The organism is Ruegeria sp. HKCCSP351, assembly GCF_017872535.1.
Lineage (GTDB): Bacteria > Pseudomonadota > Alphaproteobacteria > Rhodobacterales > Rhodobacteraceae > Ruegeria.
The window spans coordinates 57672-169434 of the sequence record NZ_JAEDOV010000001.1 but is presented as its reverse complement, the minus strand read 5'-3'; the positions used below and the strand labels follow the sequence as shown (position 1 = coordinate 169434).

At 58.7% G+C, this 111763-nt stretch carries 116 protein-coding genes, 3 tRNA genes and 1 riboswitch (2 of these 120 only partly in view); of the genes, 58 read left to right on the top strand and 61 right to left on the bottom strand.

Annotation, left to right across the window (positions count from 1 at the left end; all coding sequences use genetic code 11):
* On the top strand, positions 1-311 hold the 3' portion of the coding sequence (locus I9182_RS00845; RefSeq protein WP_245222453.1) for a GntR family transcriptional regulator. Its footprint begins 304 nt before the window's first position; only the last 311 of its 615 coding nucleotides appear in the window; its start codon lies off the left edge, out of view; it ends in the stop codon at positions 309-311.
* A gap of 6 nt (positions 312-317) precedes the next feature.
* On the opposite strand, the gene I9182_RS00840 is transcribed toward I9182_RS00845, so the two are convergent.
* Entirely contained in the window at positions 318-776 is a 459-nt protein-coding gene (locus tag I9182_RS00840; protein WP_209504239.1) for an Lrp/AsnC family transcriptional regulator, read from the bottom strand.
* Entirely contained in the window at positions 773-1228 is a 456-nt protein-coding gene (locus tag I9182_RS00835) for an Lrp/AsnC family transcriptional regulator (RefSeq protein WP_209595876.1), read from the bottom strand. The genes I9182_RS00840 and I9182_RS00835 overlap by 4 nt, the downstream gene beginning before the upstream one ends.
* Positions 1229-1359: 131 nt before the next feature.
* Here I9182_RS00835 and ilvC point away from each other — a divergent pair, with 131 nt between their 5' ends.
* Entirely contained in the window at positions 1360-2382 is a 1023-nt protein-coding gene (gene ilvC, locus I9182_RS00830; RefSeq protein WP_209504241.1) for a ketol-acid reductoisomerase, read from the top strand.
* Between the two features lie 52 nt (positions 2383-2434).
* Here the strand turns inward: ilvC and I9182_RS00825 are convergent, their stop codons facing one another.
* Both I9182_RS00825 and I9182_RS00820 read right to left on the bottom strand, forming a co-directional pair.
* On the bottom strand, positions 2435-2884 hold the full coding sequence (locus I9182_RS00825; RefSeq protein ID WP_209595875.1) for an SRPBCC domain-containing protein: 450 nt from the start codon (positions 2882-2884) through the stop codon (positions 2435-2437).
* Positions 2881-3192 (bottom strand): metalloregulator ArsR/SmtB family transcription factor, encoded by a 312-nt coding sequence (locus tag I9182_RS00820; protein WP_209504243.1) that lies wholly within the window; start codon positions 3190-3192, stop codon positions 2881-2883. The genes I9182_RS00825 and I9182_RS00820 overlap by 4 nt, the downstream gene beginning before the upstream one ends.
* A 78-nt stretch (positions 3193-3270) precedes the next feature.
* On the opposite strand from I9182_RS00820, the gene I9182_RS00815 reads away from it, so the two are divergent.
* Positions 3271-4173 (top strand): DMT family transporter, encoded by a 903-nt coding sequence (locus I9182_RS00815; RefSeq protein ID WP_209504244.1) that lies wholly within the window; start codon positions 3271-3273, stop codon positions 4171-4173.
* On the opposite strand, the gene glmM is transcribed toward I9182_RS00815, so the two are convergent.
* The 9 genes from glmM to I9182_RS00770 form a co-directional block, all read right to left on the bottom strand.
* Positions 4170-5513, bottom strand: coding sequence for a phosphoglucosamine mutase (glmM, locus tag I9182_RS00810; protein WP_209504245.1), 1344 nt, complete (start codon positions 5511-5513; stop codon positions 4170-4172). The two genes, I9182_RS00815 and glmM, sit on opposite strands and share 4 nt — an antisense overlap.
* Positions 5514-5546: 33 nt before the next feature.
* Positions 5547-6545, bottom strand: coding sequence for a dihydropteroate synthase (gene folP, locus I9182_RS00805; RefSeq protein ID WP_209595874.1), 999 nt, complete (start codon positions 6543-6545; stop codon positions 5547-5549).
* A complete protein-coding gene (locus tag I9182_RS00800; RefSeq protein ID WP_209504247.1) occupies positions 6542-7462 on the bottom strand; it encodes a dihydroneopterin aldolase in 921 nt (306 codons plus the stop codon). Before I9182_RS00800 ends, folP begins: the two co-directional genes overlap by 4 nt.
* 100 nt (positions 7463-7562) lie before the next feature.
* Complete coding sequence (locus tag I9182_RS00795; protein WP_209595873.1) at positions 7563-8936, bottom strand: multicopper oxidase domain-containing protein; 1374 nt, start codon at positions 8934-8936, stop codon at positions 7563-7565.
* Between the two features lie 73 nt (positions 8937-9009).
* On the bottom strand, positions 9010-9651 hold the full coding sequence (locus I9182_RS00790; RefSeq protein WP_209595872.1) for a cell wall hydrolase: 642 nt from the start codon (positions 9649-9651) through the stop codon (positions 9010-9012).
* A gap of 187 nt (positions 9652-9838) precedes the next feature.
* Positions 9839-12379: a putative PEP-binding protein gene (locus tag I9182_RS00785; protein WP_209504250.1), complete on the bottom strand. Its 2541-nt coding sequence runs from the start codon at positions 12377-12379 to the stop codon at positions 9839-9841.
* A gap of 89 nt (positions 12380-12468) precedes the next feature.
* Complete coding sequence (gene glyS / locus I9182_RS00780; protein WP_209595871.1) at positions 12469-14688, bottom strand: glycine--tRNA ligase subunit beta; 2220 nt, start codon at positions 14686-14688, stop codon at positions 12469-12471.
* A gap of 9 nt (positions 14689-14697) precedes the next feature.
* The gene (gene gltS, locus I9182_RS00775) at positions 14698-15909 is read right to left on the bottom strand and encodes a sodium/glutamate symporter (RefSeq protein ID WP_209595869.1); all 1212 of its coding nucleotides are present in this window, start codon (positions 15907-15909) and stop codon (positions 14698-14700) included.
* An 11-nt stretch (positions 15910-15920) separates the two neighbouring features.
* Positions 15921-16442, bottom strand: a complete 522-nt coding sequence (locus I9182_RS00770) for a DUF6446 family protein (protein WP_209595868.1) — start codon at positions 16440-16442, stop codon at positions 15921-15923.
* A gap of 78 nt (positions 16443-16520) precedes the next feature.
* Between I9182_RS00770 and I9182_RS00765 the strand changes: the two genes are divergently transcribed.
* Positions 16521-17153, top strand: coding sequence for a MarC family protein (locus tag I9182_RS00765; RefSeq protein WP_209595866.1), 633 nt, complete (start codon positions 16521-16523; stop codon positions 17151-17153).
* 5 nt (positions 17154-17158) lie between these two features.
* Here I9182_RS00765 and I9182_RS00760 read toward each other — a convergent pair whose 3' ends face one another.
* Positions 17159-18091, bottom strand: coding sequence for a glycine--tRNA ligase subunit alpha (locus I9182_RS00760; protein WP_209504254.1), 933 nt, complete (start codon positions 18089-18091; stop codon positions 17159-17161).
* Between the two features lie 207 nt (positions 18092-18298).
* Between I9182_RS00760 and I9182_RS00755 the strand changes: the two genes are divergently transcribed.
* On the top strand, positions 18299-20038 hold the full coding sequence (locus I9182_RS00755) for a serine protease (RefSeq protein ID WP_209595865.1): 1740 nt from the start codon (positions 18299-18301) through the stop codon (positions 20036-20038).
* A 57-nt stretch (positions 20039-20095) separates the two neighbouring features.
* Here the strand turns inward: I9182_RS00755 and I9182_RS00750 are convergent, their stop codons facing one another.
* The 5 genes from I9182_RS00750 to metZ all read right to left on the bottom strand — a co-directional run bounded on the left by I9182_RS00750 (position 20096) and on the right by metZ (position 26640).
* Positions 20096-21670 carry a 5-guanidino-2-oxopentanoate decarboxylase gene (locus I9182_RS00750; protein ID WP_209595864.1) on the bottom strand — a complete coding sequence of 525 codons (1575 nt, stop codon included), beginning with the start codon at positions 21668-21670 and terminating at the stop codon, positions 20096-20098.
* Positions 21670-23118: a TrkH family potassium uptake protein gene (locus I9182_RS00745; RefSeq protein ID WP_209504257.1), complete on the bottom strand. Its 1449-nt coding sequence runs from the start codon at positions 23116-23118 to the stop codon at positions 21670-21672. The genes I9182_RS00750 and I9182_RS00745 overlap by 1 nt, the downstream gene beginning before the upstream one ends.
* 59 nt (positions 23119-23177) lie before the next feature.
* Positions 23178-23816 carry a hypothetical protein gene (locus tag I9182_RS00740; RefSeq protein ID WP_209595863.1) on the bottom strand — a complete coding sequence of 213 codons (639 nt, stop codon included), beginning with the start codon at positions 23814-23816 and terminating at the stop codon, positions 23178-23180.
* 283 nt (positions 23817-24099) lie between these two features.
* Positions 24100-25203: a GTP cyclohydrolase FolE2 gene (gene folE2, locus I9182_RS00735; RefSeq protein ID WP_209504259.1), complete on the bottom strand. Its 1104-nt coding sequence runs from the start codon at positions 25201-25203 to the stop codon at positions 24100-24102.
* A 246-nt stretch (positions 25204-25449) separates the two neighbouring features.
* Positions 25450-26640: an O-succinylhomoserine sulfhydrylase gene (metZ, locus tag I9182_RS00730; protein ID WP_209595862.1), complete on the bottom strand. Its 1191-nt coding sequence runs from the start codon at positions 26638-26640 to the stop codon at positions 25450-25452.
* A gap of 61 nt (positions 26641-26701) precedes the next feature.
* Positions 26702-26779: riboswitch (SAM riboswitch) on the bottom strand.
* A gap of 123 nt (positions 26780-26902) precedes the next feature.
* On the opposite strand from metZ, the gene I9182_RS00725 reads away from it, so the two are divergent.
* Positions 26903-27601 carry a glutathione S-transferase N-terminal domain-containing protein gene (locus tag I9182_RS00725; RefSeq protein ID WP_209595861.1) on the top strand — a complete coding sequence of 233 codons (699 nt, stop codon included), beginning with the start codon at positions 26903-26905 and terminating at the stop codon, positions 27599-27601.
* A gap of 132 nt (positions 27602-27733) precedes the next feature.
* Positions 27734-28690, top strand: coding sequence for a calcium/sodium antiporter (locus I9182_RS00720; protein ID WP_209595860.1), 957 nt, complete (start codon positions 27734-27736; stop codon positions 28688-28690).
* A gap of 148 nt (positions 28691-28838) precedes the next feature.
* On the opposite strand, the gene I9182_RS00715 is transcribed toward I9182_RS00720, so the two are convergent.
* Together I9182_RS00715 and I9182_RS00710 are read right to left on the bottom strand one after the other, a co-directional pair.
* Positions 28839-29336 (bottom strand): hypothetical protein, encoded by a 498-nt coding sequence (locus I9182_RS00715; RefSeq protein WP_209595859.1) that lies wholly within the window; start codon positions 29334-29336, stop codon positions 28839-28841.
* Positions 29337-29576: 240 nt separating this feature from the next.
* Positions 29577-29948 carry an OB-fold nucleic acid binding domain-containing protein gene (locus I9182_RS00710; protein WP_209595858.1) on the bottom strand — a complete coding sequence of 124 codons (372 nt, stop codon included), beginning with the start codon at positions 29946-29948 and terminating at the stop codon, positions 29577-29579.
* A 127-nt stretch (positions 29949-30075) separates the two neighbouring features.
* Between I9182_RS00710 and I9182_RS00705 the strand changes: the two genes are divergently transcribed.
* Together I9182_RS00705 and I9182_RS00700 are read left to right on the top strand one after the other, a co-directional pair.
* Positions 30076-30399: a 2Fe-2S iron-sulfur cluster-binding protein gene (locus I9182_RS00705; RefSeq protein ID WP_209504265.1), complete on the top strand. Its 324-nt coding sequence runs from the start codon at positions 30076-30078 to the stop codon at positions 30397-30399.
* A complete protein-coding gene (locus I9182_RS00700) occupies positions 30399-31142 on the top strand; it encodes a VCBS repeat-containing protein (protein WP_245222451.1) in 744 nt (247 codons plus the stop codon). The genes I9182_RS00705 and I9182_RS00700 overlap by 1 nt, the downstream gene beginning before the upstream one ends.
* 135 nt (positions 31143-31277) lie before the next feature.
* On the opposite strand, the gene purD is transcribed toward I9182_RS00700, so the two are convergent.
* Positions 31278-32546, bottom strand: a complete 1269-nt coding sequence (gene purD / locus I9182_RS00695) for a phosphoribosylamine--glycine ligase (RefSeq protein WP_209595857.1) — start codon at positions 32544-32546, stop codon at positions 31278-31280.
* A gap of 76 nt (positions 32547-32622) precedes the next feature.
* On the opposite strand from purD, the gene xseA reads away from it, so the two are divergent.
* Together xseA and I9182_RS00685 are read left to right on the top strand one after the other, a co-directional pair.
* Positions 32623-34107, top strand: coding sequence for an exodeoxyribonuclease VII large subunit (xseA, locus tag I9182_RS00690; RefSeq protein WP_209595856.1), 1485 nt, complete (start codon positions 32623-32625; stop codon positions 34105-34107).
* Positions 34108-34110: 3 nt separating this feature from the next.
* A complete protein-coding gene (locus I9182_RS00685) occupies positions 34111-34752 on the top strand; it encodes a glutathione S-transferase family protein (RefSeq protein WP_209504268.1) in 642 nt (213 codons plus the stop codon).
* On the opposite strand, the gene I9182_RS00680 is transcribed toward I9182_RS00685, so the two are convergent.
* Complete coding sequence (locus tag I9182_RS00680; protein ID WP_209504269.1) at positions 34753-35148, bottom strand: hypothetical protein; 396 nt, start codon at positions 35146-35148, stop codon at positions 34753-34755. It abuts the gene before it with no gap.
* 140 nt (positions 35149-35288) lie between these two features.
* Between I9182_RS00680 and I9182_RS00675 the strand changes: the two genes are divergently transcribed.
* From I9182_RS00675 to I9182_RS00655, 5 genes are all read left to right on the top strand, one after another.
* Entirely contained in the window at positions 35289-35927 is a 639-nt protein-coding gene (locus I9182_RS00675; protein ID WP_209504270.1) for a lysoplasmalogenase, read from the top strand.
* A 58-nt stretch (positions 35928-35985) separates the two neighbouring features.
* On the top strand, positions 35986-37128 hold the full coding sequence (ftsY, locus tag I9182_RS00670) for a signal recognition particle-docking protein FtsY (protein ID WP_209595855.1): 1143 nt from the start codon (positions 35986-35988) through the stop codon (positions 37126-37128).
* 88 nt (positions 37129-37216) lie between these two features.
* Positions 37217-38119: an EamA family transporter gene (locus tag I9182_RS00665; RefSeq protein ID WP_209595854.1), complete on the top strand. Its 903-nt coding sequence runs from the start codon at positions 37217-37219 to the stop codon at positions 38117-38119.
* A 16-nt stretch (positions 38120-38135) separates the two neighbouring features.
* A complete protein-coding gene (locus I9182_RS00660) occupies positions 38136-38741 on the top strand; it encodes an inner membrane-spanning protein YciB (RefSeq protein ID WP_209595853.1) in 606 nt (201 codons plus the stop codon).
* Positions 38742-38855: 114 nt separating this feature from the next.
* Positions 38856-39524, top strand: coding sequence for a Crp/Fnr family transcriptional regulator (locus tag I9182_RS00655; RefSeq protein WP_209595852.1), 669 nt, complete (start codon positions 38856-38858; stop codon positions 39522-39524).
* 218 nt (positions 39525-39742) lie between these two features.
* On the opposite strand, the gene I9182_RS00650 is transcribed toward I9182_RS00655, so the two are convergent.
* From I9182_RS00650 to rpiA, 6 genes are all read right to left on the bottom strand, one after another.
* Entirely contained in the window at positions 39743-41182 is a 1440-nt protein-coding gene (locus I9182_RS00650) for a Do family serine endopeptidase (protein ID WP_245220476.1), read from the bottom strand.
* Between the two features lie 181 nt (positions 41183-41363).
* Positions 41364-41558 carry a DUF2065 domain-containing protein gene (locus tag I9182_RS00645; RefSeq protein ID WP_209504906.1) on the bottom strand — a complete coding sequence of 65 codons (195 nt, stop codon included), beginning with the start codon at positions 41556-41558 and terminating at the stop codon, positions 41364-41366.
* Complete coding sequence (locus I9182_RS00640; protein WP_209595851.1) at positions 41558-42454, bottom strand: protease modulator HflC; 897 nt, start codon at positions 42452-42454, stop codon at positions 41558-41560. Before I9182_RS00640 ends, I9182_RS00645 begins: the two co-directional genes overlap by 1 nt.
* A gap of 3 nt (positions 42455-42457) precedes the next feature.
* A complete protein-coding gene (hflK, locus tag I9182_RS00635) occupies positions 42458-43600 on the bottom strand; it encodes an FtsH protease activity modulator HflK (RefSeq protein ID WP_209504277.1) in 1143 nt (380 codons plus the stop codon).
* Between the two features lie 72 nt (positions 43601-43672).
* Positions 43673-45031: a glutathione-disulfide reductase gene (gene gor / locus I9182_RS00630; RefSeq protein WP_209595850.1), complete on the bottom strand. Its 1359-nt coding sequence runs from the start codon at positions 45029-45031 to the stop codon at positions 43673-43675.
* A 124-nt stretch (positions 45032-45155) separates the two neighbouring features.
* Positions 45156-45944: a ribose-5-phosphate isomerase RpiA gene (gene rpiA, locus I9182_RS00625; RefSeq protein ID WP_209595849.1), complete on the bottom strand. Its 789-nt coding sequence runs from the start codon at positions 45942-45944 to the stop codon at positions 45156-45158.
* Positions 45945-46111: 167 nt separating this feature from the next.
* On the opposite strand from rpiA, the gene I9182_RS00620 reads away from it, so the two are divergent.
* From I9182_RS00620 to I9182_RS00605, 4 genes are read left to right on the top strand one after another with little or no spacing between them, the layout of a single operon-like run.
* Complete coding sequence (locus I9182_RS00620; protein WP_209595848.1) at positions 46112-46813, top strand: glutathione S-transferase family protein; 702 nt, start codon at positions 46112-46114, stop codon at positions 46811-46813.
* A gap of 1 nt (position 46814) precedes the next feature.
* The gene (locus I9182_RS00615; RefSeq protein ID WP_209504281.1) at positions 46815-48188 is read left to right on the top strand and encodes an L-serine ammonia-lyase; all 1374 of its coding nucleotides are present in this window, start codon (positions 46815-46817) and stop codon (positions 48186-48188) included.
* A gap of 20 nt (positions 48189-48208) precedes the next feature.
* Positions 48209-48625 carry a GFA family protein gene (locus I9182_RS00610; protein ID WP_209595847.1) on the top strand — a complete coding sequence of 139 codons (417 nt, stop codon included), beginning with the start codon at positions 48209-48211 and terminating at the stop codon, positions 48623-48625.
* Positions 48626-48670: 45 nt separating this feature from the next.
* Positions 48671-49585 carry a DMT family transporter gene (locus I9182_RS00605; protein WP_209595846.1) on the top strand — a complete coding sequence of 305 codons (915 nt, stop codon included), beginning with the start codon at positions 48671-48673 and terminating at the stop codon, positions 49583-49585.
* On the opposite strand, the gene I9182_RS00600 is transcribed toward I9182_RS00605, so the two are convergent.
* Positions 49530-50237, bottom strand: coding sequence for a thiamine diphosphokinase (locus I9182_RS00600; protein ID WP_209504284.1), 708 nt, complete (start codon positions 50235-50237; stop codon positions 49530-49532). The genes I9182_RS00605 and I9182_RS00600 overlap by 56 nt on opposite strands.
* 207 nt (positions 50238-50444) lie before the next feature.
* On the opposite strand from I9182_RS00600, the gene I9182_RS00595 reads away from it, so the two are divergent.
* Positions 50445-52064 (top strand): hypothetical protein, encoded by a 1620-nt coding sequence (locus I9182_RS00595; RefSeq protein WP_348540366.1) that lies wholly within the window; start codon positions 50445-50447, stop codon positions 52062-52064.
* Between the two features lie 200 nt (positions 52065-52264).
* Here I9182_RS00595 and I9182_RS00590 read toward each other — a convergent pair whose 3' ends face one another.
* The 5 genes from I9182_RS00590 to nthA form a co-directional block, all read right to left on the bottom strand.
* Entirely contained in the window at positions 52265-52501 is a 237-nt protein-coding gene (locus tag I9182_RS00590) for a DUF2842 domain-containing protein (protein WP_209504286.1), read from the bottom strand.
* A complete protein-coding gene (locus I9182_RS00585) occupies positions 52501-53796 on the bottom strand; it encodes an adenylosuccinate synthase (RefSeq protein WP_209595842.1) in 1296 nt (431 codons plus the stop codon). The genes I9182_RS00590 and I9182_RS00585 overlap by 1 nt, the downstream gene beginning before the upstream one ends.
* A 224-nt stretch (positions 53797-54020) precedes the next feature.
* Positions 54021-54350: a nitrile hydratase accessory protein gene (locus I9182_RS00580; RefSeq protein ID WP_209504288.1), complete on the bottom strand. Its 330-nt coding sequence runs from the start codon at positions 54348-54350 to the stop codon at positions 54021-54023.
* Positions 54347-55024, bottom strand: coding sequence for a nitrile hydratase subunit beta (gene nthB / locus I9182_RS00575; protein ID WP_209595840.1), 678 nt, complete (start codon positions 55022-55024; stop codon positions 54347-54349). Before nthB ends, I9182_RS00580 begins: the two co-directional genes overlap by 4 nt.
* Positions 55021-55635: a nitrile hydratase subunit alpha gene (nthA, locus tag I9182_RS00570; protein ID WP_209504290.1), complete on the bottom strand. Its 615-nt coding sequence runs from the start codon at positions 55633-55635 to the stop codon at positions 55021-55023. Before nthA ends, nthB begins: the two co-directional genes overlap by 4 nt.
* Before the next feature lie 150 nt (positions 55636-55785).
* Here nthA and secG point away from each other — a divergent pair, with 150 nt between their 5' ends.
* The 11 genes from secG (at position 55786) to I9182_RS00515 (ending at position 64865) form a co-directional block, all read left to right on the top strand.
* The gene (gene secG / locus I9182_RS00565) at positions 55786-56148 is read left to right on the top strand and encodes a preprotein translocase subunit SecG (RefSeq protein ID WP_209504291.1); all 363 of its coding nucleotides are present in this window, start codon (positions 55786-55788) and stop codon (positions 56146-56148) included.
* Positions 56149-56308: 160 nt separating this feature from the next.
* Positions 56309-57952 (top strand): CTP synthase, encoded by a 1644-nt coding sequence (locus I9182_RS00560; protein WP_209595839.1) that lies wholly within the window; start codon positions 56309-56311, stop codon positions 57950-57952.
* A 112-nt stretch (positions 57953-58064) separates the two neighbouring features.
* Positions 58065-58547 (top strand): bacterioferritin, encoded by a 483-nt coding sequence (locus tag I9182_RS00555; protein WP_209595838.1) that lies wholly within the window; start codon positions 58065-58067, stop codon positions 58545-58547.
* A gap of 160 nt (positions 58548-58707) precedes the next feature.
* Entirely contained in the window at positions 58708-59478 is a 771-nt protein-coding gene (locus I9182_RS00550) for an isocitrate lyase/phosphoenolpyruvate mutase family protein (RefSeq protein ID WP_209595837.1), read from the top strand.
* 180 nt (positions 59479-59658) lie between these two features.
* Complete coding sequence (locus tag I9182_RS00545) at positions 59659-60108, top strand: TerB family tellurite resistance protein (protein WP_209504295.1); 450 nt, start codon at positions 59659-59661, stop codon at positions 60106-60108.
* A gap of 20 nt (positions 60109-60128) precedes the next feature.
* The gene (locus I9182_RS00540) at positions 60129-60566 is read left to right on the top strand and encodes a TerB family tellurite resistance protein (RefSeq protein WP_209504296.1); all 438 of its coding nucleotides are present in this window, start codon (positions 60129-60131) and stop codon (positions 60564-60566) included.
* Between the two features lie 5 nt (positions 60567-60571).
* The gene (locus I9182_RS00535) at positions 60572-61312 is read left to right on the top strand and encodes a PhnD/SsuA/transferrin family substrate-binding protein (RefSeq protein WP_348540318.1); all 741 of its coding nucleotides are present in this window, start codon (positions 60572-60574) and stop codon (positions 61310-61312) included.
* Between the two features lie 128 nt (positions 61313-61440).
* Positions 61441-62217 (top strand): ATP-binding cassette domain-containing protein, encoded by a 777-nt coding sequence (locus I9182_RS00530; RefSeq protein WP_209504298.1) that lies wholly within the window; start codon positions 61441-61443, stop codon positions 62215-62217.
* A gap of 33 nt (positions 62218-62250) precedes the next feature.
* Positions 62251-63000, top strand: a complete 750-nt coding sequence (locus I9182_RS00525; RefSeq protein WP_209595836.1) for a transporter substrate-binding domain-containing protein — start codon at positions 62251-62253, stop codon at positions 62998-63000.
* Positions 63001-63079: 79 nt separating this feature from the next.
* Entirely contained in the window at positions 63080-63967 is an 888-nt protein-coding gene (locus I9182_RS00520) for an ABC transporter permease subunit (RefSeq protein ID WP_209595835.1), read from the top strand.
* A gap of 91 nt (positions 63968-64058) precedes the next feature.
* Positions 64059-64865: an ABC transporter permease subunit gene (locus tag I9182_RS00515; protein WP_209595834.1), complete on the top strand. Its 807-nt coding sequence runs from the start codon at positions 64059-64061 to the stop codon at positions 64863-64865.
* Between the two features lie 92 nt (positions 64866-64957).
* On the opposite strand, the gene I9182_RS00510 is transcribed toward I9182_RS00515, so the two are convergent.
* Positions 64958-65034: transfer RNA gene (locus I9182_RS00510), tRNA-His, on the bottom strand.
* Positions 65035-65082: 48 nt separating this feature from the next.
* The gene (locus I9182_RS00505; protein WP_209504301.1) at positions 65083-65565 is read right to left on the bottom strand and encodes a GNAT family N-acetyltransferase; all 483 of its coding nucleotides are present in this window, start codon (positions 65563-65565) and stop codon (positions 65083-65085) included.
* Positions 65566-65642: 77 nt separating this feature from the next.
* On the opposite strand from I9182_RS00505, the gene I9182_RS00500 reads away from it, so the two are divergent.
* Positions 65643-65831 carry a DUF6324 family protein gene (locus I9182_RS00500; RefSeq protein ID WP_117869403.1) on the top strand — a complete coding sequence of 63 codons (189 nt, stop codon included), beginning with the start codon at positions 65643-65645 and terminating at the stop codon, positions 65829-65831.
* A gap of 4 nt (positions 65832-65835) precedes the next feature.
* Here the strand turns inward: I9182_RS00500 and I9182_RS00495 are convergent, their stop codons facing one another.
* A complete protein-coding gene (locus I9182_RS00495) occupies positions 65836-66267 on the bottom strand; it encodes an MmcB family DNA repair protein (RefSeq protein ID WP_209504302.1) in 432 nt (143 codons plus the stop codon).
* Between the two features lie 114 nt (positions 66268-66381).
* Between I9182_RS00495 and I9182_RS00490 the strand changes: the two genes are divergently transcribed.
* Together I9182_RS00490 and I9182_RS00485 are read left to right on the top strand one after the other, a co-directional pair.
* Positions 66382-66702 (top strand): metalloregulator ArsR/SmtB family transcription factor, encoded by a 321-nt coding sequence (locus tag I9182_RS00490; protein WP_209504303.1) that lies wholly within the window; start codon positions 66382-66384, stop codon positions 66700-66702.
* A complete protein-coding gene (locus I9182_RS00485; RefSeq protein WP_209595833.1) occupies positions 66699-67124 on the top strand; it encodes an SRPBCC domain-containing protein in 426 nt (141 codons plus the stop codon). Before I9182_RS00490 ends, I9182_RS00485 begins: the two co-directional genes overlap by 4 nt.
* 214 nt (positions 67125-67338) lie before the next feature.
* Here the strand turns inward: I9182_RS00485 and I9182_RS00480 are convergent, their stop codons facing one another.
* The 5 genes from I9182_RS00480 to I9182_RS00460 all read right to left on the bottom strand — a co-directional run bounded on the left by I9182_RS00480 (position 67339) and on the right by I9182_RS00460 (position 70550).
* Positions 67339-67644 carry a hypothetical protein gene (locus tag I9182_RS00480; RefSeq protein ID WP_209595832.1) on the bottom strand — a complete coding sequence of 102 codons (306 nt, stop codon included), beginning with the start codon at positions 67642-67644 and terminating at the stop codon, positions 67339-67341.
* 59 nt (positions 67645-67703) lie between these two features.
* A complete protein-coding gene (gene nusB, locus I9182_RS00475; protein ID WP_209595830.1) occupies positions 67704-68186 on the bottom strand; it encodes a transcription antitermination factor NusB in 483 nt (160 codons plus the stop codon).
* Entirely contained in the window at positions 68183-68734 is a 552-nt protein-coding gene (locus tag I9182_RS00470; RefSeq protein ID WP_209595828.1) for a 6,7-dimethyl-8-ribityllumazine synthase, read from the bottom strand. Before I9182_RS00470 ends, nusB begins: the two co-directional genes overlap by 4 nt.
* Before the next feature lie 2 nt (positions 68735-68736).
* Positions 68737-69858, bottom strand: coding sequence for a 3,4-dihydroxy-2-butanone-4-phosphate synthase (gene ribB, locus I9182_RS00465; protein ID WP_209595826.1), 1122 nt, complete (start codon positions 69856-69858; stop codon positions 68737-68739).
* Between the two features lie 104 nt (positions 69859-69962).
* Complete coding sequence (locus I9182_RS00460) at positions 69963-70550, bottom strand: riboflavin synthase (protein WP_209504309.1); 588 nt, start codon at positions 70548-70550, stop codon at positions 69963-69965.
* 141 nt (positions 70551-70691) lie between these two features.
* Here I9182_RS00460 and I9182_RS00455 point away from each other — a divergent pair, with 141 nt between their 5' ends.
* The 3 genes from I9182_RS00455 (at position 70692) to I9182_RS00445 (ending at position 75208) form a co-directional block, all read left to right on the top strand.
* On the top strand, positions 70692-71990 hold the full coding sequence (locus I9182_RS00455) for a capsular biosynthesis protein (RefSeq protein ID WP_209595824.1): 1299 nt from the start codon (positions 70692-70694) through the stop codon (positions 71988-71990).
* A gap of 80 nt (positions 71991-72070) precedes the next feature.
* Entirely contained in the window at positions 72071-73204 is a 1134-nt protein-coding gene (locus I9182_RS00450) for a polysaccharide biosynthesis/export family protein (protein ID WP_348540365.1), read from the top strand.
* Between the two features lie 3 nt (positions 73205-73207).
* Positions 73208-75208: a capsular polysaccharide biosynthesis protein gene (locus tag I9182_RS00445; RefSeq protein ID WP_209595823.1), complete on the top strand. Its 2001-nt coding sequence runs from the start codon at positions 73208-73210 to the stop codon at positions 75206-75208.
* 2 nt (positions 75209-75210) lie between these two features.
* Here I9182_RS00445 and ribD read toward each other — a convergent pair whose 3' ends face one another.
* The 6 genes from ribD to I9182_RS00415 form a co-directional block, all read right to left on the bottom strand.
* Positions 75211-76311, bottom strand: a complete 1101-nt coding sequence (gene ribD / locus I9182_RS00440) for a bifunctional diaminohydroxyphosphoribosylaminopyrimidine deaminase/5-amino-6-(5-phosphoribosylamino)uracil reductase RibD (protein ID WP_209504312.1) — start codon at positions 76309-76311, stop codon at positions 75211-75213.
* The gene (nrdR, locus tag I9182_RS00435) at positions 76308-76778 is read right to left on the bottom strand and encodes a transcriptional regulator NrdR (RefSeq protein ID WP_209504313.1); all 471 of its coding nucleotides are present in this window, start codon (positions 76776-76778) and stop codon (positions 76308-76310) included. The genes ribD and nrdR overlap by 4 nt, the downstream gene beginning before the upstream one ends.
* 120 nt (positions 76779-76898) lie before the next feature.
* Positions 76899-77312: a secondary thiamine-phosphate synthase enzyme YjbQ gene (locus I9182_RS00430; RefSeq protein ID WP_209595820.1), complete on the bottom strand. Its 414-nt coding sequence runs from the start codon at positions 77310-77312 to the stop codon at positions 76899-76901.
* Positions 77313-77333: 21 nt separating this feature from the next.
* Positions 77334-77738 carry a hypothetical protein gene (locus I9182_RS00425; protein ID WP_209595818.1) on the bottom strand — a complete coding sequence of 135 codons (405 nt, stop codon included), beginning with the start codon at positions 77736-77738 and terminating at the stop codon, positions 77334-77336.
* A gap of 77 nt (positions 77739-77815) precedes the next feature.
* Positions 77816-78361: a DUF4166 domain-containing protein gene (locus I9182_RS00420; RefSeq protein ID WP_209595816.1), complete on the bottom strand. Its 546-nt coding sequence runs from the start codon at positions 78359-78361 to the stop codon at positions 77816-77818.
* 2 nt (positions 78362-78363) lie between these two features.
* Positions 78364-78708, bottom strand: coding sequence for a DCC1-like thiol-disulfide oxidoreductase family protein (locus tag I9182_RS00415; protein ID WP_348540374.1), 345 nt, complete (start codon positions 78706-78708; stop codon positions 78364-78366).
* Positions 78709-79146: 438 nt separating this feature from the next.
* Between I9182_RS00415 and I9182_RS00410 the strand changes: the two genes are divergently transcribed.
* On the top strand, positions 79147-80166 hold the full coding sequence (locus I9182_RS00410) for an AraC family transcriptional regulator (RefSeq protein WP_209595812.1): 1020 nt from the start codon (positions 79147-79149) through the stop codon (positions 80164-80166).
* 178 nt (positions 80167-80344) lie between these two features.
* Here I9182_RS00410 and rpoD read toward each other — a convergent pair whose 3' ends face one another.
* The 4 genes from rpoD to I9182_RS00390 form a co-directional block, all read right to left on the bottom strand.
* Positions 80345-82327 carry an RNA polymerase sigma factor RpoD gene (rpoD, locus tag I9182_RS00405; protein WP_209504318.1) on the bottom strand — a complete coding sequence of 661 codons (1983 nt, stop codon included), beginning with the start codon at positions 82325-82327 and terminating at the stop codon, positions 80345-80347.
* 114 nt (positions 82328-82441) lie between these two features.
* On the bottom strand, positions 82442-84394 hold the full coding sequence (gene dnaG, locus I9182_RS00400) for a DNA primase (protein WP_209595810.1): 1953 nt from the start codon (positions 84392-84394) through the stop codon (positions 82442-82444).
* 80 nt (positions 84395-84474) lie between these two features.
* Positions 84475-84771: a hypothetical protein gene (locus tag I9182_RS00395; protein ID WP_152457544.1), complete on the bottom strand. Its 297-nt coding sequence runs from the start codon at positions 84769-84771 to the stop codon at positions 84475-84477.
* A 119-nt stretch (positions 84772-84890) separates the two neighbouring features.
* Positions 84891-86321, bottom strand: coding sequence for a Glu/Leu/Phe/Val dehydrogenase (locus I9182_RS00390; RefSeq protein WP_209595808.1), 1431 nt, complete (start codon positions 86319-86321; stop codon positions 84891-84893).
* Positions 86322-86656: 335 nt separating this feature from the next.
* Here I9182_RS00390 and I9182_RS00385 point away from each other — a divergent pair, with 335 nt between their 5' ends.
* From I9182_RS00385 to I9182_RS00375, 3 genes are read left to right on the top strand one after another with little or no spacing between them, the layout of a single operon-like run.
* Positions 86657-88294 carry a TadE/TadG family type IV pilus assembly protein gene (locus I9182_RS00385; RefSeq protein ID WP_209595806.1) on the top strand — a complete coding sequence of 546 codons (1638 nt, stop codon included), beginning with the start codon at positions 86657-86659 and terminating at the stop codon, positions 88292-88294.
* Positions 88291-88821, top strand: coding sequence for a TadE/TadG family type IV pilus assembly protein (locus tag I9182_RS00380; protein WP_209504322.1), 531 nt, complete (start codon positions 88291-88293; stop codon positions 88819-88821). The genes I9182_RS00385 and I9182_RS00380 overlap by 4 nt, the downstream gene beginning before the upstream one ends.
* Before the next feature lie 4 nt (positions 88822-88825).
* The gene (locus I9182_RS00375) at positions 88826-89422 is read left to right on the top strand and encodes a pilus assembly protein (protein WP_209504323.1); all 597 of its coding nucleotides are present in this window, start codon (positions 88826-88828) and stop codon (positions 89420-89422) included.
* Here the strand turns inward: I9182_RS00375 and I9182_RS00370 are convergent.
* Positions 89384-89899, bottom strand: coding sequence for a hypothetical protein (locus I9182_RS00370; RefSeq protein WP_245222450.1), 516 nt, complete (start codon positions 89897-89899; stop codon positions 89384-89386). The two genes, I9182_RS00375 and I9182_RS00370, sit on opposite strands and share 39 nt — an antisense overlap.
* 120 nt (positions 89900-90019) lie before the next feature.
* On the opposite strand from I9182_RS00370, the gene I9182_RS00365 reads away from it, so the two are divergent.
* Positions 90020-90931 (top strand): pirin family protein, encoded by a 912-nt coding sequence (locus tag I9182_RS00365; RefSeq protein ID WP_209504325.1) that lies wholly within the window; start codon positions 90020-90022, stop codon positions 90929-90931.
* Between the two features lie 21 nt (positions 90932-90952).
* Here the strand turns inward: I9182_RS00365 and I9182_RS00360 are convergent, their stop codons facing one another.
* Entirely contained in the window at positions 90953-91540 is a 588-nt protein-coding gene (locus tag I9182_RS00360) for a TetR/AcrR family transcriptional regulator (RefSeq protein WP_209504326.1), read from the bottom strand.
* A 102-nt stretch (positions 91541-91642) separates the two neighbouring features.
* On the opposite strand from I9182_RS00360, the gene I9182_RS00355 reads away from it, so the two are divergent.
* From I9182_RS00355 to I9182_RS00330, 6 genes are all read left to right on the top strand, one after another.
* Positions 91643-91891, top strand: coding sequence for a hypothetical protein (locus I9182_RS00355; protein WP_209595804.1), 249 nt, complete (start codon positions 91643-91645; stop codon positions 91889-91891).
* A 125-nt stretch (positions 91892-92016) separates the two neighbouring features.
* Positions 92017-93303, top strand: a complete 1287-nt coding sequence (locus I9182_RS00350) for a homoserine dehydrogenase (RefSeq protein ID WP_209504328.1) — start codon at positions 92017-92019, stop codon at positions 93301-93303.
* Positions 93304-93372: 69 nt separating this feature from the next.
* The gene (gene glpX / locus I9182_RS00345; RefSeq protein WP_209504329.1) at positions 93373-94356 is read left to right on the top strand and encodes a class II fructose-bisphosphatase; all 984 of its coding nucleotides are present in this window, start codon (positions 93373-93375) and stop codon (positions 94354-94356) included.
* 93 nt (positions 94357-94449) lie between these two features.
* Positions 94450-96192 (top strand): single-stranded-DNA-specific exonuclease RecJ, encoded by a 1743-nt coding sequence (recJ, locus tag I9182_RS00340; RefSeq protein ID WP_209595802.1) that lies wholly within the window; start codon positions 94450-94452, stop codon positions 96190-96192.
* 98 nt (positions 96193-96290) lie between these two features.
* Positions 96291-96365 (top strand) — tRNA-Glu (locus I9182_RS00335).
* A 26-nt stretch (positions 96366-96391) separates the two neighbouring features.
* A tRNA-Glu gene (locus I9182_RS00330) sits at positions 96392-96466 on the top strand.
* A gap of 65 nt (positions 96467-96531) precedes the next feature.
* On the opposite strand, the gene I9182_RS00325 is transcribed toward I9182_RS00330, so the two are convergent.
* Entirely contained in the window at positions 96532-97314 is a 783-nt protein-coding gene (locus I9182_RS00325) for a DeoR/GlpR family DNA-binding transcription regulator (protein WP_348540364.1), read from the bottom strand.
* Between the two features lie 463 nt (positions 97315-97777).
* On the opposite strand from I9182_RS00325, the gene I9182_RS00320 reads away from it, so the two are divergent.
* The 8 genes from I9182_RS00320 (at position 97778) to I9182_RS00285 (ending at position 105319) form a co-directional block, all read left to right on the top strand.
* Entirely contained in the window at positions 97778-99517 is a 1740-nt protein-coding gene (locus tag I9182_RS00320; RefSeq protein WP_209595798.1) for an ABC transporter substrate-binding protein, read from the top strand.
* Positions 99518-99579: 62 nt separating this feature from the next.
* Positions 99580-100629, top strand: a complete 1050-nt coding sequence (locus I9182_RS00315; RefSeq protein WP_209595796.1) for an ABC transporter ATP-binding protein — start codon at positions 99580-99582, stop codon at positions 100627-100629.
* A gap of 1 nt (position 100630) precedes the next feature.
* Positions 100631-101707, top strand: coding sequence for an ABC transporter ATP-binding protein (locus I9182_RS00310; protein ID WP_209595795.1), 1077 nt, complete (start codon positions 100631-100633; stop codon positions 101705-101707).
* On the top strand, positions 101704-102567 hold the full coding sequence (locus I9182_RS00305) for a sugar ABC transporter permease (RefSeq protein ID WP_209595792.1): 864 nt from the start codon (positions 101704-101706) through the stop codon (positions 102565-102567). The genes I9182_RS00310 and I9182_RS00305 overlap by 4 nt, the downstream gene beginning before the upstream one ends.
* Positions 102564-103361, top strand: coding sequence for a carbohydrate ABC transporter permease (locus I9182_RS00300; protein WP_155139158.1), 798 nt, complete (start codon positions 102564-102566; stop codon positions 103359-103361). The genes I9182_RS00305 and I9182_RS00300 overlap by 4 nt, the downstream gene beginning before the upstream one ends.
* An 8-nt stretch (positions 103362-103369) precedes the next feature.
* Positions 103370-103774, top strand: a complete 405-nt coding sequence (locus tag I9182_RS00295; protein WP_209595790.1) for a DUF2160 domain-containing protein — start codon at positions 103370-103372, stop codon at positions 103772-103774.
* Positions 103775-103839: 65 nt separating this feature from the next.
* On the top strand, positions 103840-104235 hold the full coding sequence (locus I9182_RS00290) for a BlaI/MecI/CopY family transcriptional regulator (protein WP_209595788.1): 396 nt from the start codon (positions 103840-103842) through the stop codon (positions 104233-104235).
* On the top strand, positions 104222-105319 hold the full coding sequence (locus I9182_RS00285) for a M56 family metallopeptidase (protein WP_209595786.1): 1098 nt from the start codon (positions 104222-104224) through the stop codon (positions 105317-105319). Before I9182_RS00290 ends, I9182_RS00285 begins: the two co-directional genes overlap by 14 nt.
* Before the next feature lie 9 nt (positions 105320-105328).
* Here I9182_RS00285 and I9182_RS00280 read toward each other — a convergent pair whose 3' ends face one another.
* The 5 genes from I9182_RS00280 to xylF form a co-directional block, all read right to left on the bottom strand.
* Positions 105329-106684, bottom strand: a complete 1356-nt coding sequence (locus I9182_RS00280; protein ID WP_209595784.1) for an MATE family efflux transporter — start codon at positions 106682-106684, stop codon at positions 105329-105331.
* Positions 106685-106883: 199 nt separating this feature from the next.
* On the bottom strand, positions 106884-108191 hold the full coding sequence (gene xylA / locus I9182_RS00275) for a xylose isomerase (protein WP_209595782.1): 1308 nt from the start codon (positions 108189-108191) through the stop codon (positions 106884-106886).
* A 10-nt stretch (positions 108192-108201) separates the two neighbouring features.
* A complete protein-coding gene (locus I9182_RS00270; protein WP_209504341.1) occupies positions 108202-108999 on the bottom strand; it encodes an ATP-binding cassette domain-containing protein in 798 nt (265 codons plus the stop codon).
* Positions 108999-110297 carry a sugar ABC transporter permease gene (locus tag I9182_RS00265; RefSeq protein ID WP_209504342.1) on the bottom strand — a complete coding sequence of 433 codons (1299 nt, stop codon included), beginning with the start codon at positions 110295-110297 and terminating at the stop codon, positions 108999-109001. The genes I9182_RS00270 and I9182_RS00265 overlap by 1 nt, the downstream gene beginning before the upstream one ends.
* 76 nt (positions 110298-110373) lie before the next feature.
* Complete coding sequence (gene xylF / locus I9182_RS00260) at positions 110374-111354, bottom strand: D-xylose ABC transporter substrate-binding protein (protein ID WP_245220480.1); 981 nt, start codon at positions 111352-111354, stop codon at positions 110374-110376.
* Positions 111355-111545: 191 nt separating this feature from the next.
* Here xylF and I9182_RS00255 point away from each other — a divergent pair, with 191 nt between their 5' ends.
* A protein-coding gene (locus I9182_RS00255; RefSeq protein WP_209504344.1) for an ROK family transcriptional regulator crosses the window boundary here: on the top strand, positions 111546-111763 show its 5' end (the start). 1000 nt of this gene lie beyond the right edge of the window; the window shows 218 of its 1218 coding nt (coding positions 1-218); it begins with the start codon at positions 111546-111548; its stop codon lies off the right edge, out of view.

Sequence of the window (111763 nt, the reverse complement as noted above, 5' to 3'; positions counted from 1 at the left end):
TGCATTACGCGGACAACCGCCCGTTCCAGCTTGAAGAGCGCTGGATCAATATCGAAACCGTCCCCGATGTGGAAAACGCCGACCTGACCCAGCAAGGACCGCATGAGTGGTTGCTGAATGCCGCTCCGTTCAACGATGCCGAGGTTGCGTTCTGCGCGATTTCCGCTGACGCAAGGCTGGCGGAATTCATGGGCACCACGGCGGGCGCGTCGATGATCCAGATGGAGCGCACCACCTGGAAAGAAGACAAACCGATCACGTTTGCCCGCCTGACCCATCATCCCGGATATTACATCCGCACCAGATATTAAGGCACGTCACCCAATCGGACCGGGCAGCCGTTCCTCGCTCAGCAGGACGTTCGCCTCGACATCGCCTGCGCCGGGCAGCGTCATGATCCGGCGCCGCAACACGCGTTCGAAATCGGACAGGTCCCGCGCCACAACACGCAAGCGGTAATCGTACAGCCCCAGAACATGCTCGACGGTCTGCACTTCGGGGATGGCGCTGACGGCGCGTTCGAAATCCTCAAGGCTGATCTGGCCCTTGCGCGCCAGCTTGACCCCCAGAAACACGGTCACGCCGAACCCCAGCGCCTCGGCATTCAGACGCAGCCTTCGGCCCTTGATGATCCCGGCGTCCTCCAACCTGCGGATACGCCGCCAGGTGGCGGGCTGAGACAGGTTGAACCTCCGACCCAGGGCACCTGCGCTTTGGGTGGCGTCCTGTTGCAACGCGCGCAGCAGACGGCGGTCAATCTCGTCCAACTCGATCATACCGGCAACACCTCGTCCCGTTTGACCCGTGCGATATGCATCAGCGCTTCGATATCGGCGATATGCGGCAGGGTCAGGATCCGGTCCCGATAAAGCTGCTGATAGTGCTTCATATCCCGCGCTATCACCGACAGGCGGACATCCACCCGGCCCAGAAATGTCTGGATTTCGATCACTTCGGCCACGTTGCGGGCCTCTTCCATAAACTCGTCAAAGGCGCGGGCCTGTGTCTTGTCCAGCGTGATCCGAAGCGAGACTTCGACCGCATAGCCCACCGCGGCCCAGTCGATCACCGCCTCCTGCCCTTCGATAATCCCGGCCGCCTGCATCTTCTCCAGCCTGCGCCAACAGACACCTGCGCTGATCCGGCACAGATCGGCCAGTTCCGCAGTGGTCAGGCTGGGGTTCGCCTGAAAGTGGCGCAAAATGCGCCGGTCGATATCGTCAAGCATGATTTTTTCAGTATTTTCCGTTTTCAGGAATTATTCTTCATCTTTTTCGCAAATACTCAAGCCCAACCCTATCGCCAATCGGACGCACGGCAGGTAGAACCGCCCCAACCAAACCAGAAAGGACCGGCAAAATGCGCGTCTATTACGATCGCGATTGCGACATCAACCTGATCAAAGACAAGAAAGTGGCTATCCTGGGCTATGGCAGCCAGGGCCACGCCCATGCGCTGAACCTGCGCGACTCGGGCGCCAAAAACCTGGTCATCGCCCTGCGCGAAGGCTCGCCCTCGGCCAAGAAAGCCGAAGCGGAAGGTCTGCAAGTGATGGGCATCGCCGAAGCGGCTGCCTGGTGCGACGTCATCATGTTCACCATGCCCGACGAATTGCAGGCCGAAACCTACAAGAAATACGTTCATGACAACATCAAGCCCGGTGCCGCCATCGCGTTTGCCCACGGTCTGAACGTCCATTTCGGGCTGATCGAGCCGAAAGACGGCGTTGACGTCATCATGATGGCCCCCAAAGGCCCTGGCCACACCGTGCGCGGCGAATACACCAAAGGCGGCGGCGTGCCCTGCCTGGTCGCGGTTCACAACGATGCAACCGGCAAGGCGCTGGAAATCGGCCTGTCCTACTGCTCGGCCATCGGTGGCGGCCGCTCGGGCATCATCGAGACCAACTTCCGCGAAGAATGCGAAACCGACCTGTTCGGCGAACAGGCCGTTCTGTGCGGTGGACTGGTCGAACTGATCCGCTGCGGCTTTGAAACTCTGGTCGAGGCCGGTTACGCACCCGAGATGGCCTATTTCGAGTGTCTGCACGAAGTGAAGCTGATCGTTGACCTGATCTATGAAGGCGGCATTGCCAACATGGATTACTCGATCTCGAACACGGCTGAGTATGGCCAGTATGTCACCGGTCCGCGCATCCTGAAATACGACGAGACCAAGGCCCGCATGAAAGCGGTTCTGGACGACATCCAGCAGGGCAAATTCGTCCGTGACTTCATGCTGGAAAACGCCGTTGGCCAGCCGACCATCAAAGCGTCGCGCCGCGCCAACGACGAGCATATGATCGAAGAGACCGGCGCTAAGCTGCGCGGCATGATGCCGTGGATCTCGGCCGGCAAGATGGTCGACAAAGAAAAGAACTAAACCTGACGGATGTCAGTCAAAGGGCGGCCTAAGCGGTCGCCCTTTTTCGTTTCTAGACCGTATTGGCAAAGCATTCGCCCAGTACGAAATCCCATCCCGTATCGTAGCCGCCGCGCTTTTTGGGCGCTTCATCTGCCCAGACATCCCAGCCGGAATGCGTCAGGGTGACTTTTGCCTGCCCCGAACCGCAATCCTCAAAACGCACATCGACGCGCGTAGGAGACCCCTTGTTGGTGCCCGGATGCCAGGTGAATGCCACGGATCGGCCGGGGTCAATCGCCAGCACCTGACCCCAGTCGGCACGGGTTCCGTCGAACATGACCTCATAAACTACGCCACCGATCCGGGGTTCAATAACCACGTCCCTTGCCGGTTGTCCCTGCGATGCGGAAACCGCGTGGCTGTCCAGCGGCCACCATGTCCCGATGCGGTTGACGAAGATGTCGAAAGCACGCGCAGCTGAGGCACTTACGACAATTGTTTTGACAATCGGGTCTGTCATGGCCTCTCTCCCGCTCTGGTCACCTCATCTGCAAAGCTGTTCATCACGTCGGTCCAGTACCGGTCGAGCCATCTGCGCAGCTCTGCCAGCCCCTCGGGGCGCACCGCATAGATCCGGCGCGTCCCTTTCGCGTGGCATGTCACCAGCCCGGCATCCGACAGCACCTTGAGATGTTGCGAGACGGCCGGTCGGCTTACCGGCAGCTTTGACGCAAGTTCGCCCACTGCCTGAGGCTGGCTGGCGACGGCTTCGAACACCTGCCTGCGGGTTGCATCGCCTAAGGCTGAAAATGTCATTTCGTAAGTCATTGCTTACGGTAAGTACAAACTAACGTTAAGTCAAGATCAGCCCGTGACACCGGCGCGCACGCGGGATAAGGGGATGGAATGGTTGAACAACCCACGAAGCAGGACTGGAGCGGCGTTTTCACGCTGGGGCTTATTTGGGGCGGCACATTCATGGTCGTCGCGATGGCTTTGGAAGGCTATGGCCCGATTACCGTGGCGACATCGCGCACCACATTGGGGGCGGTGACGTTGCTTGTCCTGATGCGGATCACCGGTCGCCGCATGCCGGTACTGACACCCGCGCTGACAACGTCAATCCTGCTGATTGGCGTGTTGTCGACTGCGGTGCCTTTCATGCTGCTTAGCTGGGGACAGCAATATGTACCCTCGGCCTTTGCAGGACTGTCCATGGCTGCAATTCCGCTGATGGTGCTGCCGCTGGCACATTTCTTTTCAGATGAGCCGCTGAACCTGCGTCGGTTTCTGGGCGTGTGCCTTGGGTTTTCCGGCGCATTGGTCCTGATCGGACCCGGTCTGGCAAAGCTGGGTCAAGGAACCGAGCCGCTGGCGCAGCTGGCCTGTGTCTCGGCTGCCCTCTGTTATGCGTCGACATCGATCCTGACGCGGCGCTGCCCGCCGGTCGAGCCGCTGGCGCTGGCCGCGCTGACCCTGCTGGTCGGCGCTGTTCTGCTGGTGCCCATCATGCTGCTGATCGAAGGTGTTCCCACGTGGCAGGGCAACCGCCCATCGCTGGCCCTGATCGTGCTTGGCCTGATCCCCACAGCATTCGCCAACTTACTGCGGGTTTCGATCACCCGCAGCGCCGGATCGGTGTTTTTGACACTGGTGAATTATCAGGTGCCGATCTGGTCGATGGTGTTCGGGGCCTGGATCCTGTCGGAGGCCCTGCCCCTGCGGTTCTACGTCGCCCTGGCCCTGATCCTGACGGGCATGGCCATCAGCCAGTGGTTCAGCCTGCGCAAGGTTCTGTTCGGGCACTAGCCTGTGGCGGCTTCGACCTCGGCCACGATGCTGTCGACGACCTGTACCAGCAGCGCGTCATCCTCGCATTCGGCCATAACACGGATCAGCGGTTCGGTGCCGGATTTGCGGATCAGCAACCGGCCCTGCCCGTTCAGCCGCGCCTCGGCATCGGCAATGGCGGCTTTAACGCTTTGAACTTCAAGCGGAGTTTGGCCGCTGGCATAGCGGACGTTCTTCAGCAGCTGCGGCACAGTTTCGAATTGCTTGGACAAGTCCGAGGCTTTGCGACCGGACAGAACCATCTCGGCCAGGAAATGCAGACCGGCCATCAGGCCATCGCCGGTGGTGGCATAATCGCTCATCACGATATGACCGGATTGTTCACCGCCCAGGTTGAAGCCACCTTCGCGCATACGTTCGACCACATAGCGGTCGCCGACGGCTGTGCGTTCCAGCCGCATACCGTGTGACGAGAGGTGCCGTTCGAGCCCGAGATTGGACATCACGGTGGCCACAAGGGCATTGCCTTTCAACTGCCCGGATTTTTTCCAGGCCGTCGCCAGCAGCGCCATAAGCTGATCGCCATCGGCGACCTGACCGGTTTCGTCGACGATAACGACCCGATCCGCGTCGCCGTCCAGACAGACACCAACGTCAGCGCCATGTGCCACGACGGTTTCGGCAGCCAGTTGCGGCTTGGTCGATCCGCAGTTGAGGTTGATGTTCTTCCCGTTGGGCGAAATCCCGATCGGGATCACGTCTGCGCCCAGTTCCCAAAGAACCTCGGGCGCGGTGCGGTGGGCGGCGCCATTAGCACAGTCGATCACCACCTTCAGGCCATCCAGACGCACATCGCGCGGCAGCGAGGATTTCACACGCTCACCATATCTGAACCGGGCGTCATCAACACGACGCGCCCGTCCGATATTCTGGGCCTGAGCAGGCCGGACACCTTCGTCGATCAGCTTTTCGATGTCGATCTCGGCCTGATCGGACAGTTTATAGCCGTCGGGGCCAAAGAACTTGATGCCGTTGTCCTCTGCCGGGTTGTGGCTGGCCGAGATCATGACACCCAGATCGGCCCGCATCGACCGGGTCATCAAACCCACCGCAGGCGTGGGGACCGGCCCCAGCAACAGCACATTCATTCCCGTCGACGTCAAACCGGCGGTCAGCGCGTTTTCCAGCATATAGCCGGACAGGCGCGTGTCCTTGCCGATGACGACCCGGTGCACACCGGTCGCGTCGCGTCGGAAATAGCGCCCCACCGCAGCCCCGATGCGCAACGCCATTTCCGCCGTCATCGGATGCGTGTTGGCCGTGCCCCGCACCCCGTCGGTTCCGAACAGCTTGCGCATTGGTGTCACTCCGTGATTTTCCGTGAGACCGGATTACCGGACAGCGGCCCATAGGCGCAAGGCCTGAGCGGTCTCGGCGACGTCGTGAACGCGAATGATCTGCACGCCCTGGGACAATCCGGCCAAAGCCACGGCAATTGAACCCGGCGCGCGGGCAGTCTTGTCGGGCTCCCGTCCAATCGTTCCGATAAAGCCCTTGCGGGACACGCCCAGCAGGATCGGGCAACCAAGCCCGTGAAACAGGCTGAGATTGCGCAGCAAGGTCAGGTTATGATCCTCGGTCTTGCCGAAACCGATGCCCGGATCGACGATGATCAGGTCGCGCCGAAGCCCCAGGCTTTCCAGCAGAGCGATCTGGGTTTCGAGGAAGTCGTAAACATCCAGCAACACGTTGTCGTAAATGGGGTTTTCCTGCATCGTGGCCGGATCGCCCTGCATATGCATGACGCAGACAGGTGTGCCCTTGGCGGCGCAGAACGGTGCCAGTTCGGGATCGAACGTGAACCCCGAGACATCGTTGACCAGCCCCGCGCCCGCCGCACACGCCGCTTTGGCGACGCTGGCTTTGCGGGTGTCGATTGAAATCAGGGCATCCGTTTGAGCGCGAATCGCCTCGATCACCGGGCGGGTGCGGGCAATTTCCTGATCTGCCGGAATGAAATCCGCGCCCGGGCGCGTTGATTCCCCGCCGACATCCAGAATGGTGGCCCCATGCGCCACCATCCGGGCGGCGGCATCGCGGGCGGCCTCGACCGAGCTGTGAACGCCCCCGTCCGAGAAACTGTCAGGCGTGGCGTTGAGAATGCCCATGATATGTGGCGCCTGCATATCCAGCCCGGCGATGGGTGCGCGCGGGCCGGTCAAGCGCTCCAACGCCCCACTGGGAATGCCCGATGCCGCCATGATCTGCGGAGCGGCATCGCGCCCAAGCGCCTCGACATGGGTAAACCACAGGGATTGACCGGCCAGAGTATACGCACCAGCGGGCCGGGTCTGGCCGTGCTGAACCAGCGGTCTGAAATAGATGCTCACAATTGGGCCTGATCCACGGCCACAGCCCGCAGGGGGGTTTTGGGCGCTTTCGGCAATTCGCCGCCGATAACCATCATTTCACTGGCTTCAAAGGTCGCGGCAAACCATGCGGCCAAAGCCACGGCGTCGGAGGGCGCGGCGGACGGACCATCCACCGCGTCCAGAACGATCTTGGACGGGGCCCAGACGCAGATCTGGCCGTTTTTCATGGCCCAGTCCAGTTCCGTCCGGGTTGAAACCACCTTGCAGCGGTGATCGCGCGCGGCCAGAACCCACGCGTTTTGCTCGATCGCCAGCAGGTCAATCCGGCGCTGTGTCATTGCGTGGCCGGTTTGCGGCGCAGCCAGGTCTGACGCCCCCACACACAGGATCAGCGGGCGTTGGCGGTTCTGCAACTGGTCGATCCACCCGGTCAGATTGTCCGAGGCGATGGCGTCGTTCGACAGGTAGACCAGACGGGGATGCGGGCGGTCTTCCTCGGTCACGTCGTGATGAACCGAGTCTTTCCCGCGCACGATCTCGACCCCCAGAGCGCCCGGACCACGATCCAGTTTTTCGATGCGAACAAAGACCCTTACAGCCTGAGGTTCATGCAAGATACGTTCGGCCACACGCTCGGCCAGGGTTTCAAGCAGGTTCAGACGCTCGGCCGCGAGCTCATAGGCAATGGATTCCGTCACCCGGTCATAAGACAGGATGCGATCCACATCGTCGTCAATCGGGTCGGTCAGAGGCCGGACTTCGACGACGATATTGAAACAGATCCGCTGGGTTGTTCCCCGCTCGGCCTGAAACGCACCGATTTCAACCTCGACAATATGGTCGCGCAGAGAAATGCGGTCCAGCGGCCCTCGGGGCGAGGTCGCCTCGGACCGTTCGGACGGGTGCGCAAATGCCAGTCGGATTTCAGAACTCATGGGTCCGGCCTTTTCGGCTTGTTGCAGGGCTTGCCCACTATAGGCGTTGCAAGCGCCTATAACATTCAAACAAACGCCATTCCAACCGCCGAATGCGGCGTCAGGTGACGCGAAACCAGCTCATCATACCCGAAGCGGCATGGCCCAGCATATGGCAATGCAACAGCCAGTCCCCCGGATTATCCGCGACCAGCGCGATCTGGCGGGTTTGTCCCCGATCAACCAAAACAGTGTCGCGCCACGGGCCAAGCGATCCGTCCGGCTGGATCAGTCGGAAGTGGTGGCCGTGCAAATGCATGGCATGTGGAAAGACTGTTTCATTGACAAACTCGATCCTGTGAAGGCCCCCGGTCCGGGCGTCCAGAAACGGGTCGGTCGGGCGTTCCGCATAACCGTTCAGGGCCCAGAACCGGCCCAACTGCGCCAGTTCCTGGCCTGATAATTCAGTGTCCCCGATCCGGGCGCTGTCCAGCCAGCGCATCGCCCCGCCTTGCAGCGACATCCGGTGCAATGGTGCGGATGAGACATCCTCGATGACTGGCAAAGGGTTGGGCGGCAGCGCTGACACGCCTTGTCGCGGCGCGGGTGCGAGGGGTTCGTCGACATCGAACCGAACGATGCCAAAGGCACCGTCGCGTTCAACACTCACCAGACTTGCCGTATCACCCCCAGCCACGACATCCACAACAAGATCGATGCGTTGTGCAGGGGCGATTGGGAAAGCCCCCGACAATGGGATCGGCGTTTCCAGTGGCATACCGTCAAGGGCGACGATCCACCCTGACAACCCATCGAGATTCAGGTCAAAAATCCGCGCGTTGGAGGCGTTGATCAGGCGTAGCCGGAGACGGTCGTTCCGTCGCGCCTGAACGCGCGGGTCAAGGGATCCGTTGACAGTGATGATATTGCCCAGTCGGCCAGCGTGGCTGAGATCATGGCCATTGTCGAAATCATCCGTGATCTGGGCGGTTTCCGGATCAAGCCGCCAGTCGTCCAGCATCAGCACCAGATCCTGATCCACATCGGGGGCAGCAGTTTCTTCGACGATCAGCGGCCCGTAAAGCCCGCGCGCAACCTGTTCCATTGACTGGTTATGCGCATGATACCAATAGGTCCCTGCGTCGGGAACGACGAAGGAGTAATCAAAGCTTGCGCCCGTCTCGACCGCGTCCTGTGTCAGGCCGGGCACGCCGTCCATGGCGTTTTCAATGCGAATGCCGTGCCAATGGACCGACGTTGCTTGCGGAAGCTGGTTCATCAGGGTGCGCTGGATGCGGTCGCCCTGCCTGACACGCAGTTCAACGCCGGGGACAGACCCGCCATATGTCCAGACTGCCGTTTCAGGATAACTTGCAGGCGCGATCGGGTGTTTGGTTACACGCGCATTAAGCGGTGCAAAACCCGCGCTGGCCACACGCGGCATCAGCAATGCTGCTGCAGCCGTTTGCAAAAGGTGTCTGCGGTTCAAAATCATTACGGGCCTCCTGGCCCGCAATATAGGGTGCAACCTGCCCCACGCCAGCAAGCTTCCAGCGCGGGTGCGTCAATCAGTTGCTCGCTGTCCGGTAGTTGTGGCGGTAAAAAACATGCACGCCGATTTTCGCCGTCTGTTTATAGACCCGCGACCAGGATGGGCGAACCGACGTCGTGTGATAGTGCGTCGCCCCTTCGGTCAACTCATCCGCCACGCCATCAATGGCTGCCCGCGCGACTTTTGCCACACGCTCATACGCCGTTTTCTCGTGGATGATTTCTTTGCGGCCATCACAGGTGTATGTGAACTGGCACTGGTATTTCTTGCCGGTCCCCTGATGGATCACCCCGCACAGGGAATCCGGGAAACGGCTGCTTTTGACCCGGTTCAGGATCACTTCGGCAACCGCGAACTGGCCGCGCACGCTTTCGCCGCGCGCCTCGAAGTACAGGGCTTCGGACAGGCATTTCCAGTTTTCGCCGCCCGTGGCCTTTGGTTGCTGGTCAAGCCAGTCTTTGGAGAAGGACACTTCGACAGGTTCGGCCGCCTTGCGGGGCTGGAACAGCTTGAAATAGTCCCGAAAACTTTGCGCCGGCAGCTCGCTGCGGGCGACAAGTTCTTGCTTTGCAGTATCAGTCGCTTCCTTCTCGGCGAAGGACGCACTCGGCAGCACGGTTGCCGCCACTGCGGCAACAGCCAATATGTAACGTAGCATCAGATAACCTCGCACAGGCACATCACGCGCCATACCCTCCCCCGGCGGGCGCGACGAGGCTGATACCCCAGACTGGCGCAAAGGTCCAGTATCTAGAAAAAAGCAAGTGGAAAATCGCCCGTGGCGAAAATATTTTTCGCCTACGAGTGACCGTATAACCCACTATTCCTTGGGGTTCGGCGCAGTGTCAACCCCCAAGTCTGGAGGAAATCGCCAGTTGAGCGGCAGCCAGCCGAGCGACCGGAACCCGGAACGGTGAGCATGACACATAGTCGAACCCAAGATCGCGACAGATCGCGATTGATTCGGGGTTCCCGCCGTGTTCGCCACAGACCGAAAGTGTCACATCCGGTTTCGCGGCACGCCCGCGCTCTGCCCCGAGTTTCAGCAACTCGCCCACCCCGTCCGGATCAAGAACGTGGAACGGATCTTCGGTAAAGACCCCCTGTCGCACGTAAGCGGACATGAAACGACCGGCATCGTCGCGGGACAGACCATAAGTCATCTGCGTCAGGTCGTTTGTACCAAAACTCATGAAGGCGGTCTGCGGCGCGATCTCTTCCGCGCGCAGACAGGCGCGTGGCGTTTCGACCATGACGCCCAGCCGGTATTCGAACTTCTGCCCCCGTTCCGATTCAACGGCGGCGGCGACCGAGTCGATGCGGGATTTGACAAGTTCAACCTCGCGCTTGGCGGAAACCAGCGGGATCATCACTTCGGGCACCACCGGGGCACCGTTTTTTCGGGCCTCAAGCGTGGCTTCGAAAATCGCACGCGCCTGCATGTCGTAGATCTCGGGCACGGTGACACCCAGACGAACGCCGCGCAGGCCAAGCATGGGGTTGTATTCTGTCATCGCCTCGACCCGGCGTTCGACGTCGGACACGGGCAGGTCCAGCGCCTCGGCCAGTTCCCGTTGCCCGGTGCGCGTTGTCGGCAGGAATTCATGCAAGGGGGGATCGAACAGGCGGATGCAGACAGGCTGGCCTTCCATGATCCTGAACAGCTGAACAAAATCCTCGCGCTGCATCGGAAGCAGGCGTGCCAGCACTGCCGCCCTGCCCGCCGAGGTTTGCGCAAAGATCATTTCGCGCATCACGATCAGACGACCGGGGTCAAAGAACATATGTTCGGTCCGGCACAGACCGATCCCCTGAGCCTGAAAGTTCCGGGCCGTCTGCGCGTCAGCCGGTGTGTCAGCATTGGCGCGGATGTCGATGTCACGCTCGGCATCGGCCCAGCCCATCAGCGTCTGGAAACAGTCATCCAATGCGGCCTCGAGCATGGCGGGCTGGCCGGCCAGCACCTGCCCCGAGCTGCCATCAATGGTGACAATATCGCCGGTTTTGAACACGCGCCCATCCGGTGCAGTCAGCATCTTGTCTTTCGTCTGAAACCGCATTTCCGAGGCCCCGACGATACAGGGCAGGCCCAATCCGCGCCCGATCACGGCCGCGTGGCTGGTCATGCCGCCCTTTTCCGTCAGAACCGCTACAGCGGCGTGCATCCCGCGCACATCCTCGGGCGAGGTTTCCCGGCGCACCAGAACACACGCCTCGCCCCGAGCGGCACTGGCCTGTGCTTCGGCCGAGGTGAACACGATCTTGCCGGTCGAGGCACCGGGGCTGGCACCAATGGCCGTGGTCAGCACATCGCGGCGCGCATCGGGGTGGACCTGACGGTGCAGTAGTTCGTTCAGCGCGTGCGGGTCGACACGCATCACCGCCTCTTGCGGCGGTATGATACCGTCTTCGGCAAGACGTACGGCAATGCGCATGGCCGCGCGGGCCGATCGCTGCACCCGGACGCCATCCAGAATATGCACAGTGCCATCCTGAATGACGAATTCGACCTGCATCTCTTCGCGCAGTTTCTGGCGCATCAGGGCGGCATGCGCTTTGACATCGGCAAAAGCTTTGGGCGCGACCTCTTCCAGCGAGGGGCCGCGCGGGTCTTTTTCCAGAAACAGGGCTGCCACATCTTTGCCCAGCGCATCGCGCCCCTGGCTCTGACTTAGGTAGCGACCGGTGATCTGTGGCATTCCGGTTGTGGAATCAACCAGTTGCAGAACACCCGATCCGCATTCCCCTTTGCCGACGCCGGGGATCATCTCTTGGATGACCAACCCAAGCCCGGCATCAGCGGGTGCCCCCTTGGCCTGCCGCAGCAAGCGCGCGGACGTCCCGTCCCATGCACGTGCCATCGAGCGCAGAACACCGATCAGCTGTTCGCCCCTGTCCTGCGGAAAGACCTCGTCGGTTTCATCCTCGTAGGCGCGCAGCGAATGGCGCAGCCCTTCGCGGCCGTCGGCGTCAATGTCATCAAACACATCCGCATCCAGCCGCGCCACGTGGATCGCATAGCTTTGAACGAACCTCAGATACAGGGCTGCGGCGGCCTCGGCCCCCATGGTGTCGGACAGGTCGACATAACGGGCATCGTTCATTCCGATATTGAGAACCGCGCCGGGACCGCCCCAATCGGGATCTTCGGAACTGGGCCGGACGCATAGCAACGAGGTCGGATCGAACTGTTCGAGGATCGCCGCAATATCCGGGGTTGTCCCTTCGGCGATCTGGTGAACGGCATCAAATGACAGCGCAACGGTTCGGGGCACGGGCAGGTTCAGCCGGACCAGACGTTGCAGACATTTGGCCCGCCCGCCATGTGTATGGGCGGTGACAGGCGCGTCGGATGTGATGAGCGTCGTATTCGGATTATTCTGCACTGCAGCACCTTTTGGTTTGCCTGCAGCATAAGCGCTTGCGCCCTTCACGCAAGAGCGTTGTGGGCGCGCGTGCCAGCGCGCCCGGTCGTTTACCCTTCGATCCGGTTCAGATCGGCCACGCTGGAGCAGATCTGACGGATCTGGCTGAGCAGGTTCAGCCGGTTGCGGCGAACAATGTCATTATCGGTGTTGACCTGCACATCCTCAAAGAACGCATCCACCGGCCCGCGCAGCCTCGCCATGGCGGCCATGGCCGTGGGAAAATCTTCGGATTTCAGCGCGGGTTCGATTTTTGCCTGAGCTGCGTTCAAGGCCGCAAACAATGCCTTTTCGCTGTCGGTTTCGGCGAATTTCACATCCGCACCGTAGGAATATTCCACCCCATCCTTTTCCTCGGCCTGGGTCAGGATGTTGTTTGCGCGCTTGAAACCCTGCACAAGGTTTTCGCCATCCTCAGTCGCGATCACCGCGTTCAGCGCGCGGGCGCGTTTGACCAGCAGATTGAGGTCGTCATTGCCGTCCATCGCGATACAGGCATCGATGACGTCATGGCGGATGCCCTCGTCGCGGAGGAAGACCTTGAGGCGGTCGTGGAAGAAGGAGAGGAGATCGTCGGATGCGTCGGGGATCTTCTTTTCAAGGCTCAGGAAATCGGCGCCCGACACTTCGCCCAGCCTTTCCTTGACAGTCTGGAAGGCTGCGCCAAACACGCCGTGATCTGCGATTTCATCCAAAAGTTCGTTAACGTTTTCCGCCGCCAGCGCCTCGTTTGCAGCGCTTTCAGCACGCAGCAGCTGCCCGTCGAAGAACCGATCCAGATGCAGACGCAGGTCATTGCCGAGCACCAGCCGGATAACCCCAAGTGCCGCACGGCGCAGGGCAAACGGGTCTTTTGAGCCGGTAGGCTTTTCATCAATCGCCCAGAACCCCGCCAGCGTGTCCAGCTTGTCGGCCAATGCAACGGTCACCGACAGCGGAGCCGTGGGCACGTCGTCTGATGGCCCCAAAGGCGAGTAGTGCTCTTGCGCGACGGCGGCCACGGCAGCATCTTCGCCTGCCGCTTCGATGTAATACCGCCCCATAAGGCCCTGAAGTTCGGGGAATTCGTAGACCATTTCCGAGCTGAGGTCGGCCTTGGCCAGGCACGCGGCTTTTTTGGCCTGATCGGCATCGGCACCGGTCACTGGCGCCAGTTCGCGGGCCAGCGCGGCGATACGGCCGATCCGGTCAGCTTGCGTTCCCAGTTTGTTGTGGAAGGTGACGTTTTCCAGCGCGCGGGTCCATTGTGCAATGTCCGATTTGGCGATGCGCAGGTCATTTTCCCAAAAGAACTTGGCATCCGCCAGACGGGCCGACAGAACTTTCTGATTGCCCGCCAGAATGGTCGCGCCATTGTCAGCGGTTTCGCGGTTCGCAACAGTGACGAACCGTTCAATCCGGCCCGTTTTGGGATTGCGGACCGAGAAGAACTTTTGGTGTTCTTTCATCGAGGTCTGCAGCACCTCGGGCGGCAGGTCGAGAAATTCGTCGTCAATCTGTCCCATCAGGACGACCGGCCATTCGACCAGCCCGGCGACCTCGGCCAGCAGGCCCTTGTCTTCGACCAGCTCAAGACCAGCGGCAAAGGCCATGTTCTGGGCGTCGTTCCAGATGTGCTGGGCGCGTTCCTCGGGGGAAAGAACCACGAAAGCCCGCTTCAGCTTGGCCGCGTAATCGTCGAAAGACGTGACCGAAAAGCGGCTGGGCGCCATGAAGCGGTGGCCTGCTGTGGTGTCACTGGACGAAATGCCGTCGACATCCATTGGCACGACTTGCGCCCCGGTCTCATCCGTCAGAATGCACAGGATCGAATGCAGCGGGCGCACCCAGCGCAAGCTGCCACTGCCCCAGCGCATGGATTTTGGCCAAGGGAAATTGCGGATGGTGGTTTCGAGCACCTCGGCAATGATCTCGGCCGCGGGGCGACCAGCCTTTTCGATGGTGGCGAAATAGATGGCGCCCTTGGGGGTTTCGCGTTCTTCCAGCTGATCACGGGTCAGGCCCGCGCCGCGCAGGAACCCTTCGATTGCCTTGTCGGGCGCGCCGACCTTTGGGCCCTTGCGTTCTTCCCGGATGGTGGGGCTTTTCGCCAGCAGCCCTTCGACCGCTAGCGTCAGGCGGCGGGGCGTGGTCAGGGCGGCCGCGCTTGCATAGGTCAGACCGGCCTCGACCAGACCATCGGTAATCCGCTTTTTCAGATCCTCGCCGGCACGGGCTTGCATCCGTGCGGGGATCTCTTCGGAGAACAGTTCGATCAGCAGGTCGGGCATTGTCGGTCCTTAGAAATTGACGATCGTCTGAATGACGATGGCATTGGCGATATCCACAAAGAAGGCGGATACAAGGGGCAGCACGATAAAGGCAATAGGCGATGGGCCATATCGCTTGGTCACGGCTGTCATATTTGCGATAGCGGTGGGTGTGGCCCCCAACGCAAAGCCGCCAAACCCGGCGGCCAGTACAGCGGCGCGATAGTTGGACCCCATGACCGGGAACAGCACCCAGAGGACGAACAGCACCGCGAACACCGTCTGCGCTGTCATGATCACCGCAATGGCCATGCCAAGCTGCGCGATGGTCCAGAGTTGCAGGCTCATCAGCGACATTGCCAGAAACGCGCCCAGCGCAAATTCCGAAATCAGCGCCAGCGACGGTGTGCGCGACACTTTCGGAGCGCCGGGAAACAGCGCGTCCCGCAGATTGGCGATCACGATGCCCATGATCAGGCAGGGCACGAACAGCGGCAGTTTCAGCCCGGCGGCGGCAATTGATTCATTCAGCGCATATCCCAAGATGATCGCCAGGTTCAGGTGCAGCAAGACGCGCATGACGGTCAGATGATCGATGTTTGCGGTGTGCCCGTCATGCTCATCCGGCAATCCGACGCTGGGTTCTTCGTCAGGGCGGTCAGGCGTCAGGCCGCGCCGTTCGACCAGCAGGCGCGCGATCGGGCCGCCAACCAGCGCGGCAAGCACCAATCCAAGGGTGGCGACGGCCACACCCAGTTCGGTCGCGCCGTCAAGCCCCGTTGCCTGCGCCACGTCCGGCGCCCATGCGATTGCCGTACCGTGCCCACCGATCAGGGCGGCCGATCCGAACAACACACCGGCCTGTGCGGGATAGCCGAAGATCGCCGCCCCAGCGGCACCAATCACATTCTGAAAGACTATCGTCGCCAGAGTGAGAATCAAAAGCAAGATTAACGGCTTACCGCCCGCAATGAGGTCAGACAGACGGGCGTTCAGGCCGATCCCGGCAAAAAACAGGACCAGCAGGAAATCGCGGGCTGTCAGGCCAAAGGACAGTTCGATCCCGAAGACCAGATAAAGCATCAGAACCACCAGCGAGGCCAGCAGGCCCCCTGTTACGGGTTCGGGGATGTTGAAATTGCGCAGGGTTGTCACACGTGAGTTGATCTCGGCCCCTATCAGAAAGACCGCAAACCCCAGAGTGGCCGTCAGGAAATCGGGGATTTCTATGACATGGCCCACGGTCTGCTCCTTCAGTTTTCCGGGCGCGGCGGGCATTCCTCGCCCACGACGGTACCGTCATAAGCTTTTTCACCGCAATTGTTCAACGCGTGCCAGACATAGCCCTTACCATCTTCGGTGATCGCCACGATCCGGTCGACGCCGAAGTGGATGTTCTTCACCCCCATGAACGCCCGCGCCTGCCCGGATTCAAGCGCATCCGCCAATGACACCGCATCGTAGCATTCAAACCATCCCGGTGCAGTCAGGGGTTCAGGGTTTTCGACAGGCACGTATCCAGCCATCTGGTCTGGCATCAATTCGGTTTCGAAACAGGCGCGATACCGGATCGGCGAACTGTCCGCGTCGATTGCCTGAAACCCGGTATAGGCGATGGGTTCCGGCACACCGTTCGCATCCGTCATCAGGGCAACGTCCTGCCCCGGTTGCGGTTCGACCTCATAATAATAGCCGTAGACCTGTAGATAATACATGCCGACGCCTGCCACGATGGCCGACAGCAGCAGAAGAATTGCCAGCAGTTTTCCCGTCATCTTTCAGGCCGCCTCTTTCAAGTTCTTGTAAAATAGGACAGGTTTCATCGGGGAACAGGCAGAAACGAGGTCTTCACGATGGAATCCACCTTTGCCGTCGGATTTTTCGGCGCATTGTTTGCGATCATGAACCCGGTCACCAACCTGCCGGTGTTTCTGAGCGTCACTCAGGACCTGTCCGCCACCGAACAGCGCAAGATTGCGGTCAAAACCGTGATCTACTGCCTGATCCTTGGCGGTGCCTTTGCCCTGGTCGGCAGTCAGGCGCTTGGCCTTTTTGGCATCAGCGTCAATCATCTGCGCGTCGCCGGTGGTCTGGTTGTCATGATGATCGGTCTGAACATGCTGAACGGACACGAAAGCACCTCTCATCACGGGACGAAGGGGGAAAAGGACGCTTACCCCGAAGCCGACACCGTCGCCTTTTATCCGCTGGCCTTTCCCATTCTGGTCGGCCCCGGCACCATCACCACGCTGATCCTGTATGCGCACCAGATCAAGAAGCCCGTAGAAGCCTTTGTTTATGCAGGTGTATACCTTGCTATTGTCGGCCTGCTTCTGATCACGTTCTGGAACGCGGCCTGGCTGGCCCAACGCCTGTCCGACACCGCGCGCGTGATCATGAGCCGCTTTATGGGGATGATTCTTGCGGCTATCGCCGTCAGCATGATCGCGGACGGCCTGAAAGCCCTGTTGCCGGGGCTGGCCTGATCGCCTCATCCGGCGCTGAACCCGGCCGCCTCGGTCTGCACAAAGGCATCCGCGCATTGCTTGGCCAGCGCCCGCACGCGCCCGATATAGGCCTGCCGTTCGGTGACCGAGATCACACCCCGCGCATCCAGCAGGTTGAAGATGTGTGACGCCTTGATGCACTGGTCATAGGCCGGATGCGCCATGATGATGCGCTTGCCGGTTTTCGGATCGTCATGCGCCTGCGCCAGGATCGTGGCGCATTCAGCCTCGGCCTCTTCGAAATGGCGCAGCAGAACCTCGGTATTGGCGACGTCAAAATTCCAGCGGGCGTATTCCTCTTCGGTCTGTTTGAAGATGTCGCCATAGGTCAAAGCGCTGGGGGATTGCGGATCGTTAAACGGCATGTCCATCACGTGGTCGATGCCCAGCACATACATGGCCAGACGCTCGAGCCCATAGGTCAGCTCGCCCGAGACAGGCGCGCAGTCATGGCCTCCGACCTGCTGGAAATAGGTGAACTGGCTGACTTCCATTCCGTCACACCAAACCTCCCAGCCAAGCCCCCACGCGCCGAGTGTAGGGCTTTCCCAGTCGTCTTCGACAAAGCGGATATCATGCAGATCCATGTCGATGCCAATGGCCTGAAGGCTGCCCAGATACAGCTCCTGCAAATCCGGCGGGCTGGGTTTGATCAGCACCTGATACTGGTAGTAATGCTGAAGCCGGTTGGGGTTTTCGCCATAGCGCCCGTCCGTGGGACGGCGCGACGGTTGAACATAGGCTGCGGCCCATGCCTTGGACCCCAGCGCCCGCAAAGTGGTAGCGGGATGGAACGTCCCCGCCCCGACCTCCATGTCATAGGGTTGCAGAATCGCACAGCCTTTCGAGGCCCAGTAGGACTGAAGCCTGAGGATGATTTCCTGAAATGAACGCGGTGCGCTGGTCGGTTCGGTCATGACATTCCCTCTGGGCGCCCCGTGCGCCCGGTTCCGGTCGGTTTGGCCCTTCCTATGCAAGGGGCCGAGGGGCGTCAACGGGGCTTTGGGCTGCGGCTGTATCTGCGCGGCCACACCACAAATTCCCCGCATTCACAGCATGGTATTTGGCAAATGAAATCGCGTATTCTGCCCCTCAGTACAAACACCGCATAACACGGGCAGACTATGACACGCGTATTTTCAGCAGTTCTTTTGTTTCTTCTGGTCGGCCTGCGCGCCGCGACCGCTCAACAAGACCCCGGCGTCTGGGTTCAGGTCGAGGCGCAGCCGTCGCTGCGCGAAGCGCAGGACCGGGCGCAAGCCTATGCCAGCACCCTGCCCGACGTGAACGGGTTTCGGCTGAACAGTGGCTGGTATGCCATCGTGATCGGCCCTTATGCACGCGGGGATGCCGAGCAGGTATTGCGCGTTTACCGGGCCGAGGGGCAGATCCCGCGTGACAGCTTTGTCGCGTTTTCAAGCTCGTTGGGGCAACAGTTCTGGCCCGTCGGCGAAAACGCCCTGAACCGCGATGCTGTAAGCGCGCCGACAGAACCGGCAGCACAGCCGCAAGAAACCCTGACAATCGCGACCCCACAGGTTTCGGATGAAACCCGCGCACAAGCATTGCAGTCCGAGCGTCTTTTGACGGCGCAGGAACGGAAAGACTTGCAAACGGCCCTGCAAGCGGCTGGGTTCTATAATTCGACCATTGATGGTGCTTTCGGTCAGGGAACCCGCCGGTCGATGGGCGATTGGCAGCGGTTCAACGGGTATGAGGCGACGGGCGTTCTGACCACGGCTCAGCGCAAGGCCCTGATGGATGAATACAACGCGCCGCTGATCTCGGCCGGGATGGACCGGTATTCCGATGACGCGGCCGGAATTGCGCTGGACATGCCGTTGGGTACAGTCAGCTTTGACCGCTATGAGGCACCGTTCGTGCATTTCAAAAGCGCCTCGGATCTGAACACCCAGGCCCTTTTGATCAGTCAGGAGGGTGACAAGAACACGCTGCGCGCCCTTTACCAGGTGATGCAGTCGCTTGAAATTGTTCCGCTGAACGGCCCGCGTGAGCTGGGCCGCGACCAGTTTACCCTTGAAGGGCGCGGCAATGGGATCGTTTCATTCACGCAGGCGCGGTTGGCCGATGGAATGATCAAGGGCTTTACGCTGGTCTGGCCCGAAGGGGACGAGGCGCGCCGCCTGCGTGTTCTGGCTGCGATGGCGACCAGCCTGAGCACAACGGACGCGGTTCTGGATGCCGCCGCCGGTGCGGATGCGGAACAGCGCATCGATCTGGTCTCGGGTCTTCAGATCCGCAAGCCGCGGCTGTCGCGGTCGGGCTTTTTCGCTGGTGCGGACGGCACGGTTCTGACGGTGTCGGAAGCCGCCGAAAGCTGCACCCGGATCACCCTGGAGGGGGATCAGGAGGTTCAACTGGCGCTGACGGACCAGGAGCTTGGTGTTTCGGTCCTGCGCCCTGCAAAAGCCCTTGCACCCATGAGTGTTGCTGCTTTCAGCACCACCCAGCCGCGCATTCAGTCCGAAGTGGCCGTATCCGGCTTTTCCTATCAGGGGGCTTTGGGCGCACCGACGCTGACCTACGGTCAAATCGCGGATATCCGTGGCCTGAACGGCGAGACAGGTATCAAACGGCTGGCCCTGAACGCACAGCCCGGCGATGCGGGCGGACCGGTCTTCAACGACAGTGGCAACGTGGTTGGCATGTTGCTGCCGACACCGTCAGAGGGGCGCACCCTGCCCGCGTCTGTCAGCCTTGCGGCAACGGTCGAGCGGTTGACAGAAATCCTGACGAAAGCCGGTGTTTCCGGTCTGTCGAGCGAGGAAACCACCCGGATTTCCCCCAACGAATTGAACCGGCGCGCAACCGGAATGACGGTTCTGGTGCACTGCTGGGACTGAGCCCGCGCAGATATTGAAACACCAAAGCGCCGCATGAACCTGCGGCGCTTTTATTTGTTACAGAATGTCCGGGGTCACGTGGATCAAGGTCGGGACAGGTGCATCGAAAGCCGCGCGAACCGCACTCTGCATCTCAGCCAGAGATGAAGGGGCTGAGGCGCGCGCGCCAAAAGCCTCGGCCAGTTTGCAGAAATCCGGGTTATGCGCCACCACCGCATTGGGCGCGATCTGGCTGCGGACCATACTGTCTTCGATTTCTTTCAGCTTGCCATTGTCCCACAGGATGATCGGCAGCGACAAACCCAGTTCGACCGCAACACCCAATTCCTGCATCGTATAGTGGAACCCGTAATCCCCGGCGATTACCGCCGTTGGTTTGCCGCGCCGCGCCACCGCGCCGCCAATTCCGGCCGGCAAACCATAGCCCAGCGTTCCGAACCCGGTCGGATGGTGCCAGTGATGCGGATAGGCCATGTCCCACACCTCTTTCGCGACATAGGCGAATTGGGTCATGTCGGAATAGATCATGGTATCAGCGGGCATCGCAGCGCGCAGCGCGTCGGCCACTGCTGCAATTCCGGGCCGTTCGGCATCCACCTCGGCCCGCCACCGGGCACGGGCTTCGGAAATTTCGTCGGGCGACCAGCCGGTTGCCGGTTTCAGATTTTCGGTCGCCTGCCACAAGGCGCGGGCAAAGCTTTCGCTGTCAGTTTGCAGTTTGATCGCGGCGCGATGGTGGTCGGACAGGACTTCGGGATCAAGGTCAACCCGGATCAATGTTGCCGAATGCCCAAGGTCGCTGCGCCACAGATCGACCTCGCCCAGTTCTGCGCCGACCGCGATGACCAGATCCGCCGAGGCGATAACCTCGGCGCTGCCAGGGCGCGGCAGCGACGCGCCGAAATCCAGCGGATAGTTTGCGCCCGGCAGCCCGCGCCCTGCATATGTGGTAAAGCAGGCCGCCCCTAGCTGTGTCAGAATCTGCCGCCAGTCGTTGGATTTGCAACCGCCCCCCAGAATGAACAGCGGCCTGCGCGCAAGGTTCAGCATCGAGACAACCGGCGATACGTCGGGTGGCAACGCCTTGGTGCGCAACGCGGGCTGGTTGGGGAAAGGTGCCGGGTCAGCTTCGGCCTGCAACTGCGCGATTGGCACCTGAATGTGCTTGGGGCGCGGGCGCGACAGCTCGAATTCTTCAAAGGCGCGTTCGACCAGTGCATAGGCGGCCTCGGCCGAGTTGGCCCGTGCCGACCAGTCGGCAACGGTTCCGGCCGCAAGACACTGGTCCTTCATCTGGTGCAACTGGCCGCGCAGGGCCTGTGTTTCATCAAGGCAGGACGACACCACCAGCATCGGCACCGAGTCGCTGAAGGCCTGCCCGATTGGCGTCATGATGTTGCACAGGCCGGGTCCGGTGATCACAAAAGCGACCCCCGGCTTGCCGGTTGCGCGGGCATACCCATCGGCCATGAAGCCCGCCCCCTGTTCGTGCCGGGCCAGAACATGTTGAATGCCAGCCTCTTCGATGCCGCGGTACATTTCCTGATTGTGAACGCCGGGTATGCCGAAAATCACGTCCACGCCACGATCCTTGAGCATATGCGAAATCTGCGCGCCAAGGGGTCTTTTCATCAGCCTCTCCAGAATTGAACGGTGAAGATCGCGTAAACGGCCAACAGCTCGAGCCGCCCGACCAGCATCCCGATTGTCAGCAACCATTTGGCGGTGTCGTTGAGATTTGCAAAATTGCCCGCTGGTCCGATCTGATCGCCCAGACCGGGACCAACATTGGCCAGCGCGGTCGCCGCCCCGGAAACGGCTGTGATGAAGTCCAGACCTGTCAGCGCCAGCGCCCAGGACAGCACGCCCATCGACAGGACAAAGAACATGAAAAAGCTCATCACCGATGTCAGAACGCCCTGCCCTACGGGCCGCCCATCATAGAGCGGCACGAACACGCCATGCGGAGACCTGATCCTTTTGATCTGACTTTTGATCGAGGCAAACAGCAGCTGGTAGCGGAATATCTTGATCGAACATGCGGTCGATCCTGCGCAGCCGCCAATCAGGCCGATCAGGAAGAACATCATGATCGGAAAGCTGCCCCAGCCCATGTAATCGACACTGGCATAGCCGGTCCCCGAGATGATCGAGGTGATGTTGAACAGAGATTCCCGAAACGCCTGTTCCCAGTGATGCGGAAAGACCGATGTCAGGAAAATCGACATGATGATGACCAGAACCAGAATGGTCGCCAGAAACGCGCGAATTTGACTGTCTTTCCACAAGGACGCTGTATGGCCGTTTGCCAGCTGGACATAGCGCACAAAAGGAAGCGCTGCCAAAATCATGAACACCGACGCCGCATATTCGGCGGGCCCCGAGAATGTTCCGAACGAGGCGTCATAGTTCGAGAACCCGCCCGTCGAAAGCGTTGTCAACGCATGTACCAGCGCATCGAAAAAGTTCATTCCCAGACCGGCGTAAACCAGCGCGCAGACCAGTGTCAGGAAAACATAGATGAGCGAAATCTGACCCGCGATCTCTTGCGCGCGAGGCAGGATTTTCCCCATTGTTTCAAAACCTTCCGAACGGAAGATCTGCATGCCGCCAACGCGCAGCTCGGGCAGGAACACCATGGCGACAACGATGATCCCGATGCCCCCCAGCCATTGCAGGATACCGCGCCACAGCAAAAGCCCCTGCGGCAGGGTGTCCAACCCGGAAATCACCGTTGAACCTGTAGTTGTCAGGCCGGACATCGCCTCGAAATACGCATCGACAAAGCGCAGCTCGGTTTCACCGAACAGAAACGGAATTGCGCCAAACAGGGGCAGCGCCGCCCAAACTCCGGTTGTCAACAGGAAGGTCTGGCGGATGGTCAGCCCTTCACCCACACCGTTCGAGCAGCTCATCGCCAGAACGGCCCCGGTCAGCGTCGTGATAATGGCGCTTTCCAGAAATACCGGCCATTCCCCTCGCCCCTCGATCAGGTCCGCGAGCATAGGCAGCAGCATGGTCGCCCCAAGAATGGCGACCAGCAAGCCAATCACATATCCGACCGGGCGAAGATCCATCATGACGCGCAGGGTTGGCGTGCCAACCCGACCGTGTCAAGCAGATGATCCCGGTTTACCCGTCAGTTTTTGACATCTGCTCCGGGCATCACAGGTGGTTTGGACGGGGCGCGAGTTTTTCGCGCCTGCGGTTTGCGCGGTTCCGTCGCCGGGGCTGGTTTCGCCTGCACCTTGGCCGGGGCAGGATCGACCGGTGTCGGCTTGACCTGCGCTGCCTGAACAGGCGCCGGTGCCGCAGGGGCGGGATTGGGTGTTACGGGTGGCACGGTTGCGGTCGCAGGTGTCGCCGAGGATTCAACAGGCTTCACTGCTTTTTCATCATTAACCGCTGGTGTCGGTTTGGCTGCCGCCGGGGGGGCTGCCTTGGGCCGCGGACTGGCTGAAAACTCAACCGATTTGGCCGTCGGCTTGGCCGGCGCAGGTTTGCGGGCCAGCTTTTTCTTGGCCGTTGACGATTTCGCCGGTACGCGTTTCGTGCGCGTCGCGGCGGGTTTAGGTTTGGCCGCCGGTTTTTCCGCCGGAGCTTCCACCACTGGACCCGGTGCTGATGCTGCCAGGTGCAGGGCGTGGACCGGCACCATCGGCAGTTCAAGCGCCGAACGGGTCATGATCTGTGCAATCTTGATCTGGTTGACGATCGCATAGCCAGCCATGCGTATAGCCGCGGCCTGAAGCTCCAGCGGTTGGGTAATCGGATTCATTCCATAGATCTCCTGTGAAAACGATGCAGCCCGAAGAGTGAGGGTAAAGCGCCCTGCCCGCTCGGGTGGTCCGGGCGGAGGTTGGGGTCTTGCAGTCCAAGGCGTCTCACGTCTCGGCTTCCTTTCGGGTGACACACCATTGAGCGCGCCGGTGTGCCGAAGCTGCATTCCCCGTCAGGATACAGGAGTTTTTCACGCAAGTGCAGCATTTTTGCTGCGCTGCGGCGAATGAGCGCCGATCAGGAAAATCTCTGATTAAATTCTAGCCACTTACCCGAAGCGTTTAGCCAACGTGAAACAGGGTCGTGAACAGTTTTGGGTCAAGGCTGGACGCGGCGAAGGTTGGGCCCTCGGTCAGAATCGACACGGCGTCATGGCTGTGCAGGCTTTCCTGATGGCTTGCGACAACGCGAAAATCACCGACGTGATGATCTGCCAGCAACTCGGCGCAGAACAGGCGCGCGGCATCTTCGACGAAGATCGGATTGGCTGCGTTCAATTCGGCAAAAGCCTGTTCATCTTCGCGCTTCACCATCACCTGCGTTTCCGTCGGAACCGCGCGGCGGCACAGCGCAATCAGGTCTTCAAACCACAGGCAATCCGCATCACAGTCCACGACAACCGAGATCCGTGCGACGGAGCGCTGCGAATGCGGTGTCGCCAGCTGACCGCGCATCGACCGGGCATGTTCGCTGAGTTCCAGCGAACAGGGGCAGGTCGAGGAATAGACATAGTCAAGGTGCATGATCTTCTGACGCACACCGTTCTGTTCGACCAGTTCAAGCGCGATGTCGTAATACTGGTAACCTTCAAGGCCCGAGCGCAGGCTTTTGATCCTGTCCGGGTAGGAAAAGCGCATCTGGATACGGGCGTCGAAGCTGTCCAGATCGGACATGTAATCGTCCAGAGCGGATTCCATGACCTCAAAGCTGAAGGTCCGTTCCGCATGTTTGTAGAAAGACCGCATGATCCGGGACATGTTGATGCCCTTTTTCTCGGCCTCGAGGCTGACCGTGCCGGTGATCGAGGTTTCCAGCGTCAGGTCTTCGCCCTCTTTCCGGTGGAACCGGATCGGCAGGCGGAAGTTCGAAATACCCACATGTTGGATCTGCTGTTTGGCCCCACGGATCAGGCTGGACGGGCCGTTCTGCAAATCCGGCAAGGATGCGCGGTACGCCGCATCTACGGCAAAGTCATCGGGGTAAGCGCGCGAAAAGGGCGGATAGTTGCCCGCCGCCAGACCGGGCAGCAGCCGGGCCACAGCCGGGTCAAGCTGGTTTATCTCGGCTTCCGAGGCAGATTTGGCCCATTGCCGCAGAACGTTCAAAGCCTCGGCAGCTTTGTCCCGATCTGGTTTTTCATCAATGTCGCGCGGGTGAACATTCATCAGCGGCAGTTCCTTGGTTGGTCGTCGGACTATATATGACTGATGGTCTATTACCAGTCTAACCCGATACGTCGGCAATAGCAGCCCGGATTGAAAAATCCGGCGCAAAACCGTCATCTCGCAACAGTTAGCGCCTTTTGAAGGTGGGAACAGCGGGTGGCACGCCTGTCAGCCGCCCAAAACAAAGTGGCCGCGTGGGCAGGCAGCCTGCCCCCCACGCACGAAAAGGGCGCGGGGGGCTTTGGTCTATTTCTGCGAGGCTTCCAACGCTTGCTGAATGTCGGCCAGCAAGTCACCGGCATCCTCAAGCCCGACGGAAAAGCGGATCAGGCCCGGTGTAATGCCCAGTTGGTCCTTCTGCGCGTCGCTGAGACGCTGGTGCGTTGTTGTCGCCGGGTGCGTCGCGATGGATTTGGCATCGCCCAGATTGTTCGAAATCACCGGGATGGTCATCGCATTCAGGAAGGCGAAAGCCGCATCCTTGCCGCCCTTGATGTCCAGCGACAACACGGTTCCGCCCTTGCCGCCCAGTTGGGTCTGAACCAATGCGTTCTGGGCATGGGTTTTCAAACCGGGGTAAAGCGTCCGTTCCAATGCCGGGTGCCCTTCCAGCGCCTCGGCAATCTTTTGCGCGCTTTCGGCCTGCGCATTGACCCGCAGCGCCATCGTCTCAAGGCCCTTGAGCATGATCCACGCATTGAACGGGCTCAGCGCGCCACCGGTATGCTTGAGATAGGGTTCAACTGTTCCGCGGATGAAGTCCTTGGTTCCGATGATCACACCGCCCAGCGCACGACCCTGCCCGTCGATATGCTTGGTCGCTGAGTAGACGACCACATCCGCACCCTGCTGGATCGCGCGCGAGAACACCGGGGTCGAGAACACGTTGTCCACCACGACAACGGCTCCGACCGCATGGGCCAGATCGGCCACAGAAGCGATATCGATCACCTCTAGCGTGGGGTTCGACATGGATTCAAAGAAAACGGCCTTGGTGTCCGGGCGGATCGCCGCCTTCCACTGTTCCAGATCGGTGCCGTCCACAAAGGTCACCTCCACGCCATAGCGGCTCAGGATGTTTTCAAGGATATAGAGGCACGAACCGAACAGCGCCTTGGCCGAAACAACATGGTCCCCGGCCTTCAGCATCGAGGTCAGCGCGCCGTTGACGGCAGCCATACCCGAGGCCGTCGCAAAGGCATCTTCGCCGCCTTCCAGCGCCGCGATGCGCTGCTCGAACATGGACACGGTCGGGTTGCCGTAACGGGCATAGATGAACTCGTCGGGGCCACATTCCAGAAACCGGGCCTCGGCCTGTTCCGCGCTTTCGTAGACAAAACCCTGAGTCAGGAAAATCGCTTCGCTCACCTCGTTATACTGGCTGCGACGGATGCCGCCATGGACGGCTTGGGTGCGTTTGTTCCAGTTCTCGCTCATCTCAATCCTTTCAGCCTCGGGTGGAGGCAAACAAAAAACCCCAGACGCGGCCAAGCGAAAGGGGTCTTTCATCCTGACCTTTTAGCGGTGTTGTTTAGCGTGGCCCGCAATCCGGTAACAAATCGCCACGTAGCTTCAGGATCGCAATACGCCTCGGGCGGTTCGCGGTCAAGCCCGGCCTGCGCTTCGGTCACGCTTTCGTAAGCGGTACTTGCCGAACCGGCAGAAACCCGCATGATCCCTGTCAACATCAGGAGAACACATGGCTGACCCGATTGATCTGTATTTCTGGCCGACACCGAATGGCTGGAAAGTTTCCATCGCCCTGGAGGAGATGGAGCTGCCCTACACCACCCATCTGATCAATATCGGCAAGGGTGACCAGTTCGATCCCGCATTCCTGAAGATCGCGCCCAACAACCGGATGCCCGCCATTGTCGATCCTGACGGGCCGGGTGGCGCACCTATTTCGGTTTTCGAAAGCGGCGCGATCCTGATGTATCTGGCCCGCAAGACCGGGCGGTTCTATGGCACGACCGAACGCGACCGGATCGCGGTCGAGGAATGGTTGATGTGGCAGATGGGCGGCGTTGGCCCGATGGCAGGTCAGGCGCATCACTTCCTGAAATACGCCCCGCAACTGGACCCGCCGCAGGACCTGCCCTATGCCAAGGACCGCTACCGCGCCGAGGTCGCGCGGCTCTACGGCGTACTGGACCGGCGGCTGGCCGAAAACGAGTATGTCGCGGGCGATTTCTATTCCATCGCCGACATGTCGATCTGGGGCTGGGCCAGCCTGTGGGAAGGCCAGCAGCAGGTGTTGGAGGACAAACCGCACTTTGCCCGCTGGCTGGAGACCGTCAGCGCCCGCCCAGCCGTTCAGGCCGGACGCGCGTTGTATGCCGAGTTGCGAGGGGACCACCGGGACAAGCAGGCGCAGAGCGTTTTGTTCAAGCGGTAGGTTTGTTCCATGGCCGGTTTGCAGCCAATCTGACGTATGCTGCGTGATGCGCGAATATCCGCCTTTGCTATTGTATAGGTTTGGCAAATCATTACATGAGCGACGGAAATCTTTCAGAAAGACCCACTCAAGATGTACGCGGCGTTATTTGTCGTATTTGGCCTTGTTGGCTTAGTGATCGGTGGCGAATTGGTGGTGCGCGGATCGGTTTCTGCTGCCAAGTCGTTCGGTATATCACCTATGGTCATCGGACTGACACTGGTCGGCTTCGGAACGTCAACACCGGAACTGGTTACAAGCTTGCAAGCCGCGCTTTCCGGTTCTTCAGGCATTTCGATTGGGAATGTTGTCGGCAGCAACATTGGAAACGTTCTTCTGATACTCGGCATCGCAGCACTCATCGCGCCTATCGCCGTGAATCCGAGAGCACTCCGCCGGGATGGTACGGCGGTCGTGATAGTAACTCTCGTTTGTTTAAGCGTAGTTCTATACGGCGAAATCAGCCGGCTGATCGGCGCAGGGCTTGTCGTCACCTTGGCAGCCTATCTGGGCTTCACGCTGTGGTCTGAGTATAGGTCCGAAGGCACGCCAGCCGCAGCTGTCTACGAGAACGAAGCAGAAGCCGTAGTCGGCCCAGAAACATCGCTTGCCGTGTCGTTGCTGATCACCGTTGCAGGGCTGGCGATTACGATATTTGGGGCAAAGTTCTTGGTGACAGGTGCCGTGTCTCTTGCTGAGACAGCGGGGCTTTCGGAGACGGTAATCGGGCTGACGATTGTTGCAATCGGAACCTCAATGCCGGAGCTCGTCACTTCAATCATCGCAGTTCGGAAAGGTGAGGGAGATGTCGCACTCGGGAACGTCTTGGGCAGTAACATCTTCAACATCTTGGGTATCCTTGGCGTAACCGTTCTGGTGCAACCTATGGTCATCCCTGGCGAGATTATTCGTCTCGATATCTGGGTTCTGTGTGCCTCAACGCTTGTCCTTATCGGTTTTGCCCGAAGCGGCTGGTCAATCAGTCGGCGCGAGGGCGGGCTCTTTGTGCTTGCTTACATTGTCTATCTTGGTGTGCTTCTGGTTCGGTAACCATTCACTCGGATAGCCTGGCTGTTTAGTGAAACCGACCGTTACAGCGGTGCAGTTATGGCCCGCTTTGTCCCCGTACCAGGTTACTCTGCCCCGCGCCAACACGACCAGCGCCCCCGGCGGCGGATCCTTGGCGCGGGGCGACCTGTCAGCGAAACTGGAATTCAGGTTCCGCGGGGAAAGACATGGAAATACCTGTCCAGTGCCCATTGCGCAGCCTTGCAACGCTCCGCCCGTCAACACGCATCCGGGTCGTCAGGACAAATGCGGCCTGCCCGTTGCGCGCCCCGGCTTTCTGGGCTGCGCCGTCAGAACGCTCGGCCCCGTCGAACAGCATCCCATCGGGTTTTGCCGACCGCCGGGACCGAAAGTTCGGAACCAAATGCGGCTTTCGATCCGTTTCGTCATACGAGCGCGACGCTTCAATCCGCTTGAGTTGCTGCAACTCTGACCGAAGCCTTTTTGCAGTCTCAGCCTGTCTGCGTTCGAAGGAATAAGCGCTCAACGCCTCATCGATCATTCGGGCGGTGTGAACATACCCCGCAGAACGTGTGAGTTCCGAGAGCTCTGCCAGACGGTCGGAAATCCGGCTTTCGTCCCGTGAGACGGTTTTTTCGAGCGATCCTTGGTGTGTTGCGTTGGGCATCCGAACTGACTCTGAAAAGACGTTGAGTGATGCGCAATCCGGCCCGAGCTTTGACACAAGCCGATGCGCAAAGATGCGTGTCACTACGCGCCCGGCGCCGGAGAGTCGACCATCCCGCATTCAAGTGGCGGAAAAGCGCCTTAAACACACATTTGAGGCAAAGAAAACATATCGCCCGCTCTCCAGGCGCGGGTTTGCGGCACTGCGACGGACAATGTTGGATTGATCCGCACGACAGACCTAACCCTGCCCCTGCACCAGCAGGTCCAGCATGTCCGAGATATCCTCGATCTCTTCCGCGATCACATGGGTCACCGAATGCGCCCGCTGCATCCGGCCTGTCACCTTCAGCAACCGCCCCGAGATCACCGCACGGCGGAAGCGTTCGTAGATCTTGCGCCAGACCACCACGTTGACGATCCCGGTCTCATCCTCAAGCGTCAGAAAGATCACGCCTTTGGCCGTCCCCGGCCGCTGCCGCAGGATCACCAGCCCGGCCACGGCCACACGCGCCCCTTCGGGCGGGGCCTCCAGCTGGGCGGAGGGCAGACAGGACGGCGGTCGCGGCCAGTTCCGGTTTGAAACCGCGTGGTGAAAAGGGGCAACAAGCATGAGAACAAAAATAGAACAAAATACAGGAAAGTCCAGACACGGCGTAAGGAGTCGCAAATGAGGCTGGAAACACCTAACTCCCTTCACTAAGGAAGGTTTCGAACATCGCAAAAGGAAGACGCACGCAATGGCAAAGATCACCTATGTCGAGCATGGCGGTACCGAGCACACTGTCGAGGTCGCCAACGGACTGACCGTCATGGAAGGGGCCCGTGACAACAACATTCCCGGCATCGAGGCCGATTGCGGCGGTGCCTGCGCCTGCTCGACCTGCCATGTCTATGTTCACCCCGACTGGGTCGAGAAAATCCCGGCCAAGGACGACATGGAAGAGGACATGCTGGATTTCGCCTATGAGCCCGACCCGGCCCGCTCGCGCCTGACCTGCCAGATCAAGGTGACCGACGCGCTGGACGGCCTGATTGTCCAGATGCCTGAAAAGCAGATCTGATGCCCAACAAAGCGCCGCGTCAGCCCGCCCGCCTGTGGCAATGTCGGGTGCGCAGCGCTTTGCTCCCTTTTGGCCTGTGGTGCGCGCTGCCAATCGCCGTCGCGGCGGATACCATCACCGACGCCCGCTTCGCGGAACCAACCACGCGATACGCACATGGCGTTTTGGGTGACAATATCGAATACGGCGCTTTGGAACTTGTGGTCGATGACACAGTCGTAACGGTTCGTCTGCCACAGGACCGTGTATTCGAAGACCTTGCGCCGCGTCTGGCAGACATCGACAGGGACGGCGCGGTTGAAGCAATTGTCGTTGAAACGCAGGACACAACAGGCGCTCAGCTTGCGATCTACAACGCCGCTGGCGAAAAAATCGCAGCCACACCTCATATCGGCGCACGATTCCGCTGGCTCGCCCCGGTCGGTGCTGCTGATCTGGATGGTGACGGCAATATCGAGATCGCCTATATTGATCGCCCCCACCTGGCCAAAACCCTGCGCATCTGGCGCTTCAAAGATGGTGGACTGACCGAAATCGCTGTTCTGCCCGGCCTGACCAACCACAAGATCGGTGAGGATTTCATTTCCGGCGGCCTGAGGAGCTGTGGCGACCATCCCGAAATGATCCTCGCCAGCGCCGACTGGTCGCGGATCATCCGTGTTTCCTATCAGGATGGCTGGCATCTGACGGACCTCGGTCCGCTCAAACAGCGCGACAATCTCACATTAGCCTTGAATTGCTGATCCGCTTCTTCATCTGGCCATAAATATCCTGGAGGGTGAGCAGTTGAAAGGAAATCGTCCAGTGGACGATTTCAACCGCGAACGCGCGCAGCGCCGGGAGGCCGCAAGGCCGAGGGGGCAAAGCCCCCTGCCCGATCATCCCTCCAAAGCGCGCCAGCCGATATCGCTGCGATAGAACCCTTCGGGCCAATCCACGGCATCAACCATCTGGTACGCCCGGTCGCGCGCCTCTTGCAGCGTTTTTCCGCGCGCGGTCACGTTCAGAACGCGCCCGCCGACGGCCTGCACCTGCCCCGCAGCCTCGCTTGTGCCCGCATGAAACACCATATTGCTGCTGTCCTCGGGCAAGCTGTCCAATCCTTTGATGACCGTGCCCTTCTCGTAGGTTCCCGGATAACCTTTGGCCGCCATCACGACCGTCATCGCGTGATCATCGGCCCAGTTGACCCGCATTTCGCCCAGCCGCCCTTCGGCAGTGGCATGCAACAGGTCCATCGCCTGCGCGCCCAGACGCATCATCAGGACCTGACATTCCGGGTCCCCAAAACGGACGTTGTATTCCACAAGGCGCGGCTGGCCGTCCTTGATCATCAGCCCTGCATAGAGAATTCCCTGAAACGGCGTGCCCCGGCGCTTCATCTCGGCAATGGTGGGGCGCACGATCTCTTCCATCGCACGCGCTTCAACTTCCGCGCTCAGAACCGGCGCGGGAGAATAGGCACCCATCCCCCCGGTGTTCAGGCCCGTGTCACCATCACCCACCCGCTTGTGGTCTTGTGCCGTGCCGATGGACAGGATGTCTTGGCCGTCGCACAGAACAAACAAAGACGCTTCTTCGCCGTCCATAAACTCTTCGATCACGACCTCGGCCCCCGCGCCACCAAAGGCACCGCCGAACATGTCGTCAATGGCGTCAAGCGCCGTGTCTTCGTCCATGGCCACGATCACGCCCTTGCCCGCGGCCAGACCATCGGCCTTGACCACGATGGGCGCTCCCTGTTCGCGGATATAGGCCTTGGCGGGTTCGGGCGCGGTGAACCGCGCATAGGCAGCGGTGGGCGCATGTGCCGCGTCACAGATTTCCTTGGTAAAGCTTTTTGAGGCTTCCAGCCGGGCCGCTTCGGCGGACGGTCCGAAAACCAGCACCCCGGCTTCGCGCAGGCGATCCGCCACTCCGGCGGCCAAGGGGGCCTCGGGGCCGACAATTACGAAATCAATCGCGTTTTCCTCGGCAAAGCTGACAACGGCCCCGCCGTTTTCGATATCCAGAGCGGCACAATCCGCGATCTGAGCGATCCCGGCATTGCCCGGCGCTACGATCAGACGGTCGCATTTGGGGTTTTGCATCACCGCCCAGGCCAGGCTGTGTTCGCGCCCGCCGCTGCCGAGAATAAGGATGTTCATGGGGTCGTCTCCGATCTGCTTGGCCTCGCCTGCGCGGCGTTCTAAGCTGGGTGAGCATTTGAAACAAGGCGCTGAAATGTCCGACCTGCTTGATGACCCGATTCCGGGCCAAAACACCCCTGAATACACGGTTTCCGAGGTCTCGGGCGAGGTGAAGCGCACGCTGGAAGGCGCGTTCGGGCGAATCCGCGTGCGCGGTGAAGTCGGGCGCGTGTTCAAGGCTCGATCCGGGCACCTGTACTACGACATCAAGGACGACCGGAACGTTTTGGCCTGCACGACATGGAAAGGTCAGGTTTCCAGCCTCTCGGTCGTGCCAGAGGAAGGGCTGGAGGTAGTCGTCACCGGTCGCCTGACCGCTTTTGGCGCGCAATCCAAATACAACCTGAATGTCGATGAAGTTGCGGTCGCTGGTCAGGGCGCGCTTATGGCTTTGCTGGAAAAGCGCAAGAAACAGCTTGAGGCCGAAGGTTTGTTTGCGCCCGAGCGTAAGAAGCCCCTGCCGTATCTTCCGCAGATCATCGGCGTTGTGACATCGCCTTCGGGCGCGGTGATCCGTGACATTCTGCACCGGCTTCGGGACAGGTTCCCGCGCAAGGTGCTGATCTGGCCGGTGGCCGTGCAGGGTGCAAACTGCGCCCCCGAGGTTACCCGCGCCATCGAAGGGTTCAACCAGTTGACACCCGGTGGCGCGCTGCCCCGTCCTGACCTGATCATCGTGGCCCGTGGCGGTGGGTCGATCGAAGATCTTTGGGGCTTCAACGAAGAGAGTGTCGCGCGCGCCGCCGCCGCATCGGACATACCGCTGATTTCGGCCGTTGGGCATGAAACCGACACGACCCTGATCGATTTCGTTTCGGACCGCCGTGCGCCTACACCCACAGCTGCGGCAGAGCTGGCCGTGCCGGTCCGCATCGAACTGCTCGCCTGGACCGGCGAGCAAGGCGCCCGCCTGTCGCGCGCGGCAACGGACGCGGTGCAGCGACGTTTGCAAAGGCTGCGCGATTTGTCCCGCGCCCTGCCGCGCCCGGACAGCCTGTTGAACTCCCCCCGTCAACGCCTTGATTTGATTGCGGATCGCTTGACCCCGGCTTTGACACGAGGAGTGCAAAACCGTCGCCTGCAAGTGGTGGAACTGTCGGCCCATCTGCGCCCGTCAACTCTGCGCACTCTGGTCTCGGCCCGGCAGGAATCATTGCGCAACCTGTCTTCACGCCTGTCCCTGCGCCCGTTTCAACGCGAGATCGGCCAGCACGCGCAAAACCTTGCCCGGCTTGCTGATCGGATGAACGCGGCGCAGACCACGCGGCTGGATCGTCTGAAACATCAGCTTGAGGCCACTGACCGCCTGCGCGAAACGCTCAGCTACAAGGCGACGCTGGAACGCGGATATGCCGTGGTCCGCGCAGATGGGAATGTCATCACGACCAAGGCCGAGGCCGCAAAACATACAGCGCTGGACATCGAATTCGCCGATGGCATCCTTGGCACCGGGACAGCCGTAAAGCAGCCCAACCGGAAATCCAAACCGGATGCACCAGATCAGGGATCGTTGTTCTAAGCCATGCTGACAATCTGGGGCCGCAAAACGTCATCGAATGTTCAGGCCCTGATGTGGTGCGTCGGAGAGCTGGATCTGCGCTGTCATCGCCACGATGCAGGGCACAGGTTCGGCGGGCTGGACACCGATGCCTTTCGCAAGCTGAACCCGAACGGCACCATCCCAGTATTACAGGATGGCAATAACCCACCGCTGTGGGAGACCGGCGCAATCCTGCGCTATCTGGCGAATGCCTATGGCGGGAATGCCTTCTGGCCACGCGACCCGGTTCAACGGGCCGAAATCGACAAATGGGCGGAATGGGCCAAGATCAATGTCGCAATGGATTTCACAGTGCCCGTGTTCTGGCAGGTTGTGCGGACGGCCCCGGCGCAGCAGGACCAACACGCGATTGAGCAGGCCGTTGCCGCACTGGACAGCAAACTGGAACTTGCCGACACCCGGCTGTCAGAAAACACCTACCTGTGCGGGTCCGATCTGACGCTGGCCGATATTCAGCTGGGACATATCCTTTACCGCTATTACGACATCGGCATATCCCGCGCGCTCCTGCCAAACCTGCGTCGCTATTACGAAAAGCTGACAGAAAGACGCCCGTATCAGGAGCATGTCATGCTCAGCTATGATGAGCTTCGAGTGACCTAGTCAGACCCCGACATCGGGGCCATAACACACCATTTCTTCCCCGATATCTTCCGCCTCGTACAGCTCGGTCGCCTGCGGGTCGCCTTCAAACTGCGCGACAAGGCCACCGCCAGATCGCGTAAAGACCCAGCATTGCGGGTCAAACCGGTCTTCGTAGATGAAACAAATCTGCTCTTCCTGCTGATACCAGACACCTTCCTTGCAATCGCCATCCAGAAAAGACCAGATCACGCGGCGGTTGGGCAAATAACGTTCGACCCCGTAGACCTGCCCTTCGAACCCGTAAAACAGGGTCTTGCCCCGCGTATAGGTGTCGAATTCGGGGCCGGACAAAGGGGTTTGGGCCGCAGCGGGCAGCGTGGCAAAACAGGCGAGAATCATCAGCGCTCGGAACATATGCCCATTGTGTCAGATGCGATCCCGCTATGCCATTCACCCTTTGGCCAGGGGTTGGGGAAACACGCTTAACTCCACGTAAGCGCTTGATTATATGCCGCGCTCGGGATGAAGGTATTCGAAAACCGCGGTGAGGTCACATGACAACCCTTCTCTTTTGGATCGCCCTAGGCTGCGCATTGGGATACCTGCCCCTGACGGCCCGACCGGCCGGTTCCTTGCGCACTGTGCTGAAGACCGCCTCGGTCGCCATGCTGGCAGCCATTGCGATTCTGCAAGGCGGCCCATGGATGCTGGTCGTTGCGCTTGCCCTGTGCGCGACCGGGGACGCGTTGTTGTCGCGTGAAACGGATGCCACGTTCATGGCCGGCATTGCCGCTTTTGCCGCCGGGCATCTCGCCTATATCGCCCTGTTCCTGTCTCATCCCGCCAGTTCCGCCAGCCTGATCTGGGATGCCCCCGCGATCGTGTGGTCTCTGGTCATTCTGGGCATTGTCATGGCCACCCTGCTTGCCCCCCGCGCCGGAGACCTGAAAGGCCCTGTTCTGGCCTATATACCGATCATCCTTGGCATGGGGATCACCGTGCTGGCCCTGCCCCAGACAGGTGCCTTGCGATGGGCGTTCCCTGCTGCAATCGCCTTCATCGCGTCCGATCTGATCCTTGCAACGGAAAAGTTCCTGCTGTCTGCGAACCATCCCGCCCACAAGCTGACGCCCTATCTGATCTGGCCGCTCTACTGGGGCGCGCAATTTGGTTTCGTCTTCGCTTTTGCGTGACCCTTTGCAACTGCCGCAAATCCGCATTAGGTGAAAGGAACACCTGCGGAGACCAAATATGGCGTTTTTCTCAAAGCTAAAGGACAAGCTGTTCAAATCCTCATCCCGCCTCGAACAGGGGCTGGACGCCATCGTCGAGGATGGTGGCGAGGAAACCGCCGCGCCCGACCCTGTCCTCCCCGAACCTGAGCCCGCGCCGCAACCGGTTCCCGAAATCCCGACCACTGAACCGGCTCTGGAACCGCCTGAACAACCTGCCCCCGCCCCGGCGGACCCCAAGCCCATTGCCCCGCCACCAGAAATCCCTGAATCCAAAGGCATCCTGAACCGCCTGTTCAGCCGCGGCAGCGCTGCCACAGAAATGCGCCGCACGCTGGATGACGATATGCTCGAGCAGCTCGAAGAGCTGCTGATTGCTTCTGACATGGGCGTCGACACCGCCCTGCGTGTCACCTCGAACATGGCCGAGGGACGCTTTGGACGCAAACTCTCGACCCGGGAAATCAAACAGTTGCTGGCGCAGGAAGTGGCCCGCGTGATGGAACCTGTGGCCAGGCCTCTGCCGATCTATCCCAAACGTCCACAAGTGGTGCTGGTCGTCGGTGTCAACGGTTCGGGCAAGACCACGACCATCGGCAAACTGGCCAGCCAGTTCAAGCAGGCTGGCAAAAAAGTCGTCATCGCCGCCGGTGACACCTTTCGTGCTGCGGCCGTCGAACAGCTGCAAGTCTGGGGCGACCGCGCCGGGGTTCCGGTTCTGACCGCGCCCGAGGGCTCGGACCCCGCCAGCCTCGCCTTTGACGCGCTGACCCGGGCTCAGGCCGAAGGCGCGGACTTGCTGATGATCGACACCGCCGGACGCCTGCAAAACCGCACCGACCTGATGGAGGAGCTGGCCAAGATCGTCCGCGTCATCCGCAAGGTTGACGATACCGCGCCGCACAACACCTTGCTGGTCCTCGACGCCACCACAGGCCAGAACGCGCTGAGCCAGGTGGAAACCTTTCGCAAGCTGGCCGATGTCTCGGGCCTGATCATGACCAAGCTGGACGGAACCGCCAAGGGCGGCGTGCTGGTCGCTCTGGCCGACAAGTTCGGCCTGCCGATCCACGCTATCGGTGTGGGAGAGCAAATCGATGACCTTGCCCCCTTCGACCCCGAAGAATTCGCCGCCGCCCTGACCGGGCTCGACAAAGGCTGATCCGCCTCTTCATCTGGCCCTAAATATCCTCGGGGGTGTGGGGGCAGACAGCCACCACCCCTCTCCGCCCGGCAAAAGGTTTGCGTAGTTGAGCAACTGGCTGATCTCACTTGAAGGCACCGAAGCCGGTCACCAACTGGCGCTGGCACTGGCGTTGATGGCTGCCTTCCTGCACGCCGCGTTCGGGGCGCTGCAGAAAGGCCGCCATGATCCATGGCTGTCCCGTGGCGCCATTGACGCCAGCTATGGTCTGATGGCCGCCCCGTTTGCCTTTTTCGTGGTGCCCTGGCCTGAACCTCATATGTGGCCGATCTTCGCCCTCGCCTGGCTGATCCACATTGCCTACAAGACGCTGCAAGCCGCAGCGTACACCAAAGGGTCCTACACTGTCGTCTATCCCGTGGTGCGCGGGACAGGTCCGCTGTTCACTGTCATTGGTGCCTATCTTCTGTTCGGCGAAACATTCTCGGCCGTTCAATGGCTGGGCGTCGCAACCCTGCTGGCCGGAATATTTGGGTTGGCCGCCTACAACTTCAGGTTCCTGGAAACCAACAGGGATACGCTGGGCATCGCGTTGACACTGGCGATCATCACGGGCCTGTTTGTCGCACTCTACACCACCTATGACGCCTATGGCATTCGCGCCACCGCCGACCCGTTCACATTTCTGGCCTGGTTCTTCATGATCGACGGTGCGGCCATGCCGGTCTATGCCTTCCTCAGATGGCGCGCGATGACGCATCGCCCTGCGCCCGGCCCGCTGATGCTGCGGGGTCTGGCCGGCGGGATCATCGCGCCTTTGTCATTTGGGTCGATCATGCTGGCCACACGACTGGACAAAGTCGGAGAAGCCGCCGTGCTGCGCGAAACCTCAACCGTCTTTGCGGCGCTGATCGGCTGGCTTGTCCTGAAGGAAACCGTTGGCCCAAGGCGCATTGCATTGATGGCATTGATTGCACTCGGCGCCGTAATAGTTGAAATGGGCGGGTAAGCAGCAGGACATACCGATGACAGGCAAAAAAGACATCAACCCATTTCTGAAACAGGCGTTGGAGCTTGGCCCGCCGCTGGCCTTCTTCTTCATCTACCTGCGCTTGCGTGATGACAGCTTTCTGATCGGTGGCACCGAATATTCCGGCTTTATCATCGCGACGATTATCTTCGTCCCCCTGATGCTGGGGGCAATGGGTATCCTGTGGTACCTCACCGGCCAACTGAGCCGGATGCAGATTTTCACGGCCTTCATGGTCATTTTCTTCGGCGGCCTGACCGCATGGTTCAATGACGAGCGGTTTTTCAAGATGAAAACCACGCTTGTCTATGGCCTGTTCGCCCTGATCCTTGGCATCGGGTTGCTGCAAAAGAAATCTTATCTGGCCTACGTATTGGATGAAATGCTGCCTATGAAGCACGAAGGCTGGATGATTCTGACACGCCGCCTTTGCGCCTGTTTCGCTGTTCTGGCCGCGGCAAACGAGTTTGTCTGGCGCACCATGTCGACCGACCTTTGGGTCAAGATCGAAACCTTCGGATTTCCCATTGCGCTGATGGCCTTCCTGATGCTGCAATTCAGCATCCTGCAACGCTATATGGACGACCCGGAACAGAAATAGCTGTTCTGACGTCGCCATACCTGCAAAATCAAACAAAATTCTTGGCTTAGCCGCCGAGCTATGGGAAGTTGTGTCACCACCCACACTCACACCTTGCCCAAGATCGGTGTATACATGACGGCCTTTCCCACCAGCGGCTTCCTTTCCGAAGCCTCCGACGGGCTTAGAGAGATGCTTTCGGCGCAAGCGACCGACATCTCGCTGGCTCAAGGAGAAACCCTTTTCGAACAAGGCGATGAAGGGGATTCGCTTTATGCCATTCTGGCAGGCACGCTTGAAGTGTCCTTTCTGGCGATGAGCGGTCGAAAGCTGACGCTGACGCTGATGCGCCCAGGTGAAGTTTTTGGCGAGATTGCGCTGTTTGACAACGGCCCGCGCACGGCAACCATTGCGGCGGCCGAGCCATCGCGCGTCCTGCGTGTGCGTCGCAATGACGTCATGAACCAGATCAGAAAACAGCCTGATCTTGCTGTGGATCTGATCCGGTTGGCCGGGCTGCGGATGCGATGGATGGGGTTGCAGCTGAACGAGCAGGTCTTTTTGCCCATGCCCATTCGACTGGCACGAAAGCTGCTGCATCTGTCGGAATTGCAGGACGACCCGTCGCAGCGCATCACCCTGTCGCAGAGCGAACTTGCCGAGTTTGTCGGGGCCACGCGCGAGGCCGTTTCCAAGACGATCTCGATCTGGAAACGCGACAATATTGTCGAATCCTCGCGCGGCGGGTTGCTGATTCAGGATTTCGACGCATTGCGGGAACTGGCCGATTCCGAACTTATCTGAACCAGTGTGATCTGGTTCACATACGAGAGGGTTTGTGTTGACCTAAGGTGAAGTTGTTACCGTAGGAGGTCAGAGAATCATCCCCGATATCTGTCCACTGATCTCTCCCTGTATCTGAGCCATACGCAATTACTGCGTATGGCTCATTTTCTTTCTGCATGCCTCTTCAGGTGTTCAGGCAATGAAAAAGGCCGGGCGCTTGTCCCGGCCTTTTCAAATCACTCTTCCAGGCTTAGCGCCACAAATCGCGGCTCGCCCCCCCTGCGGACCAAAAGCAACAGGGATTTCCGCCCAGCCTCTCGCGATTGGTCCATTCGGGCTTCCAGGTCCGCGATGCTTTCCACCTTTTGCTGACCCGCTTCGGTGATCAGGTCACCCGCGCGCAACCCTTTCGCGTAAGCCTCAGACGCTTCGTCAACATTCGAAATCACCAGACCTTGGGCATCTGCGTCCAATCCCATATCCGCGCGCAGCGTATCTGTGAGCGGGGAGATGGTCAGCCCGAGAATATCGGCGTTTTCTTCGACCGGAGCCTCCTGCGTTTCTTCTTCGTCATCGTCTTTGCTTTCTGCGTCCTCACGGCGTCCCAGCGTGACCAGAATTGTTTGCGTGCCGCCATCACGGTGTACAATGACCCGGACGGCTTTGCCGACTTCTGTTTCACCGACCTGACGGACCAGACCACGGGTGTCTTCAACTTCGACACCGTCAAAGCTGATGATCACGTCGCCTGCTTTCAGACCGGCCTCCTGGGCGGGGCCTTCTGGGACATCGCTGATCAGCGCGCCGCCGGGTTTCTCCAGCCCCATGGCCTCGGCCATGTCTTCGGTCACGTCCTGAATGCGGACACCCAGCCAGCCGCGCCGGGTTTCGCCAAATTCGCGCAGCTGATCGACGACCTTCACCACCACGTTTGATGCCATCGAAAAGCCGATGCCGATCGAGCCACCGTTGGGTGACAGGATGGCTGTGTTCACGCCGATCACTTCGCCGTCCATGTTAAACAATGGACCGCCCGAGTTGCCCCGGTTGATCGCCGCATCCGTCTGGATGTAATCGTCATATGATCCGCTGAGCGCCCGGTTGCGGGCCGATACGATACCAGCGGATACAGAAAAGCCCTGGCCCAGCGGATTGCCCATGGCAATCACCCAGTCCCCCACACGCGCCACGTCGCTGTCGCCAAATTGCACGTATTTCAAGGGGCCGGACGCTTCGACCTTGAGCAGTGCAATATCGGTCTTCTCATCGGTTCCGATGACTTTGGCCACCAGTTCTTTTTTGGGCTGCCCGTCGCCGGGGAAGAATTCCACAAGGATTTCATCAGCTTCCGCAATGACGTGATTGTTGGTGACAATGAAGCCATCTTCAGAGATCACAAAACCCGACCCAAGGGCGTTGCTGCGTCGGGGCGGGCTGTTGTCATTGCCGCCATTGCGATCCTGAAACTCGCGAAAGAAATCCTCGAACGGAGACCCCTCGGGCACGATACCCTGTGGGCCTGTCTGACCTTCGATCAGGGTGCTTGTGGTGATGTTCACCACAGCCGGGCTGATCTTTTCCGCCAAGGGTGCCAGGCTTTCACCTCTGGCCTGAGCGGAAACCGACTGCGCCAGCACAAGCAGCGTACCGGCAAAGGCCAGCCACAACAGCCGCATCCAAACACTCACGTCGTCCCACCGGACGGATAAACTGCGCGCTTTCGCCTGCACTTGAGCTCTCCTTGTCGACAATCTTGCCAAGGCCTGTTTCGGCCTTTCTTAGTTCCCAATGTAGTCAGTTTAACCCGGTGAGCAACTCGGGATCGCAGGGAAATCACCCGCACGTGAAACCGCCCCGTCAAAAGCCCAGTTGATATGCCCCCCAGAGCAGGATCAAACCGCTGACAACACAAAGCAACCCGGCCAGTCGCCGGCCCTGTTCGGGCATGGCGCGCAGCGCCTCCAGCATCCGTTCGATAAGCGAAGGGGCCAGCGCATAGGCCAGCCCCTCGACAATCAGTACCAGCCCGAAGGCCAGAAGGATCATACCCATCATTCGGACGGCGCCGCCACCGGTGCCCGCCGACCTGTTGGCGAGCTGAGGTAGTTGAAGAAGTCCGAATCCGGGCTTAGCACCAACGAGCTGTTTCCTCCCTGAAGCGCATTTTCATAGGCAGACAGAGAGCGGTAGAACTCAAAGAACTCGGGGTCTGCTCCGTAGGCATCCGCAAAGATCGCGTTGCGTTCGGCGTCGGCCTCACCGCGAACAATTTCAGATTCGCGGCGGGCATCCGACACCAGTTCCACCACCGTACGATCGGCCTGCGCGCGGATACGCTGTGCGGCTTCCTCACCACGGGCCACTTCATCTGCCGCTTCACGCTCGCGTTCGGCACGCATACGCGCAAAAGTGGCTTCGAGGTTGGCTTGCGGCAGGTCAGTGCGTTTGAGCCGGACGTCGATCACTTCAAGACCCAAATCACGCGCTTCGGTAATGGCCCCATTGCGGATGCGCAGCATCAGCGCCGCCCGATCCGAGCTGAGGATATCGTTCGAGCTGACGGAACCCAAAACTTCGCGCGTTTTCGCCCGCAAAATGGAATCCAGCCGCTGTTCTGCGGTATCGATGCCACCCGCACCCACCGCTTCGCGGAACTGGCGCACATCGGTAATCCGATAGCGTGCAAATGCGTCAACCACCAGACGGCGGTCATCCAGAGGTGTCACCTCCAGTGGTCCGACCTCGCGGCTCAGAATACGGTCGTCATAGCGGACGACTTCCTGAATGACCGGAATCTTGAACGCAAGACCCGGATCTTCCTTGACATCAATGACGCGACCGAATTGCAGAACCAGTGCTTTTTCACGTTCGTCGACGATGAAGATCGACGACAGCGCAGCCACTACAAGAACAAAAATGACGGGCAGAACAAAAGTTGATTTACGCATCTTTTAGTTCCCCTCGCCCGAGTTGCGGCGCAATTCGTTCAGCGGCAGATACGGGACAACGCCCTGCCCCTGCCCACCGGCATTCTCATCCAGAATGATCTTGTTTACGTCGCCAAGAACCTGCTCCATCCGCTCAAGATACAGACGCTTGCGCGTCACGTCTGGTGCTTTGGCGTATTCCGCCAAAACCGCGCTGAAGCGGCTGGCCTCACCCTGTGCTTCGTTCACGACCTGGGCGCGATAGGCTTCGGCTTCTTCCAGAACCTGTGCCGCTTCACCGCGCGCACCGGCGAGAACCCGGTTGGCATAGGCATCAGCCTGCTTTTCAAGCCGGTCACGTTCCTGACCCGCTGACTGAACCTCGCGGAATGCGTCCTTGACCGGTTCTGGTGGGTCGGCACCATCAAAGTTCACACGAACAATATTGATGCCTGAACTATAGCTGTCGAGCGTGGATTGAATCAGCTCCTCAAGCCGTTCCGCGATAACCGCACGGTCGCGGTTCAGGATCGGCGCAAGCGAAGATTGCGCGATAATTTCGCGCATCGCTGATTCCGAAACCGCCTGAATCGTTTGTCTGGGATCGCGCAGGTTGAAGAGGAAATCTGCCGGATTGGAGATGTTCCAGACCACCTGAAAATCGATATCGACAATGTTTTCATCGCCCGTAAGCATCAGACCCGCATCGCTTCCACGACCACCCGAGCCGATGGTTTCCGTCTGTTCGACCTTCACCGGAATAACTTCGGCCGTCACAACCGGCCATGGGGCAAAGTTGAGACCTTCTGTACCGATCCCCGAGAAGCGACCAAACAGCAGCTCGACCGATTGTTCTTCGGGTTTGACCGTATAGGCGCTGGCCACGCCCCACATCACCAGAGCGGCGACGCCGCCCAGCAGCAGGGTGCCCTTGGTAAAGGCCGGGCCACCGCCGCCCTGACCGCTACGGCCACCGCGGCCAGAACCACCACGACCGCCCATGAGAACGCGCAGCTGCTCCTGGCCTTTTTTCATCAGTTCGTCGATCTCGGGAATATGCGGACCATCGCTTTCGGGGGGCTTGCGCCCGTCCCCGTTGTTACCCCGATTTCCTCCGCCACCGGATGAGCCTCCGCCCCCCCAGGGGCCTCCGCTATTGCCCGCCATATGTATCTTTTCCTTCGTTTTGGACCGTGTGATCACGGGTTCCCTTGTAACGTGTGTGCGCGCGCTTGCAAATCAAGCCGTGCGCACAGGTTGCCGCATTGTCACCAGTTCTTCGGCCATGACCGGGTGAACTGCAACCGTTCGGTCAAAATCTTCCTTGGTCGCGCCCATCTTTACAGCGATTCCCGCCAGCTGGATCATCTCGCCGGCACCGGGGGCGACAATATGGCAACCCAGCACCTTGCGCGTGGCCTGAGAGACGATGAGTTTCATCAGTACCCGCTGCGTGCCGCCAGCAAAGGATTTCTGCATCGGCTTGAAAGATGTGGCATAAACCTCGATCGGTTCCTGTTCTGCTGCCTCTTCTTCGCTGAGGCCGACAGTTCCCATCTCAGGCTGAGTGAAGATCGCGGTCGGAATCAAGTCGTGATCCACCGGTGTCGGATTGCCCTTGAACACGGTTTCCACAAAGGCCATCCCCTCGCGGATCGCAACCGGTGTCAGGTTCACCCGGTCCGTCACATCGCCAATGGCAAAGATCGAGGGCACAGCGGTCTGGCTGTATTCATCCACGATGATCTCGCCCTTACGGCCGCGTTCAACGCCCAAAGCCTCCAGCCCAAGGTTATCGGCATTCGGCGCACGGCCCGTGGCGTACATCACCACATCAAAACACTGCTCGGAGCCGTTGGTGGCCTTGACCCAGATCTTGTCGCCCTGCTTTTTCATCTCGAGCACATTGGTGCCCAGATGCAGGTCGATGCCGTTCTGGCACATTTCTTCGCTGATCAGTCCACGCGCCTCGTCATCAAAACCCCGAAGAATCTGTGCGCCGCGATAGAACTGAGTCGTCCTGACCCCTAGCCCGTTCATGATCCCGGCAAATTCACAGGCGATATAACCGCCACCTACGATCAGGATGCTTTCAGGCAGTTTGTCCAAATGGAATATCTCGTTCGAGGTAATCGCCAGTTCCGAGCCCGGAAAATCCGGAACAACCGGGCGACCGCCGGTGGCGATCAGAATGTGTTTGGCCGTTTTGCGGGTTCCGTCGGCCAGCTCGACCGTGTGGGCATCCACAAGGCGCGCACGATGGTCAAAGCTTTCGACGCCGTTGTTCTTCAGGATATTGCGATATATCCCTTCCAACCGATCAAGCTCGGCCACCAGCTTGCCGTGAAAACTGTTCCAGTTGAACGCGCCGGGCTGAATGTCCCAGCCATAGGCCTGCGCGTCCCCGACCATGCCCGAGTATTCGCTGGCAAAGACCATCAGCTTCTTGGGTACGCAGCCCCGGATCACACAGGTGCCGCCATACCGGTCTTCTTCGGCCAGCGCGACCTTGGCACCGGTTTCACCCGCCGCAACACGCGCCGCGCGGACCCCGCCCGAACCTCCACCGATGACAAAAAGATCATAGTCAAAGCTCATGCCGGGTTCCTTCGTTCAACTTGCAAAATTCTCTGGATATCTGGGCGTAAAAAACCCTGTGCCAACCCCCGGCGTGGAAAATTCGAACTTTCATAGCCACTTGCCGGAGGGACCTGCACGATACTCAGTCCGAAAAATCGGAAAACAGGTTATCGCGCGATCCGCTGAGCAGCTGATCCATCGCAACTGTGCCCGCGTTGATATCCCGCAGCTCGACCCGGCCATCGCCATGGCCGATCACGACCTTGTCGCAGATGTCGATGAACAGGCCATTTTCCACAACACCGGGCACCTGGTTCAGAATCAGCGCCATCTGGCGCGGGTTGCCGATGCGCTTGAGGTGCAGGTCAAGGATGTGGTTGCCCTCATCGGTCACAAACGGAGCCTCGCCATTCATGCGCAGCGCCGAGGATGTCCCAAGCACATCCATCGTATCCAGCGCTTCCTCGATCAATGTGCGCGTTGTCTGCCAGCCAAAGGGAATGACCTCGACGGGCAGCGGAAAGGCCCCCAGAGTTTCAACTTCTTTGCCTGCATCGGCGATGACGATCATCTGGTCACTGGCGGTGGCCACAATCTTTTCCTGCAGATGCGCACCGCCGCCCCCCTTGATCAGGTTCAGGTCCTGATCGAACTCATCCGCGCCGTCGATGGTCATGTCCAGCCAACCGGCCTGATCCAGTGAGATGACGTCGATACCAACCTCGCGGGCAAGCTGCGCCGTGCGGGTCGAGGTTGGAACACCCTTGATCCGCAGGCCGTCTTCGCGCACCCGTTCGCCCAGGCGGCGCACCAGCCAGGCGGCTGTCGATCCTGTGCCAAGACCGACGCGCATCCCGTCTTCGACCATGTCGGCGGCACGGAACGCGGCAACGTATTTCGCGGTGTCGATTGGCGACAGATCTCTGGTCATGGCAGCTTTCCCAGTTTATTCTGACGGAGTTATAGGGAATGCGTCAGGCGACTGCGACCCCATTTTGCGATCCGACGGGTGTTAAGATGTCTCAGGACTACGCGTTTCCTGTCGGAAAAGTCGCAATCATGTCTTACACCCACATCTTTGCGCTGTAAGTTGCGCGCATGTTGACGCCGTACCGCCTGCACTATGCCCCTGACAACGCCTCGCTGGTGATCCGGCTGGCGCTGGACGAGATGGGCGTGGCTTATGAAACCGTGCTGGTGGACCGCCGCCAGAACGAGCAGGACAGCGACGCGTACCGGTCGCTTAATCCCAACGGGCTGATCCCGGTTCTGGAAACGCCGCAGGGCCCGATCTTTGAAACCGCGGCGATCCTGCTTTGGCTGACAGAACGCCATGGTCAACTGGCCCCGGCGGCAGATGATCCTGAACGCGCCGGTTTTCTGAAATGGCTGTTCTTCGCGTCCAACACGTTGCATGCGGATCTGCGCATCCTGTTCTACGCTGAAAAATACATAGACGCCTTTCAGGCCGACACGCTGCGCGCGGGCATCCGACCCCGGTTGCAGCAGCACCTGCGGCTGCTGGATGCGCTGGCGCAACGCGGACCTGAGTGGTTTCGCGCAGGTGTCCCATCGGTTCTGACCTATTATGTCGCCTGCATGATGCGCTGGATGGCCCTGTACCCAGTAAGTGCTGACCGCAGCTGGTATCAACAGGCCGACACGCCGCATCTGCTGAAAATGCTTCTGCACCTTGAGACACGCCCTGCCACCCGTTCGGCAATCGCTGCGGAAGGTTTGGGCGTTACACCCTTCACATCCCCTACTTACGCTAATCCCCCGGAAGGCTCGGCTATCTGATATGTTCCTATCTGTCTTCGATATGTTCAAAGTGGGCATTGGCCCGTCTTCATCGCACACAATGGGCCCGATGGTGGCCGCGGCGCGCTTTCTGGACATGATGCGCGCGTCCCCCTTTGAATTTACCGGTCTGAAAGGATCGCTGCACGGCTCGCTTGCCTTCACCGGCGTCGGCCACGCGACCGATCGGGCGACCATTCTGGGTCTGGCGGGCTTTGTTCCCGACACCTATGACAACGAAAAGGCCGAGGCCGCGCTGGCCGATATCGCCCGCACGCACACCGTAACGCCCGAAGGCCTGCCGACGCTTCAGTTCGATCCCAAGGCGGATCTGATCTTTGACTACGACAACAATTTGCCCGGGCACGCCAACGGGATGATCCTGATGGCCACCGACGCACAGGGCGATGTGATCCTGCGGCAGGTGTTTTATTCGATCGGCGGCGGCTTTGTCCTGACCGAGGAAGAACTGGCCGAAGGGAAAGACACCGATGAAGGCGACCCGGTCCCGTTCCCGTTCAAATCCGCCGCAGAAATGCTTGAGATGGCCAAATCCAGTGGCAAGACCATAGCCGGGATGAAGCGCGCGAACGAGATCGCGAGGGGCTGCGCCGACAGTTTTGCCAAAGGCTCGGCTCGCCTGTGGGACGTCATGAATGCCTGTATCGAACGCGGCTTGACCACCGACGGCATCCTTCCGGGCGGTTTGAAAGTGCGCCGCCGCGCGAAAGGCATCTATGATGCGTTGATGGCCGAACGCGGCATGAACCTGACCGCGCCGCACACGATCAACGACTGGATGAGCGTCTATGCCATGGCGGTCAACGAGGAAAACGCGGCGGGCGGGCAGGTTGTCACCGCGCCCACCAACGGGGCCGCAGGTGTTCTGCCCGCTGTTCTGCGCTATTACCTGGATCACGTACCGGGCGCGTCCGAAAGCCATATCGAAGATTTCCTGCTGACCGCAGCGGCCATTGGCGGGTTGGTGAAATACAACGCCTCGATCTCGGGTGCCGAAGCGGGATGTCAGGCCGAAGTTGGCAGCGCGGCTGCCATGGCGGCAGCCGGGCTTTGCGCCGTGATGGGGGGAACCCCCGAGCAAGTGGAAAATGCCGCTGAGATCGCGCTGGAGCATCATCTGGGCATGACCTGCGACCCTGTTGCCGGTTTGGTTCAGGTTCCTTGTATCGAACGTAACGGGCTGGGGGCCATCAAAGCGGTCTCAGCCGCCTCGCTGGCCTTGCGCGGGGACGGTCAGCATTTCGTGCCGCTGGACGCAGTGATCGAGACGATGCGCCAGACCGGCCATGACATGCATGAGAAATACAAGGAAACGTCGCTGGGTGGTCTGGCTGTGAACGTACCGAATTGCTGAAACAGAAAGCGAGGGGCGACATGCGTGGACATTGTCTGTGCGGCAAGATCCGGTTCGAAGTCGACCCTCCGGTACTTTCATGCGTCACCTGCCATTGCGACAGTTGCCGTCGCCAATGCGCAGCGCCGATGACAACGTATTTCGGAGTTCGGGATGGCCATTGGCGGTGGACCGGTGAAGAGCCCAAGCGTTTCAACTCCTCTCCCGGTGTCGAGCGCAGCTTCTGCCCGCACTGCGGCACGCCAATGTCCTTCCGTTCAACCGCCATGTCGGATGTGATGCACCTTTATGTCGCGACACTGGACTCTCCTGACACACTGGAACCTACGTTGCATGTCGCGCATGAAGAAAAGCTGAAATGGCTGAAATTGGAGGATGGTTTGCCCACCTGCATCGGGCCGGATTACACCAAGGTTCATCCCCTGCCCGACCGCTGACAACAGCGCTTCCCTCTGCGTCGCGAAACAGATAGCGTCGCGCTCATGACCCAGGACAGACCCGTCTTTGGCATCTTTTTGATGCTTGGTTTTTGCGTGCTCGCACCCTTGGGGGATGCGATGGCGAAGCTGTTGGGTGAAACCACACCGCTGGGTCTGCTGGTCATGGTGCGTTTCGCGGTGCAAGCGGTGATCCTGATCCCCCTGGTTGCGGTGACGGGGCGACCCTGGCGGATGCGCGGCCGCATCCTGCGGCTGACCCTGCTACGGACGCTGCTGCATATCATCGGCATTTCGGCCATGTTCAGCGCGCTGCAATTCCTGCCCTTGGCGGATGCCGTTGCAATTGCCTTTGTCATGCCATTCATCATGCTGCTGCTGGGCAAATATGTTCTGGAGGAAGAGGTCGGTTCCCGCCGTCTTGCCGCCTGCGTCGTTGGGTTCATCGGCACATTGCTGGTCATTCAACCCAGCTTTGCCGAGGTGGGTGCACCTGCGTTGCTGCCACTGATCGTTGCCGTGGTTTTTGCCTTGTTCATGCTGGTCACACGTCAAGTCGCGAAAGAGACCGATCCGGTGTCGTTGCAAGCCGTGTCCGGCGTATTTGCGACGATCCTTCTGGCACCGCTCCTTCTGATTGGCACGCAAATGAACATTCAAGAGCTCTCGATGACCCTGCCATCCAGCGATCTGAACTGGCTGCTGATTGCGATCGGGGTGTTGGGTACGGTCGCGCATCTGCTGATGACGTGGTCACTGCGCTATGCGCCGTCTGCCACACTGGCCCCGATGCAATATCTGGAAATCCCGGTTGCAACCCTGATCGGATGGGTGATTTTCAACGACCTGCCCGATGGATTGGCTGCGGCTGGCATCGTCATCACCATTGCCGCAGGCCTGTACGTCATTCTGCGCGAGCGGGCCAGCGCCCGGTCTGCCCCGACAGAAACACCTGCATAAGCGGATCAAGTGCTGTGCGCGGGATCATCACCAGCAGGCCCGGCCCATCCATCTTCAGCTCGACAGGCGCCAGTGCACGGTTGGATGTTCCCACCTGCCCGTCCGGCTGAAAGGCCAGATTATCAATCGGCCATTCCAGCCCGGTACTGCGCCCCGTCACCGGCTGCATCGGAAACAGCGAGACCACATCGCCGGGCGCAACCGGCAGCTTGATCTCTGGCGGCGCATGAAAAACCAGTTCACGTTCGCCCAGCAATATGCAGGCCTGATCCTGCCGCCGGACCAGAACGTTCAGAACGGCCAGTTGATGATCAAGTCGCCCGCCAAGAAACCCAGCCCCCAGAACCAGAGGAGCGTGCAGATTGCGCAGGGCCTTGTCGAAATCGGTGCTGTCCTGTTCGCGGATGGCAAACAGGCGATCCGTGGGAATTTTAGCTTGCGTCGCTTTGCTCAGCGAATCGAAGTCACCAATCACCGCATCGGGAATCCGGCCTGATTCTGTCAAAATGTCCGCTCCGCCATCGGCGGCAACGACCGAATTGACGCGATTCAGCACCAGATTCAGGTCTCCAGATCCGATAAATCCCCCTCCGAACAGCCCGATTGGATCGATAGAGCGTACAATTGGCTCGATTTTCCTAAGATTGGCCATTTTTCCCGGATTTGGACACATTAAGACCACAAAATGATAGGTTCATGCATAAAGTTCAGAGCCTTCGTGTGCTCCCGATTCCGGGTAAGTGGGCTCTCGTAGTTTGTAAAGGACGTGCGTCTGATGGTACAGAATAACAAGGTATTAACCGTTTCATATGGAACCTTCTCCTGCACTTTGGAAGGATTTGATGATTCCTTTGAAACGATGAAAGCCATCGCCGAGTATTTCCGCGATCTCGCAGCGGATGACCGGTACTTCGGTTCGGAACCCCCGCAACCTGATGCCGAAATGCTGACCCGCATCGCCCGGCGTGATGCATCACAGCGCGTCGAAGCCCGTCAGAACGAATCCGGCCTGTTGCTGCGTGCCACTCAGACAACCGAAGCGCCAGTTGCTGCTGAAAAACCGGCCCCGCACACGGCCGCGGTCAATGTAGCCGAAACTCCCGCTCATGTTCAGCCACAACCGACCTCTGCGCAGACCGGGTTCGCCGAGGCAGAACCTGTCGCAGACACCCCGCCCCCGGCTGCTGACAGCATCGCGGCGAAACTGCAGCGTATTCGCGCGGTCGTCTCTCATTCCGATGTGCCCGCTGCCGAGTATTCCGAAGACGAAGACTCGTCTCTGCTGGCCAAATCCGCTCCTCCGGTAGATGCTGTGGCCGCCGCGTTTGAGGCTGGTGCTCTCAGCGCGGATGACTTTGCCGAACCCAAAGAGCCTGAAGCCCAGGAAACCGAAGAACTGGCGGCACCTGCGGTTGACGAGGCGCTTGACGAGGAGGCCGCGGAACCACAAGCGGCTGAGACAGTTGATGCGCTGATCCCCGAAGTTGCTGAAACTCAGATCGAAGAAACCGTTGACTTGCAGGCGCCCCTGACCCCCCAGCCCCTGCAAATCGACGAGATCGAAGACGCGCCGGTGGCGGATCAGTCCGCCGCCGCGCCTCTGTTGGTTGATCTCGAAGACGTTGCCGAAGACGATTTCGACGAAGAGGATGCCCCCAACATCCTCAACGTAGAAGACGTAGCAATTGAATCCGACGATGAACCGGTCGAGGACGATCTGGCACAGGGTGTTTTGACCGCAGACGACGAAATGCACCTGCTGACCGAAATTTCCGAAATCGAACAGCACCTGTCCGGTCGTTCGAGCCAAAAACTGGCGGACGATGCGGATCCCGATCAGGATATGTCGCGCCTTATGGCAAAGACCGGCGAGCATATGGATGACCCCAGCAGCAGCGATGCGCGCGAAACCTATTCGCACCTGCGCACCGCCGTCGCTGCAACCGAAGCCGACCGCGACGGTCAGGCACGCTCGGAAGAGGCGGCCGACAAAGAATACCGCGGTGATCTGGCATCCGTGGTCAGCCCACGGCGACCCGAAATCAAGGTGACCAGCATGCGTCCGGCACCGGAAGCTCCGGCACCGCTCAAGCTGGTGGCCGAGCAACGGGTGGATGAGCACGGAACATCCGCAAACCCGGTCTCGCCACGTCGTGTCACTACAGACCAGGAAACATCCGGGTCCGAGGAAGGCGGTTTCGCACAGTTTGCACAGGAACAGGGTGCGCAATCTCTGCCTGATCTTCTGGAAGCGGCTGCCGCCTATCTGTCCTTCATCGAAGGTCAGGAGCAGTTTTCGCGCCCGCAGCTGATGAACAAAGTGCGTTCACTGAAACAGGATGAGTTCAATCGCGAAGAAAGCCTGCGTTCTTTTGGGCAGTTGCTGCGCGATGGTAAGATTGAGAAGGCCGGGGGCGGGCGTTTTGCGGCGTCCAACCTGATCGGTTTTCGCCCCGATGACGAGCGTGCCGTAGGCTGATCACGCTTGAAGGTTATCAAGCAAGGCCGGGTTAACCCCCGGCCTTTTTGCTTTTGGCCCTTGGACCAAACGCCCGTCCTGAATGACAAAGCCCGAACGTTTCGACTGATACCAGACAGCCGACACTATACCGCCGAGGACCGCGCGTTTTCCTGCGCAGTGCTCAGCAGGCCCGGTCATTCAGACATACCTGACGAGCGCTAGGACTGATCGGGGTCTTCTTTGCCGACGCCGCGAAACACGAACTTGAACGGCAGGGCCCAAAGGATGCCCAGCACGACATAAACCAGTAACTCAATCCAGATCGGAGGACGCCCCAGCAAGTTCACGATCGTCACCACGGCGATGATGTACAGCGGAAGACCAAGCACAAGGATCACCAGCGACCAGCGCCGGCGTGCCTTGTAACTCAACCCTGTCTTCTGTTTCTCGCGCATCAGTCTGCAAAGGGGTCTGTCACCAGAATGGTGTCGTCCCGCTCCGGACTGGTGGACAAAAGCGCCACCGGGCATTCGATCAATTCTTCGACCCGACGCACATATTTGATCGCATTTGCAGGTAAATCCGCCCAGCTGCGCGCGCCTTCGGTCGATTCGCTCCACCCCGGCATTTCTTCGTAAATCGGGGTACAGCGGGCTTGCTGATCAGCAGCGGTCGGAAGGTAATCCAAACGCTCGCCATCCAGCTGATACCCCGTGCAGATCTTAAGGGTCTCAAACCCGTCCAGAACATCCAGCTTGGTCAGCGATATGCCGTTCACGCCGCTGGTTGCGCAGGTCTGGCGCACCAGGCAGGCGTCGAACCAGCCGCAGCGGCGCTTGCGGCCTGTTGTCGTCCCGAATTCGTGCCCGCGTTCACCCAGCCGCTGACCGTCCGCGTCCTCCAACTCGGTCGGGAACGGCCCTTCTCCAACGCGGGTGGTATAGGCCTTAACAATGCCAAGCACGAAATTGATCGAGCCCGGACCGATTCCAACACCGGTTGCCGCCTGCCCCGCAATCACGTTTGACGAGGTCACGAAGGGATAGGTGCCAAAATCGATATCCAGCAGCGCACCCTGCGCCCCTTCAAACAGGATGCGTTTCCCGGCTTTGCGCTTTTCGTTCAGCACTTTCCAGACAGGTGCCGCAAACGGCAGAATTTGTTGCGCGATCTCTTTGAGCTGAGCAATCAGCGCGTCGCGGTCAACCGGCTCGATACCCAGACCCTTGCGCAACGGATCGTGGTGTTGCAATGCGCGGTCCACGCGGGCCTCCAGCGTGGCTTCATCCGCCAGATCGGCAACGCGAACGGAACGCCGCCCAACCTTGTCTTCATAGGCCGGGCCGATTCCGCGACCGGTTGTTCCGATCTTGGTGCCTTTGCTCGCAGCTTCTTCGCGCGCACGGTCCAACTCGCCGTGAATCGGCAGAATCAACGGCGTGTTTTCGGCAATCATCAGCGTGTCGGGAGTGATTTCAACACCCTGCGCGCGGATGGTTGCGATCTCATTGACCAGATGCCAGGGGTCCAGAACCACACCATTGCCGATAACGCTCAGCTTGCCGCCGCGTACTACACCCGAAGGAAGCGCGTGCAGCTTATAGACCTCACCGTCGATCACCAGCGTATGACCGGCATTGTGACCGCCCTGAAAACGCGCGATTACGTCCGCCCTTTCGCTGAGCCAGTCGACAATCTTGCCTTTTCCTTCGTCGCCCCATTGGGCGCCGACAACAACCACGTTGGCCATATCCGGTCCTTTTCGTGCTGAGTGATCAAACCCGGCTCATATAGCGGGCCAAAAACCGCAGGGAAACCGATATTTCGCCGCAGAGGAAAATCGCGCAAGCGCGCGATGCCTCCGGCGGGGATATTTGCAGCCAGATGAAGAGCGGATCCCTTGCTTCATCTGGCTGTAAATATCCCGGGGGAGGCGCCCGGAACGGGCGGCGGGGGCAGAGCCCCCTAACCCTGTCATCCTAAGTGGACAGGTTGCCCGTGCGGAGTGGTCAGGTAAGCCTCTTCCCAGGCCTGATGCACATCCTGCACATCTTTCGGCATGGCAGCGCCCTGTTCGGCCAGCAATGTCTCAAGCGTTTCCAGCCATGCGTGGAAGTAATCGTCACCGCCATCCAGTTCCCGGGCAAGTCCATTGCGTTTCAGTATCGCTGAAAAGCGCGCCGCCCAATCCGCCCATTCGAACCGCCCAGCCTCGTTCAGCGCGACGGTGACGGCAAAGACCTGAGCGTGCCAGGGCTGAGCAAAAACCGGCTCGGGGGCTCCGTATGAGATACAGTCGTTCATGCCGGTTGCAGGTAGCTTTGCCAGAGGTCCAGAACCACCTGGTCGGCGCGATGTTCGGGGGCGGCCCAGAGCTCAGATGTCGCAAAGGCCACCGCATAAATCGGCTCTGGCGCCTCACCCAACCCATGCGCATTGGAATCGGGCAGAACATGGGTTCCGTGCAGGCGCAGGATTCGGCCCCTGGCACCGGATGCATAAACAGGCAGGCGCGTGTGACCCCCATCCACGAGACGATTTGCTGCCGGTCGGACCGTGACAACCTCTTGCCCCACAGAAAACAGCGCCGCAACATTGGAAGGCCTGTCCGCAGGCCCGCCTTTGGCCAGCGCTGCGGACACCGCTTCCGCCTTGAGCGCTCTGTCTGCCAAGGGGTGCGGTTTGTCGCCACGCACGCCACGCAGATCTTCCAATGTCAGAACACCCTTTTCGACAAGCAGATCGGCCAGACCGGATATCCATTTCTCATAATACGAAAACCGGGTGTAGTCCTTCGGGGACAGGCGTTCGCGCGCGTGGCGTGAAACGTCGATGTTCCACTGCCCCAGAAAACCAGATGCAAGTGTGACCGCAAGAGCGCGGGCGTGCCAGTCTTCAGCAAAGACCGGCGCATTCTCTGCCTCTGGACGTATCGGACCATCACCGAAACGGCCTCCCATATCGTGAACGCGGGTCATGCGGGCACCCTCGGAAGGCCCGTGCCGATCATGCTGTCGCGCGTCACAAGCGCGGTTAGTTCATCTTCGTTCATCCCGTCTGTGCCTTCAGGGCGCATGGGCAAGACAAGGTAGCGAATTTCGGCCGTCGAATCCCAAACCCGTACAGAGGTGTCTTGGGGCAAGGTGACACCGAACTCGGCCAGCACCTTGCGCGGTTCTCGCACCGCGCGGGCTCGGTAGGCGTCGGACTTGTACCATCCGGGCGGGATACCCAGCAGTGGCCAAGGGTAACAGCTGCACAGGGTGCAGACGACCATGTTGTGCCGATCCGGTGTGTTCTCGACAACCACCATATGTTCGCCCTGGCGGCCATAGTAGCCAAGGTCGGCTACGACCGGAGTGGCGTCTTCAAGCAGGGCAGCTTTGAAGGCAGGGTCGCTCCAGGCTTTGGCAACTACGCGCGCACCGTTTTGCGGCCCGATCCTGTTCTGATAGGTGTCGATGATCTCGTCCAGAGCCGCCGGATCGATCAGCCCTTTGCGAGTCAGAATCGTCTCAAGCGCTTTGACGCGCAATGCGGGTTCGGGTGGCAACAGGGCATGCGGGTGGTCGTGATCGTCATGTGGCATGGCCGCAGCCTGCGTCACAACTCAACGCACTGTCCAGTCTCTTTGACGTGATGGGATACATCAAGGAAGTTGATGCCAACTCCTGACTTGCCCCCGCTGGCAAACTTGCATAAGTACCACGCGATACACGCCACGCTGTACAGGACCACCATGGAAAACGTCGTTCTCATCATCCATCTTCTTCTGGCTCTGGGCTTGATCGCCGTTGTCCTGATGCAGCGGTCTGAAGGCGGTGGCCTTGGCATGGGCGGTGGCGGTGGTGCGATGACCGGTCGCGCGGCAGCGACGGCTTTGGGCAAGCTGACGTGGATACTTGCAGCGTGTTTCATCGTCACCTCGATCACGCTGACCATTCTTGCGGCTCAGAAATCTTCGGGCAGCTCGGTAATCGACCGTCTGGGCGTTCCGGCACCGGCTTCGACCGAGGAAAGCGCTCCGGCTATTCCGTCGGTTGATGATCTTCTGCCGCCGGCACAGGACGACAACGCGCCGCTGATCCCGCAGGCGGATTGATCCACAAAACCTAGAAACCTGAAAGAGGACTGCAACAGCATCTTGCGGTTCTCTTGCGCTTTTGGCGCGAATCCTTTATACGTGAAGTCCCGTGATGCAGCGGTTTTTCGGAACCGCCGGGCAGCTGATTTTGACGTCTCACGGGAGCAGCCGAAAAACTATGGCACGTTTTATTTTCATCACCGGTGGTGTGGTTTCGTCCTTGGGCAAAGGGCTGGCTTCGGCAGCTTTGGGCGCTTTGTTGCAGGCCCGCGGTTATTCGGTGCGTCTACGCAAGCTGGACCCCTATCTGAACGTCGATCCCGGCACGATGTCGCCCTTTGAGCATGGCGAAGTATTTGTCACTGATGATGGCGCCGAGACCGATCTAGACCTTGGCCATTACGAACGCTTCACCGGTGTCGCGGCACGCAAGACCGACTCGGTCAGTTCCGGGCGGATTTATTCAAACGTGCTGGAAAAGGAACGCCGCGGCGATTACCTCGGCAAGACCATTCAGGTGATCCCGCACGTCACCAACGAGATCAAGGATTTCATCGCCATCGGCGAGGATGAGGTTGATTTCATGCTGTGTGAGATTGGCGGTACCGTGGGTGACATCGAAGGCCTGCCCTTCTTTGAAGCCATCCGACAGTTCAGTCAGGACAAGCCGCGCGGTCAGTGCATCTTTATGCACCTGACGCTGCTGCCTTACATCAAGGCGTCCGGCGAGTTGAAAACCAAGCCGACCCAGCACTCGGTGAAAGAGCTGCGCTCGATCGGGCTGGCGCCCGATATTCTGGTCTGCCGGTCCGAAGGGCCGATCCCGACCAAGGAACGGGAAAAGCTGGCCCTGTTCTGCAACGTGCGTCCAGACAGCGTGATCGCAGCGCAGGACCTGTCCACCATTTACGACGCGCCGCTGGCCTATCACCGCGAGGGGCTGGATCAGGCCGTTCTGGATGCCTTCCAGATCAGCCCCGCCCCCAAGCCCGATCTGGCCAAATGGGAAGATGTGAGCGACCGCATCCACAACGCCGAAGGCGAAGTGAAAGTGGCAATTGTTGGCAAATATACGCAGCTTGAAGACGCCTATAAGTCGATTGCCGAGGCGCTGACCCATGGCGGTATGGCCAACCGCGTGAAGGTCAAGATCGAGTGGGTGGATGCCGAGGTTTTCGATACCGAAGACGCGGCCCCGTATCTGGAAGGCTTCCACGCCATCCTTGTCCCCGGTGGTTTTGGCGAGCGTGGCACCGAAGGCAAGATCAAGGCGGCGCAATATGCGCGCGAGCACAAGGTTCCCTATCTGGGCATTTGTCTTGGCATGCAGATGGCGGTGATCGAGGCCGCGCGGAACGCTGCGGGTATTACCGAAGCCGGGTCCGAGGAATTCGACCATGAGGCCGGGAAGAAACGGTTTGAACCGGTGGTCTATCACCTCAAGGAGTGGGTACAGGGCAACCACAAGGTCGAGCGCAAGGTCGGCGACGACAAGGGCGGCACAATGCGCCTTGGGGCTTACAACGCAGTATTGGCGGATGGATCCAAAGTGGCCGAGGTTTATGGCGGCACGCAGATCGAGGAACGTCACCGCCACCGCTATGAGGTGGACATCAAGTATCGCGACAAGCTTGAAAAAGCGGGCCTGAAGTTTTCGGGCATGTCGCCGGACGGACGTCTGCCCGAAATCGTGGAATGGGCGGATCACCCGTGGTTCATTGGCGTTCAGTACCATCCGGAATTGAAGTCCAAGCCGTTTGACCCGCATCCGCTGTTTCGCGAATTTGTGCGGGCCGCGAAAGACACCTCGCGCCTGGTTTGATCCCTGACTGTGTCGGACTGTCACCCCACGTTGTTTCGTGGGGGCTGACCTCTTAACTGTGTGGAGAGGCAGGTTTTCTGCTTTTGCATTTCACGGTTTCAGGAGATTTCCGATGAGCAACGCGACAACGATCACAAACCTTCAGCAAGCGCTTCATATGGAGCTTACTGCCGCGCACCAATACCAGTTGCACGCGCACGTTCTGGACGACTGGGGCCTTGACATTCTGGCTGAGAAAATGCGGGGCGAGATGCAGGAAGAGTTGGTGCATTCTGACGCCTTTATCGAACGTATCCTGTTTCTGGGTGGAACCCCCGAGCTTGCGTTTCAGAAAAGCCCAGCCGCAGCGGGCACGCTGGAAGAGATGTTCGCGTCTGATCTCAAAGACGAGAGTGAGGCCGTCGACTTCTACACCAATGCAGCGCAACAGGCGGCTGAGGCCGGTGATGTTGGTTCGCGTACACTGTTTGAACGCATCCTGATGGAAGAAGAAGGTCACAAAGCCTGGCTGGAGACACAGCTGAGTCTTCTGCAACGTCTTGGCGAATCTGCGTTTAGCGCGAAATTCGTCTCTGGCGCCGCGGGCGAAGCCTGAGACCTTGGTTTCAAACCGATGGAAGTCACAGGTGCTGTGCGATGCTGACGCAATCTGTGCCTGTGCCGTCACCTCAAAATGACCTGGCTGGTCGCAAAAACTCTGGCCGGGTCATTGTCGCAGCGTTAGCTGTAGGATTCGCGACAACAGGAGAGTTCCGATGACCAGCCAATCCCAGAAAGCCGTGACCTTTACCAGCCTTCACAAGAAGGGCGATCCTGTCATTCTGTTCAATATCTGGGACGCTGGCAGCGCTGGGGCTGTTCGGGATGCTGGTGCCCAGGCCATCGCGACCGGCAGTGCCCCTGTTGCCATGGCACATGGTTATGGCGACGGGCAGAACATTCCACTTGAGGCCGCGTTGGACAATGCACGCCGCATCGTTGCGGCTGTTGATCTGCCGGTAACACTGGATTTCGAGGGGGCTTATGCCGAAGACCCGCAAGGGATCGCGCAAAACGTTCGGCGCGCGCTGGACTGCGGTGTTGTTGGGTTCAACTTTGAAGACCAGATCATAGGTGGCGACGGTCTCTATGACATCGCCACTCAGGCCAAACGTGTTGAAGCGGTAAGCGACGCTTGCGCGCGCGCGGCTATTCCCGCCTATGTCAATGCTCGCACAGATATCTTCCTGAAGGCCGAAGCGGACACCCATGACGACACGATGCTGGATGAGGCCATTGCCCGTGCCAATGCCTATGCTGATGCAGGCGCCAGCGGATTCTTTGCACCCGGGCTAAAGAACGAAGCTCTGATCGCCCGGCTTTGCGAATCCACGACCTTACCGGTCAATATCATCGCCCTGCCCGGCACGCCGGATGCGCCCACTCTGGCAAAGCTCGGGGTTGCGCGGATCAGCTACGGCCCGGTCCCCTATCGCCAAATGCTGGCCTGGTTGCAGAACGCAGCCAAAGAGGCCATGGCCGGGTAAATACAGGTTTCTGTTTCCTCAGGACAAATTGCAACCCATCGATATTGGTCAACGATTGATTGTCGGCCTGTGCGTACCCGGTGCCGCGCAGATCTGATTCAGCGTGGGACATACGCCATACTATAGCAAGACCAGCATTTCGTGCTTGGCCGATCACGACCTGTCGTCTAGGTGTTTGTTATGTTGAAAAGGTTCTTTAAGGCGCTCAGACCGCCTCATCATGAACAATTGCCGGACCCGGATGCAGAACTTGCTCTGGGCGCTCTGATGGTGCGCGTCGCGCAGGCAGATCGCGATTACAAGCTGGAAGAGATCAGTCTGATCGACAAGATACTGGCCCGTCTTTATCAGCATAACGCGATTGAGGCGGCCAAAGTTCGGGCTACATGCGAAAAGTTACATGCTGCGGCACCGGAAACTGATACGTTCGGCAAACTGATCCGGGAAACCACGGACCTGAAAGAGCGGCTGGCAGCCCTTGACGCGTTGTGGGAAATCGTTCTGGCGGATGGCAGTTCGGACGAGGGCGAGATAAAGATCGTCGAAGAAGCCCGCATTGCCATGGGCTTGAGCTATAATGACAGTCAGGCAGCGCGCGAGCGCGTCCAAAGCCGCTTGGATGTGAGTTAAGCGCCCGCTATATCTTACCCATGTTCAGTGACTTTCTTTCCAGGCTCACACAGCCCAAGCCCGACCCGCTTGTCGAAGATGATGCCCGCCTGGCCCTGACGGCCCTGCTGGTGCGACTGGCACGATCTGACAACGATTATTCTGATTCCGAGATGGCGCGCATCGACCGCATCTCGGCTGAACGATACGGTTTGTCCCCATTCGAAAGCGCGGCTTTGCGCGCCCGTGCCGAAGATCTGGAGGCTGAAGCCCCCGACACGGTCCGTTTTACCCGTGCCATCAAGGAAGCAGTCGCTTATGAAAACCGGCTGGCGGTGGTTCAGGCGCTGTGGTCAGTGGCCCTGGCTGATGGCCACCGTACGGGTGAGGAGGATTCGCTGCTGCGTCTGGTTGTCAGCCTGCTGGGGGTCAGCGACGTAGATTCGGCTTTGGCCCGGCAAAAGGCCGCCAAATCTTGATAGCCATGCTTGGCATGTACGACATGCCCGAGGTTCAGGCCGCCAATGACCGGTTCTGGGGGTTGATTCGCACGCATCTGGGACATGGTCCGGAACAGCTGACCCGAGGCGCCGATGTTTGGCAGGTCTGGCTTGATCCCGATCTGGTGCTGGCACAGACCTGTGGAATGCCCTATCGCACACGCTTGCATGATCGGGTTCAACTGGTGGGCACCCCGGATTACGGCCTTCCCGGTTGTCCTGCCGGGCATTATTGCTCGGTCTTTGTGGCGCGGCGCGACGACAACCGCACGCTGGCGGGCATGACTGACGGTATCTTCGCGTATAACGAAGCGCTGTCCCAATCCGGCTGGGCGGCACCGATCACACATCTGTCCCGGGAGAACCTGCATCCTGCGTCGCTGTTGGAGACAGGCGGTCACGCGCTGTCGGCGCAGGCGGTCTCGGACGGGAAGGCAGATTTCGCCGCACTGGATGCGTTGACCTGGATGATGTTGCAGGAACATACCGATCTGGGCGAAAGCCTGCGCGAACTGGCAAAAACCTCTCCGACACCGACCCTGCCCTATATTACCGGACCCGACCAAAACGTTGATCAGGTCGCAGACGCAGTTCGAGTTGCGATAAACAGCCTTACCGAACACGACCGCAAAACGCTGCACATTCAGGGGCTGGTCGACATCCCGGCGGAGGGGTACCTGTCCGTACCGACCCCGCCACCGCCATACGCACAGCGAATAATCTGATGACCAAATTGTCGGGTGCATTTGGTCAATTTGGCTGTTTCCGACCCTGAATTTGCGAATTGCGCATTGCATTGAGCAAATTTTTCGGCCCTAGTACCGCACCAACACCACAAACTACTGGACTGCCCGTGACAGAAACCGCTCCCGTCATCGAAATCAAAAACCTTCACAAAAGCTTCGGCAATCTGGAAGTGTTGAAGGGGGTGGATATCACAGCACATGGCGGCGACGTGGTCTCGCTGATCGGGTCATCGGGGTCAGGAAAATCAACTTTGCTGCGCTGCTGCAATCTGCTGGAAGACAGCCAGCAGGGTGAAATCCTGTTCAAAGGCGAGCCTGTCAAATGGTCGGGCGATAGCCATGGGCGTCGCCCCGCGGACCCCAAGCAGGTTCTGCGCATCCGCACCAACCTGTCGATGGTGTTTCAACAGTTCAATCTGTGGGCGCATATGACCATCCTGCAAAATGTGATGGAAGCCCCTGTGACCGTTCTGGGCCGCGACAAGGCCGAAGTGGAAGACAGCGCGCGCAAATACCTTGAGAAAGTTGGTATTGGTGACAAATGCGACGCCTATCCGGCACAATTGTCCGGTGGTCAGCAACAGCGCGCCGCGATCGCACGGGGGCTGTGCATGGAACCGCAGGCGTTGTTGTTCGACGAACCGACCTCGGCGCTGGATCCCGAACTGGAACAGGAAGTGATCAAGGTGATCAAGGATCTCGCAGCCGAAGGGCGCACCATGATCATCGTGACTCATGACATGAAAATGGCGGCAGATATCTCGAGCCACGTGGTATTTCTTCATCAGGGCCTGATCGAGGAAGAAGGTTTGCCCGAAGATATCTTTACGTCACCCGAATCCGAGCGGCTTCGGGGCTTTCTCTCCGCCACTCAGGCGGCTTAACTTCAAGAACAGAACCAAACTGGGGAGTAACCAATGAAAAACCTGATTCTGTCCACTGCAGCCCTGGCGCTGACTGCTGGTATCGCGATGGCCGACACGGTCCGCATGGGCACCGAGGGCGCCTACCCTCCTTACAACTTCATCAACGATGCAGGTGAAATCGACGGGTTCGAGCGTGAGGTCGGCGACGAGCTGTGCAAACGCGCCAACCTGGAGTGTGAATGGGTCAAGAACGACTGGGATTCGATCATTCCGAACCTGGTCTCGGGCAACTACGACACCATCATCGCCGGTATGTCGATCACTGCCGAACGTGATGAGGTCATCGACTTTACCCAAGACTATTACCCACCGACCGCGTCGGCCTATGTTGCGACCTCTGACTCGGCAGACGTAACTGGTGGTGTCGTTGCGGCGCAAACCGCCACGATCCAGGCAGGCCACGTTGCCGAATCCGGTGCAACCCTGGTCGAATTCGCGACCCCGGAAGAAACCATTGCAGCCGTCCGTAACGGCGAAGCCGATGCCGTTCTGGCCGACCGCGACTATCTGGTGCCGCTGGTCGAGGAATCGGGCGGTGAGCTGGTCTTTGTCGGCGATCCGGTTCCGCTGGGCGGCGGCGTCGGCATGGGGCTGCGTGAAAGCGACGGTGAACTGCGCGGCAAGTTCGACGAAGCCATCACGTCGATGAAAGCGGATGGCACGCTGAACGAGATGCTGATCAAGTGGTTTGGTGAAGGCACCGCCACATACGGTACTGACGGTTCGGTCGTCACCAACTAAGACCTGACCAATCCCGGTCCGGTGCTTCGGCGCCGGGCCGCTTCCGGCTTGGCCGGAACAGACGTTGGAAAGACGCCATATGTTCTCGTACTGCGCTGATCCTGACACGCTGGGCACGCTCCGCTGGTTTTCATGCTACCTGACCAATGGCGTCCACTGGTCATTCTACCTGTCTTTTATCAAGGTTCTGGCCCTTTTAGCTGTAACCGCCCCTGTCGCTCTTGGCTTCGGGTTTGCCGGTGCCATGGCAGCGCGCTCGCATTTCCCCCCGCTCAGCTGGTTGGGCAAAGGGTATATCGCGATTGTGCGCGGTGTGCCCGACATTGCGTTTTTCCTGTTTTTCGTCATCGCTCTGGATCAGGCGTTCGAGTGGACGCGGCATAAGATTTTGTGCCCGGACTGGACCGACCCAATCCGCCAGGGCAATGATTTCATCGTTTGTCAGGCCGCCAAGCTGCCACTTGGAACCGCGCCTGAATGGGTGCATGAAACCTATGGGTTTTTCCTTGCGGTCATCACCTTCTCTATCGTTTTTGGCGCCTTTGCGGCCAATGTCCTGTTCGGCGGAATGCGCGCCGTACCACATGCGCAACTGGAAACGGCCGAAGCCTATGGTATGAATCGCCGCCAGACGTTCTGGAAAATCCTCGTACCTCAGATGTGGGTCTACGCGCTGCCCGGCCTGTCCAATCTATGGATGGTGCTGATCAAGGCGACACCCCTGCTCTTCCTGCTGGGCGTCGAAGATATCGTGTATTGGGCGCGCGAACTTGGCGGCACCAAAACCTCGAAATTCACGCAATATCCACATGGCGATTGGCGCATGTGGTATTTCCTGTTCCTGCTGATCTTCTACCTTGGCATGACCCGTTTTTCGGAAATTGGGCTGGAAAAACTGATGCGGCGATTGTCCCACGGACAGGCCACTTCCGGCGGAGAGCTTCTGCGCAAGGAGACAACGGCATGATGATCCGCGTTCACGACCGCAACCGGGTACCGCACGCGATTGCACAGCAATCTCTTTCGCGCCCGCAATCTCCTTTCCAAGGTGCCCGATCATGAGCTGCATCCAGACCATTCAGGATTACGGCCTGCGGTCGCTTGGCTTTGGCGAGCGCCTGCTGCCTAAAACCGATTTCACCCTATGCGAACAGTTCACCCTGATCGGCTCGGGCATGATCTGGAACATCTATTTCGGCGTCATGGCGCTGGCGACCGGGTTCTTTCTGGCCACCGCGCTGGCCGTCGGCAAAGCCTCGACCAACAAATGGCTGCGCAAACCTGCCGAATGGTTCATCTTTCTGTTCCGGGGCTCGCCTCTCTTTATCCAGTTCTTCTTTGCTTATTTCTTCTTCCTGTCGCTGAAGAAAACATATCCGATGTTCGACGCCTTTACCTCGGCCTGGCTGGGGGCGCTGATCGTGCTGTTCCTGAACACCGCTGCCTATTCGGGTGAGATCTTTTACGGTGCCCTGCGCTCGATCCCCAAGGGAGATATCGAAGCGGCAGATGCCTATGGCATGTCCGGCTGGTCGCGGTTTCGGCGGATCGTCTGGCCCACCATGCTGCGTCTGGCCTGGCCGGCCTATACGAACGAGGCGATCTTTCTGTTCCATGCCACCACGCTAGTCTTCTTCTCGGCCTTTCCGGCCTGGCAACAACGTGGCGACGCGCTCTATTACGCCAGCTATTTCGCGGACAAAACGTTCAACCCCTTCATCCCCTATCCAATTCTGGCCTTCTATTTCATCTTGCTGACATTGGTGATTGTCGGGGGATTTGGCCTGATCAACAAACGCCTGAACCGCCACCTGCCCACCGCCAAACGGGCAAAAATGCGGTTCAAACTGAACCTGGCGCGCTAAAGGTCATCGCCCCGGACATACCGGCGTTCAAGCCTACACTACACTTGTAATACGCTTGGCGGTGCGAACACGGACAGTCGATTTTGGGGGAATGGTACCGCCTCCCTGGCTTGAACAGGGGACCTCTGGATCCACAATCCAGCGCTCTAACCAACTGAGCTAAGGCGGCACTTTGTGAGGGGCGATGTACCGAACGCGCCCGGGGAATGCAAGAGGATTAAAGCCGAATTCTCCAGCTTTGTTCGACAAGGTCGACCCCAAAGGAATGCACCGGTTTGCTGTCGATCAGTTCCCAGCCAAACGCCCTGTAAAGCGCGCAGGCAGCCGTATGGCTTTCATGGGTCCACAGAACCATTTCCCGAAATCCGGCCTCGCGTGCGAAGTCTGTACAGGTCTGCAACAGCTGTTTCCCCAACCCAAGTCCCCGCGCCTCGGGGACTAGCAGGAAGAGGCGCAGTTTGGCGGTTGTCTGGTCAACACGCACGCTGAAAATACTACCCAATCTTTGCCCAGCCCGTTCAGCAATCCAGCCTTTTTCAAAGGACGGGTCATTGTTGGCAATGAACTCCTCAAGGATGCGCGCAACCAATGGGGCAAAGCTGTCATCAAATCCTTCGTCGCGCGCATAGAGCAACCCGTGCTGTTCGACCAGCCACGCGGCATCATCGGGGCGAAACGTTCTGAGAACCACATTTTCCATGTTTTATCTGACCGCAAAGGTGACTTGATTCTCAACCCCGTGCGCGCTAGCACGAATGCTCAGTCTCGGAGGCATAGATGGGCATCAATACCGAACGCGATATTCAGGCCAACCTGCAAATCGGTCCGACCGATCAGGGGATGGTACGCTTGTTCATCGAAGCCGACGGCATCGAGATTCCGATGGATTTCGACCCGGAAGAAGCTGAAGAAATCGCCGATGAGATCCGCGCCGCGATACAGGCCGCCCTCGCCGTCAAAGGCTGAGCTTTTATAAGCGCGGATCGCGCAGCGCATGCAGTCGGCGTGCCGCATCTGTCGCAAATTTCTGGATCATCTTCTTGCGCCGCGCCGGGGCAAGCTTGTCCTCAGGCGCCATGCGCACGATCTCGGCATCATAGGCGTCAGCAATGATCAAGCCCGTTTCGTCAGGCAACAGATCGGTCGGAAACTCGGTATCCACGGCCCAGAAGAATCGGTCACACCATTCCAGATAGCCCTGCCATTTGGCATCCGATTGATAATCGGCACGGCTGGATTTGCATTCGATCACCCAAATCTCACCTTTGGGACCCAGCCCCATCACATCGACACGCAAACCACGTGCCGGAACGAATTCTTCAACAGAAACAAAACCATGCGCGGCAAGGTGGCGTGCGACGCCACGCGCCAGTTTCTGTCCGGGCTGCAAATCTAACAACATACCTCAAATGTGAACAATTGGTGAACAAAAGTAAAGCGCTCCATCGTGCTTGACATAATACCATTTGGTATCATATTAATACGATACCAAATGGTATCTCTTCTGGAGTTGCTTATGGATAACCGAACTCAAAACGCGTTCCGTGCGCTGGCCGATCCCACACGTAGGGACATTGTACAATTGCTCTCGTCTCAGGACATGACCATCGGGCAGTTGACAGACCAGTTCGACATGACCCGGGCCGCGGTCAAAAAGCATCTGACCGTGCTATCCGACGGCGGCTTGATCACCGTCGAAACCCGTGGCCGCGAACGCATTAACCGTCTTGAACCACAGGGGATGGCCCCCGTTCTGGACTGGCTCAGGTATTTTGACCAGTTCTGGGACGATCGCCTCAACTCTCTCAAGGAAGCTGTTGAAAGGAAATCGAAATGACCGATACAGTTCTGAAGAAATCGATCTTTCTGAGGGCCGAACCGGAAACGGTATGGGCTTATCTTACAGACCCGGATCGTCTGGCGGAATGGTTCCACAAACCTCAACACCCTCTGTCCGCGGGTCAAAAGTTGGAGATGTTTGGCACGACAAGCGGCGACCTGTTGATTTGGGGTGAGGTTCGCGTTGCCAACCCTCCCAAATATCTGGAATACACGTTCACCGTAAAACCGATGGGCGACGCGGTGAGCGTGGTCAAGTGGACCCTGGAACCCGTCGCAGGAGGGACGCGCCTTGACCTGCGGCATGAAGGCCTGCCGCAGGGGGCCGATGCCTTTGGCCTGATCCTGGCGCTAGACAAGGGATGGGACGAACACTTTGGCAAGATGCGCACGGCATTGCACGAAACTGTTGATGCCTGACCCCTTGTGCGAACCCGTCAGACGCCCTACTTAAGCGCGTGGCGGGTTCTGCCCTTCTTGTGACAGGTAGCATTCTGGTGGCCTTAAGCAATTCCGAGGGGGCTGGCTCTGTTCAGGTCCTGGCCTGATTACCTGGCGCCCACCTGTATATACAGGTCCTCGGGAATCAAACCACACGGTTGTTTGGTGGTCCCGCCACATTTTCCCCTGAAATTCAGCGCCCTGCTGGGGCTTCCTGCTTTGCGACCGCCGGTTCAAAGCTGTGTACAACAGGGGTGCCCCGGCGCGGGCCTTGCGGCTTTTCTGCCATGCTCATGATCTTGTAGGCGAACTGGACACCCGCAAAGACAATGCCGTTCATGAACCAGATCATCACCAAAGCGATAAGGCCGATTTCCGAACTGGTTATCAGATGGCACAGGTTTGCGACATTCAGCGCCAACAGGACGCCGACAAACACAGCCGAAATGACAAAGCCCCAGGCAACTTGCGTAATATAAAGGCGGATCAGTTTGGGCATGGCGAACCTCTTTGCGCGATGACATTCAAGTTAGCGCATATTTGGTTCTCGTAAAGGCGTCAGAATGCCTCGGGCTGTGCCTCACGCGCCATGTGATCCAGCACTGCGTTGACGAATTTTGGCTCTTTGCCTTCCGGGAAAAACGCACGCGCCACATCGACGAATTCGGTAATGACAACCTTTGGCGGCGTGTCGCTTTGGGTCAGCTCGGCACCTGCGGCACGGAACACCGCACGAAGGGTTGGATCGATGCGCGCAATCGGCCATTTGGCCACCAGTGCACGGTCGGTCATCTGGTCGATGGCCGCCTGATAGTTCACCGCATTGTCAACCAGGGACCGGAAAACCGAGATGTCGCCGTCCAGCATCTCCTCGCCCTCATAGATGGCGCCGAACCGGTGATCCAGAAACTCGTTCACGACAGCTTCGGTCGTTTGCCCGGACTGTTCCATCTGGAACAGCGCCTGCACAGCATAAAGCCGGGCGGCGGATTTCATCAGGCGTTTCTGGTTGGCCGGTTTCGGCGCGTCTGTCTTGGTCATGCTGTCGAGGGTCCGTTGCTGTCGCCCGCCACGAGGATGGACTCGGACGGCGGTTTGAAACCAACGCCCTTTTTGGAAGAGCCCCACTTACGGCTGAGCGCGATCAGATGCAAGGCCGCAGCAGCAGCCCCACCCCCTTTATTCATCTTTTTGGGGTTCGCGCGGACTTCGGCCTGCGCATCATTTTCTACGGTCAGAATACCGTTACCGATGCACAGGCCCTGCAGGCCCATCAACTGGATGGCCCGGCTGGAGTCGTTGCAAACGGTTTCGTAATGCGTTGTCTCGCCACGAATGACGCAGCCGAGCGCGACATAACCATCAAAGTTGCACTGACGGTCGGCCATTGCGATGGCGGTCGGGATTTCCAGCGCGCCGGGCACCTCGACTACTTCGCAGGTTCCGCCCGCGGCTTCGATTTCGGCCTTCGCGCCCGCAATCAGGTTATCGGCAATCGCACGATAAAACGGCGCCGCCACGATCAGCAGCTTGACCGGCTTGTCAAATGTCGGTGTCGGCAGAACGCCATGTTCGTCTTGAGCAGCCATGATCAGTCTTCCTTCAGGATCGAACGGGTGCCAACGATGGACAGGCCAAACGCGTCAAGCCCCAGATATACGGTTTGCGGCGAGTCGGTCAGTAGAACCAGTTCCTGAATTCCCATCTTGGACAGGATCTGCGCCCCCAAACCGGTTTGTTTGATTGTGCGCGGCCCCTCGTCGCCCGTGGCATATAGCGAGTTGCGCGGTTGACGGAACAGGCAGACCACGCCCCGTCCTTCTTCAGCAATCTTTTCCATGGCACGCGGCAGTTCGCGCGAGGATTTCGGACCAAGACCCAGAATATCGGGGGCCTCGTGCAGAGCATGGGTGCGGGTCAACACCGGTTCGGGTGTGGTGATATCGCCCTTGATCATGACCACATGTTCGATGCCATGGGTCTGATCGGTGAACAGCCGCATCTCCCACTCGCCGCCATATTCTGACGCCACCAGCTGACGCGAGGTTTCAACCACCAGATTGTCGTTGCGCGACCGGTACGCGATCAGGTCACTGATCGTGCCGATCTTCATGTTGTGCTCTTGCGCAAACTCAACCAGATCAGGCAGACGCGCCATGGTGCCGTCGGGTTTCATGATCTCGCAGATCACGCCCGAGGGATTCAGACCGGCCAGACGTGAGATATCAACGGCAGCCTCGGTATGACCGGCACGCACTAGCACCCCGCCCCGCTTGGCGCGCAAGGGGAAGACGTGGCCGGGCGTTGCGATATGAGCCATCGTGTTCTGCTCGTTGATCGCAGTCGCCACGGTTAGCGCACGGTCGGCGGCAGAGATTCCGGTACTGACCCCTTCGCGCGCCTCGATTGACACGGTGAATGCGGTTTCGTGCCGGGACGAGTTGTTCACCGCCATCATCGGCAGCCCAAGTGCTTCGACCCGTTCTGCTGTCATCGGCAGGCAGATCAGGCCACGGCCATGGGTGGCCATAAAGTTAATGGCCTCGGCATCGGCGAACTCGGCAGCAATCACCAGATCGCCCTCGTTTTCGCGATCCTCGTGGTCGACCAGGATATACATCCGGCCCGCACGCGCCTCTTCAATAATGTCTTCGATCGGGCTGATCGCGTCGCGCAGCCGGGCCTCGACCGGGCCGGGTGTCTCAAAGCTCATTGGGCAGCCTTTCGCATGGCATGTTTGAACGGCGGAATAGACCACTGAGGGCACAAAGACCAGTCCACAAACGGCGCAGGTCTGTTCCGACGCGACGTATCGTATCAGGGCATTTCGGCCAGACGCGCCACATAACGGGCCAGCGTATCGATCTCAAGATTGACCCTGTCACCGACCTGCACGTCACCCCAAGTGGTGACCTCTTTGGTGTGTGGAATGAAGTTGATGCCAAAATCGCAATCTGTCACGTCATTGACCGTCAGGGATGTGCCGTTCAGTGCCACCGACCCTTTGGGCGCGATAAACCGTGCAAGATCTTTTGGCGCGCGCAGGGTGACGCGGGTGCTGTCGCCGTCTTCCTTGATCGCGATCACCTCGGCTACGCCATCCACATGGCCCGAAACGATGTGACCGCCCAGTTCGTCACCAACCTTCAGGGCGCGTTCCAGATTGACACGCTTGCCGACAGCCCAGGTGTCGAGATTGGTTTTCGAAACGGTTTCCGCGCTGATCTGGACGTCATACCAATCGTCGCCCAACGCGATCACGGTCAGGCACACACCGTCACTGGCAATCGAGGCCCCGATATCGATGCCCGCAGTGTCATAGGTGGTCCTGATCCGCGCACGCAGGTCTCCCTGCTGCTCCAGCTCGGCGACGGTGCCCATGTCGGTGACGATCCCTGTAAACATTCCGTTAACCCTCAGTTCCTAACCTGTGCCTGACTTTCACCGTCGAGGTAAGGCCAACGGGCCGCGCGGGCAAGCCCTGCCTTGCCGTACACCCACCAAACGGGCATAGTTTTGGCAACAACAACAATACGAGCAGTTCGGATGCCGCACCCGCCTTCAAGGTCTCATGATCGGGTCTTCCTGTTCCTTCAGGGCCCGCACGGACCTTTTTTCCCGGCCTTGGGGCGTATGTTACGCGCCACGGGGGCCCGGGTCTGGCGGGTTGGGTTCAATGCAGGTGATCAGGCGTTCTGGTTCGACAAGGCAAGTTACATCCCGTTTCAGGACAAACCGGAAAACTGGCCCGCAACACTGTCCTCTTTGATCGCTGAAAAAGCTGTTACGGATATTGTTCTTTATGGCGACACCAGACCCATCCATGCGCGTGCGGTCGAAATCGCGCGGTCGTGCGGAGTTACCGTACATGTATTCGAGGAAGGGTATCTGCGCCCCTGGTGGGTGACTTATGAGCGGGACGGGTCAAATGGAAACTCAATGCTGATGTCGCTGGATATTCAGCAGATGCGTCAGGCCATGGCCCTGTCCGACCGAAAGGCACCGCCGCCCCCGTCGCATTGGGGAGACATGCGGCACCATATCTTCTATGGCGCCCTTTATCATTGGTTCGTGATGGCCCTGAACAGCCGCTACCGCAACTTTCAACCACACAGGGAATTGCCTGTTTCGCAGGAATTCAGATTGTACCTCAAGCGACTGTTTTTGATGCCTTTTCACCGTCTTCAGCGAAGTTTGGCGACGGCGCGGGTCAGATGGGGCGGATACCCCTATCATCTGGTACTGTTGCAGCTTGGGCATGACAGTTCGGTGCAGGCTCATTCCAGCTTTTCGGGTATGTGTGAATTTCTTGAGCTGGTAATCGAAGGATTTGCACAAGGCGCGCCCGCCCATCACAGGCTGGTGGTAAAGGAACACCCCTTGGAAAACCATCGCGAACCGTTGCGACGCCGGGCCCGTGAAATTGCCAGAAAACACGGCATCGGCGACCGTGTTCATTATGTGCCGGGCGGCAAGCTGGCCAGATTGCTGGATGAGGCGAGTTCGGCCGTCACCGTGAATTCCACCGCTGGACAGCAGGTCCTGTGGCGGGGTATTCCATTGCGCATTTTCGGGCGTTCGGTTTACGACAAGCCCGATTTCGTCTCACAGCAGCCGATCGCAGCGTTTTTCGCCGATCCCCGCCACCCGGATGCCGAGGCCTATCGCTGTTATCGGCAATTTCTTCTGGAAACCAGTCAGGTACCCGGCGGGTTCTATTCAAGACGAGGCCGCCGTCAGCTGCTGCGCCGCGCCGTGGATATGCTTTTGGACACCAACGATCCATACCAATCGGTCCTGAATACGAACGAGGCGCGAACGACACAGTTGAAAGTCGTCGAATGAAACGGGTGGTGTGTGACTGGAAGTTAAGCAACTTACCAGCTAGTCTTCACGCAACTACAAAAGACTGAGGGTATCGGGCGGTGAAAGTCTCTCCTAAGCGATGGATGCGGGGTGTGTCCCTTGTGGCTGCAATTGGTCTGCTGGCTGCGTGCCAGTTGCCAAAATCCGGACCGAACAAATCCGAAATTCTGGCCGGTTCAGTTCAAAACGGGGGCAACGCATATGTCGTTGAAGTTGACGACAATGTCACACGCGCGACGTCCGCCATTCCTCAGTATGGCTTTTCGTCTTCCTTCAGCAGTGCCCAGACATTGACCGCAGATACCGTCCGCCCTGGTGACGTGCTGGGGCTGACCATCTGGGAAAACGTCGACGATGGCTTGCTGTCCGGCGAAACCGGTCTTGCGACCGCGTTGAACGAGGTTCAGGTTGATAGTGACGGATTTATCTTTGTCCCCTATGCAGGACGGATTCGGGCCGCGGGAAACACGCCGGAACAGCTGCGCGTACTGATCACAGACAAGCTTCAGGAACAAACGCCGGACCCGCAGGTCGAAGTGCGGCGCGTCGCGGGTGACGGGTCCACCGTCTCGCTGACGGGCACGGTCGCCGCACCGGGCATTTATCCGATTGAACGGCCAACCCGATCGCTGCTTGGTATGTTGTCCCAGGCGGGCGGGGTCTCGGTCGCGTCGGACATCGCGCTGGTGACCCTGATCCGGGGCGATCAGAAGGGTACCGTTTGGTACGAGGACCTGTTCCGCAACCCCAAGCTGGACGTCGCCCTGCGCGGTGGCGACCGCATTCTGGTGGAAGAGGACAGCAGATCGTATATCGCCCTTGGCGCAACCGGGGGCCAATCGCGCGTGGCATTTGAAAGCCAGGACCTGTCGGCTCTGGAAGCCTTGGCGCAGGTCGGTGGTCTGCTGACGCTGTCCTCGGATCCAACGGGTATCTTCATTCTGCGCAAGGAACGTCAGGATGTCGCCCGCAGTATCACCGGACGCGCCGACCTCAAAGGGGATCAGCGCATGATCTACCTACTGAACCTGACAGCCCCCAACGGCCTGTTCATTGCGCGCGATTTCGTGATCCGGGATGATGATACAATCTACGTGACCGAAGCGCCCTATGCGCAGTGGAGCAAGTCGATCTCACTTATCGCAGGCGGTCTGACGCCCGTTGCAAACGTTGCCACGCTAACCGGCAATTGATGCATGCGTCCTGATCCCGACACGTCAGCCGGGAGCGGGCAAAATCGGCTGTTTGTCTATAACGGCGGCTTTCTGACCCAGAAACGTCTGAGACGTATTCTGTCGCTTTCGGGTTACGACATTCGTCTGGGATTTCCGAAAGAAGGCGATTGCGTAGGCGTCTGGGGCAACAGCCCGACAGCACATCGCGGCCTTAAGATCGCCGAAAAACACGCTGCCCCGGTTCTGCGGGTCGAGGACGCCTTTCTCAGATCTCGGCACCCGGGCCGGAATGGCGAGCCCCCCTTGGGGCTGTTGCTGGATCGTTCCGGCCTGCATTTCGATGCCGCCACGCCGTCTGAACTTGAGACAGTGCTGACCACGCACCCTCTGGATGACACGGCCCTGCTGGACCGTGCCCGCGCCGCGATCACGCGGATCAGAGAGCTTAACCTCAGCAAATATTCCGCCTTCGATCTCGATCTTGATCCACCCGATCCGGGTTATGTTCTGGTGATCGATCAGACGGTCGGCGATGCTTCAGTAACTGCAAGCGGAGCGGACCGCGCCCGGTTTCTTGAAATGCTTGTCTTGGCGCAGGAGGAAAACCCCGGCGCGCGTATCCTGATCAAGACACATCCTGAAACACTGGCGGGTCACCGTCAGGGGCATTTCACCGATCAGGACTTGTCAGACCGGATATCACGGTTCAACGACCCGATCAGCCCATGGCCGTTGCTTGAAGGGGCCGTTGCTGTTTACACCGTGTCCTCGCAACTGGGGTTCGAGGCAATTCTGGCGGGCCACAAACCGCGTGTGTTCGGCCAACCTTTCTATGCCGGATGGGGCCTGACGCAGGATGACAGACCCGTTCCGCGCCGCCAGCGCAGCCTGACACGGGCGCAATTGTTCGCGGCCGCCATGCTGCTGTACCCGACTTGGTACGATCCCTATCGCGATCAACTGTGCGAGCTGGAAACGGTGCTGAACACGTTAGAGGCACAGACCCGCGCCTGGCGACAGGACAAGAACGGCTGGACGGCATCCGGGATGCGCTTGTGGAAACGCAGGCATTTGCAACAGTTTTTCGGGCAACATGGAAAGCTGCGTTTCGCGGCATCCCAAGCCAGCACACCGGACCGCCCCCACATGGTCTGGGCCAGCCAGGCAAGGAACACCGAAGGGGCGGTTCGGGTCGAAGACGGGTTCCTGCGTTCACGCGGGCTTGGGGCGGAACTAGTCCCGCCATTGTCGCTAGTGACGGACGAGATCGGTATCTATTACGACCCGACAAAACCCAGCCAGTTGGAAGAGCTGATCACTTTGCGTGAAACGTTGAGGCCGGATCAGGACCTGCGCGCGGAACGTCTTGTCGAAAACCTTTTGGCCGCAGGCCTGAGCAAATACAATACCGGCAATCCGACCAGCCCCCTGCCCGAAGGCCATCGTATTCTTGTGCCCGGACAGGTCGAGGACGATGCCTCGATCCTGTTGGGAACCAGCGCGGTTCGCAACAATCTGGACCTGCTGAAAACTGTGCGCGACGCCAATCCCGATGCGATCCTGATTTACAAACCTCACCCCGATGTCGAAGCGGGTCTGCGCGAAGGCAGGATCGATGCCGAGGCGATTGCAGACAATGTCGTAACCGAAACAGACCCCGCATCATTGTTGCCGCACGTGCAGGAAGTATGGACCATGACATCGCTTCTGGGGTTCGAAGCTTTGCTGCGCGGCGTGAAGGTTACAACTCTGGGCGCGCCCTTTTATGCGGGTTGGGGGCTGACCACGGATCTGGGGGCTGTTCCCGCCCGGCGTGGCGCAAGACCGACGTTGATGGGCCTCGTCCATGCCACCCTGATTGATTACCCACGTTATTTCGACCCTGTCACAGGGCAACCCTGCCCCGTCGAGGTTGCCGTTGAACGTCTGGCGCAGGGCACTTGTGCTCCGACCGGTCCGTTCAATCGAGTTCTGTCAAAACTTCAGGGTGTGTTTGCGACACATGCGCACTTGTGGCGCTAACGCTAGTCCGACGCCCTGCGCCAACGGTGCAGGATATCACCACCCACCACTTTCGCTTCGATCAGTTCGAACCGTGGCGCGGCGTCCAGTGTCGTTAAAGCCAATGTTCCCACAGCAGCCAGACCTTCGGCACCGATGGTCAATCCGGCAGTAAATCCGACCAGTTCATCCACCAGATCCTCGGCCAGTAGCGACGCTGCCAGCGCCGCCCCACCTTCGCAGAAGACGCTGGTCAGACCGGCTTGTCCCAACTGTTGGAGAAGATCGACCGCGTCAATTTGATGATCCCTCAACGCGCAGGGGATCAGCTTTGCACCTAGTCTTTCCCAGGCTTTCGCGCGCTCTGCATCCGGGTGATGCGCATGGCAGAGCCAGACAGGTGTCTTTGATGCCGTGCGAGCCAAATGCCCCATCAGGGATATGTCCATATGGCGCGAAACCACAACGCGCACGGGCTGATGATCAATGCCAAGGTCCCGAACCGTCAGTGACGGGTCGTCGGCCCGCGCCGTGCCGGCACCGACCATCACCGCATCGTGTCGCGCGCGCATGGCATGGACGACGCGGCGCGCCTGTGGCCCGGTAATCCATTGGCTGTGCCCGGTCGAGGTTGCGATCCGCCCGTCAAAACTGCTGGCCAGCTTGAGGGTTACAAAAGGTCGGCCCTGCTCGGTTTTCAGGAAGAAGCCTTCCAGATCACGTTCCGCCTGCTCTGCGAGGACACCGGTTACGACCTTAATCCCGGCCTCGTGCAGCTTGGCAAAGCCCTGCCCTGCGACACGCGGATCGCTGTCTTCCACGGCTGCCACGACACGGGTGACACCCGCAGCAATCAATGCCTCGGCACAGGGCGGTGTCTTTCCGTGATGGGCGCAGGGCTCCAAAGTCACATAGGCGGTCGCGCCACGCGCGGCCTGCCCGGCCTGCGCCAAAGCCTCAGTCTCGGCATGGGGACGGCCGCCCGGCTGGGTCCAACCGCGCCCGACAATCCGGCCTTTGCGCACGATAACGCAACCCACGGCAGGGTTTGGCCAGCACGTCCCCTGGCCGCGCCGCCCCAATGACAGAGCCAGCGCCATAAACCGCTTATCTGTTTCGCTCACTCGTCCGTCGAAGGCTGCGGCGGTCGCAGTTCGTGGACAAACTCCTCGAAATCATCGGCCGCCTGGAAATTCTTGTACACACTCGCAAAGCGAACATAAGCGACGGTATCGATCCGCGCCAGAGCTTCCATAACGATCTCACCGATCTTGTGGGACGGGATATCCGTGTCGCCCATGCTTTCCAGCCGGCGCACAATACCCGAAATCATCTGATCGATCCGCTCGGGATCAACCGGCCGTTTCTGCATCGAGATGCGGATCGAACGTTCCAGTTTATCGCGGTCGAAATCTTCGCGTTTACCATTGGTCTTTATGACAACCAGATCACGCAGCTGCACACGCTCATAGGTCGTGAACCGCCCGCCACATGCTGGGCAGAACCGACGTCGGCGGATTGCCACGTGGTCCTCTGCTGGGCGTGAATCTTTTACCTGAGTATCGATATTTCCGCAAAACGGGCAGCGCATCCGCCGTCTCCTCGTCCCTTGTTCCGCCTCTTTTTGTAAGTGCTGCGACTTACTTATCCACAACTATAGGGCAGCAACTAGGGTTTGGGTAGTCGGAAATTTCAACCGCTAGATAAAGGGTCAGGTCAGGTGTGCTGCAATCCGTCTCTGGTGTGGTGCCGTGCGGTGTTCAAACAGAAAGATCCCCTGCCATGTTCCAAGGCATGGGCGACCCTGCACCACAGGTATCGACAAGGATACCGGCAACAGCGCAGCCTTTATATGCGCTGGCATGTCATCGGGGCCTTCGTAAGTATGCCTTAGATACGACATTGACGGGTGATCGGATGGCGGCACCAGCCTTTCGAAGAACGCCCGAAGATCAGTTTGAACTTCGGGGTCCGCGTTTTCCTGAATAAGCAATGAACAGGAAGTGTGGCGAACGAAAAGAATCAGCAATCCATCCGTCGCCACCTGCCCCAGCCACCGCGTCACTTCAGACGTGAATTCGTATAACCCTGATCCTTTTGTACGGATTGCAAATTCAGTCTGCATTCGCGGTGTCTCGCCGTTCTGTCAGTCGTTATAGAACGGTCGATAGTTACACCTGGCATTCGCGCCTTGTACAGACATGCTGTCGCCAGGTTGAAAACCGATTGTAACAAAACTGCTTGGCTGTACATCGACATTCTGGGGCGGCTTGGTCGAAAACTGAACCGCCGTCTTGCGCCCGGTGGTGACGCTTGGCCCATACCCACGCAACACATAGATCGGATCGCGCCAACCCGCGCCCAATGTACGCCGAGCATAATCCGCTGCGGCGCACCAGTATCCTTCGGTGCGCCGGTCGCCTCGCGGAATAACCTCGAAGTCAGTGGCGTTTATCGGCTCGGTCCGGTAACCGTGCGGCGCCGCGTCAGCCGTCATTGGAATGCTGAACGCCAGGGCGGCAAGCGCGGCAAATGTCCGTGTATGTTTCATTGTCATAATTCCCTGATTGTGTGTCTCAAAAAGGTTAGGCCATAAGCTCCGTCGGCACAGGGTCGCTCACGTTCTGTTTAGTCCGTCTCGTGCGATGCGTGAACCGGCGTGAGCCAGCCCTGGTATCTGATCAACATTCCCAGTCCCGGCGCGTCTGCAGACACATCAAACCGAAAGCGCCCCGCTTTGTCCTGCCATTCGCGCGTTCTTGATCGCGGCAAGGTAAAAGATGGCATCGGGATGCCAAACACGGTCAGGCGGAGGATTTTGATATGCATCCCATTTTCCCGCCAAACGGGCTTTAACCAGATCGAGATCGCGCCAAAAGATTCACGGACACACTCTCTTTTCGTATCATATTTCAGAGTTGATCGGGTTTTGTGGCCCGCGAAATTCCGATCCCATGACCAGAATTCGCCATCAGTATCAATGTGCACGGAGACGGGGACGCCTTTGCCGCTTTGCGGAAACCCGGCCAGACGTGTTGCAAGGGCAACCCATATCCCTTTGCCACGTTCGATGTCGCAACGTCCTGCAAAGCAGCCCTCGCTCATGTGCAATACTCGAACCGCCCCTGGCAACCTTTCGGTCGATCCTATCGCCTTAAGAAAGGGATCGCCCATCGCTAGTACCCGTTTTCGGCAAAACGAGCCCTGATATCGGGACCGGGAACCAGACATGTCTCGGAACGCCCAAAGAATGCATATCTGTTTCGTGCGATCAGGCGATAGGTTGGATCCTTGATAAGCCGAGGCAGAAACCGACACATTGATAATAGCGACCATGGGCCGCGCAACTGTCGCATCGCCGCTGCAAATGCATCCAGATGCTGAAAAACAGCGCCATTCACGACCACCAGATTTGTTGGAAAATCCTGTGTGGGAAGGCCGAGATCACGATATAGCTTTTGCCCAAGCGGGGACTGCGCCGTTGCAAATTGAAAAACATGGCGCTGGTCACGTTTCAGCATAAACTGGAAAAACCCCGAACACAGCACGCATTCGCCGTCAAACACAATTAGGTTTTTGTCATAAACCGCTGTATTCTCAAAAATATCCTGCAAGGTTTTACACCGGAACTATTGACTTAAAGCCAGCCTGACAAAACCACCTGAGCGAAGCAATGCGACATGTATGAAAGGTGTGGGGGCGTGCCGGGGAGCCTTAACCAGAGGCTGGTGATTTCCCCGAGGCTCTGACCTCATCCCCATAAAGGTCTGGACCCGGCAACACCACTGAATTGGTTCGTTGCACATGGCGATGCTTGTCCATACCGGTCAAAAAATTTCGAGAAACTGCCACCGACGGCTTGTTTCTGTGTGAAATCCACTTGTCAGCACCGTCGATCCTGAAAGACAATTCCGCAATAGTTTGTGTATGTAATTGAAAATTTGAGGTACTGTTTCGCGATGGATGTCGATATCGGCCGACTTCATCTGTTTGTTCAGGCGCTGGACCGCTATTCCGGAAATGGCGACATGTCCTGCGATGTCCTGAAAATGGCAGGGCTGCGCCCTCAGGATATCGCGCCGCCGGTGACCACCTACAGCGTACAAAGCGAGGCTTTGTTTATCCGTTATGCATGTGACGCCACCCATGACATAACGTTTGCGGCCCGCACGGGTCTTGAGGTTACATCAGCCTCGACCGTGACCGCCTATATCAGCAAGTATTCCCGCGACCTGAAACAGGTGATGGAGAACCTCTCGCGCTTTCACGACATCATCGACCCTGCCATCGCGCTTAACCTGCGCGTCGCGGGTAACTTTGCGACCTTGGAAGCCGAGTGGAAAGACCCCGGATTTGCGCGGTATCACAGACGCACCGAATTCCTGATATTTGCTGCCCTGGCCAGAATGCGGAACCTGACGCAAGTCGATCTTTATCCGATAGAAATTCGGTTTCAGCACAGGGTCGGTGACCACGCCCGAAGATTTGAAAAGCTTGCCGGTTTTCCCGTGACCTTTGGGGCTGAGAACCTCGAGATTATCCTGCCTCTTTCAGCGCTGGACCTGCCTGTACCGACTTATGACCCCCAACTCAGAGAGCACTTGCTGGAATATGCAGATCGCCTGCTTTCTGAGAGAGGCGCGCCCAAACATCTGACCCGTGCCAAGGTCGAAGGGCTGGTTACCCGATCCCTGCCCGGCGCAATCCCGCAGGCCGAAAGCCTCGCGGCTGATCTGGGGATGAGCCTTAGAACCTTCAGCAGGCGCCTCAGGGACGAAGGCACCAGCTACCGCGATGTTGTCGACGATCTGCGGTGCGACCTGGCGCAGACCTTTATCAAGAATGAAATGCCCTTGTCCGAAATCGCCTATTCGCTGGGCTATGCGGATCAGGCCGCATTTTCGACCGCTTTCAAACGTTGGACTGGCCAGCCGCCCACCGCGTTCAAGACGCGAACAGAACACCCGATACGGACGTGAGACCGGGGGTCATCAGCTTGAAAAACCTCGCCCCGGCCCGTCCCATGAGTGGACAGAACGGATATAGAAGGACAGAAGGTCCAGCCCTTGTGCATTCCCGCCAATGTGATGGGAGAACAGGCCATCGTGAAGTGTGTCCGGAATGAAAAAAGGCGCCTCGGGTGAGGCGCCTTGATACTTATTGATCCAGGAAGGACCGAAGTTTTCGGGATCGGCTGGGATGCTTCAGCTTGCGCAGCGCCTTCGCTTCGATCTGGCGGATACGTTCGCGGGTCACGCTGAACTGCTGACCCACCTCTTCCAGCGTGTGGTCGGTGTTCATACCGATGCCGAAACGCATCCGCAGCACACGTTCTTCACGCGGGGTGAGCGAGGCCAAGACCCGTGTGGTGGTTTCCTTGAGGTTCTCCTGAATGGCGCTGTCCAGAGGCAGCACGGCATTCTTATCCTCGATGAAATCACCCAGCTGGCTGTCTTCTTCGTCACCAATCGGAGTTTCCAGCGAAATCGGCTCTTTGGCGATTTTCATCACCTTGCGAACCTTCTCAAGCGGCATTTGCAGCTTTTCGGCCAGTTCCTCAGGTGTCGGCTCCCGGCCGATCTCGTGCAGCATCTGGCGACCGGTCCGGACCAGCTTGTTGATCGTTTCGATCATATGAACCGGAATACGGATTGTGCGCGCCTGATCCGCGATTGAACGCGTGATAGCCTGACGAATCCACCACGTTGCATAGGTCGAGAACTTATAGCCGCGGCGGTATTCGAACTTGTCTACCGCCTTCATCAGGCCGATATTACCTTCCTGAATAAGATCAAGGAATTGCAGGCCGCGGTTCGTGTACTTCTTGGCAATCGAAATCACCAGACGCAGGTTGGCTTCAACCATTTCCTTCTTGGCCTGCCGCGCCTCTTTTTCGCCCTTCTGGACCTGCTGAACGATGCGGCGGAATTCGCTGATGTCCAGACCCACATATTGGCCGACCTGAGCCATGTCGTTGCGCAGTTCTTCGACCTTCGCGGTCGAGCGTTCGATGAACATCTGCCAGCCCCGGCCCGGCTTTTCCGCCATTTCGGCCAGCCAGTTGGGGTCCAGTTCACGCCCGCGGTATTCGTCGATGAACTCGCGACGGTTGATCCGTGCCTGATCGGCCAGCTTCACCATCGAACTGTCCAGCGACATGACGCGACGGTTGATACCGTAAAGTTGGTCGATCAGCGCTTCGATCCGGTTGTTGTGCAGGTGAAGACCATTCACCAGCTGCACAATCTCGGCCCGCAACTTCTGATAAGTCTCTTCGTCTTTTTCGCTGAACGTGCCATCCTCGTTCAAGGTGGCCGAAATGCGGCTGTCCTGCATTTCGGACAGCATCGCGAAATCGGTTGAGATCCGCTCCAGCGTGGTCAGAACCTGATCCTTCAATGCCGCTTCCATCGCGGCCAGCGACATGTTGGCCTGATCGTCTTCGTCATCGTCGTCGTCGCTGGTGATCGGGTTGCCATCGGCATCCAGTTCCGGCCCGGCCTCTTTCGCGGGTTTCGCAGCCTGCACCGCCGACGCGTCTACAACTGGCGCGTCGCCGTCTTCGTCCAACTGGTTGCCGAACGTGGTTTCCAGATCGATGACATCCCTCAGCAGAATGTCCTCGGACAGCAATTCGTCGTGCCAGATTGTGATCGCCTGAAAGGTAAGCGGGCTTTCGCACAGACCAGCAATCATGGTGTTGCGCCCTGCTTCGATCCGCTTGGCGATGGCAATCTCGCCCTCACGGCTCAGCAGTTCAACCGAACCCATCTCGCGCAGATACATGCGAACGGGGTCGTCGGTGCGGTCCAGCTTTTCGGTGGCAGCCCCGGCCAACGCAACCTCGCGGTTGCTTTCGGTGGTCGTCAGTTCGGTCGAGCCCTTGTTCTCTTCTTCTTCAGCCTCTTCATCTTCGATGATGTTGATGCCCATCTCGGACAGCATAGACATAACGTCTTCGATCTGTTCCGAGCTGACCTGATCGGGCGGCAAAACCTGATTGAGCTGATCGTAGGTGATGTAACCTTTCTCGCGGGCCTCGGCGATCATCTTCTTGACGTTGGCCTGGCTCATGTCCAGCGAGATTTCCTGGTCCTGCTCGTCGGATTTGCGATCTTCGGTCGTGTCTTTGGCGGCCATTCAATGCTCCTGCAGGGATGGGTGATTCGTTTGATCCGAATCATTAGCGCGTAGAAGTGATTCGGCCACCCGTTTACCCGTTTTTCTTTTCCAGTGCCTTACGAAAACACCATTTTACCGGCGTTTCCGATTGAAATCGATCTTGGCAAGGGAATCAGCAAAGCCATCTCGTTCAGCTTTCTTCAAGCGAGCACCGTTGTGTGCAACATCGTATACAGCCTTGTCTTCGTTTTGACTTCGTGTTGCGCGATTAAGTTCTTCTGCCGCCTGACCAAGTCGGTATGTAAGTGTTTCATCCGGAGTAGCTGTGATCTCTTCTTGACCCTCAACTACTTCTTCCTCACGCCCCCGGAGCGCTTTGATTTTCGCGAGTTCTTCGGCGAGTGTCATCTCGGCCTTCTCAACGTCGCCTGGGTTTCGCACACAGGGTATTATGGCGACATGGCTAAGCGCCAGCAGGTTTTCAAGGGGTTCAGGTCCTAAAGCTGCAACAATATGGTCTTTGATATTTTCCGGGTCGTCGATTGCGTGTCTGAGCAAAACATCCCGCATCGCATTCAGTTCGGGATCTAGGCACGACATTTCATCAATCTGATGTTCGAACTGGACAACCAAGGCGGGTGTCAATATTGCGATTGCGAGAATTACACTTTCCTTCCAACGAATATCCGCGCTGTTCTTCTGAGTGACTAAGAAGGAAGTAAGAGTGCCTTGTGTCGGTCCAGCGGACTTAAGGTCCTGCTCCCTTTTGGACTTCCAGATTCGCGCAGGGATTTGTTTCTGAGAGCGATAGAAATGGAAAAGTAGATCCCTAATTTCTTGTCGATAGTGATTTCGTATCGACTTATCCCGGATTAACTTGATTTTTTCCCAAAGTGCTTTGTCCAACGCAGATCTGCGTTCGGGGCTGTCGAACACCTTGCCGTCGGTCTCGCGCTGCCAAAGCAACTTGACCATCGGAATGGCACCATCCAGCACGGCCTTCACAGCGCCTGCCCCTTCGGCGCGCAGCAGGTCATCGGGGTCTTTGCCTTCTGGCATCAGAGCAAACCGCAACGACTTTCCAGCTTCGAGCAGCGGCAAAGCCAGATCAACCGCCCGCATCGCAGCGCGCAGACCTGCTGTGTCGCCGTCCAGCGCAATGATCGGCTCGTCCGATATTCGCCACAGCAGTTGCAATTGATGTTCGGTGATGGCCGTTCCCAAAGGGGCAACCGACGCGCCAAAACCTGCTTCGGCCAGCGCGATCACGTCCATATAGCCTTCGGCCACGATCAGCGGCTGACCCTTGCCTGCCGCCTGTCGTGCCGGGCCTTGATTGTAAAGGCTGCGCCCTTTGTCGAATAGCTCGGTCTCGGGCGAGTTCAGGTATTTCGCGTTGTCATTGGGGTCCATCGCCCGCCCGCCAAACGCGATGCAACGTCCGCGCGGGTCGCGGATCGGGTACATGATGCGGTTGCGGAAGGTGTCGTAGGGCTTTTTGCCTTTGTTTGAAGGCTTGGCCAGCCCGGCCCCAAGGATCAGATCCTCGGCCACGTTCTTGCCGCGAAGATGGTCCCACAGCGCCTGCCAATCGTCCGGAGCAAATCCAATCTCCCACCGATCCAGCGCTTGCGCGTTCAACCCGCGGCGCGCGAGGTAGTCTCGTGCGGCGGCTCCTGCCCCGGTCTTGAGTTGCAGGCGGAAGAACTGCACAGCCTGTTCCATCACATCAGCCAGCTGTGTGCGGTGGTCCTGTTTTTCCTGCGCCTTCGGGTCGCGCGCAGGCATCGGCATCCCGGCTTCGCGGGCCAGAATCTCGACAGCTTCGATGAACGAGACATTCTCGGTCTCTTTCACAAAACTGATCGCGTCCCCTTTGGCATGACAGCCAAAACAGTAATAAAACCCCTTCTGATCATCGACATGGAATGAGGCCGTCTTTTCGTGATGAAACGGGCAAGGCGCCCACATGTCCCCTTTGCCCTGATTGGACTTGCGTTGATCCCACATAACCTTGCGCCCGACAACCTGAGACAGGCTGAGCCGCGTGCGCAATTCGTCCAGAAATCCGGGGGGCAATGACATGAGTCAAACCTGACAGAAACAGGAACGCGCGCCAAGGGGATGGCGCGCGGTTGTCCACAGGGAAATGTCCGGGCTGTGGATTATTGCTGCAAACACAGCTCAAGCCAAGCGGCGCCCAGATCCTTTTTGCGCACGTCCCGCATCTTTTGCTCATAAACCCAAGGCGTGATCAGCGGGATTGCAGCATTGTAGTTTTCGGGCCATGTCGGGCCGCTATCCGCCACGGCTTGCGCCACATCGCGTTCTTTTACGCGGTCCAGCCGCGCCTTTTGGATCGCTGCCACCACATCCGCCTGATATTTGCAGCTTTGTTCCTTGGTTTCCTGAGCGGCCAAAGGGGTGGCCAGCAGAGCCGCGACAATGGCTATACGCAACATGGAGGTCTCCGGGATTCGTTTCTCTGAGTGTCTATTATCCGTCAAACTATCGGGCCGCCATCGACATTCAAGCCGCGGCGCGTACCGGCGGGGCGAAATGATCACCCCGCCCGCCTGCTTCAGAGCCCCTTGGCGCGGTAGCTTTTCGCAACGCGATCAATCGCCACGATATAGGCCGCGGTACGCAGGTCTTCGACATCGTCGCGGCTGTGCCACACTTCACGCATCGACTGGTAGGCAATACGCATCGTGTCGTCGAGACCCGAGCGCACCAGCTCAAGCTCATCCGCGCCTTTGAGGTACTTGGCCTTGAAGTCCGGCGACATCGACCAGGCATCGCCTAGGTACCGGTCCAGCCGTTCCAACTCGCTGACAATCAGTTCGTGGCGCGATTCTTCCTGACGACGCTGCATCCGGCCAAAGCGGATGTGGCTAAGGTTCTTGACCCATTCGAAGTAAGAAACCGTCACACCGCCCGCATTTGCATACATGTCGGGGATAATCACTGTGCCCTTCTTGCGCAGGACTTCATCCGCGCCGGCGGTAACCGGACCATTGGCAGCTTCGATAATCAGCGGCGCCTTGATCCGATCGGCGTTCGACAGGTTGATGACACCTTCCAATGCCGCCGGGATCAGAATGTCGCAATCGGCCTCCAGCACTGCTGCACCTTCAGCGGAATGGGTCGCGTCGGGATAGTCTTTTACGCCGCCATGTTTGACAATCCACTGACGCACGGCTTCGACGTCAATGCCGTCGGGATTAAATAGCGCGCCGTCCCATTCGATGATTCCGGTTATGCGCGCGCCATCTTCCTCGCTGAGGAACTTTGCAGCGTGATAACCTACATTACCAAGCCCCTGCACGATAATGCGCTTTCCATCCAGTTTACCTGACAAGCCTGCTTTCTGGATGTCCTCAGGGTGGCGGAAGAACTCGCGCAACGCGTATTGAACGCCGCGCCCGGTCGCCTCGACCCGCCCCGCGATACCACCGGCATTCAGCGGTTTTCCTGTCACACAGGCGCGCGCATTGATGTCCGTTGTGTTCATCCGTGCGTATTGGTCAGCCATCCAAGCCATTTCACGCTCCCCAGTGCCCATATCGGGCGCAGGCACGTTTTGCGATGGGTTGATCAGGTCTCGCTTTGCAAGCTCATAGGCAAAGCGCCGCGTGATTTGTTCCAGTTCATGTTCTTCGTATTCTCGTGGATCAATGCAAAGCCCACCCTTGGAGCCACCAAACGGCGTCTCAACGAGAGCGCACTTATAGGTCATCAGCGCAGCCAAAGCTTCAACTTCGTCCTGGTTAACCGCAGTGGCATATCGAATACCGCCCTTGACCGGCTCCATATGCTCCGAGTGGACAGACCTGTAACCGGTGAAGGTATGGATTTCACCACGCAGCCGCACACCGAATCGAACTGTGTAGGTTGCGTTGCAGACACGGATCTTTTGCTCCAACCCCGGCGGCAGTTCCATCAGGGCTGCGGCCCTGTTGAACATCAGGTCAACACTTTGACGAAAGCTGGGTTCTTTGATGCCGGTCATAAAATCCTCCGTAGCGGTACATGACGATACGTCACGACGTTTTGTCGCACCACTGGCGGCCTGCTGCAATCAAACAATGCACTTTTTTTAATCAATTTACGAACACAGGCGCAGTTGCCCTAGGGTGAGTCGCTCAGATCGGCCAACTCCTTAACGAATTGTTTTCATTTCATCGACAGATCACCTGAAACGGTCGGAATTATACCCCTTAGGCGCGTAAAAAGGCCAAAACCAAGCCTTTTTCGCCCAATTCACGCCACGTTTGAAAATTAACTTTGTCCCAAATCTCTTTTTCTTTGACGCACGAATTCGACGTGTGAAGCGGAGTAACCAGAATGCGAAATTCATTGCTTTGTAACGACGGCTCGAAACCGAAGCGCAAAACGTTCAATTTAGAGCAATTCGCTCGGAATGAAGATGGTGTCTTCACTATTTTCGTACTGTTCATGGTGGTCCTGATGCTGGCGATTACCGGCATGGCCATGGATGTCATGAAGTATGAACGCGACCGCGCCAGCCTACAATCCACACTGGACCGCGCTGTGCTTGCCGCCGCGGACCTCGATCAGGACCTTCCTGCAAAGGCCGTTGTCGATTCCTACATGGACAAGGCCGGGCTGGGTAATCTGAACGCCATTACGACGGTTGTCGAAGGGTTCGGTTCCAAGAAAGTAAGCGCTACCGCCGAAGCGGTTGTCCCGACGCGCTATCTAAGGTTCGGTAAAGTCACCGAACTGGGTCTTGTTGCGACCAGCGCGGCTGAAGAATCCATTGGCGCTGTTGAAATCTCGTTGGTTCTCGACATCTCCGGCTCTATGTCTCGCTCGTCTGCCACACCATCGAAAACAAAAATCGCAGTGTTGAGAGAAGCTGCGTCGGAATTTGTCAGGCTCATGCTGGACAAACCTGACGAAACGCAGATTTCAATCTCGATTGTTCCATACGCAACGCAGGTCAACGCGGGGGCATCAATCCTAGACAAGTTCACAAATGTCACACAGGAACACAGCTATTCGCACTGCGTAAACTTTATTCCGGAACAGTACAGCGATTCTGATCTGGAACGGGATGACACCCTCGAACGCACTGCACATTTCGATCCTTTCACCTACTCTGAAGGATCAATCAGATTGCCTGTTTGTCCTGTCCGTGCCGGAAGTGCGATCACCCCTGTCACCGACAATATGAACAAGCTACTTGCCCAGATTGCGTCCCTCACGCCCGGTGGAAACACATCAATCGATATTGGGATGAAGTGGGGAACAGCGCTGCTGGACCCAAGCATGCGAGGAATTGTTCAGGACCTGTCGCTGGAGCAGGACCCCGCCTATGCTGGTACAACTATAGTGCCATCAAAGTTCTCGGTCCGTCCGTCGGACTATGGTACCGACGTTCTGAAGATCGCCATTGTTATGACCGATGGTCAAAACACCGATCAATACATGCTTAACCCATCGCTGCGCGAAGGCATGTCAGATGTCTGGTACAACTCGGAAGCCGGAGAATACACTGTGTATCATTCTCAGGGTCGTCCGAATTTCTTTTGGCCTCAGCAGGGCGTTTGGGCAGATCACCCCTACGGAAATCCGGAACCCGAGACACATCTGAACGAAGAACTCGGAACAGCGGTTCGGCTGACATATCCTGAACTCTTCAATCGAATTTCTTTGGCCTCGAATGCACGCGACAACTATTACTGGCAGTCCAGCGGGTGGGCGGAATGGTATTCCAAGGCCTATGCGAAAGTCGAAACGTCGGCCAAGAACCAGCGCACCAAGCACGTTTGTGACGCGGCCAAGGATCAGGGTATCATCGTTTACGGCATTGCATTCGAGGCGCCCAGAAGTGGGTACAGGACCCTGAAAGACTGTGCCAGCTCTGACAGCCACGTCTATGACGTAAGTGGCCTGAACCTTGAGAAAGCCTTTGAATCCATCGCATCTTCGATCCGCAAACTGAGGCTAACCCAATGATCAGCAGAAAGCTGTCGCATCTCCGCCTGTTTCGGCAATCTGAGGCAGGCAATGCGACAATCGAGTTCATCATGCTCGTACCCTTCTTCCTGGCGCTTCTCGTGGCAGGAGCCGAGCTTTCTATCATCACAATGCGACATGCTGCTTTGGAGCGTGGGGTTGATCTGATCGTAAGGGATATTCGCCTGGGCACCGGTACGAACTGGGATCACGACGTGATCAGAGATCGGATTTGCGATGTTTCCGGCATCCAGGATTGTACGGGGAACCTGCGGCTGCAAATGATTAAACAGGACGCGTTCGCTGGAATCGTGCTTTCGGACAACGTCCCCTGCACGGACAGTTCCGAAGATCCCAAACCGGTTCTGGATTTCAAAAGCGGCCAATCCAATGAGTTGATGATCCTGCGGGCCTGCCTGCGTATAGATCCGGTTCTTGAGACCTCAGCCATTGCCAAGCTTGTCCCGGACGCTACCGGCCACTACGCGGTGACCGCGACGACAGCATTCGTACAGGAGCCACTGTAAGATCATGTCTGTACTCCAAATCCTGAAAAATCGCGTCAAAGTCTTCAAAAAAGACGAAAGCGGCATTCTGACCGTTGAAGCCCTCATGATTTTTCCACTGATGCTATGGACGATCACGTTCACGTTCACTGCATTCGAGGGGTTTCGTCAAAGCGCGTCCAACCTGAAGGCAGCTTATACGATCAGCGACCTGATTTCGCGTGAAACGCAGGCCGTGACCGATGTGTATATCGACTCGCTGCACGATTTGGCAGGAAAGATGGTCAATAACCGGTCAGATGTGAAAATGCGGGTCTCGCTGATTGTTTACGATGAGGACGATGATCGCCACTACGTTCGCTGGTCGACTGTACGCGGCTTTGACAATGAGTGGGACGACGACAAGATCGGAGAAATCGAAGACCGCTTGCCACCGATGCCCAATCAGGACACCGTTATTCTGGTTGAAACGTCCAATGAATACATCCCGACGTTCAGACCGGGCTGGGATTTTGCGACAGGTATCACCTTTGAGAACTTCATCTTTACCCGTCCCCGCTTTACGAACGAAGTTGCTTGTAACTTAACCCAGACCCCGTTCGTCTGCACAAATAGCGGATAGAATTTCGGACATAAACTTGGCCTCGGCGGCAGATGTCATGCCGCCCACGCCAACCCGGTGACCAACCCGCCACCACAACCCCGGAGCCCAGCGGTTCACCGCTTTGTTTCGCGTACGGATCAGAAAGCCGTTTGACGGTTTGAACGCGAAAACACCCCTATCCACCGTTTCAATATCGGCCACGTCCGCGATGACCTGACCCGATCCTGTCCGTAACTCGGTCCGCGTCAGTTCGATACAATCTTCTGTGGCGCGCCAGACGCGAAGCGCCAACCAAAGCGATGCACCGCCAACGATAAACAGAAACACCTGCCAAACCGGTTCGGGTGGCGATACCAGCGCGACATAGGTAACCAGCATTCCAACCGTTGTCAGCATCCCTACCCCGGTCCATCGTCTTGGGGATGAGGCCTGAATTGTTGCCAGCACTTCGTCCTGCATGGATGTCTCCTGTCTGATCCGCTTCGATCTAGCCATTTTGCGCCGGAAACAACAGGGGTTTGGCTGCAAACAATTTCGCACAGGTCCGGTTATTTCATGCAAATTGACTGCCGTGGCGCAGAGATTACATGCTGCCCAGACGACACGGAGGCAAACATGTCCCTTAGACCGACGTTGGAAACACGCAAAGCCATCCCCACAATGGAAGGGGCTGGTGTGAAACTTCACCGCGCATTCGGGTTTCAGGACCCGTCCGAACTGGATCCCTTTCTGCTGTTTGATGATTTCAGAAATGAACGCCCGCAGGATTATCAGGCCGGTTTTCCCTGGCACCCGCACCGGGGAATTGAAACGATTACTTACGTCCTGACCGGCACTGTCGAGCATTCGGATTCGCTGGGCAACACCGGCACGCTTGGTGCCGGTGATGTGCAATGGATGACCGCAGGATCCGGTATCCTGCATCAGGAAATGCCAAGCGGCAACATCTCGGGCCAGATGCACGGCTTCCAGTTGTGGGGCAACCTGCCCTCGGACCAGAAGATGACCGCCCCGCGCTATCAGGACGTCCAAAGCAAGGACATCCCCGAAGTCACTGATGACGATGGCACGACAGTGCGGGTGATCGTGGGTGAGTTCTGGGGTAAGACCGGTCCCGTAGACGGGATAGCTGCTGACCCACAATATCTGGATATCTCTGTCCCGGCGGGTGTGAAGAAAACTTTCCGGATCGATACGTACCGCCGTGCTTTCGCCTATGTGTTTCAGGGTCAGGCCGCCTTTGCCGATGCCTCGCAGCCGACAGGTGTGCTGCTGGAAAAGGAAATCGCCGGGCAAGAGGTCAATATCCGCGACATGTCAGGGGATCGCACGCTTGTCCGTTTTGGCACGGGCGATGAAATCACCGTTCAGGCTGGCCCCCAAGGCGTGCGGTTCTTGTTGATCTCTGGGGCTCCGATCAACGAACCCGTCGCTTGGCATGGCCCCATCGTGATGAACACGCGGGCCGAACTGGAACAGGCATTTCGCGAGCTGCGCAATGGCACGTTCATTCGCCCCGCGCACTAACAGCGTGACGGTTTGACCTTGTCAGACCGTCACTGCCTTGTGCACCATCTTCCAATAGATCTCCTCGACCTCGTCCAGTGACAGGCGACCACCCGAACGGTACCAGGTCATCACGCCGTTCAGCATTGCAATCACGGCAAGCGTCGCAATCTTCGTGTCCGAAATTGCGAAATGTCCGGCCTGCTGCCCTGTATCAAGGATGCTTTCGAGTACGTTTTCGTACTGGCGCCGCAAGTCTTCAATTTCAGCAAAGTTTTCGGGCGAAAGGTTCCGCAACTCCATATAGGCGATGAAAACTTCGTCCGGTCGTTGCAGATGGAAGCGGATGTGAAAGCCGATGAACTGGCGCAAAGCGTCTTCGGCATCGTCGCAACTGTCCAATGCATCAAGCGCCGCCAACAAGTCTTGCATGTGTTCGCGCATCAACCGGTGCAAAAGGCTCTGTTTGTCGGGCGTGTAATTATAAAGCGCGCCTGCCTGCACGCCGACCTCTTTTGCAATCTGCCGCATCGAGACAGCGGCATACCCGTAACGGGCAAACAGGTGCAGCGCGGCCTTGCGGATACGCGGGCCGGTTATATCGGAATGTGAGCCTTGAGTGCGTGCCATGGATCCACAGTATATGAACAGATGTTCATATAGAACCCCGCTTGAACGATGTCGTCAAAACGTGCATCACGGTGAGGCAACAAAGACCGAAAAGCCTGCGACATGAAACTGCTGCCCGTTTTGCCACTTATTCTGTTTTGCGCCGCCTGTGCGGACATTCCCGAGCTGGAAGGCAGCGAACCGGCTGCAGTCAGATCCGCCCCCTACCCGCGCCTTGTTCCGTTGCAGGAAACCTTAGGGCCACCGGTGGATCCGATCCATCAGGCGGCAGCCGTCGAAGACGAACTGACACAACGCGGCAATACCTTGGCCCAAAAGGCACAGGCGTTGCAAAACGCGCAAACCAACTGACGCGTCATAAATCAACTCCACTATCCCCGGTGACGGATTGCACCCTTGGCCTGAACCCGCTAAGGCAGCGCTGATTGGACAAGCATCCGATACCAGAAAAATTCGAGCGGAAAAGGACCCATGACATGACACAGGCACTGCGGCTGGGAATTGCGGGCTTGGGAACGGTCGGCGTGGGTGTCGTCAAGATCGTCCGCCGCCATGCAGAGCTGTTGCAGACCCGTACAGGCCGTTCGATTGAAATCGTGGCAGTATCCGCGCGCGACCCGAACAAAGACCGTGGCGTGAACCTGTCGGATTATGCCTGGGAAACTGATCCGGTTGCATTGGCAAAACGCGACGACATAGACGTTTATGTCGAATTGATGGGTGGGGAGAACGGCCCTGCCAAAGCCTCGGTCGAAGCAGCATTGGCCAGCGGCAAGGATGTGGTCACGGCCAACAAGGCGTTGCTGGCCATCCACGGGCAGGAACTGGCCGAAAAGGCCGAGGCCGCCGGTCGAGTGATCCGGTTTGAGGCCGCTGTCGCTGGTGGTATCCCTGTGATCAAGTCCCTGACCGAAGGTTTGGCGGGCAACGAGATCACCCGCGTGATGGGTGTTATGAACGGGACGTGCAACTACATCCTGACCCGGATGCAGTCGCAGCGTCAGGGCTACAACGCGCTTTTCGATGAATGCGCCGAATTGGGATACCTTGAGGCCGACCCCAATCTGGATGTCGGAGGTATCGACGCTGCGCACAAGCTGGCTCTGCTATCCTCGATTGCGTTTGGGACCAAGCCAAATTTCGACGGGATCGAGATTGAGGGTATCCAGCAGATCAGCCTGGACGACATCGATCAGGCCGAAGACATGGGCTTTCGCATCAAATTGCTGGGCGTGGCGCAGCGCACCGCGCGCGGGCTGGAGCAACGCATGCAGCCTTGCCTGGTACCCAGCGACTCGCCACTGGGCCAGCTGGAAGGCGGCACCAATATGGTCGTGATCGAAGGCGACGCGGTTGAGCAGGTTGTTCTGCGCGGCCCCGGCGCGGGTGAAGGCCCGACAGCCAGCGCTGTGATGGGCGATGTCTGCGATCTGGCGCGCGGATTGCAAATCCCGACCTTTGGCCGCCCGGCGACCACGCTTGAAACCGCAGTTCCCGCCGTCACCGGCCGACCTGCGCCGTATTATCTGCGGCTGGGCCTGCTGGATAAACCTGGTGCATTGGCCAAGGTTGCGGCCATTCTGGGCAATGCCGGGGTGTCAATTGACCGGATGCGCCAATACGCTCATGCCGAAAGCACAGCCCCTGTGCTGATCGTCACCCATAAAACCACCCGAACGGCGCTGGACGTCGCGTTGGAGGGTTTCCGCGAAACCGATGTGGTGGCAGGCGACCCCGTTGCATTGCGGATTGAAGCGGTTTGACCTTGCGGCCTGCATGAAACGCAAGCTATGCCGGAAGACACGGCTATACTGACCAGAGGATACAGAAACATGAGTGCTGCCAAGACCGATTTCAATGACCGCCTGCTGTCTCTGGGGCTGGCCAGGGTGGCGGAACAGGCTGCGCTGGCCTCGGCTTCGCTGGTGGGTCGGGGCGATGAGAAAGCCGCGGATCAGGCCGCTGTGAATGCGATGCGCGAACAGCTGAACCTGCTGGATATCGCAGGTGTCGTTGTCATCGGTGAAGGCGAGCGTGACGAGGCGCCGATGCTGTACATCGGCGAAGAGGTTGGCACCGGCAATGGCCCCGGTGTGGATATTGCTCTGGATCCGCTGGAAGGCACCACGCTAACTGCCAAGGACATGCCAAACGCACTGACCGTCATCGCCATGGGCCCGCGCGGCTCGATGCTGCACGCGCCGGATGTGTATATGGACAAACTGGCGGTTGGCCCGGGGCTGCCGGAAGGTGTCGTCAATCTGGACATGTCGCCACGCGAGCGTGTCGAAGCACTGGCCACGGCCAAGGGATGTAAAGCCGCCGACATCACCGTCTGCATTCTGGAACGTCCGCGCCACGAAGCGATGATTGCCGAAGTGCGCGAAACCGGTGCTGCGATCCGTCTGATCACTGATGGTGACGTGGCGGGTGTCATGCATTGCGCTGAAAGCGAAGTAACCGGCATCGACATGTATATGGGCCAGGGTGGCGCGCCCGAGGGTGTGCTGGCCGCCGCTGCGCTGAAATGTATGGGCGGGCAGATCTTTGGCCGCCTGTTGTTCCGTAACGATGACGAGCGTGGCCGGGCCGCAAAGGCAGGCATCACCGATCTGGACCGAGTTTATGCACGTGATGAGATGGTGACGGCAGATGTGATCTTTGCCGCCACCGGCGTGACCGGTGGCTCGTTGTTGCCGCGGATCAAGCGCGAGCCCGGCTGGGTGGAAACCACGACGCTGCTGATGCGGTCCAAGACCGGGTCGGTGCGCCGCATGTCCTACCGCACGCCGACATGGCCGCATGACAATACATAACGGCTTGCGCCGTTGCCTTCGGCGAGAGTATTTCTGAAAAGGTGAAGAGGCCGGGTCCGCAAGGGTCCGGCCTTGGCGCATAAGAGGCGAGCAATGAGTTTTCTTGGAGTCGAGCAATCACTGACGGGACGGCTTTGGGTTGGACCCAGCCCCGAGATTGAGCGGGCGGCCGAGATGATGGCGCAGCAAACCGACCTGCCCCGTGCCGTTTGTCAGGTTCTGGCCCGGCGCGGCGTGCCGGTATCTGAGGCACCCGGCTTTCTTGACCCAAAACTGAAGGAATTGCTGCCTGATCCGCGGGCCATCAAGGATATGGAAATTGCCGCCGCGCGCTTTCTGGATGCCGTCCGCAATCGTCAGAAAATTGCGGTGTTTGCGGATTACGATGTCGATGGCGGCAGTTCTGCCGCGTTGCTGCTGGTCTGGCTGCGGCAGATGGGCGTGCAGGCGACGCTTTATGTACCGGACCGGATCGACGAAGGGTACGGCCCCAACGTTCCCGCGATGCAGAAGCTTGCGGCTACGCATGACCTGATCATCTGCGTTGATTGCGGCACGCTCAGCCATGATCCGATTGCGGCGGCTAGGTGTGCGGATGTGATCGTTCTCGACCACCACCTGGGGGGCGAGACGCTGCCCGATTGTATCGCAGTGGTGAACCCAAACCGACAGGATGAAAGCGGCGATCTTGGTTATCTTTGCGCGGCGGGCGTGGTGTTTCTGATGCTGGTTGAGGCCGGTCGGCAGCTGCGTGACGCAGGCGCAAGGGGACCGGACCTGATGGCCCTTCTGGATCTGGTGGCCCTGGCGACCGTTGCCGATGTGGCACCACTGATCGAGGCCAACCGCGCCCTCGTGCGACAGGGGCTGAAAGTGATGGCACAGCGGCAGCGCCCCGGCCTTGTCGCGCTCTCTGATATCTCGCGCATGGATACCGCGCCGAACAGTTATCACCTGGGGTTTCTGCTTGGGCCCCGCGTGAATGCCGGTGGGCGGATCGGTCAGGCCGATTTGGGCGCGCGCTTGCTGAGCACCGATTCCCTGCATGAGGCGCAGGCGTTGTCCGAACGTCTGGATGCCTTGAACACTGAGCGCCGCGACATTGAAAACGCGGTGCGTGCCGCCGCGCTGAAGCAAGCCGAGGCGCGTGGCTTGGACGCCCCTTTGGTCTGGGCGGCAGGCGAAGGCTGGCACCCCGGTGTCGTTGGTATCGTGGCCTCTCGGCTGAAGGAGACGGCCAATCGACCCGCAATTGTGATCGGCTTTGACGGGGATGAAGGCAAGGGTTCGGGCCGCTCGGTTTCCGGCGTCGATCTTGGGGCTTCGATCCAGCGTCTGGCGGCCGAAGGGTTGCTGGTCAAAGGAGGCGGCCACAAGATGGCCGCGGGTTTGACCGTCATGCGCGATCAGCTGGAACCCGCAATGGAGCGCCTGAGCGAGCTGCTGGCCAGACAAGGGGCGGTCCAGGGTGGACCTGCGGATTTGAAACTGGATGGCGCATTGATGCCCGGTGCAGCAACCGTGGATCTGATCGAGCTGATCGAACAGGCCGGACCGTTTGGTGCCGGAGCCCCTGCCCCGCGCTATGCGTTGCCTGACCTGCAGGTTCGCTTTGCAAAACGGGTCGGTGAATCGCATCTGAAACTGTCGCTGACCGATGGAATGGGCGGCGCGCTGGATGCGATTGCCTTTGGTGCTTTTGATGGGCCGATGGGCGAAAAACTGTCAAACCACGGCGGTGCGCGCTTTCATTTTGCGGGTCGGTTAGAGGTCAACACCTGGGGCGGGCGCCAATCTGTGCAGCTCAGGCTGGAGGACGCAGCAGAAGCCCGTTAACACGCGGCTTTGGTGCGCTAAAAAACTTTCCCATCCCTGCGTTTTTACGCTTGCGGGGGTCACGGTGAAACCGTAAAAGGCCCTCCACAAGCCAGCGTGGCCCGTTCGTCTATCGGTTAGGACGCCAGGTTTTCAACCTGGAAAGAGGGGTTCGATTCCCCTACGGGCTGCCATTTGCGCTTGTGACCTGATACCAAGTGGCCCGTTCGTCTATCGGTTAGGACGCCAGGTTTTCAACCTGGAAAGAGGGGTTCGATTCCCCTACGGGCTGCCACTTTTCCTTAGCTTCTTCCATCCCAAAGCCGTACGACCATCCGGGCTGCACCTGAAAACAGCTACCTAGCTGTCATCAGCGATCTGAATTTCGATGCCCCAACGGTCAAGGAATCTGGCCACCCCACCCTTTGGCACAGCGTCCGTAACCAGCGAATGTACCAGTCGAGGATCCGGCCCCACATACGGTGCCCTTTCACCAAACTTGGAATGCGCTGCGGCCATAACAACCTGGTCCGCGCACCTGACCACCACCGATGCAAGATCCGCTTCGACCGCGCTGTGGTACAGAAACCCTTTGCGGTCTGAAATCGCGTCCGTGCTCAGGATCACGATGTCAAAGGCATAGCGTTGCAGCTGCTTGTGGGTGACATGACCAAACGTCCCCCTTTCATCGATCTGCAACTCGCCACCCAAAAGGTGCACCCGGTTTCCGTTGACCCCGGCCAATGTCTGCACGACACCGATGGAGTTGCTGACAACCGTGAGGTTGCTGACCTGGCGCAACTCTTCGGCGACGAAGGCGGTCGTCGATCCTACATCCAGGAAAACGGTCATCTGATCCCGGACCAGTTTCGCAGTATGCCCGGCGATTAAACGCTTTTCATCCGCGTCTTGCGAGATCCTGTGAAAGAAGTTGGGGGCACCCTGCGCTCCGGCAAGATAAGCACCGCCGTGAACGCGCTCGACTGTGCCTGCCTTTGACAAGGCTTTGATCGTTCGCCGCACCGTCTCTTCGGACACGCCGAGCATATTCGCCAGATCCGAATTCCGAGCCGTTCCTCCCAGACGTCTGAGGGCATCAAGCAACTCCAGCTCGCGATGGGTGTTGACGGTATTCTTCTTCACGACCTGGCTCCGGAAATTTTCCATATATGGACACGGATTACCGTGTACGGCAAGGCCGTGCTACATCCGCATTGCCACATCCGGATTTTTGACGGAACCGTTTGGTAGCAAGTAAGTACTGAGTTTCAACACCAATCATCTGGGATGCTGGTTCGCCTAAGTTCTCACTCAGTGCCTGTGCCTCACGCAACGCGAGTGCAATTCAACGTGCCTGGTGTCATCTCTCGCTCGCAATGGGTCTCAGTGGATTTCCCTATTTTCCACGCGGGGAAATTAATAAATTTCGATAACGAAATTAGATATTTACAATCATCTCCAGTGATGGAAACAAATTCAATTCACGCGGCTTCGGAATGCCTGAACGTCAATTACTAAAAATTTAGTTTGACACGTACGCAAAAAATTGCTGATGCTGTTCTGCATCCGGTTCCCGCCGGAGAACCATAATTTTGGGAGGAGACAGATGCGGAGACATCTACTTTCCGCAGTGGCGGCGGCTGCCGTCATTGCGGGGCACGGGTCCGCTTGGGCCGACGAAGCCGCAGCACAACGTTGGATCGACGACGAATTCCAGCCATCGACCTTGTCGAAAGACGAACAAATGGCCGAGATGCAATGGTTTATCCAAGCTGCACAGCCCTACGCTGGCATGGAAATCAACGTCCTGTCCGAAGGCATTCCGACGCATTCTTACGAGTCGGAGGTTCTGACAAAGGCGTTTGAAGAAATCACCGGCATCAAGGTCAATCACCAGATCCTTGGCGAAGGCGAAGTGGTCCAGGCTGTTCAGACCCAGATGCAGACAGGTCGGAACCTGTATGACGGCTATGTCAACGACAGTGACCTGATTGGTACCCACTCGCGTCTGCAACTGGCATATCCGCTGACCGACATGATGGGCGGTGACTGGGCGGCGACAACCTCGCCGACAATCGATCTGGATGACTTCATGGGCATTCAGTTCACCACCGGGCCGGACGACAAGCTGTATCAGTTGCCCGACCAGCAGTTTGCGAACCTCTACTGGTTCCGCAAGGACTGGTTCGATGACGAAGCCAACAAGGCCGCTTTCAAAGAGAAATACGGCTATGATCTGGGCGTTCCGGTCAACTGGTCGGCCTATGAAGACATCGCCGAGTTCTTCACCAATGACGTGAAAGAAGTCGACGGCGTGGCGATCTACGGCCACATGGATTACGGCAAGCGCGCGCCCGACCTTGGTTGGCGCATGACCGACGCCTGGCTTTCGATGGCCGGTGCCGGTGACAAGGGCGAGCCGAACGGTATTCCGGTTGACGAATGGGGCATCCGCATGGAAGCGGGCACCTGTAACCCAGTCGGCGCCTCAGTGTCGCGCGGCGGTGCTGCAAATGGTCCGGCTGCGGTCTATGCGATCCGCAAATGGGACGAATGGCTGCGGGCCTATGCGCCTCCGGGTGCGGCGTCTTACGACTTCTACCAGTCGCTGCCGGCACTTAGCCAAGGCAACGTGGCCCAGCAGATTTTCTGGTACACCGCCTTTACCGCCGACATGGTGAAGCCGAAGTCCGAAGGCAACAACACCGTGGATGACGAAGGAACGCCGCTGTGGCGGATGGCGCCCAGCCCGCACGGCCCCTACTGGGAAGAAGGCCAGAAGGTTGGCTATCAGGACGTGGGTTCCTGGACGTTCCTGAAATCGACCCCCTCGGATCGTGCGCAGGCAGCCTGGCTCTATGCTCAGTTCGTGACCTCGAAGACTGTCGATGTGAAGAAGTCCCATGTGGGTCTGACCTTCATCCGCGACAGCTCGGTCAACCACGAGTCGTTCACCGAACGCGCGCCCAAGCTGGGTGGTCTGGTCGAGTTCTACCGCTCGCCTGACCGCGTGGCATGGTCGCCGACCGGCATCAACGTGCCGGACTATCCGAAGCTGGCCCAGATCTGGTGGCAGCAGATCGGTGACGTGAACTCGGGTGCCTTTACACCGCAAGAGGCGATGGATCGTCTGGCCGAAGAGATGGACATCACCATGGCACGTATGCAGGCCGCGGATGAAAGCGCCGGTGTCTACGGCGGCTGCGGTCCACGCCTGAACGAGCCGCAGGACCCATCTTTCTGGCTGGAAAAAGCGGGTTCGCCCAAGGCCAAGCTGGAGAACGAAAAGCCGCAGGGCCAGACCGTCAACTATGACGAACTGGTTAAGCGCTGGCAGTCCCAGTAAAAGCAACATCGTAGGCCGGGCTTAAGCCCGGCCTACCCCTGAATGCCCCGCGAGTTTCCCAGATGATTGAACTTCAAGACGCGACCAAACGGGTCGGCAACGTCATCCATATCAAGCCAACCAACCTGACGCTGCAAACCGGCCATTTCAACGTGCTATTGGGCGCGACAGGTTCCGGAAAAACGTCACTGATCAAAATGATGGCCGGGTTGGACCCGATCGCCTCAGGCAAGGTCCTGATGGACGGGCAGGACGTGACACGGTTGAACACGCAAAAGCGGCAGATCAGCCTGGTGCACCAGTTCTTCGTGAACTACCCGCATATGACTGTATTCGACAATATCGCCTCGCCCCTGCGCGTGGCTGGCATGGCTAAATCGGAGATCGATGGCCGCGTGGAAGAGGCCGCCGATCTGCTGCAACTGCGCCCCATGCTGCACCGCCGCCCACACGAGCTGTCGGGCGGGCAACAACAACGAACCGCGCTGGCGCGTGCCATCGCAAAAGAAAGCCGCGCCGTCTTCCTTGATGAGCCGCTGGCGAACCTTGATTATAAACTGCGCGAAGAGTTGCGCGAACAACTGCCCGATCTGTTCGCTGGTCGCGGGGCCGTCGTTGTCTACGCCACCTCGGAACCTGAAGAGGCATTGCTGCTGGGAGGCTACACCGCGCTGATGGAAGACGGCCGCGTGACCCAGTTCGGCCCAACCACCGAAATCTATCGCAATCCGGAAAACATCGCCGCGGCGCGTGTATTCTCGGACCCGCCTATCAATGTGGCCCGTATCACTGTATCCAGCGCCCGGGCGCAATTGGCAGGCAATGTCGGCTGGGCAGCCTCGGGCATGGCCGACGGGGAATATATGATCGCCGTTCGCCCTCATCGCGTGACGCCATTCCGTACGTCTGACGCCGATGTCGAACTGACCGGACGTGTGATCGTGACCGAACTGTCAGGTTCGGATTCCAGCGCGCATTTCCAGCATGGTGACGAAGCCTGGGTTTCACTCGCCGCTGGCGTGCATCCTTATCAGGTCGGCGAAGATCACAGTTTCTACATGAACCCGGCGCATTGCCGGTACTTCAGCCAAGACGGCAAAAGGGTGGCCTGACATGGCACAGATCAAGCTTTCAAACCTTCGACACAGCTATATGCCATCGCCAAAAGGCCCCGAGGACTATGCCCTGAAGGAAATCGACGTGACATGGCGCGATGGCGGGGCCTATGCGCTGTTGGGCCCGTCAGGTTGTGGCAAGTCCACGCTGCTGAACATCATATCCGGTCTTCTCACCCCCTCGGAAGGCCGGATTCTGTTCGATGATCAGGACGTCACCGCCCTGCCCCCGGACCAACGCAACATCGCGCAGGTCTTCCAGTTTCCGGTGATCTACGACACGATGACCGTGGGCGAGAATCTGGCCTTCCCGTTGAAGAACCGGGGTGTAGACGCCGAAACCATCAAGCGCCGTGTTCTGGAAATCGCCGAGATGCTGGACGTCACGGATATGCTGGACACCCGCGCATCAGGCCTGAGCCCGGACAACAAGCAGAAGATCTCGATGGGTCGCGGCCTTGTTCGCGACGACGTGAATGCAGTGATGTTCGATGAACCACTGACAGTGATCGACCCGCACCTGAAGTGGAAACTGCGGTCCAAGCTGAAAGAGCTGCATCAGCGCGTGCAGGCCACCATGATCTACGTGACACATGACCAGACCGAGGCGTTGACCTTCGCCGACGAGGTGGTGGTAATGCAAGACGGCGAAGTGGTTCAGATCGGAACACCTGTCGAACTGTTTGAACGGCCCCAGCACACATTTGTCGGCCATTTCATCGGCTCGCCGGGTATGAATGTCCTTCCATGTGAAGCCAAAGGCGACCGCGCCGTTTTTGAAGGGCACGAGGTCAAGCTGGAAGGTCCCACACATGGTAACGGCGGACGCACCGATCTGGGTATCCGCCCGGAATATGTAGGTTTCGGCGACACTGGCATTCCGGCGCATGTGACCAAGGTCGCCGATATCGGCCGTCATTACGTGGTCAGCGCCGTGGTCGGCAACACCGCCCTCAAGGTCGTGACCGAACACGGTGTACCGGAACCGGGATCACAGGTCTTTTTGCAATTCAAACCCGAACAATCCCGCGTCTACCGCGACGGCTGGATTGCAACTCAGGAGCGGGCGCAATGAGAACGGAAAACCAAAAGGCATGGTTCTTTGTCCTGCCCGTTCTTGCGCTGGTGGCGTTCAACGCGCTGGTGCCCATGATGACGGTGGTCAACTACTCGGTGCAGGAAACCTTCGGCAACAACCAGTTCTTCTGGGAAGGTTTGGGCTGGTTCGAACAGATCCTGCGATCCGACCGTTTTCAGGCAGCACTTGGACGGCAATTCCTGTTTACCTTCCTGATCCTGCTGATCGAGGTGCCCTTGGGCATCATCGTCGCCCTGTCGATGCCACGCAAAGGGTTCTGGGTGCCGGTCTGTCTGGTGCTGATGGCCTTGCCGATGCTGATCCCTTGGAATGTGGTTGGCTCGATGTGGAACATCTTCACCCTGCCCAAGATCGGATTGCTGGGATATTTTCTGAATGACGTGCTGGGTATCAACTATGACATGACGCAACAGCCGCTGTCGGCCTGGATAACCGTTATCGTCATGGACGTCTGGCACTGGACCTCGCTGGTCGTGCTGCTGTGCTATGCGGGCCTCGTATCGATCCCGGACGCCTATTATCAGGCCGCCAAGATCGACGGCGCCAGCCCATGGTCGGTGTTTCGTTACATCCAGTTGCCCAAGATGAAGACGGTTCTGACCATCGCGGTTTTGCTGCGGTTTATGGACAGCTTCAACATCTATACCGAGCCCTTTGTTCTGACCGGGGGTGGTCCCGGCAACTCGACCACCCTGCTGTCGATTGACCTTGTGAAAATCGCGCTGGGACAGTTCGACCTTGGCCCGGCGGCAGCGATGAGCCTGATCTACTTCGCCATCACTCTGCTGGTGTCGTGGCTCTTCTACACTCTGATGACAAAGGACGACGCAGAATGAAAAAGCGGTCCATCATCCCGATCCTCTATATCGCGTTCCTGATGCTGCCGATCTATTGGCTGGTGGCGATGTCCTTCAAGACAACGAACGAGATCCTGTCGGGCTTTTCCCTGTTTCCCCAGACTTTTACGCTGGAAAACTATATCACCATCTTCACTGACCCGACATGGTACTGGGGTTACATCAACTCGATTACCTATGTGACTCTGAACACAGTACTTTCCGTCTGCGTTGCCTTGCCTGCGGCTTATGCGTTCTCACGCTATCGGTTCCTCGGCGACAAGCAGCTGTTCTTCTGGCTGTTGACCAACCGCATGGCCCCAGCGGCGGTGTTCGCCCTGCCGTTCTTCCAGCTTTATTCGTCGATCCACCTTTTCGACACCTATCTGGCCGTAGCTTTGGCCCATACGCTGTTCAACGTGCCACTGGCGGTGTGGATTCTGGAAGGCTTCATGCGTGGCATCCCAAAGGAGTTGGATGAAACCGCCTATGTGGATGGATATTCGTTCCCGCGCTTCTTCGTGACAATCTTCCTGCCCAACATCAAGGCAGGTGTCGGTGTCGCGGCGTTCTTCTGCTTTATGTTCTCATGGGTGGAAATGCTGCTGGCCAAGACCCTGACCGCGGTCGAGGCCAAACCCATCGCTGCCGTGATGACCCGTACAGCATCCAGTGCCGGGTACGAATTGGGGCTGCTGGCCGCCGCGGGCACCCTGACCATCATCCCCGGTGCCATCGTCATCTGGTTTGTTCGCAACTACATCGCGCGTGGCTTCGCGATGGGACGTGTGTGAGGTTCAACATGCGAAAACTGCTTCTCACCCTCCCCTTCCTGCCCTCAACAGCCTTTGCCCAGGCCAAGGCCGGATGGGGCAATGTCGGACAGGAGGCCGAAAAAGGGTTCTCGTGGACGGATCCCCTGTGGCCCGATTTCTGGATGGCATGGACACCTGCCACGCTGGCCGTGTTTGTCGGTATCTTCTCGGCCATTGCATGCATTGGCTTGCTGGAAGGCTTCAAATTCCGCGACGGGATCGAGCGACGCGGAGTTCTGGGGCTGACGACCACGCTGGGGGATCGCCTGTTCATCACCCTTCTGGGGTCCGCATATATATTCCTGGCGTGGCTTGGATTGATTGGGCAACCCGTCTGGACACCACTATTCCTGTCCATTGGCTGGGGCGTTTTTGTGTTCTGGAAAGTTTAGACTTTGAGAAATCGCGAAAGGATGCTTGTCTGTCAGGCATAATAACGATGACGACACCGAGACCGATGCGAAAGAAAAAGACAACAAATCTGCTGACCGAGGTCGAACTGGAGTTCATGAACGAGCTCTGGGCGCTCGGGCAAGGCTCGGTGCGTGATGTCCTGGACCGCCTGCCGTCAGAACGCAACCTGGCCTACACATCCGGGGCGACGATCCTGCGCATTCTGGATGAGAAGGGTTTTGTGGAAAGTCACAAATCTGGAAAAACCCTGATCTACACACCTCTTCTGGAAAAGGACAGGTATCAGGCCCGTTCGCTTCAAAATCTGTCGCGCACGCTTTTCGACGACACCCCCGCCACACTGGTGGCGCGGCTGGTCGACGACGCGGGGCTGAGCGAAACCGACCTGGAGGAAATTCGAGCACTGGTAGAGAGGAGACTGCAAAATGACAGCGGTTAGACCGGTTCTCGACGCATTCATCGAACTCAACATCGTGCTGGCCTTTTCGGCGGTCATCTGGCTGATGACTCGCACAGCCCTAAGCCGCACCGCCCTGCGCAACGGCTATGTCGCACAGTTGCGGGCGCTTAAGACCCTGTGCATCTGTGTCCTTGCCAGTCCGTTTCTGGCGGTTGGCGTTTCGTCGCTGGCGACTTACGCATGGCCGGGCAGTGCCGTGGCCCTTGGCGATATCGCTGTTGCAGCCTATCTGCGCGGCGACATCGCAATGCCTGCCACGCAGTTCGAAGCATTGCTGAACACCCGCGAAAGATGGGTTGATCTGGCATTGTCCGGGCAGCAGCCCGTGATCACCCTTGTTGCCGCCATACTTGCCTGTATCGCAGCCGTGTACGCCGCGCGTGCCTTGCGGGACGCATTGACGATCCGTCAGACTGTCAATTCCAGTTTTCTTTGGCGGCGGTCCGCCAAGGTGGATATTCTACTGTCCGATCGCATCACTGTGCCCTTTGCCGTGCGAGGACTTCGCCGCCGCCACGTCGTTCTGCCGAGCCATCTGCTGGACACCCCGCGCGAGTTGCGTTTTGCACTCGCTCACGAGTTTCAGCATATCCGTACTGGTGACGTTGAATGGGAACTGGGCTTTGAACTGCTGCGGCCACTATTGTTCTGGAACCCGGCCTACCTGATGCTCAAGTATCAGTTCGGTCGGCTGCGCGAGTTGGCCTGTGACCAGTCGGTTGTTGCGCGCAAACGGATTGACGCACGGGAATACACGGCATGCCTGCTGAACTATTGCGCCCGGACAATATCAACCAACAGCCCACGCGTTCTGAATGTTGCCTTTGTGACTGGCGGCAAGGCAAAGCGCGTGTTGCGGCAACGTGTAATCGCACTGACCGATGTTCAGCCATCGGTCCCTGCCCTACCGGCATTATTCCTGGGAATGACACTGGTCTTTGGTGCGCTTTTGGCTCTGGGATCGGCCTCAATCCAGCAGACGAGGGATTGGAGCCATGACCGCCTGATGCTGTCGACGGTGGTCAACCTGGAACGGCTGGAGGCGCGCAATCAGGGGAACTGACCTGATCGCTTACCAACCGCGACGCCCGAACAGCGAGTGAAGTCGCCCCTGATCGGTAAAAGGCTCGGGCGTTGGCACGCGTTCCAGCCGCGCAACGACGCGCGCGACAAGAACCCATCCTATGACAGCAAAGATGACGCCCCCAAAAGCCTGCCCCAACAGAACGCCCGACGCCCCGGCGAGTTGTGAGCCAATCTTGGCAAACACCCATGTGCCAATGGTGTGACGGCCCCAGTTTATCCACGTGGAATAGACCGGACGGCCTAGATTGTTGAAACTGGCATTTGTCACAAAAATCACACCGTTGAAGAAAGAAGCCAATGCCAGCGGACCGCAGAACAGGTAAATCAGTACGCGGGTTTCCCCCTGCGCTGCGAACAAATTCGCAATTGGGGACCGCAGCAAAAACAGAATGGCCGACATGCAAAGAACGTAAATTGCGGTGAACTTAATCCCGGCCAGAAACGCAGCGCGCACGCGATCAAATTTTTCTGCCCCGAAATTCTGCCCGATGATTGGTCCTATTGCCCCCGACAGCGCAAAGATGACCGAAAACGCCACTGGCAAGAGACGTCCAATCACCGCCATGCCTGCAACCGCATCCGTTCCGAACTGCGCAATTTCCCGAACAACGATGGCATTCCCGATCGGTGTGGCGACGTTCGTCAGAACGGCAGGGATTGCGATGGCCCGCACGGGCCGAAAATCCTGTGCCACCTGTTTCAGCGATGGTCGTGCAAATCCCTGATGCACCCGCAGCGCGGGCCACAATGCTGCGCCCAACATGCATAGCCGCGCCAGAACCGAGGCTATCGCGGCCCCATCCAACCCCAGCCCGACGGCAAATATCAAAACCGGGTCAAGAACTGCATTCACAACGCCGCCGTAAATCGTTGCCATCATTGATCGGCGCGCATCGCCGTGGGCGCGCAGCACAGCCATCGCCGCCATCGCAATCGACATCACCCACATGGTCGGCAGAATGATAGAAACATAGCGCGTCGCCAGCCTCAAAACCTCGCCTTCTGCGCCAAGCAGCGACAGCAGAAAGCTGACGTTCAGCAGCACCAGAACAGAGGTAACCAACCCGACGATCAGCCCCAAAACGGCGACACTGGATGCGTATTGCCTTGCCTGTTCGGCCCGCCCGCCACCCAACTCACGCGCGACCAGCGCCCCGGCAGAAATCGACAGACCTATGTTGATCGCGTTGGTGAAGAACAGCAGCGTTCCGGCATAACCTACCGCTGCCGCCAGCGCGTCGTTGCCCAGCATCGAGATAAAGACCATATCGACAAAATCGACAGCAAAGATCGCCATCAATCCGATGCTGGTGGTCAGCGACATGCGTGTCACATGCAGCATCAAACTGCCGCTTAGAAAGATTGCCTTACCTGCCGATTTTTCTACCAATACTCTGGTCGTCCCATCTGCGCGACCCGGACGGGGCCCATGATGCCGCTGCGTTCGACAAGGGAAAGCCCCGGGCAACGCCTAAGTAAACTCACGCGTTTCCGGGGCTTTGTACATCGATTATTTTGAGTTCTGGCTGAACCGACCGGAATTACACAAAGCGGTTCACGTAATTCTCTAGCACTTCCTGACGCCCTGAACGAGGCTGAGGATTGAGGTCTTCGGCAAGCACCCGCGCCGCGATCTCGTCGAGGCCGGAACTCAGCATCGCCTGAGCCTTGGGCGTTTTCCAGCCTGCATACCGGTCGGCCAACGCCTGCTCCAACCCACCATCTTCAAACATCGCAGCCGCCGATTTCAGGCCCCGGGCACAGATATCCATCCCGCCCACATGCGCAGCGATCAGGTCTTCGGCGTCGATGGATTGCCTGCGAAGCTTGGCGTCGAAATTGGTACCACCCGTGGTAAACCCGCCCGCTTTCAGAATGTGGTAATAAGCCAACGCAACCTCGGGCGTGTTGTTGGGGAACTGATCCGTATCCCACCCGGACTGGTAATCGTTTCGGTTCATGTCGATGGAGCCCAGCATCCCTTCGGCCGCGGCAACAGCGATCTCATGTTCAAAACTGTGTCCTGCCAGGATTGCGTGCCCTTGTTCCAGGTTCAGCTTGACCTCATCCTCAAGGCCGTACTTGCGCAGGAAACCGATACAAGTCGCCGCATCAAAATCATATTGATGCTTGGACGGCTCCTGCGGTTTGGGTTCGACAAGGATCGTACCTTTGAAGCCGATCTTGTGCTTGTACTCGACCACCTTGTTCAGGAAACGGCCCATATGATCCAGTTCGGCCTTCATGTCGGTATTGAGCAGCGTCTCGTAGCCCTCGCGCCCGCCCCAAAGCACATAGTTCTCGCCGCCCAGTTTGTGGGTCGCGTCCAAACAGGATTTCACCGTGGCGGCGGCAAATGCAAAGACATCTGGGTCGGGGTTGGTGCTGGCACCCCCCATCCAGCGACGGTGGCTGAACATATTGGCCGTACCCCACAGCAACTTGGTGCCGGACACTTGCATCTTTTCACCGATATAGTCGGTGATCTCGTTCAATGTGCGCAGGTTTTCTGCAAAACTGCCCTGTTCGGGGCGGATATCCGCGTCATGCCAGCAGAAATATGGTTGGCCAAGGATCTCGAACATCTCAAAGGCGACATCGGCCTTCATTTTGGCGCGGCCCATGTCGTCTTGCGGATGCCATGGGCGCTCAAAAGTCGAGCCACCAAACGGATCCCCTCCTTCCCAGGCAAACGAGTGCCACCACGCCACGGCAAAACGCAGGTGATCCTCCATACGCTTACCCATCACGATCTCGTCCGGGTTGTAGTGACGGAATGCGAGCGGATTCTTACTGTTCTCGCCCTCGAACTGGACCTGCTCGATCCCCTGAAAGAAACCGCTCGTCATCTCGTTTACCTCATTCCGTCTTTTCGCCGGGCTTCTTGCCCAGAATGATCATCGATAACAGATCGTCATCTGTGACATCGGCGATGTCGACAGTGCCAACCAGTTGCCCGTTTTTCATGACCGAAGCCCGGTCGCACAGCTCCATCACCGCGTGTACATCATGGTCGATCAGGAATATCCCGATCCCCTGCGCCTTGAGCTGCTGGATCAGGTCCGCCACCATCTGTGTTTCGTGCGGGCCAAGCGCGGCTGTGGGCTCGTCCATGATCAGGATACGCGCGTTGAAGTACACCGCACGCGCTATGGCCACCGACTGCCGCTGACCGCCGGATAGCGCCGAGACCGGGTCATTGAACTTCTGAAAGTTCGGGTTCAACTGTGCCATGATCTTGCGGCATTCGGCCTCCATCGCGGCATCGTTGACCAGCCCGAAGGGCGTGACCATCTCCCGCCCCAGGAAAAGGTTCGAACTTGCATCCAGATTGTCCGCCAAGGCCAGCGTCTGATAGATCGTCTCGATATTGTTTGCACGCGCATCGCGGGGGTTGTTGATCTCAACCTTCTTGCCGTCGATCAGGATCTCTCCGTGGTCCTTCTGATAGGCTCCCGAAAGCACCTTGATCAGCGTAGATTTACCGGCCCCGTTGTGGCCCAGAAGGCCCACAACCTCGCCCGGGTACAAGTCGACCGAGACACGGTCCACCGCCTTGATGCCGCCGAACGAAATCGAGATATCGCGCATTTCGACAAGCGGAGGCTGGCCGGACCCACGGCCCGAAGTTTGGTTCTGTGTTTCTTGTGCTTGCATCATTTCGCTCCCAGACGTTTGCGATAGACGATGTCGATATAGACGGCCAAAACCAGAACGGTACCCACGACGATGTTCTGAAAGGGTGCGTCCACGCCAACCATGGCCATGCCCGATTGCAGCGCCTGCATGATCAGCGCGCCTAGGATCGCGCCGTAGATCGTACCAATACCGCCGGACAAGGCGGTGCCGCCGATCACGGCCGCAGCAATCACGCGCAGCTCATCCAATGTGCCGATATCGTTCGAGTGGTTGGCCAGACGGGCCGAGGCCACGACCGCGGACAGCGCACACAGAAACCCCATCAGGGCAAAGATCTTGACGGTCATCATGCGGGTGTTGATGCCCGACAGTTCCGCCGCATCCGGGTTGCCCCCCGTGGCAAAGATATAGCGGCCAAATCGGGTTTTGCGGGCCACAACAGTCAAGGTTACCGCAACAAGGATCAGGATCAGAACCGAGATCGGGATACCATAACCCACAACAAGCCCTTCAGGCATGGTCTCGCCCCGCGCTTCGAACATACGTTCCAGCCTGCGGGTGGGGATCGAGTAACTGTTGACGATCAAGACATATCCCATAATGGCGATGCCAACGATCCCCGCCAAAGTAGTTTCAGCCCAAACCGGTTTCACAGGGAACCCATGGGCAGCCTTGGAGCGGCGACCGCTCCACAACGCCCAGACCGCAATAGCGGTGGCGGCAAGGCCGAACAGAAGGCTTACCGTTGTACCCAAGGTCCCGTTGGTTCCGCCAAATATCAGGAACGTGCTGTCCAGCGGGCCGATTGTCTGGCCATCGGTCATGTACCAGGCGACGTTGCGCCAGACCAGAAAACCGCCAAGCGTCACGATAAAGGCCGGTATGGTCAGATAGCCTACCATCCAACCGTGGAATGCACCGATCAAGGTTCCAACTGCAAGGCCGACAATCAGGGTGATAGCCCAAGTCGCCGGGTGGTTCAAACCCATACCCAACACGTTCGGAAGAAGCTCGGTCTGGGTCATCGCCATGACGGCAGATGTGGTCGCCAGCAGCGCGCCGACCGAAAGATCAATATGGCGCATCACGATAATGAACACCATGCCACAAGCCATGATCGCGACCGAGACGGTCTGGATCGACAGGTTGAACAAGTTTCTGGGCGTCAGAAAACGGCCATCCGTTACGATGTTGAAGCCGATGCACAGGATGATGAAGGCGCCGATCATGCCCAATAGCCGCATGTCCAGTTCCAGTTGCTGGAACAGGTTGGCCTTTGCTTTTTGGGGTACCGGCTGAGACGAAGTTTCGGTCATATCCGATCTTTCATGTTCAGCTATGGTCTCTGGCCCGGCCTTGCGGGCCAGAGACGTTATGGTTTGGAGACTTGACTTAGTTGCAGGGTGCAGGACCGTTTTCGACGCCCTGGCACAGGTCTTCCAGCGGAATCCAGCCAGCATCGACTACAACGGACAGGTTGTCTTTGGTGATCGGCACAGGCGCCAGGAAGACCGAGTTCATCTCGGTGCCACCGGGCGAAGTCCAGCTGATCGCACCTTCGACGTCTGCTGCAGCCGTTCCACCACTCAGCGCGACCGCGATTTCACCTGCGGCTTTGCCCAGTTCGCGTGCGTCTTTCCAGACCGAGACGGTTTGTGTGCCTTTGGCCACCCGGTTCAGCGCCGCATGGTCGCCATCCTGACCCGACACCGGAATACCGTCCATACCTTGCGCGGTCAGTGCAGCAACTACACCGCCTGCGGTTCCGTCATTTGACGCGACCACAGCATCGACTTTGTTTTCGTTGGCGGTCAGTATCTGTTCCATGTTGCGCTGCGCGTTCGCAGGCAGCCAGCCATCGGTATAGGCTTCGCCCACGATCACAATGTCACCACTGTCAACAGCGCCCTGAATGATCTCCTGCTGACCACCGCGCAGGAAATCCGCGTTCGGGTCGGTGGGCGAGCCCTTGATCATCACATAGTTGCCCTTGGGCATGGCGTCGAACACCGCGCGCGCCTGCATACGACCGACTTCGACATTGTCAAAGGTCAGGTAGAAGGCCCGATCATCTTCGATCAGACGGTCATACGCGATGACTGGGATACCTTCGTCGGCCGCTGCCTGAACAGCTGGACCGATGGCCTGGGAATCCTGCGCCAGAATGATCAGCGCATCAACGCCCTGGGCGATCAGACTTTCAATATCCGACAACTGCTTGGCCGACGACGATTGCGCATCTGCCGAAATATATTCGGCACCGCCCGCCTCAAGCGCGGCTTTGATTGCCGCTTCGTCGGTTTTCCAGCGCTCTTCCTGGAAGTTCGACCAGCTGACACCGACCGTGGTTTCTGCAAACGCAACCGTCCCCATCAGGACGGCCACAGCAGAAGCGCTGAGAATTCGTTTCATGATTTCCTCCCGGTTTATCGAGCCATCGCTTCATGATTCGTGGCTCTCACAATTCTGAGTAGCATATTTATTTCAGTCAGTAAAATATTTATGCTACCCGAAAGAAGAAAAACCGCTTACGCTTGGGAAATCATCAGATTCGCGAGGGCAGGATGCTGAAAAGCAAGGTTTCTTCAAACGCTACGGATCAACGAAACATCACCCGTTTGCGCGTGCTGGAACAAATCCGGTCGACCGGGGCGATATCGCGGATCGACATTGCAAGCGCGCTTGAGACCAGCCCGGCGACAGTGACAACGGCAACGTCAGATCTGCTTTCAGCTGGTCTGATTCAGGAAATCGAAGGCGAAACACCGTCTAAGTCCGCGCG

What these genes read in the sequence shown, in the direction of transcription:
- I9182_RS00500 (WP_117869403.1), top strand. Translation starts at nt 65,643, where the DNA reads ATGGGCATCAATACCGAACGCGATATTCAGGCCAACCTGCAAATCGGT.
- I9182_RS00355 (WP_209595804.1), top strand. Translation starts at nt 91,643, where the DNA reads ATGAAACTGCTGCCCGTTTTGCCACTTATTCTGTTTTGCGCCGCCTGT.
- I9182_RS00545 (WP_209504295.1), top strand. Translation starts at nt 59,659, where the DNA reads ATGTTGAAAAGGTTCTTTAAGGCGCTCAGACCGCCTCATCATGAACAA.
- xylF (WP_245220480.1), bottom strand. Translation starts at nt 111,354, where the DNA reads ATGGGGACGGTTGCGTTTGCAGAAACCACGGTCGGTGTCAGCTGGTCG.
- I9182_RS00560 (WP_209595839.1), top strand. Translation starts at nt 56,309, where the DNA reads ATGGCACGTTTTATTTTCATCACCGGTGGTGTGGTTTCGTCCTTGGGC.
- I9182_RS00365 (WP_209504325.1), top strand. Translation starts at nt 90,020, where the DNA reads ATGTCCCTTAGACCGACGTTGGAAACACGCAAAGCCATCCCCACAATG.
- I9182_RS00760 (WP_209504254.1), bottom strand. Translation starts at nt 18,091, where the DNA reads ATGACCGAACCGACCAGCGCACCGCGTTCATTTCAGGAAATCATCCTC.
- I9182_RS00320 (WP_209595798.1), top strand. Translation starts at nt 97,778, where the DNA reads ATGCGGAGACATCTACTTTCCGCAGTGGCGGCGGCTGCCGTCATTGCG.
- nrdR (WP_209504313.1), bottom strand. Translation starts at nt 76,778, where the DNA reads ATGCGCTGCCCGTTTTGCGGAAATATCGATACTCAGGTAAAAGATTCA.
- I9182_RS00285 (WP_209595786.1), top strand. Translation starts at nt 104,222, where the DNA reads ATGACAGCGGTTAGACCGGTTCTCGACGCATTCATCGAACTCAACATC.
- folE2 (WP_209504259.1), bottom strand. Translation starts at nt 25,203, where the DNA reads ATGAATGTTCACCCGCGCGACATTGATGAAAAACCAGATCGGGACAAA.
- I9182_RS00605 (WP_209595846.1), top strand. Translation starts at nt 48,671, where the DNA reads ATGACCCAGGACAGACCCGTCTTTGGCATCTTTTTGATGCTTGGTTTT.
- I9182_RS00505 (WP_209504301.1), bottom strand. Translation starts at nt 65,565, where the DNA reads ATGGAAAATGTGGTTCTCAGAACGTTTCGCCCCGATGATGCCGCGTGG.
- I9182_RS00420 (WP_209595816.1), bottom strand. Translation starts at nt 78,361, where the DNA reads ATGGGCGATCCCTTTCTTAAGGCGATAGGATCGACCGAAAGGTTGCCA.
- I9182_RS00380 (WP_209504322.1), top strand. Translation starts at nt 88,291, where the DNA reads ATGATCAGCAGAAAGCTGTCGCATCTCCGCCTGTTTCGGCAATCTGAG.
- I9182_RS00555 (WP_209595838.1), top strand. Translation starts at nt 58,065, where the DNA reads ATGAGCAACGCGACAACGATCACAAACCTTCAGCAAGCGCTTCATATG.
- I9182_RS00825 (WP_209595875.1), bottom strand. Translation starts at nt 2,884, where the DNA reads ATGACAGACCCGATTGTCAAAACAATTGTCGTAAGTGCCTCAGCTGCG.
- metZ (WP_209595862.1), bottom strand. Translation starts at nt 26,640, where the DNA reads ATGAGCGAGAACTGGAACAAACGCACCCAAGCCGTCCATGGCGGCATC.
- I9182_RS00445 (WP_209595823.1), top strand. Translation starts at nt 73,208, where the DNA reads ATGCGTCCTGATCCCGACACGTCAGCCGGGAGCGGGCAAAATCGGCTG.
- I9182_RS00650 (WP_245220476.1), bottom strand. Translation starts at nt 41,182, where the DNA reads ATGCGGCTGTTGTGGCTGGCCTTTGCCGGTACGCTGCTTGTGCTGGCG.
- I9182_RS00750 (WP_209595864.1), bottom strand. Translation starts at nt 21,670, where the DNA reads ATGAAAAGACCCCTTGGCGCGCAGATTTCGCATATGCTCAAGGATCGT.
- I9182_RS00290 (WP_209595788.1), top strand. Translation starts at nt 103,840, where the DNA reads ATGCGAAAGAAAAAGACAACAAATCTGCTGACCGAGGTCGAACTGGAG.
- I9182_RS00370 (WP_245222450.1), bottom strand. Translation starts at nt 89,899, where the DNA reads ATGGCTAGATCGAAGCGGATCAGACAGGAGACATCCATGCAGGACGAA.
- I9182_RS00590 (WP_209504286.1), bottom strand. Translation starts at nt 52,501, where the DNA reads ATGCGCGAGAAACAGAAGACAGGGTTGAGTTACAAGGCACGCCGGCGC.
- I9182_RS00595 (WP_348540366.1), top strand. Translation starts at nt 50,445, where the DNA reads ATGAAAGCCATCGCCGAGTATTTCCGCGATCTCGCAGCGGATGACCGG.
- I9182_RS00350 (WP_209504328.1), top strand. Translation starts at nt 92,017, where the DNA reads ATGACACAGGCACTGCGGCTGGGAATTGCGGGCTTGGGAACGGTCGGC.
- I9182_RS00610 (WP_209595847.1), top strand. Translation starts at nt 48,209, where the DNA reads ATGCGTGGACATTGTCTGTGCGGCAAGATCCGGTTCGAAGTCGACCCT.
- ribB (WP_209595826.1), bottom strand. Translation starts at nt 69,858, where the DNA reads ATGAGCTTTGAGACACCCGGCCCGGTCGAGGCCCGGCTGCGCGACGCG.
- I9182_RS00795 (WP_209595873.1), bottom strand. Translation starts at nt 8,936, where the DNA reads ATGATTTTGAACCGCAGACACCTTTTGCAAACGGCTGCAGCAGCATTG.
- I9182_RS00480 (WP_209595832.1), bottom strand. Translation starts at nt 67,644, where the DNA reads ATGCCCAAACTGATCCGCCTTTATATTACGCAAGTTGCCTGGGGCTTT.
- I9182_RS00620 (WP_209595848.1), top strand. Translation starts at nt 46,112, where the DNA reads ATGTTGACGCCGTACCGCCTGCACTATGCCCCTGACAACGCCTCGCTG.
- I9182_RS00375 (WP_209504323.1), top strand. Translation starts at nt 88,826, where the DNA reads ATGTCTGTACTCCAAATCCTGAAAAATCGCGTCAAAGTCTTCAAAAAA.
- xseA (WP_209595856.1), top strand. Translation starts at nt 32,623, where the DNA reads ATGTCCGACCTGCTTGATGACCCGATTCCGGGCCAAAACACCCCTGAA.
- I9182_RS00305 (WP_209595792.1), top strand. Translation starts at nt 101,704, where the DNA reads ATGAGAACGGAAAACCAAAAGGCATGGTTCTTTGTCCTGCCCGTTCTT.
- I9182_RS00705 (WP_209504265.1), top strand. Translation starts at nt 30,076, where the DNA reads ATGGCAAAGATCACCTATGTCGAGCATGGCGGTACCGAGCACACTGTC.
- I9182_RS00360 (WP_209504326.1), bottom strand. Translation starts at nt 91,540, where the DNA reads ATGGCACGCACTCAAGGCTCACATTCCGATATAACCGGCCCGCGTATC.
- ilvC (WP_209504241.1), top strand. Translation starts at nt 1,360, where the DNA reads ATGCGCGTCTATTACGATCGCGATTGCGACATCAACCTGATCAAAGAC.
- I9182_RS00580 (WP_209504288.1), bottom strand. Translation starts at nt 54,350, where the DNA reads ATGAACGACTGTATCTCATACGGAGCCCCCGAGCCGGTTTTTGCTCAG.
- I9182_RS00765 (WP_209595866.1), top strand. Translation starts at nt 16,521, where the DNA reads ATGGAATCCACCTTTGCCGTCGGATTTTTCGGCGCATTGTTTGCGATC.
- rpiA (WP_209595849.1), bottom strand. Translation starts at nt 45,944, where the DNA reads ATGACCAGAGATCTGTCGCCAATCGACACCGCGAAATACGTTGCCGCG.
- I9182_RS00710 (WP_209595858.1), bottom strand. Translation starts at nt 29,948, where the DNA reads ATGCTTGTTGCCCCTTTTCACCACGCGGTTTCAAACCGGAACTGGCCG.
- I9182_RS00840 (WP_209504239.1), bottom strand. Translation starts at nt 776, where the DNA reads ATGATCGAGTTGGACGAGATTGACCGCCGTCTGCTGCGCGCGTTGCAA.
- I9182_RS00725 (WP_209595861.1), top strand. Translation starts at nt 26,903, where the DNA reads ATGGCTGACCCGATTGATCTGTATTTCTGGCCGACACCGAATGGCTGG.
- I9182_RS00660 (WP_209595853.1), top strand. Translation starts at nt 38,136, where the DNA reads ATGACAGGCAAAAAAGACATCAACCCATTTCTGAAACAGGCGTTGGAG.
- I9182_RS00280 (WP_209595784.1), bottom strand. Translation starts at nt 106,684, where the DNA reads ATGCTGCATGTGACACGCATGTCGCTGACCACCAGCATCGGATTGATG.
- I9182_RS00790 (WP_209595872.1), bottom strand. Translation starts at nt 9,651, where the DNA reads ATGCTACGTTACATATTGGCTGTTGCCGCAGTGGCGGCAACCGTGCTG.
- I9182_RS00615 (WP_209504281.1), top strand. Translation starts at nt 46,815, where the DNA reads ATGTTCCTATCTGTCTTCGATATGTTCAAAGTGGGCATTGGCCCGTCT.
- I9182_RS00470 (WP_209595828.1), bottom strand. Translation starts at nt 68,734, where the DNA reads ATGGCTGCTCAAGACGAACATGGCGTTCTGCCGACACCGACATTTGAC.
- I9182_RS00770 (WP_209595868.1), bottom strand. Translation starts at nt 16,442, where the DNA reads ATGACGGGAAAACTGCTGGCAATTCTTCTGCTGCTGTCGGCCATCGTG.
- purD (WP_209595857.1), bottom strand. Translation starts at nt 32,546, where the DNA reads ATGAACATCCTTATTCTCGGCAGCGGCGGGCGCGAACACAGCCTGGCC.
- I9182_RS00755 (WP_209595865.1), top strand. Translation starts at nt 18,299, where the DNA reads ATGACACGCGTATTTTCAGCAGTTCTTTTGTTTCTTCTGGTCGGCCTG.
- I9182_RS00395 (WP_152457544.1), bottom strand. Translation starts at nt 84,771, where the DNA reads ATGTTGCGTATAGCCATTGTCGCGGCTCTGCTGGCCACCCCTTTGGCC.
- rpoD (WP_209504318.1), bottom strand. Translation starts at nt 82,327, where the DNA reads ATGGCCGCCAAAGACACGACCGAAGATCGCAAATCCGACGAGCAGGAC.
- secG (WP_209504291.1), top strand. Translation starts at nt 55,786, where the DNA reads ATGGAAAACGTCGTTCTCATCATCCATCTTCTTCTGGCTCTGGGCTTG.
- I9182_RS00315 (WP_209595796.1), top strand. Translation starts at nt 99,580, where the DNA reads ATGATTGAACTTCAAGACGCGACCAAACGGGTCGGCAACGTCATCCAT.
- I9182_RS00640 (WP_209595851.1), bottom strand. Translation starts at nt 42,454, where the DNA reads ATGCGTAAATCAACTTTTGTTCTGCCCGTCATTTTTGTTCTTGTAGTG.
- I9182_RS00740 (WP_209595863.1), bottom strand. Translation starts at nt 23,816, where the DNA reads ATGAATCCGATTACCCAACCGCTGGAGCTTCAGGCCGCGGCTATACGC.
- hflK (WP_209504277.1), bottom strand. Translation starts at nt 43,600, where the DNA reads ATGGCGGGCAATAGCGGAGGCCCCTGGGGGGGCGGAGGCTCATCCGGT.
- I9182_RS00800 (WP_209504247.1), bottom strand. Translation starts at nt 7,462, where the DNA reads ATGAGTTCTGAAATCCGACTGGCATTTGCGCACCCGTCCGAACGGTCC.
- I9182_RS00265 (WP_209504342.1), bottom strand. Translation starts at nt 110,297, where the DNA reads ATGACCGAAACTTCGTCTCAGCCGGTACCCCAAAAAGCAAAGGCCAAC.
- xylA (WP_209595782.1), bottom strand. Translation starts at nt 108,191, where the DNA reads ATGACGAGCGGTTTCTTTCAGGGGATCGAGCAGGTCCAGTTCGAGGGC.
- I9182_RS00540 (WP_209504296.1), top strand. Translation starts at nt 60,129, where the DNA reads ATGTTCAGTGACTTTCTTTCCAGGCTCACACAGCCCAAGCCCGACCCG.
- I9182_RS00460 (WP_209504309.1), bottom strand. Translation starts at nt 70,550, where the DNA reads ATGTTTACAGGGATCGTCACCGACATGGGCACCGTCGCCGAGCTGGAG.
- I9182_RS00655 (WP_209595852.1), top strand. Translation starts at nt 38,856, where the DNA reads ATGACGGCCTTTCCCACCAGCGGCTTCCTTTCCGAAGCCTCCGACGGG.
- glyS (WP_209595871.1), bottom strand. Translation starts at nt 14,688, where the DNA reads ATGCCCGACCTGCTGATCGAACTGTTCTCCGAAGAGATCCCCGCACGG.
- I9182_RS00515 (WP_209595834.1), top strand. Translation starts at nt 64,059, where the DNA reads ATGAGCTGCATCCAGACCATTCAGGATTACGGCCTGCGGTCGCTTGGC.
- I9182_RS00535 (WP_348540318.1), top strand. Translation starts at nt 60,572, where the DNA reads ATGCTTGGCATGTACGACATGCCCGAGGTTCAGGCCGCCAATGACCGG.
- I9182_RS00720 (WP_209595860.1), top strand. Translation starts at nt 27,734, where the DNA reads ATGTACGCGGCGTTATTTGTCGTATTTGGCCTTGTTGGCTTAGTGATC.
- I9182_RS00455 (WP_209595824.1), top strand. Translation starts at nt 70,692, where the DNA reads ATGCCGCACCCGCCTTCAAGGTCTCATGATCGGGTCTTCCTGTTCCTT.
- I9182_RS00820 (WP_209504243.1), bottom strand. Translation starts at nt 3,192, where the DNA reads ATGACTTACGAAATGACATTTTCAGCCTTAGGCGATGCAACCCGCAGG.
- I9182_RS00415 (WP_348540374.1), bottom strand. Translation starts at nt 78,708, where the DNA reads ATGCTGAAACGTGACCAGCGCCATGTTTTTCAATTTGCAACGGCGCAG.
- I9182_RS00520 (WP_209595835.1), top strand. Translation starts at nt 63,080, where the DNA reads ATGTTCTCGTACTGCGCTGATCCTGACACGCTGGGCACGCTCCGCTGG.
- I9182_RS00815 (WP_209504244.1), top strand. Translation starts at nt 3,271, where the DNA reads ATGGTTGAACAACCCACGAAGCAGGACTGGAGCGGCGTTTTCACGCTG.
- I9182_RS00495 (WP_209504302.1), bottom strand. Translation starts at nt 66,267, where the DNA reads ATGTTGTTAGATTTGCAGCCCGGACAGAAACTGGCGCGTGGCGTCGCA.
- I9182_RS00310 (WP_209595795.1), top strand. Translation starts at nt 100,631, where the DNA reads ATGGCACAGATCAAGCTTTCAAACCTTCGACACAGCTATATGCCATCG.
- I9182_RS00835 (WP_209595876.1), bottom strand. Translation starts at nt 1,228, where the DNA reads ATGCTTGACGATATCGACCGGCGCATTTTGCGCCACTTTCAGGCGAAC.
- I9182_RS00430 (WP_209595820.1), bottom strand. Translation starts at nt 77,312, where the DNA reads ATGCAGACTGAATTTGCAATCCGTACAAAAGGATCAGGGTTATACGAA.
- I9182_RS00550 (WP_209595837.1), top strand. Translation starts at nt 58,708, where the DNA reads ATGACCAGCCAATCCCAGAAAGCCGTGACCTTTACCAGCCTTCACAAG.
- I9182_RS00390 (WP_209595808.1), bottom strand. Translation starts at nt 86,321, where the DNA reads ATGACCGGCATCAAAGAACCCAGCTTTCGTCAAAGTGTTGACCTGATG.
- I9182_RS00680 (WP_209504269.1), bottom strand. Translation starts at nt 35,148, where the DNA reads ATGTTCCGAGCGCTGATGATTCTCGCCTGTTTTGCCACGCTGCCCGCT.
- I9182_RS00675 (WP_209504270.1), top strand. Translation starts at nt 35,289, where the DNA reads ATGACAACCCTTCTCTTTTGGATCGCCCTAGGCTGCGCATTGGGATAC.
- I9182_RS00485 (WP_209595833.1), top strand. Translation starts at nt 66,699, where the DNA reads ATGACCGATACAGTTCTGAAGAAATCGATCTTTCTGAGGGCCGAACCG.
- I9182_RS00295 (WP_209595790.1), top strand. Translation starts at nt 103,370, where the DNA reads ATGCGAAAACTGCTTCTCACCCTCCCCTTCCTGCCCTCAACAGCCTTT.
- I9182_RS00425 (WP_209595818.1), bottom strand. Translation starts at nt 77,738, where the DNA reads ATGAAACATACACGGACATTTGCCGCGCTTGCCGCCCTGGCGTTCAGC.
- I9182_RS00700 (WP_245222451.1), top strand. Translation starts at nt 30,399, where the DNA reads ATGCCCAACAAAGCGCCGCGTCAGCCCGCCCGCCTGTGGCAATGTCGG.
- I9182_RS00685 (WP_209504268.1), top strand. Translation starts at nt 34,111, where the DNA reads ATGCTGACAATCTGGGGCCGCAAAACGTCATCGAATGTTCAGGCCCTG.
- I9182_RS00300 (WP_155139158.1), top strand. Translation starts at nt 102,564, where the DNA reads ATGAAAAAGCGGTCCATCATCCCGATCCTCTATATCGCGTTCCTGATG.
- glpX (WP_209504329.1), top strand. Translation starts at nt 93,373, where the DNA reads ATGAGTGCTGCCAAGACCGATTTCAATGACCGCCTGCTGTCTCTGGGG.
- I9182_RS00490 (WP_209504303.1), top strand. Translation starts at nt 66,382, where the DNA reads ATGGATAACCGAACTCAAAACGCGTTCCGTGCGCTGGCCGATCCCACA.
- I9182_RS00270 (WP_209504341.1), bottom strand. Translation starts at nt 108,999, where the DNA reads ATGCAAGCACAAGAAACACAGAACCAAACTTCGGGCCGTGGGTCCGGC.
- gor (WP_209595850.1), bottom strand. Translation starts at nt 45,031, where the DNA reads ATGAGCTTTGACTATGATCTTTTTGTCATCGGTGGAGGTTCGGGCGGG.
- nusB (WP_209595830.1), bottom strand. Translation starts at nt 68,186, where the DNA reads ATGACCAAGACAGACGCGCCGAAACCGGCCAACCAGAAACGCCTGATG.
- I9182_RS00745 (WP_209504257.1), bottom strand. Translation starts at nt 23,118, where the DNA reads ATGATGGATCTTCGCCCGGTCGGATATGTGATTGGCTTGCTGGTCGCC.
- I9182_RS00385 (WP_209595806.1), top strand. Translation starts at nt 86,657, where the DNA reads ATGCGAAATTCATTGCTTTGTAACGACGGCTCGAAACCGAAGCGCAAA.
- recJ (WP_209595802.1), top strand. Translation starts at nt 94,450, where the DNA reads ATGAGTTTTCTTGGAGTCGAGCAATCACTGACGGGACGGCTTTGGGTT.
- nthA (WP_209504290.1), bottom strand. Translation starts at nt 55,635, where the DNA reads ATGCCACATGACGATCACGACCACCCGCATGCCCTGTTGCCACCCGAA.
- nthB (WP_209595840.1), bottom strand. Translation starts at nt 55,024, where the DNA reads ATGACCCGCGTTCACGATATGGGAGGCCGTTTCGGTGATGGTCCGATA.
- I9182_RS00600 (WP_209504284.1), bottom strand. Translation starts at nt 50,237, where the DNA reads ATGGCCAATCTTAGGAAAATCGAGCCAATTGTACGCTCTATCGATCCA.
- I9182_RS00715 (WP_209595859.1), bottom strand. Translation starts at nt 29,336, where the DNA reads ATGCCCAACGCAACACACCAAGGATCGCTCGAAAAAACCGTCTCACGG.
- I9182_RS00585 (WP_209595842.1), bottom strand. Translation starts at nt 53,796, where the DNA reads ATGGCCAACGTGGTTGTTGTCGGCGCCCAATGGGGCGACGAAGGAAAA.
- I9182_RS00410 (WP_209595812.1), top strand. Translation starts at nt 79,147, where the DNA reads ATGGATGTCGATATCGGCCGACTTCATCTGTTTGTTCAGGCGCTGGAC.
- dnaG (WP_209595810.1), bottom strand. Translation starts at nt 84,394, where the DNA reads ATGTCATTGCCCCCCGGATTTCTGGACGAATTGCGCACGCGGCTCAGC.
- ftsY (WP_209595855.1), top strand. Translation starts at nt 35,986, where the DNA reads ATGGCGTTTTTCTCAAAGCTAAAGGACAAGCTGTTCAAATCCTCATCC.
- glmM (WP_209504245.1), bottom strand. Translation starts at nt 5,513, where the DNA reads ATGCGCAAGCTGTTCGGAACCGACGGGGTGCGGGGCACGGCCAACACG.
- I9182_RS00645 (WP_209504906.1), bottom strand. Translation starts at nt 41,558, where the DNA reads ATGGGTATGATCCTTCTGGCCTTCGGGCTGGTACTGATTGTCGAGGGG.
- I9182_RS00525 (WP_209595836.1), top strand. Translation starts at nt 62,251, where the DNA reads ATGAAAAACCTGATTCTGTCCACTGCAGCCCTGGCGCTGACTGCTGGT.